This window comes from Thiohalobacter sp. COW1, assembly GCF_016629505.1.
Lineage (GTDB): Bacteria > Pseudomonadota > Gammaproteobacteria > Thiohalobacterales > Thiohalobacteraceae > Thiohalobacter > Thiohalobacter thiocyanaticus_A.
On record NZ_AP024239.1, the window covers coordinates 516,801 to 632,143 of the forward strand.

A 115,343-nucleotide genomic window follows, 5' to 3' on the forward strand; every position below is an offset into this window, starting at 1 on the left:
AAATGCGTGAACGGGTCAACGAATCCCGCGCGACCACTCCGATCAAATCCAGCGACAACGGCAACTGAGGCGCCTCTGGCTCCCCGGACGGTTGCCATCGGCCGTCTGCCCCAATAAAGTCTTGCCTGTAGCGGGCCGCAGCTGCGCTATCCGATGAATCCACGGCCCGCCACGAGGAGAATCCCATGTCCCGTATCCTGTCGGTGATTGCCCTGGTGCTCCTGATCGGGGTCGGCATCACCTTCACCGTGCTCAATCCGCAGCAGGTGACGTTGAACTATCTGCTGGGCAGCCTGCAACTGCCGCTGGCGCTGCTGGTGGTGCTGGTGCTGGCACTGGGCGCGCTGCTGGGGCTGCTGGTGGCCGGGTTCATGCTTCTGCGGCTCAAGCGTGAGAACCGTAAACTGCGCCGCGGCACCCGGCTGGCCGAGCAGGAGGTCGCCAACCTGCGATCGCTTCCCGTCAAAGACCGCCCCTGAACCATGTCGGCGCTGCTCTGGCTGCTCCTGCCCGTGGCTGCCGCCTCCGGCTGGCTTGTGGCCCTGCGCAGCGAACGCCGGCGCCAGCGCCGTCCCCCTCCGGAACTCAATGAGCACTATTTCAAAGGGCTGAACTTACTGCTCAATGAGCAGCCCGACAAGGCGATCGAGGTGTTCGTCGACATGCTGGAAGTCGACAGCGACACGGTCGAGACCCACATGGCCCTTGGCAACCTGTTCCGCCGCCGCGGCGAGGTCGACCGCGCTATCCGCATCCATCAGAATCTGATCGCCCGCCCCACGCTGGAGCGTGATCAGCGCAACACCGCACTGCTGGAGCTGAGCCGCGATTACATGCGTGCCGGCCTGTTCGATCGCGCCGAGAACCTGCTGCAGGAGTTGCTGGACACCAGCGCCCATGCCCCGGCCGCGCTGGGGCACCTGCTGGACATCTACCAGCAGGAAAAGGAATGGGACAAGGCGATCCAGGTCGCCCGCCGGCTGGAGGGGTTGAACGGGCGCCACATGCATCCGGTAGTGGCGCAGTTTCACTGCGAGCAGGCCGAGCAGGCGATGCGTCACGGCGATGCCGCCGGCGCCACGCGCCTGCTCAAGCGGGCACTCAACCACGATCCGAACTGTGTGCGTGCCAGCCTCCTGCAGGCCCGTCTGGCGCGCGAGGCAGGTGACCACCGCACCGCGGTCCAGGTGCTGAAACGCATCGAGAAACAGGACATCGATTTCCTGCCCGAGGCGCTGCCCGAACTGAAGGCGGGCTACACGGCGCTGGGCGCGCAGCCGGAGTTGATGCGCTATCTGCAGGAGATTGCCGGTCGCTACCGGGGCGTGACGCCGGCGCTGATGCTCTCGGAGTTGATCGAGGCCCGCGACGGCGCCGCTGCCGCAGTGGAATATCTGACCGCCTACCTGCGTGAGCGGCCCTCCATCCGCGGCCTGGAGCGGATGATTCATCTGGACCTGGGCAGCAGCGAGGGCAGGGCGCGCGAGGACCTGCTGCTGCTGCGTGATCTGACTGCGCGGCTGCTCGAGGACCGGCCCCGGTACCGCTGTCACAACTGCGGCTTCGAGGCCAAGGCGCTGCACTGGCAGTGCCCGAGCTGCAAGGAATGGAACCGCATCAAACCGATCTACGGCGTGGAGGGAGAATGATGACGCAGGCGCAGACCGACTCACGGGTGATCGTTGCCCTGGATTACCCGGATGCCGCCCGGGCCCGGGACTTCGTCGGCCGACTCACCCCCGGCAGCTGCCGGCTCAAGATCGGCAAGGAATTGTTCACCCGCGCCGGCCCCGCCCTGGTCGACGAACTGCAGGGCCTTGGCTTCGAGATCTTTCTGGATCTGAAATTCCACGACATCCCCAATACCGTGGCGCGCGCCTGCGAGGCGGCCGCCGACCTGGGGGTGTGGATGGTCAATGTGCACACGCTCGGCGGCAGCCGGATGATGGCCACTGCCCGCGAGGCGCTGGAGCGACGCAGCGGGCGGCGGCCGCTGCTGATCGGGGTGACCATCCTGACCAGCATGGGGGAAGGGGATCTGGCCGAGGTGGGCCTGGCCGGCAGCCCGGCGGACAATGTCGCCCGCCTGGCCGGCCTGGCCAGGGCGAATGGCCTGGACGGCGTGGTCTGTTCGCCGCAGGAGAGCCGCCAGCTGGCCGGGCAGCTGGGCAGCGACTTTATCCTGGTCACCCCCGGCGTGCGCCCGGCCGGCAGCGCGACCGATGATCAGCAGCGCATCATGACCCCGGCCGATGCCCTGGCCGCCGGCTCGCACTATCTGGTGATCGGGCGGCCCATCACCCAGGCCGAGGATCCGGTGGCGGTGCTGGAGGCCATCAATCGCGAGTTGGCGCCGTAGGTTCCGTCATTGCGAGCGCAGCGTGGCAATCTCGTAATGCAGAATTAGTCGGTTAGAGATTGCCGCGGCGCTACGCGCCTCGCAATGACGGGGTAATCAGAGTTGGATCGGTGCCCGTCACTTGACGCCACCCCCAACCCGGGCTAATCTCGAATTCCGTCCAGGATGGACGGAAAGCAACAATCAAAAACCATTACACGGAGGTAATCCCCATGTGGAAGTCCATTCCCTATCTGATCCTGTCCCTGTTCCTGTTCGGCGCCCAGCCGGTGCTGGCCGAGCCGATCGACGTCAATACCGCCAGCGCCGAGGAACTGGCCCAACTCAAGGGCGTCGGCGCCTCGAAGGCGCAGGCCATCATCGCCTACCGTGACCAGCACGGGCCCTTCGTCGCCGTGGGCGAGTTGACCCAGGTGCGCGGCCTCGGACCGAAGTTCCTGGAGCAGAACGCCGAGGCGATCACCGTCTCGCAACCCGTGGCGGACGCGGCCCGGCCCTGACGCCATAATTACCCGTCATTGCGAGGAACGAAGTGGCGTGGCAATATCCAACCGCTTGATTCTGCAGTCAGGGATTGCCACGGTTCGCTCGCAATGACGGTTTTGCCTGTGTCATGGACCTCCGGGGTTGCAGCCGCGCTTTGCCATCCCTTCCCGAGCAGCATTCTCCCGTCCCGAAAACTGTGATCTGATTCCTGCAACACCGCATCCCTCCTGCCCACCCCGGGTTACCGCACCCCCACAATCGCGTATAATCCCGCGCAAATAATTCATTTATTTGTGGGGGAGAGATGGCCGTCTATCCAGTGATCCTGACCGGCGGGGCCGGTTCCCGGCTGTGGCCGATGTCGCGGGAGTATTTTCCCAAGCCGCTCATGCCCATCGTCGGCGACGAGTCGCTGCTGCAGGCCACCGCCCGCCGGTTGCAGGGCTTCCCCGGCAGCGAGCCGCCGGTGTTCGTCTGCAACGAGGAACACCGTTTCCTGGTGGCCGAGCAGGTGCAGGCGCTGGACATCCAGCCCGCCGGCATCATCCTGGAACCGGAAGGCCGCAACACCGCTCCCGCGCTCACCGTCGCCGCCCTGTTCCTGGCGGAGAGGGACCCCGAAGCGGTGATGGTGGTGATGCCCGCCGATCATGTCATCCCCGATCTGGAGGCCTTCCGCCGTGCCCTGGCCGATGGCGTGGCCCTGGCCGAACAGGGCCATCTGGTCACCTTCGGCATCCAGCCCACCCGGCCGGAGACCGGCTACGGCTACATCCAGCGCGGCGAGACCCTCGACGGCGATGGCCGCTTCAAGGTCAAGCGCTTCGTGGAGAAGCCCGACCTAGACCAGGCCCAGGGCTATCTCGATGCCGGCGACTATTACTGGAACAGCGGCATCTTCGTGATGCAGGCCTCCAGCTGGCTGGAGGAGATCGATCATTTCGAGCCGGAGATCAAGCAGGCCTGCGAGCGTGCCATCGACAGCGGCCGCAAGGATCTGGACTTCTGCCGGGTGGGGAAGGAAGACTTCATCAACTGCCCCGAGAACTCCATCGACTATGCCGTGATGGAACGGACCGAGCGCGCCGCCGTGGTGCCGCTGGAAAGCGGCTGGTCCGATGTCGGGGCCTGGTCCGCCATCTGGGACATTGCCGAATGCGACGACTGCGGCAACGCGACCCAGGGCGACGTGCTGGCGCAGGACGTGAAGAACTCCCTGATCTGGTCCAACGACCGCTTCGTCGCCGCCATCGGGCTGGAGGATATGGTTATCGTGGACACCCCCGACGCCCTGCTGGTCGCGCCCAGGGATCGCTCCCAGGATGTCAAGCAGATCGTCGCCGAACTGAAGAAACAGGACCGCGATGAATTCCGCTTCCACAGCCGGGTGTACCGTCCCTGGGGCGACTACGAAGGTATCGACAAGGGCGAGCGCTACCAGGTCAAACGCATCGTGGTCAAGCCCGGCGCGTCTCTTTCCCTGCAGATGCACCACCACCGCGCCGAGCACTGGATCGTGGTGCGCGGCACCGCGCGTGTCACCCGCGGCGAGGAGGTGTTCATCCTCACCGAGAATCAGTCCACCTACATCCCGCTGGGTACCACCCACCGGCTGGAGAACCCCGGCACTATCCCACTGGAGATAATCGAGGTGCAGTCGGGCAGTTATCTGGGCGAGGATGACATCGTGCGGTTCGAGGATGTCTACGATCGAGTTGGACAATAGGTTGTACAGTATTTTCGATACGTGCTGAAAACAGATCAACGAGAAATATATCTACCAGAAGCAGTCGGGAAGAATACGGTAAATGGATAATGAGAAGCTAGATTCAAATATAGGCAGAAAGCCGATACCCGCTTACATTCTGCCCTATGAAGATCTGAATGACGAGGCTGGGCTGGTAGATTTATGGCAGATTTTGACAAGGCGAAAATGGCTCATTCTGGTGTCGGTTCTGCTCGTATTGGTGTTGTCCACCATCTATATGTGGAGTGCAAGAGACACATACACCGCCAGTGCTTACTTATTACCACCTTCATTCGAAAGCATCAATGAACTGCTTGTGAATTTGCCAGGCCCGGGGATGACGGGGACTGCATCAAATCAGGCATATTTCAATCCCGATGACAATCTGCTCGAGAAATATGGCGTGGAGACAATTACGCCAGGATTTGTGTTCAGAGCTTATCTCAGGAACTTTAACTCGAATAACATCAAGCAAGAATTTTCGGATACTGAACAGGTGAACTCCATCACCATCATAGATCCTCAAAATAATTTCTTGGATGCGGTGGCAAGGTTAACGAGCCAGGATCCAGTATCTGCCGCGCACGAACTGAGTCAATATATCGCTTATGTAGATAAGAGAACCGGTGAGCAGCTGACTGGAGAACTGCAATCAATAGTTGATATTGAACTGAAGAAAGCAGTACGTAATCGCGAGATTAAGCTCAATAATATAAAAGAGAATGCGCTGAGGATGATTACGGGTCAGGGAGAGGCTATATCAACACTCAATAAAACCAAAACAGAAGGAAGCAGGATATTTTATTTATGGGTGCCACCTGAAGCAGGTAAACCTTTCTTGATGGGCCTGAATGCGCCTGGTGATCTAAAAGATGCAGAGGCACTAGAATACTTAATCGAAGGCATTAAGTCGGATGATACTGTCGAGTATTATACCCCTGAGCTGGATAAGCTTGAAGAATATATTACCTATCTCGAAGGGGTTTCTTTCGATCCGGAAAAAATATCTGTAATTACTATGGATAAGCCGCCGACATCCGTAATTGAGCCCGACAGGGCGAACTGGAAGCTGGTGTTTAGTGCTTCGATTATTCTTGGGCTTATGACGGGGATTCTGATTGCGATTGTTGTCGACTTGATTGGACGAGGCAGAAGTGGTCCTGAAGTGAACAGCCGGGTCTGATGGATATAAGAGAATTTGTGTGTGGACCTTACAGGGTACGGGTCGAATCGATATAAATGGATTATATATGGTTCGATTAGCGGTTTACCGAGGACCTTACGCGAATGGATAGTATGGAAGTAATTAGAGGTATGTCGATGAAAAAGGTAATTGTATTGGGTGGGGACGGTTTTTGCGGATGGCCGACCTCATTGCATCTTTCAAAGATAGGATGGGATGTGACGATCGTAGATAACCTGTCACGCAGAAAAATAGATATTGATCTGGAATGCGAGTCGCTTACACCGGTAAGACCTATCATGGAGCGACTTTCCGCATGGGAAGCGAATGGTGGAAAGCGTATAGATTATCATAATTTCGATATAGCAAGGGATTATGACAGGTTGCTTGCATTGATTTGTGAATTAAAACCGGATGCGATTGTTCATTTTGCTGAACAGCGAGCTGCTCCATATTCAATGAAGAATTCGCGCACCAAGCGATATACCGTCGATAATAATCTTAATGCAACTCATAATGTTCTATGCGCAATCGTTGAATCGGGGGTCGATGTGCATCTTGCCCATCTCGGAACGATGGGGGTCTATGGTTATGGCACAGCCGGATTCAAGATTCCGGAAGGGTACCTGAAGGTAAAAATGTGTGGTGACCATGTTGAGCTACATGAGAACAGCAATGGAAATGTTGAGATCGAAAAAGAAATTCTCTACCCGCCTGATCCGGGTAGCATATATCACATGACAAAGACGCAGGATGCTCTGTTTTTTTATTATTACAACAAAAATAACGGGGTTCGTATCACAGATCTGCATCAAGGCGTGGTCTGGGGTACGAACACGGACGAAACGAATCTCGACGAAAAGTTGATAAACAGGTTTGATTATGACGGAGATTATGGAACCGTCCTGAATCGTTTTCTGATGCAGGCTGCCATTGGGCATCCGTTAACTGTTCATGGTGCGGGCGGGCAGACACGTGCTTTTATACATATCCGAGATACAGTCAAGTGCATCGAACTGGCATTGGAGAACGAGCCAAACCGGGGCGATCGTGTACGAATCTTCAATCAGATGACGGAAACTCATACGGTAAAAGAGTTGGCAGAGAAGGTTTCGTCCATGACCGGTACAGAAATAATGTTCATGGATAATCCCCGAAACGAGGCTGAAGAAAACGAACTGCATGTTGAGAACTCGTGCTTCTTGGATCTCGGCTTGAAACCCACCACGCTGTCAGATGGTCTTATGGAAGAAGTTATTGAAATTTCAAAGAAATACTCTTCCAGATGCGATGAGTCAAAGATTCTTGCGAAATCAAAATGGCGATAGATGATTATGCCTGTGAGGCCTGTTTTCATCGTTGGATGCTTTCGGTCAGGCACAACGCTTGTCAGATTGATATTGAATTCTCACAGCAGAATCTGCGTGTCAGATGAGGCCAGGTATCTCGCAAAACGCATACCGGCATCCAGTGTTGATTCGGGATATACGCAGTCTGAAGCCGAAAAATTGATACAGGTAATCAGGAGGACGTTGAAAAGGCAGAGATGGCAATCCGTGCCTTCGGCCATGGAGATAATGAGTCATATCCGGGCCTATCCGGTCCCATTAGCGGAAATTGCTGAAGTAGTTGCTTCCTATCCGTGGAAAAAACAGGATCTACTATACTGGGGAGATAACACACCTGTATATATAGAGCATTGGGAAACAATAGCTAGCCGATTTCCAGGGGCGAAATTTGTGAATCTCATACGAGATCCTAGGGATGTCGTCGCCTCCTCTAGAAGCATAGCCTGCGGGTTCGGGTTTTCCGTTTATAGCGCAGCATCAATATGGCGTAAGAGAGCTGAAATAGCGACTCGAATGGCTAAGACGATTGGCAATAATTTTATTTCGATCCGGTATGAAGATATCGTCAGTAATCCCAACGAAGAGGTGATCAGACTTTGCCGCTTCCTTGGTATAGAGTATGAAAATTCGATGCTGCAATACAATCAGAGTGATGAGGCGATGAATATGGCCGGTGGGCAGCCGCACCATAAAAATGTCGTTCGCCCTGTCAATACGAGTTCTATAGGCAAATACATGAATATACTGTCCGACCACGAAATTGGGATTGTTGAGCGAGTTTGCGCAACCTGGATGGAAAGGTTCGGCTATAAATGCAGTATCGTGGATGATATGAATGAAGTAAGTGCGAGCGAAAAACTGAGTGGAATAATTGAAACCTTTTTTCTCCAGATTTGCGATCGTGTTTACCAAATAACAAGATGAGTTCCCGCATTTCGATAGGCCAGCAGCTTGGGCCGTTTCTGATAGCATTGTATCCGCTGGCATTCATCCCAGGCACGGAAGCAGGGTATATGTACGGTATCATCGCTGCCAGCATAATGCTCCTCACCATGCCGTATTCCAAGGCGTGGCCACCCGGCATTGTAGCAATATCACTGGTCTATAGTTTGTTGGCTATATTCGCGCTCTTTCCTGTCTACTGGGCGTACGATAAGGAATTTACGCTGCTAACAGGCTTCTTGTCGATGATCCCCCTTGGGCTCATACTGACGATCCCGCTTTGGAACTATCGCCAGATTACTATTTTCATATCAGCATTTTATTTGGTGGGGGCGGTGACAGTACTCTGGGCCCTGGGTGATGTTCTGTCTGTTGTTCTGAGCCATGATTTCGTAAATTATCAAAAGATTCGTAGTGATGCATATTTTAGCAGGCCTACGATGTTGTCCACATTCCTGTTTATATTTGTTGTCCTCCAAGTCGGTTTCATGGCAGAAGCAAGGAAAGCTGGAATCAGCATGATTCGCTCCCCTGTGAAGAATTTCCAGTTGCCGCTACTGATACTGTCCGTCATTGCCCTGATCTCTACGCTTACAAAAAAGGATATTCTGGCCTTTGCAATTGTCTCGACAATTTACAGTATGCGCAGATTCGGGTTTGCAAAATTCATAGTTGGAGTGCTCGCCACAGTAATAGGAGGAGGACTTATTGCCTATTTCGGTAAGTTTTCACCATTAATGAAACTTTTTCGTATTCGAGAGAACATGTTCGAGACTGGGAGTCGGGGAATATTATGGCAGTCATCTCTAGAGGCGATACAGGAGTATCCACTCTTCGGGATGGGAGCAGGAGCGTGGGATTTATTCCTTCCGACCTATAATGAGGGTCTCTCGTATGGCGGACCACATAATTCACTAATACAGATCGCAGGGGAGTACGGCATCATAGCGCTTACAGTCTATATTGTTTTCCTGTTACTGCTGGGGTGGTATCTACGTTTGATGATGAAGAATCAACCGGGTCCGCTTGTGGTGGCGGCAACCATGGCATATATAGGTTTCATTGTTATTGAGCTATTCAGCAATCCTATCTTATTTGGATGGACGAATAGAACATATTGGGCTTGGATGATCATTGCGCTCGGATTCGCTGAGCATGGGCTTCGCTCTCGAATGCTACTAGTATTAAAATGAAAGCAAGCCCGAGCATAGGTTCAAATGCCGCCTGGTCGGCGCTCAATTCTGTCTCAGTATCGATCCTTCAGCTTATCCTTATTGCTGTACTTGCAAGGAATCTTGCTTATTCGGATATGGCGACCATGTTTATCGTCATTGCTGCTATCGGTGTGCTGGAAATGGCGTCGGATTTCGGCGGGCGCGTCTGGGGCGTAAGAAGGTTTTCAATAGATGGCGCATTTGGAAAACAATTTCGTATAGCGATTACATTCAAATCTTTTGCTTCCTGCCTGATCCTCGTATTAGCCATACCTGTCGGATATGTATCAGGAGAGTGGGGGGTCACTGGTATGACCGTATTGATAGCGTTGACGCAACCCAATACAGACCCGCTTATATGGGCGCTTCGCTCGATGAACAGGATGGACATAGAGGCGGCATACGTTATTGCATCGCGCGCGATCATTACCATATTCATGGTATTAGCCGCCGTATCGGGACTGCAGATCGAAATAATCCTTCTTGCATGGCTTCTAATCAATGTCTGTCGAATTATTTTTGAATCATTTCACGGAAAACTGAGAGCGACGGTTGATTCGGTCTCAGTAAAAATAGAATGGAACGAACTTTATGAACCAATAAAGGAAATCATACCCATTGGGTTCGCGTTCCTTCTTATGGCGCTGTTCTCACGTATGCCAATTTTGTCATTAGGTATAATAGGCGCTCCTGATGAAGATATAAGCTATTTTTCATCTGCGTTTAATCTTGTATCGGGCGCGATGATTGTGAGTACGTCAATTGCGATTGCGAGTTTTCCGTATTTTTCGCAGTGCATTAATAAAAACGATTGGATGGCTGTTTCAACCCAGCTAAACCGTAATCTTTTGTATATATATACTCTTGTTCTCCCTGCGTCTGTAGTGGTGATGTTGTTTGCCTCTGACATAATGCAGATGTTTTTTGGAGAGGACTACGTTGAAGGTGATGAATTTCTCCAGCTTCTTATGATTGGGCTCTTTGTCAGCTCAATCAATTTCAACCTGAAGTATCTTCTGAACGCTATTGGATTAAACTGGTGGGATACAATATCTGTCATTATTGGGCTTATATTTCTTGGGGCTATCTTCATTCTGTATCGCGCGCATGGCGCATCCATCGCGGCGCTATCATGGATTATAGGCGAATCTGTGATGTGTGCGGTTAAGCTGTCCGCGATAAGGAAGAAAAAACCTGAAATATTAATTTCGTATGTGCAGATATCGTTAGGATTCGTAATGATTATCGGAATATACCTTGGGGTTTGAAATGTCGATCGTAGGTGCAGTGTTGGTAGTTATATCGATACTCATTATCTATTATGTATACGATGGGTATGGTCGATTACTATCTGTGTTATGTCCAGCGCACAAGATTAATTCCGGAAGAAGGGGTGATGTCATTTCGTCGTTCCCTGATATAAGTGTGATACTTGCAGCTTATAACGAAGAGTTGCGTATTGCATCCAAGCTTGAGGATATATTGTCACAGGCCTATCCTGGAAATTGTGAAATAATCGTCGTCAGCGATGGATCAACAGATCACACCAATCATATTGTCCAGAGCTATTCCGATAAAGGTGTAAGACTTGTAAGAACAGAAGGCAGGGTCGGTAAAAGCTTGGCGCAAAACGAAGCTGTAAAGATTGCGAATGGTAAGATTCTGATATTGACAGATACCGCTGTAGAAATGGCGCCTCAGTGTCTGGAGCGTCTTGTGGCGCCTTTTTCATCGTCATCTGTAGGATGTACGACTGGAACGCTGCACTTCAAAACCAGCGCTGAATCCGTTGTTTCTGAAGAGCAAGGACAATACTGGAGTTATGAAACAAAGCTCAGGCGACTTGAGAGCTGCCTTGGTATCCTTGCTGTAGCTGCGGGGCCACTTATGGCTGTCAAAAGAAGTCTGTGGAAGCCACTAATGAACTGGTATGGCGATGATTGCGTTATACCTCTTGATGTTGTTCTTTCATCGCACTCAGTGATTCAGGTTGACGACGCAATAGCATGGGACGAAAGCTATCGTACAGTCAAGCATGAGTTCAAGGCAAGAATAAGGATGACCGTGCGGAACTGGCAAGGGACGCTATCCAGGTCGGAACTGCTTAACCCATTCAAGCACCCCTTGTATTCTTTTGCGCTGACTTCCCATAAATTATTAAGATGGTTATCGCCTCTATGGCTTGTATCCTTCCTGTTAGGAATCGGCTTAATGTATGCAGGAGGAATGTTCTCGAATGCGTTTGGTTATACAGTCGCCTTCATGGTCCTTGTGCTCCTAGCTCTTTCTCTGGTTTTGCTGGGTCTGGGTAAACGCCTGCCTGGTGTGTCGGTTTTAGCAAGTTTCCTGATGGTGAATGCAGCCTTCGGAATTGGCTTGGTGATGGCTCTTTATGGGAAAAGAATAGGGGCATATCAGAATAAATGAAAAGCGAAAAAACAGAGCAAGCGGATCATATTCGTAATGTATATGCTGGGCGTGATGCAAGGGGACTGAGAGACCGTTACGCCTGGTTTAACGCTGATGCGGTTGAAAGAGAATGCTCGGTTAAAGCATCTGTGGCATCAATACTCTACAAGGCATTCGGGCCAAATCTCGAAGGTTTGCGTGTCCTCGATGTGGGCTGTGGAACAGGCGCGTTCCTACGGCAACTCGCAGACTGGGGCGCATCTCCTGAAACAATGATTGGCACAGAACTCTTGCCTGACAGGATCGATACTGCAGTACGACTATCACCGTCATCGGTAACATGGCATCTCGGTAATATTAATGAATTGGATTTGGATCTGAAGTTCGATCTCGTATCGCTTTTTACTGTTTTATCGTCTGTAGTAGACGCTGATGAAAGACTGAATTTGATAGATGAAGCCTGGCAGCGAGTTGATTCATTAGGCTGGCTTCTTGTTTTCGATCTCAGGGTGAATAATCCGGCGAATCATGATGTATCTCGTGTGAAAATCACTGAATTAGAGCATGAAGTAGTCCCTACCTCAAGATATGTTAACACGCTAGTACTTGCGCCGCCGTTGGCACGGAGAGTGACGAGTCTAAGTAGGACCTTAGCCAGAATCCTTGAGGCATTGCCGTTCTTTAGAACGCACTTTATTTATATTGCACAGAAGCCATAAACAACATCTGTGCTCCGACGAAAATATGAGTGATATCGATAGTATGCATATACCGTTTGCGCTTCCATCTATTGGTGATGATGAAATATCAGCGGTCGTCGAAACGATGAAATCCGGCTGGTTAACGACTGGCGACAAGTGCTGTCGTTTTGAAGAAGCTTTTGCTAACTACGTCGGAGCAAAACATGCGTTGACTGTCAACTCTGCAACATCAGGGCTTCATCTCGCACTAGAAGCCGCTGGTGTTGGACCCGGCGACAAGGTTTTAACAAGCCCTTATACATTTACGGCCACTGCCGAAGTTATTCGATATCTGGGTGCGGATCCTGTATTTATCGATATTGACCCAGATACGATGAATATCGATGTTGAACTAATAGAAGAAGCAATCAATACGTCAGTAAACGTTAAGGCGATTATTCCTGTACATATTGCAGGTCAAGCATGCGATATGGATCCGATACTCGATATAGCAAGAAAATATGGATTGGTTGTGGTTGAAGACGCGGCTCATGCACTTCCTACAACCTATAAGGGAAGTATGGTTGGCGCAATAGGGGATATAACGGTATACAGCTTCTACGTAACTAAGACCATTACCACAGGGGAAGGTGGGATGGTGGTCACAGACAATGATGAGTATGCTGGCAGGATAAAAACAATGCGGCTTCATGGGATAAACAGAGATGTCTTTGATAGATATCGATCAACAGTCCCTGCGTGGTACTACGAGGTTGTCGCCCCGGGCTACAAATACAATATGACAGATATTTCTGCTGCTATCGGTTTAGAGCAACTAAAGAAAGCAGACTCGTTCAGAAAGAGAAGAGAACAAATCGCCTGCGCCTATACGCATGCGTTTTCTGGGCTTCCACTGAAGGTTCCGGTGATATCAAGGCCAGATGATATGCATGCATGGCATCTGTATATAATTCAACTTGATACTGAAGCAACCACTATCACTCGTGACAAGTTTATTGAACTGATGTTCGAGCAAGGTATAGGAACAAGTGTCCACTTCATTCCTCTTCACCTACATCCTTATTGGAAAGAAAGGTATGGATTTGAGACAACCTCATTTATGACTGCATTCGACGTCTATAACAAGGTGGTAAGTCTGCCAATATATCCTTCGATGTCAGATAATGACGTCGATCGGGTAATTGCTGCTGTACGATCAATACTGGGCTGATATGGGATGATTGCAAAGCGTCTGCTTGATCTGCTGGCTAGCTATCTAGGGATCATTGTCTTGCTTCCGGTTTTTATGCTCGTGGCGATATTGATCAAGTGCGATAGTGCGGGGCCTATCTTCTATAGACAAAGACGAATCGGACTGCATGGTAAGGAATTTTTCATATACAAATTCAGAACTATGGTTAATGATGCTGATAAATATGGCGCGAGTATTACGGTCGATGGTGATGCAAGAATAACCAATGTAGGGAGAGTCTTGCGCAAAACAAAGCTGGACGAGTTGCCGCAGTTACTTAATATTATTCGCGGAGATATGAGCCTTGTCGGGCCACGTCCGGAAGTACCAGAATACATTTCATTGTATCCAAAAGAATCCCGTGATCTTGTGCTTTCTGTGCGTCCGGGAATCACTGATATGGCATCTATTGCATTCTCTGACGAGAATGCATTTCTCGCCCGGTATGACAATCCGCATCAGGCATATATCGACATAGTCTTACCTAAGAAGGTCGAATACTACGAATCATATGTGCGAAATAGAACCATGCTGTTAGATTTGAAAATAGTTCTACTTACATTACTTAAGGTTGTCGGTGTCAAAGTATGAGTGTTTACTGCAGATGAGTGAATCAATATCTGACATGCTGTTGTATATTTCAAATGCATGGTGCAGAAATTCGCGCTGGTCGGAGCTATCCCTGAGATGAGCCGCAACGATATGCTTTCTTCCCATAAATCAATATGGGATACGAAACCGGAGCTCAGGCGGATCTATGAATCATATTACAGCGAGATAAACGATTCGCTTGTAGGTGGTAGTATCCTTGAACTAGGGGCAGGCTTCGGCGCATCAGTATTTCCAGAAAGATACGTCGTAAAAACCGATATTCAACGCTCGCAGTGGATCGATTTCGTCGCAGATGCTCAGGCATTACCTGTGTCTGATCAGTCTTTTGACAATATTGTCATGCTTGATGTCCTGCATCACATCGAATACCCGATGTTATTCATTAACGAAGCAGTCCGTGTCCTCAAGCCGAAAGGGAGGATCGTCATGATTGAGCCTGCGATCACGCCCTTTAGCTATTGCTTTTATAAATATTTACATCATGAGCCGGTTGATATGACCGTCGATCCCTTCCTCGTTGAACTTCCTGACGTTACAAGGTGGCCATATGACTCAAATCAAGCAATACCAACACTTATGTTTGTCAAAAACAGGTCACTATTCGAACAAATAACCCCGATTCTCAGGGTTGCAACTGTTGAATGGTTAAGTCTTATAGCCTATCCCCTATCAGGTGGGTTCAGTCGATGGTCGCTGCTTCCGAATAGGTTGACTCCGATAATTCTGAAGATGGAGCGGCCTGTATCCAGAATGATTGGGCATTTTTCAGCATTCCGAATGAAAGTTGTTATTGAGAAGCTGGCTTCGGAAGATTTTGATCCCGGAGAACTATAAATGCTTAGGACTGAATCAAAACTGTTGCTTGCACGTCAATTGCATAAGCTTGTTATGAGTGCACGTGCGCTACTAGGTTTGTCTAGAGTGGTTGAAGCTAAGAGGGGTAATATTAATTGGAGCCTTGATCTCAATGAAGGCATAGACTTTTATATTTATTTGTTAGGTCGATTTGAAAAATCTACGGCGAATGTGTATGAGTCGTTGATAAAAGAATCTGATGTTGTAATCGATGTCGGGGCAAATGTGGGTGCACATACCTTGCCATTTGCCCGGCTTGTCGGTACATCTGGGAAGGTTATTGCTGTTGAACCAACCGATTATGCATTTAATAAACTAAGACAAAATATTACAAGGAATCCCGAGCTCTCTGAACAGGTGATCGCGCTTCAAGGCTTCATTGGTTCAGCAGAAACGAACGGTATTCCTAAGACGGTTTATTCTAGCTGGCCTCTATCTCCAGTAGGTGGCAAGCATTCGAGGCATGGGGGCTGGGGGATGGCTACAGATAATGCTAGTTATATGACCATAGACGATTTATGCAGAATATTCGAATTGGATGCGTTGCATCTAATAAAAATTGATGTGGACGGATATGAGCTCGAAGTACTTTCAGGGGCTTTGAATTCAATAAGGCGGTACCGTCCATATTTAATAATTGAGATCGCCCCATATGTTCTTCATGAGCACGAGGTTTCGCCTGGTGAAATCCTTAGTCTTCTACGCGGCTTGAACTATAAAATTACGAGCGAGAAAAGCTTCAAACCGATATCTGATATTGATAACTTTATTTCGAGTATTCCTGATGGTGCTGGAGTGAATGTGGTAGGCATACCGCAATGAAGAGACGCATTCAGTTAATACTATTATCAATCTTTAAGTTAGTTAATAAAATACCTTACCAGAAAGTAACGGCCCTAAAACACCTGAATGATTATCTCTATTTTTTATATAAAGAAAAGCTTGAGGCTGGTGATATATCGAAACTGGAAAAGGAATACATTCCTAATAGCGCCATTATTGATGTTGGTGCCAATATTGGGTTTTTTACGTTATTGTTTTCTGGCTGGGCCGCTTCTTCGTCTGGAAGAGTTATTGCAATCGAGCCGGAAATGGAAAATTACCATAGGCTGTGTCGAAATATTGAGCGGGCGGACCGAGGGTGTATTGTTCATTGTATTAACGCGGCTGCATCAGACACAAATTCAGAGCATTATTTGAAAGTGAATCCAGATCACCCAGGAGATCACCAGTTGGCTGAATCCGGAATACCTGTGAATGGCTTCACGCTGGATCGGATTGCGGATAGCCACAATCTTATGGCTATCTCCCTGATTAAAGTAGATGTCCAAGGGGCGGAATTGAAAGTGATCAACGGAGCGCGAAATATAATATTGCGCGATAAGCCTGCCTTGTATCTTGAGATCTCTGACAATGATCTGCTTAGACATGGGGCATCTGAAAAAGAACTATTTTCCGTCTTGGAAGAACTTGGGTATGAGTTGAAATGGACGAATCCACCTCATGATCACAAGTCGGCATCAGCCGGCGTGGGGTATTATGATGCGTTGTTTCGTCACAGAGACAGGGGCGGTATATAGGATTGTGTGTCGCTATGCTGAAAGATGAAGAAAATCAAATTAATTCCAGCGGTAAACTGGTATCAATCTTCGGCATGGTTAAGTTTAAGCATATATTGATTCTTTATGTTTTGTTTATGCTCGCGCTCGGAGGCTGGCACTCGAAGACGAGATCATTTGACATAAACTGGGATGATTCCCTGCTATATGCCCAGTCAGCACGCGAAATCACCAGGGGGAATGGCTATACCACTAAGTTCATTCTACCGAGTCAACTTTCCAAGCGTGAAGCACAGAACTATCCATTCGAATATCCTCTGTGGACGAATAAGCCCTTATACACAATTTACCTTTCTGGGCTATTCTATTTATTCGGTGAATCGAATCTCACCGCTCTTCTGGGATCATATGCGATATTCTGTCTTACTGGGCTATCAGTTCTACTGATCGTAAATTATTCTTGGGGTATGTGGCCAGCCGTCTGGGCTGTTATTATATACTCCTTTTCGCCTTTTATGATCACTCTATCCACTAGCGGGCTCACCGATATCCTGTATACAGGAATTGTCGCATCAGGGGTTCTTGTGGTTTCGCTGTTGCCTGGAAGGCTGCAGTGGCTCACAGCAATTCTATGCGCAATGATGATACTTACAAGGCCTAATGGTATAGCGCCTGCAATTGTTTTGACGCTTTTGTCGCTATACAAAATTTACCATGATGCAAGGTTAGGCGGGAAAGCAAAGTTGGTGATCGGAATGATTATTTTCTTCTGCTTCGCGCTTGCGGTAACCGTGATCGGATGGCTTAATCACAAATTATACGGTAACCCTATGACATTCTATGATGTTCATGGGTCGTTGCTGTTTTATGACAAAACTGCTGCAGTACCGCATCCGGAGATCAACTATTCATTTACGACTTACTATTATTTGGCGCCAGAGTGGAGCCGAAATGCACCTGATATTTTCGCTGTTATACTGAGCAAGCTCAGTTCCAGTGTGACTACGCAGCTACAGATCTGGAAGGCTGAATTCCGTGCATCTCCTATTCATTCGCTTTTGTATATTGTTCCTTTGCTTTGGCTTCCTCTTATAAAGCGAGACACTGGTTACAGGAAGCTGGTTTTGCTTGTTGTGTTTCTGTTTGTGCTCCAATTCGTATTTATGTTTGCTGCCGCCCCTGGGAGACGATTCCAGGCGTGGGTGATACCATTATTTGCAGTCCTGTCCGGCTATTTCATGTACAGACTCTCTGTGTATTCGATGCTTCGTCTGCGTTCATTCAGGATAGGAATCTTTGCGTTTTCAGTGATTCTTTCCGTCAGTATCGGCGTGTTTACACATTCTGGTATCCGCCAGATTGTGCTACAAAAACCCGGCTATGCCTCAAGTATCTGGGGAAAGGCCTGGGAACATCGGGTCGTGGCGATTCATGCGCTCGCAAATTCGATCGAAGATAAACTGCCGGATAATTCAATTATCATTGCCGTTAACAGGGCGGAGCAGTGGATTGCATGGAATGCAGACAGATACGTTACCCGTATGCCATTAAGAGAAGTTGACTTGCTCGGAATAATGAAAAAGCTATATGCAGATAATTATTATATTGTCGGTCACGTTCCTGTGTGGGAGTACGAAGCTGACGCCATCACTAATCCTGTGACATGGCTCGATAATGGTGATGAATATCTGTCATTGATTGATACATACCAACCAAATGAGGACTATCATAATTTTATCTTTGAATTCAATGCAAGAAAATTCAGACGCGATAATGCAGCTGCAATCTCCATGCTTCCATGACGATCAAAGATCTGCTTTTATGAATACTTATGCATCCGAGTACTATGAATACATATACTGATGAAAGAAAGTTTGAATATAATCGTGAGCGAATGCAGCACTGGAATAATCTCCACTCACATACCAGACAGAGTCATGCGGGGCAAGACTATCGTAAGCGGCTTCTGGATATATATTCGCATAACATACAGCCAGGCAGTCGTATCCTGGAATTGGGGTGTGGGCTTGGTGATCTGCTCTCTCGCTTGCAGCCTGGCTATGGTGTTGGGGTCGACTTTTCATCTGTGGCAATTTCTATAGCTGAACAGAGATTTCAGTCGGTGAGATTTGTGTGCGAAAATGTCGCTGACCTTAATCTGAATGAGACATTCGATTATATTATTTTATCCGATCTGATTAATGACGTTTGGGATGTCAAGGATGTTTTTGATGCGGTTAACCGTCACTGCAGCGAGGACACGCGGGTAATAATCAACTTTTATAGCCATTTGTGGGAATTGCCTCTCAAACTCGCCCAATTTTCCGGGCTTGCACGGCCGACTCTTCTCCAAAACTGGCTCACCCGCCATGATGTCGAAAACCTGCTGTCTCAATCGGGGATGGAAGTTGTAAAATCCACGCAGGAGGTGATTGCTCCGATTAATGCCCCACTGATTGGGCGATTCCTCAATCGCGTGGTTGTCAAACTCTGGCCCTTTAATTACCTCGCTCTGAGCAATTTTATTGTCGCGCGACCCAAACCACAGAGCACGGATTATCATGCTTCGGTATCGATTATTGTTCCCGCACGCAATGAGCAAGGCAATATACGTGAGATAATGCGCAGAATTCCGACTATGGGGTCTCATACAGAGATAATCTTTGTGGAGGGGAATTCCACAGACTCAACATTCGATGAAATATGCAAAGTTATCCGTGATTTTCCAGACCGCGATGCTAAGGTGATTCAGCAACCGGGAGTGGGGAAGGGTGATGCGGTGCGCGCCGGGTTCTCGCTCGCTTCATGCGATATACTCATGATCCTTGATGCGGATTTGTCTGTAGCTCCAGAGGCGCTTCCAGGTTTTTATAATCTTGTCGCCTCTAAGCAATGCGAATTTGCTAATGGCGTGCGCCTGGTGTACCCGATGGACAAAGATGCAATGCGTTTCTTTAACTTGGTTGGGAACAAGTTTTTCAGTGCTGCATTTTCCTGGCTTCTCGGTCAGACTATGAAGGATACATTATGCGGAACTAAGGTTCTTTGGAAATGCGATTATAAGAAAATCGAAAGCAATCGTGACTATTTCGGGGATTTTGATCCCTTCGGAGATTTCGATCTGATCTTCGGTGCCGCATATGCAAATCTAAAGATATCTGACATTCCTGTACGGTACAGGGAGCGTACGTATGGTGATACGAATATCCGTCGCTGGAGTCATGGCATGCTTCTGCTTAGGATGATGCTTGTGGCGATTAGAAAACTCAAGTTTGTCTAGTCTTGTCGAGGCTAAGATTTATTAAACATAGTGACATAAGCTGTTCTTCGATCACTTGCGTTACTGCGTTATACACCATACTGACGACGCCAAGTGAATTATTACATTGAGAGTCCATCTTGGATGATGAGTAAATTGAATAAAAGCCGACTCCAACGCCTTCGCAATCCTGTAGTGGCTCTCGCCCATGATATGTTCATGGTTCCAGTCGCATGGTTCTTCGCGTTATGGTCGAGATTCAATTTTGAGACTGTACCATCCCATCACCTGCATACAGCCGAATTATGGTTGCCGCTGGTGATGGCGCTTCAAGTCAGCGCCTTCGCTTATTTTGGCTTGTACCGCGGGCACTGGCGCTTTGCATCCATGCCGGATCTTATGCGGATTATAAAGGCAGTCGCTGTCGGCGGCCTTGCATCCATGGCCGTGATATTCATGTTCACCCGTCTCGAAGGCATGCCACGATCATTGTTCCCACTTTATATGATCTTTCTCGTTTTTCTTCTAGGCGGCCCCCGGTTTGTGTACCGTTGGCTCAAGGACCGTAAGCTTTATCTGAGTACAGGGAAGCGTGTTCTGGTCGTAGGGGCAGGTCGCGGCGGAGAGATGCTGGTACGGGACATATTCCGTGACGCAGATCAGGGTCTTCAGCCGATAGCTTTCCTTGATGACGACCCCAGAAAGCGTGGCATTGAGATCCACGGCGTGCGTGTTGCCGGTGCCTGTAAAATGATGCCCGGGTTGGTCGATGAGTTGGACATCGATATGGTCATCATCGCCATGCCCTCGGCCAGTTCGAAGCAGATCCGCAATGTGGTGGAACTGTGCGAGGAGGCCGGAGTTGAATTCCGCATGCTGCCCAAAATGGCCGATCTGATTGCGGGTCGTGTCAGCACCGGGGCTTTGCGTGAGGTGTCCATCGAGGACCTGCTCGGACGTGATCCGGTCAAGCTCGATCTGCCCGCGATTCGGGCGGGCATGTCAGGCAAGTGCATCCTGGTGAGCGGTGGCGGGGGGTCCATTGGTTCCGAACTTTGTCGACAGGTTGCGCGTCTGGGGCCGGCGCGTCTCGTCATCGTTGATCACTCTGAGTACAACCTTTATAGAATCGATTATGAACTGACCCGTCAGTATCCTGATATCGAGATTGTCTCGATGCTTTGTGACGTGACGGATCCATCCGCAGTGGATCAGGTATTCGAACGCCACCGCCCGGCGGTTATCCTGCATGCCGCGGCCTACAAGCATGTCCCCCTGTTGGAGCCGCAGGTACGCGAAGCCGTCCACAACAACGTCATCGGTACCCGTACCGTGGCCGACGCTGCAGACCGTTTCGGCAGCGAGATCTTCGTGCTGGTCTCCACCGACAAGGCGGTCAATCCGGCCAACATCATGGGGGCGACCAAGCGTATGGCCGAGATCTACTGCCAGAATCTCAGTCAGCACTCGGCCACCCGCTACATCACGGTACGCTTCGGCAACGTGCTGGGGTCGGCCGGCAGCGTGGTGCCGCTGTTCCTGGAACAGATCCGCCAGGGCGGGCCGGTGACGGTCACCCATCCCGAGATCACCCGCTATTTCATGACCATCCCCGAGGCCAGTCAGCTGATCCTGCAGGCCGGGGTGATGGGCAAGGGGGGCGAGATCTACGTGCTGGATATGGGGCAGCCGGTCAAGATTGTCTACCTGGCCGAGCAGATGATCCGGCTCTCGGGACTGGAGCCGGGCAGCGATATCGAAATCGAATTTACCGGTCTGCGGCCGGGCGAGAAGCTGTACGAGGAGTTGTTCCACGAGAAAGAGACCCTGGTCAGCACCGAGCACAGCAAGATCCTGCTGGCCCGGTACCGCACCTGGGACTGGGAGCGGCTACAGAAGCTGCTGCACGACATCTCGGTGGCCTGCCAGCGGTATGACGAGGACAGCCTGCGTGGGGCGATGCATGAGTTCGTGCCTGAACTCAGCCCCACGCCGCCTGCTGCGCTGCCGTCCAATGTCATTCCGCTGGACTCGCACAAGGCCTGAGGTGGTGTGTGCCACTGCGTCGGGTTACGCTGCGCTAACCCGACCTACAGACTGCAGATAGTGATTACTGGATCCCCGCATTCGCGGGGATGACGGGGAATCTGTTTCGCCTTTGACAGGTGTCACATCTTCACACTTTGTTCCTGTCTGAACACTCCCGGCATGACCTGAATCCTTCGCAGCCCTGTGTTATGCTTGCAGCCGGGTTCGGGTATCTGCGATTACAGGTGTAACAATATGAAAATACAAGTAAAAAAAGCCGTATTTCCAGTGGCGGGGATGGGGACCCGCTTCCTCCCGGCCACCAAGGCCAATCCCAAGGAGATGCTGCCGGTGGTGGACAAGCCGCTGATCCAGTACGCGGCGGAGGAGGCCATCAGCGCCGGGATCGAGGAACTGGTGTTCGTGACCAGTTCCAGCAAGCGTGCCATCGAGGATCACTTCGACAAGAGCTACGAGCTGGAGTCCGAGCTGGAGAAGAAGAACAAGCACGAGCTGCTGGAGATCGTGCGCAATGTCGTGCCCAGCGGCGTGTCCTGTGTCTATGTGCGCCAGCCGGAGGCGCTGGGACTCGGGCATGCGGTGCTGTGCGCCAAGCCGGTCATCGGCAATGATCCCTTTGCGGTGATCCTGGCCGACGATCTGATCGACGGCGAGGGCGGGCGCAGTTGCATTGCCCAGATGACCGCGACCTTCGAGTACAACCGTTGCAGCATCCTCGGGGTGGAGGAAGTTCCGCCCAGCGAGACCGACAAGTACGGTGTGGTCAAGTGCGACGCCATCGCCGAGGGTCTGAGCCGGGTCAGCAATATCGTGGAAAAGCCCAGTCCCGCGGATGCTCCGTCCAATCTGGCGGTGGTGGGACGCTACATCCTCACGCCGCGGATCTTCGAACTGCTGGAGGATACCCCGCGCGGTGCCGGCGGCGAGATCCAGCTTACCGATGCCATCGCCGCGCTGCTGCAGGAGGAACAGGTGCTGGCCTATGAGTTCCAGGGCACGCGCTACGACTGCGGCAGCAAACTGGGCTATCTGAAGGCGACGGTGGAATATGCCCTCAAGCATCCTGAGCTTGCCGATGGGTTCCGGGCATACCTGGACGCGCGTTGCGGCGGTTCCCTCGGCCAACAGGAAAGTGCCTGAGTTATTGCCTTTTATACCCTCACCCCCGGCCCCTCTCCCGGGGAGGAGGGGAAGTTGCTGGTCGGTAGGATGGGTGGAGGCGTCCGTGGCGCCGCAACCCATCGCCTTGGCGGGCCAATGATGGGTTGCGCTTCGCTTCACCCATCCTACGGGAAGCCGTAAACAAAAAAGCCCGCATCGACCGATGCGGGCTTTCGCGTTTGGCTCCCCGGGACGGGCTCGAACCGCCGACCTAGTGATTAACAGTCACCCGCTCTACCGACTGAGCTACCGGGGAAGGGTCTTTCAAAGGCGCACATCTTACTGGAGCCGCCGGATTGGATCAAGAGCGTTAAAGAGCGCCACGGAATACACGGAACACACGGAAAATCCCGGGTTGAAAACCTTTTCCTGCATTGCCGGGCGCGAAGCGCCACGGCAATCAAAATTTCCGTGCTTTCCGTGTATTCCGTGGCGCTCTTGATCTTGCCTTATTCCAGAAACTGACTGATCCGCCGAATCGCCTCCTGCAGCGTCTCCAGCGAGGTGGCAAACGACAGCCGCATGTAGCCGGGCGCCCCGAAGGCCGAACCCGGCACCAGTGCCACGTTGACTTCCTCGATCAGCTTCTCGGCCAGTTCGATGTCGGTGTGCACATCGCTGCGGGCGTCGATCAGTCCCTGCATATCGGGGAAGGCGTAGAAGGTGCCGTGGCCGGGCAGGCACTGCACGCCGGGCAGGGCGTCCAGAGCGGCAACCAGGTAGTCGTGACGCTGTTTGAAAGCCTTGCGCATGGTGGTGATACAGGCCTGGTCGCCGTTGAGCGCCGCACAGGCCGCGGCCTGGGAGACCGCGGCCGGGTTGGAAGTGCTCTGGGACTGGATCTTCTTCATCGCCTGGATCAGCGGGGCCGGGCCGCCGGCATAGCCGATGCGCCAGCCGGTCATCGCGTAGGCCTTGGACACCCCGTTGAGGACGATGGTGCGCTCATACAGGTCCGGGCAGGCGTTGACGATGTTGACGAAGGGTTCGTCCGCCCAGCGGATGTGCTCGTACATGTCGTCGGTAGCGATCAGCACCTGCGGATGGCGGCGCAGCACCTCGCCCAGCGCCTCCAGTTCGGCCCGGTCGTAGGCCATGCCGGTGGGGTTGGAGGGGCTGTTGATCACCACCAGCCGGGTGCGCGGCGTGATGGCCGCCTCCAGCTGCTCGGGCAGGACCTTGAAGCCCTGCTGTATGCCGGCATCCACAATCACCGGGTTGCCGTCGGCCAGCAGCACCATGTCCGGGTAGGAGACCCAGTAGGGCGAGGGGATAATGACCTCGTCGCCGGTGTTGAGCAGGGCCTGGGCCAGGTTGAAGAAGCTCTGCTTGCCGCCGCAGGAGACCAGGATCTGGTCGGGCGCATAGTCAAGGCCGTTTTCGCGCTGGAACTTGTCGATCACTGCCTGCTTCAGTTCCGGGGTGCCGTCGACCGCGGTGTAGCGGGTCGCGCCGGCCCGGATGGCCGCAATGGCGGCTTCCTTGATGTGGTCGGGGGTGTCGAAATCCGGTTCGCCGGCACCCAGGCCGATGACGTCGCGGCCGGCCGCACGCATCTCGGCGGCGCGGGCGGTGACGGCCAGGGTGGGGGAGGGTTTGACGCGCGAGACCCGCTGGGAAAGTGTTAAAGTAGCCAAAGCCGGTTCCTGTGAGCTTGAGATTGAGTGCCAGACCGGCCTGCCATCATACTGTAATTGTGAGGGCCTGTTAACCTGACAATTGCACTGAAAAGTCCACAACATGCACGCGAAAGCCGGTATCTTCAGACCAGTTCCTGTTTGGCGGGCCGGCGGCTGGAGGTCACCGGAAGTGCGATCCAGCCGGGCCCCGTTTTCCGTCATCCCCGCCTGCGAGGGGGTGACACCAATGGATACATCAACCCATGACGCGTGAATTCGAACTTGCCAGCCACATGCAGCCGGCCGGGGACCAGCCCGCGGCCATCGAGGCGCTGGTCGAGGGCCTGGACAGCGGCCTGGCCCACCAGACCCTGCTGGGGGTGACCGGCTCGGGCAAGACCTTCACCATCGCCAACGTCGTGCAGCGCATCCAGCGGCCGACCATCGTGCTGGCCCCGAACAAGACCCTGGCGGCCCAACTCTATGGTGAGTTCCGCGAATTCTTCCCCCGCAACGCGGTGGAGTATTTCGTCTCCTACTACGACTACTACCAGCCCGAGGCCTATGTGCCGTCCTCGGACACCTTCATCGAGAAGGACGCCTCGGTCAACGAGCACATCGAGCAGATGCGCCTGTCGGCCACCAAGGCCCTGCTGGAGCGGCGCGACACCATCATCGTGGCCTCGGTCTCGTCTATCTACGGCCTGGGCGACCCGCAGTCCTACCTGAGCATGATGCTGCACCTGGTGCGGGGCGACCGCATCGACCAGCGCCAGGTCCTGCGCCGGCTGGCCGAGCTGCAGTACACCCGCAACGACGTCGAGCTGCAGCGCGGCACCTACCGCGCACGCGGCGAGGTGATCGACATCTTCCCGGCCGAGTCCGAGCGCGACGCCGTGCGCATAGAGTTGTTCGACGACGAGATCGAGAGCCTGGCCTGGTTCGACCCGCTCACCGGCGAGGTGCTCAACCGGGTGCCCCGGGTGACCATCTACCCCAAGACCCACTATGTCACCCCGCGCCAGACCATCCTGGACGCCATCGACGGCATCAAGGCGGAGCTCAGGGAGCGGCTGAAACAACTCTATGACAACAACAAGCTGGTCGAGGCCCAGCGCCTGGAGCAGCGCAGCCAGTTCGACCTGGAGATGATGGCCGAACTCGGCTACTGCAACGGCATCGAGAACTACTCGCGCTACCTCTCCGGTCGGGCGCCGGGCGAGCCGCCGCCGACCCTGTTCGACTATCTGCCGCCGGACGCCCTGCTGGTGATCGACGAGTCGCACGTGACCATTCCCCAGATCGGCGGCATGTACAAGGGCGATCGCTCGCGCAAGGAGACCCTGGTGGAATACGGTTTCCGCCTGCCGTCGGCGCTGGACAACCGGCCACTGCGCTTCGACGAGTTCGAGCGCCTGGCCCCGCAGGGCATCTTCGTCTCCGCCACCCCCGGGCCCTACGAGTCGGAGCATGCCGGCCAGGTGGTCGAGCAGGTGGTGCGCCCGACCGGGCTGGTCGATCCCGAAATCGAGATCCGCCCGGTGGCCGCCCAGGTCGACGACCTGCTGTCCGAGGCGAAATTACGGGCTGAGGCAGACGAGCGGGTGCTGGTCACCACCCTGACCAAGCGCATGGCCGAGGACCTGACCGAGTACCTGGCCGAGAACGGGGTGCGGGTGCGCTATCTGCACTCGGACATCGACACGGTGGAGCGGGTGGAGATCATCCGCGACCTGCGCCTGGGCGCCTTCGACGTGCTGGTGGGGATCAACCTGCTGCGCGAGGGCCTGGACATCCCCGAGGTGTCGCTGGTGGCGATCCTGGACGCCGACAAGGAGGGCTTCCTGCGCTCGGACCGCTCCCTGATCCAGACCATCGGCCGGGCGGCGCGCAACCTGCACGGCAAGGCCATTCTCTATGCCGACAGCATCACCGGCTCGATGGAGCGCGCCATCGGCGAGACCGAGCGCCGCCGCGCCAAGCAGGTGGCCTTCAACGAGGAGCACGGCATCACGCCCCAGTCCATCCGCAAGGCGGTGGCCGACATCATGGAAGGCGCCAGCCCCGATGCGCCGATCCCCGCCGGGCGTTTCGCCGCGGTGGCCGAAGAGCAGCTGGAATACGGCCGCATGTCACCCGAGCAGCGCCAGCGCCGGATCAAACAACTCGAACAGCAGATGCACGAGCACGCCCGCAACCTGGAGTTCGAGGAGGCCGCGCGGCTGCGCGACGAGATCGAGCACATCCGCCAGGCCGAACTGGGGGTGGGCCTGCATGATGCGGCAACGGGGTGAGGCAGGATCAAGTTCAAGAGCGCCACGGAAAACACGGAAAGCACGGAAAAATACACAAAGGATTGGGGTCAGAGCCGTAGGTCGGGTTAGCCCGAGGGCGTAACCCGACGCTCGCTGCGGGAAATGTCGGGTTACGCTGCGCTAACCCGACCTACGGAATTTCTGATTCATTCGTCATTGCGAGGCGCGTAGTAGCGTAGGATGGGTGAAGCACAGCGAAACCCATCATTGCCCGGCAGAGTGATGGATTGCGGGGCAAGCGCCTCCACCCATCCTACACGCCTACCCTCGTCATCCCGGCGCAATCCGGGATCCAGTGACCGCGGCGATATCTGGATTCCCGCCGGAGCCTGTGCCGGCGCAGGCCGGTACGGGGATGACGGAAATCAGGTGCCTACTGGACCGCAAGCCGCAGGTCGGGTAAGCCCGAAGGGCGTAACCCGACGTGCGGCTATTTTAACTTGTCCGTGCTTTCCGTGTATTCCGTGGCGCTCTTGAGTGTTTTCAGTGCTTCCCCGGTGCCAGCTTCACACCCCGCCGTTCCCAGGTGATGTAGGCCTGCAGCGCCGTCATGCGCGGGTCGTCCAGCGCCAGCGGTTCGGTCTCCAGCGGGTTCTCGATGCACCAGTTGATCATCTCCGAGAGCACCGCCACCTTGCCCAACTGCTGCTGGAACTTGGGGTAGGTCTCCGGGTGGGTGTTGGTGGCGTTGGGATGGCACTGGTCGCAGGAGACCGTATTCTTGCTCTCCAGGCCGCCGTGGAACAGCTTGCTGCCGCGGTCGACCACGGTCATGAACTGTTCCTCCCAGCTCTTGAGGTCCTCTTCGGTGAACTCGTCGGCCTGGACCGCCGGCTGCGCGAGCGTGAGCGCCCCGGCGCACAGGACTGCCTTGGTAATGCGTGTCAGCATGATTGTTCTCCCTTCGATGCTCAATAGTGTTCCTGCGGCGGGATCTGGTTGCCCTCGGCCTGATACTTCGTATCCTCCGGATGGCCCTTGTCCTCGTTGAAGGCGACGACCCGGTTGCTGTTGTCCGGCAGGGTGTAGTGCACATCGATATTGCCGCTGTCCATGTTGATGAACTGCCAGCCGGTGGCATCGCGTTCGAAGAAGGGGTCGGCCCGGTTCATCTCCACTGTCAGCTTGGGCAGATAGCTGGCTTCCTGGCTGTAGGTTGAGGGGTAGGGCCAGGGCCAGGCGGTGGCCATGACGGCGTGGAAACTGATGTTGCCGATCTGGTTGTACTGGATCTGGTGCACATGGCCGTACAGCACGGTGACCTTATTGAACGGCTTGAGCAGGGCCTGAACCTCCTCGGCATCGTCGGTCCAGAAGTTCCAGCCCTTGTAGATCTTCTGCAGCGGCGAGTGCGACAGCACCACGATGGGCGTGTCCCGGTCGACCTTCTCCAGGTCCTTGCGCAGCCATTCGCGCTGGGTCGGGCCGACCATGAAGGGCGAGCCGTTGGGGTTGTCCAGCCGCGCCATCTCCTTCATGCGGGCCATCGGGCTGTCCCAGTCCTGGTGGGTCCACTCGTCGTAGGTCACGATGCTGTTCAGCACCACGAAGTGCACGCCCTTGTGATCGAAGCTGTAATAGTCCGGCCCCAGCTGCTTGCGCCAGTAGTCGCCCAGATCCACGTAGTAGTCGTGCTCGCCCATGACATAGTGCACCTTGCCGCGCAGCGCGCCCAGGATCTCCAGGCCATGGTCGATCTCCTCGGGGATGCCGAGTTGGGCGATGTCGCCGCCGTAGATGATGAAATCCGGACGCGGCGTCATCAGGTTGCACTCGGCGATGGCGCGCTTGAGGCCCATGTCCCAGTTGCGCACGAATTCGTTGCCCTTGATATGGGTGATGTGCGAGTCGGAAATGAAGGCGAAGGTGAAGTTCTGCGGCGATTCCTTGCCGAAGGCGACTTCGACCAGGCTCAGCGGCAGACTGCCGGCGGCCAGCAGGGCGCCGCCGGTCTTGAGAAAGTCCCGTCGTTTGATGCTCATGCTGCGTTCCCTCCTTACTGTGCGTTATTGGCGGCGGACTTGGTGGCGGCGGCGACGCTGGGACTGGTCAGCGCCTTGAGGAAGGCGATCAGGTCCTCCTTCTGCTGATCGGACAGGTCGAGCGGACGGATGCCGCCGCTGAGGAAGGGCGAGACCGGATCGTCGGGATTCACCCGGCCGCCGTTGTTGTAGAACTCGACCATGTCCTCCAGGGTCTCCTGGCTGCCGTCATGCATGTAGGGCGCGGTGAGTTCGATGTTGCGCAGGGTCGGGGTCTTGAAGGCGGCCACGTCGGTCATGTCCTCGCTGACAGCGAAGCGGCCCAGTTCCGAGGCGTCCGGATCGGTCAGCACGGTCTTGTCCACGTCCGCGCCCTCGGCCTTGGCCTGGAGGAACTGCTCGGCGATCCCGGCAACCCGGCCCTGAATGTTCTTGAAGCCGACGCCGATGTTGTGGAAACGGTTGTCGGTGAACAGGGCCTGGGTCTGCTCGACCTGGTGGCAGGACACGCACCGCCCCTGGCCGACGAAGACCTGGAAGCCGCGGATCTGGGCCTCGGTCATGGCGTCTTCCTCACCGCCGAAGTACCAGCGGTCGAAGGGCGAGTTGCCGGCGATCCGGGTGCGTTCGAAGCTGGCGATGGCCTTGGCGACATGATCCATGGTGATCTCGTCCGGGCTCACCTGGAACACCTCGCGGAAGGCCTGAACGTACTGCGGGTCGTTGCGGATGGTCTTCAGGATCGGATCATGGTTTTCCAGTCCCCCCTCGACCGGATTGATGGGGGGCTGCAGGGATTGCGCCTCCAGGCTCGGCTCGCGTCCGTCCCAGAACTGGGTTTCCATATAGGCGGCGTTGATGACTGTGGGGGCGTTGCGGGTGCCCTTCAGGCCCCTGAAGCCTTCCGAGACCGGTTTGTTGTCGGTGAAGGCCTTGGACGGGTCGTGACAGGTGGCGCAACTGACCTTGCCGTCGGCGCTGAAGCGCACATCGTTGAACAGCCGGTCGCCCAGTTCGATCTTGGCCGGCGTCTGCGGATTGTCGGCCGGAATGGGCACCGGGGGCAGGCCCAGCGGCGTGTCCCCGAGCGCGGGCAGCGGACCGCACAACAGGGCCAGGCTCAGGGCGCCGACAGTGGGTAGCTTCTGAAGCATGGCGTTGTCCTCCTTGTTTATTGTTGCGACGGGTCCACAGCCGCCTCCCCCGGCGGCTGCTCAGACCAGAGCTTAGAATCGGTCTAAGTAAAGTTCATGAAATCCGGCTGCGCAAGCCCGGACCGGGTTTTTTCTCATCCCCAGGGAGATTCCCGGCGGGCGGATACGGGCAAGGTCCTTGTTCGCGGGCCATTTTGTATTGGATTTTGCCGCGGCTTCCTGTAGAGTATGCGCGCTCGACAGGCGCGTAGCTCAGTTGGTTAGAGCACCACCTTGACATGGTGGGGGTCGTTGGTTCGAGTCCAATCGCGCCTACCAAATCCTGATCGAACAGGGGACAGATGCCCGGTCTGTCCCCTTTTTATACTTTCAGCCATACCCAAATCATGTGGCCCCTCGTATCGGTCACCACTGGAGAAGCAGCATGCCCACGATCACCCTTCCCGATGGCAGTCAACGCAGCTTCGATCATCCTGTCACGGTCCGGGACGTCGCCGCCGACATCGGTTCCGGGCTGGCCAGGGCCGCCCTGGCCGGCCGGGTCGACGGTCGCATGGTCGATCTCAGTCACACTATAGACCAGGACGCCGAACTGGCCATCGTCACCAGCCGGGACGAGGACGCCCTGGAACTGCTGCGCCACGATGCCGCCCATGTCATGGCCCAGGCCGTGCAGGAGCTCTACCCCGGCACCCAGGTCACCATCGGTCCGGCCATCGAGGACGGTTTCTACTACGACTTCGCCCGCGACGAGCCCTTCACCCCCGAGGACCTCAAGCAGATCGAGACGCGGATGCAGGAGATCGTCAAGCGCGATCTGCCCATCCAGCGCGAGGTCTGGGACCGGGACGAGGCCATCCGCACCTTTGAGTCCATCGGCGAGACCTACAAGGCCGAGATCATCCGGGCCATTCCCGGGGACGAGGACATCTCGGTCTATCGCCAGGGCGACTGGTTCGATGTCTGCCGCGGTCCGCACCTGCCCAGCACCGGCAGGCTCGGTCAGGGTTTCAAGCTGATGAAACTGGCCGGCGCCTACTGGCGCGGCGACTCGGACAACGAGATGCTGCAGCGCATCTACGGCACCGCCTGGCGCGACAAGAAGGAACTCAAGGCCTATCTCAAGCGGCTGGAGGAGGCCGAGAAGCGCGACCACCGCAAACTGGGCAAGGCCATGGACCTGTTCCATACCCAGGAAGAAGCGCCGGGCATGGTGTTCTGGCACGACCGCGGCTGGCAGGTGTATCTGGGCATCCAGGACTATATCCGCGACAAGCTGCGCCGCCACGGCTACCAGGAGGTGCACACCCCCTCGGTGATCGACCGCACGCTGTGGGAGAAGTCCGGGCACTGGGAGAAGTTCCAGGACATGATGTTCACCACCCATTCGGAGCACCGCGACTACGCGGTCAAGCCGATGAACTGCCCGGCCCACATCCAGATCTACAACCACGGGCTGAAGAGCTACCGCGACCTGCCGCTGCGCCTGGCCGAGTTCGGTTCCTGTCACCGCAACGAGCCCTCCGGCACCCTGCACGGCCTGATGCGGGTGCGTGGCTTCGTCCAGGACGACGCCCACATCTTCTGCACCGAGGGGCAGATCCTGGAGGAGGTCTCGGCCTTCATCGACCTGCTGTTCGAGGTCTACCGCGACTTCGGCTTCGAGGAGGTGCTGATCAAGCTCTCCACCCGGCCCGAGCAGCGGGTCGGCGAGGACGCCCTGTGGGACAAGGCCGAACAGGCCCTGGAGGACGCGCTCAACCACAAGCACCTGGAGTGGGAACTGCAGCCGGGTGAGGGCGCCTTCTACGGTCCCAAGATCGAGTTTTCGCTCAAGGACTGCCTGGGCCGGGTCTGGCAGCTGGGCACCATCCAGCTGGATTTCTCCATGCCGGCCCGGCTGGGGGCGGCCTATATCGCCGAGGACGGCAGCAAGCAGGTCCCGGTGATGCTGCACCGGGCCATCCTGGGCTCGCTGGAGCGCTTCATCGGCATCCTGATCGAGCACTACGAGGGAAAATTCCCCACCTGGCTGGCGCCGGTGCAGGCGGTTTTGCTCAATATCACCGACCGGCAGGCGGATTTTGTCCATCGGGCAGAAGAATTCCTGCAAAATCAGGGTATCCGGGTCATTTCCGACTTGAGAAACGAGAAAATCGGCTTTAAAATCCGCGAGCACACACTGCAGCGTGTGCCCTACCTCCTGGTGGTGGGGGACCGCGAGGCAGAAACCGGTACCGTGGCTGTGCGTACCCGCGGCGGCAAGGATCTGGGCACTATGTCCCTGGAGACGTTCGCAGAACGTCTCGCCGCCGAGGTCACGAGCCACGGCCGAATTGTTATGCAAGTGGAGGACTGAGATATCGCTAAACCAAAAGAGCAGCACCGGATCAATGAGAAGATAACGGCACAGGAAGTGCGGCTGGTTGCAGAGGACGGTGAACAGATCGGCGTGGTTCCCATCGCCAGGGCGCTGGAAATGGCCGAAGAGGCCAGTCTCGATCTGGTGGAGATTTCTCCCAATGCCGAGCCGCCGGTCTGCCGTCTCATGGATTACGGCAAGTTCCGGTTCGATCAGCAGAAGAAGCAACAGTCCGCCAGGAAGAAGCAGAAGCAGGTCCAGGTCAAGGAGATCAAGTTCCGGCCTGGCACCGACATAGGGGATTATCGGGTCAAACTCCGCAACCTGATACGTTTCCTAGAGGAAGGGGACAGGGTCAAGGTGACCCTGCGCTTCCGCGGCCGTGAGATGGCGCACCAGGATCTCGGGCGCGACTTGCTGGAACGGGTCAAGACCGACCTGGAAGAGTACGGCACAGTCGAGCAGTTCCCGAAGATGGAAGGTCGCCAGATGGTCATGGTCATGTCCCCGAAAAAGTGAGCGATCGCGCGATCGCTTTTGTTCAATGTTCCAGGCGCCGATGGGCGACCTGCAAATACGGAGTGCATTCACAATGCCGAAGATGAAGTCCAACCGGGGCGCCGCGAAGCGCTTCAAGCGGACGGCCAAGGGCGGTTTCAAGCGATTCCAGTCCCATCGCCGTCATATCCTGACCAAGAAAAGCAGCAAGCGGAAGCGTCAGCTTGGCAGCCCTGCCTACATCCACGAAGCGGATGTGGCGGCAGTCAAACAGATGCTGCCCTTCAAGTGAGCGGGAGGTAATCAGCCATGGCACGAGTCAAACGTGGTGTGATCGCCCGCAAGCGTCACAACAAGATCATGAAGAAGGCCAAGGGCTACTACGGTGCCCGCCGCAAGGTCTTCCGCGTGGCCAAGCAGGCCGTCATCAAGGCCGGCCAGTACGCCTATCGCGACCGCCGTCAGCGCAAGCGCCAGTTCCGCGCCCTGTGGATCGCGCGCATCAACGCCGCCGCGCGCGAAAACGGTCTGTCCTACAGCCGGCTGATCAATGGCCTGAAGAAGGCCGAGATCGAGATCGATCGCAAGGTGCTGGCCGACATCGCCGTGCAGGACAAGGCGGCCTTCGCCAGGATCGCCGAGCAGGCCAAGGCCAACCTGGCGGCCTGAGGCCGCGAACGCTTTCACGGCGACGCGTCGCCGGACAGCGGCAAGTCAAAAAGGGAAGGCCGGTAGTGCCTTCCCTTTTTTCTTCGTGGTGATTGGATCGGACAGAAAGATCTCAACGCAGAGACGCCGAGGCGCAGAGAACGCAAAGAATAATCGGGTCAATTAATTTCCCGTCATTCCGGCGCAGGCCGGAATCCATTGACCGCAGCGGTATCTGGATCCCGGCCTGCGCCGGGATGACGGGTTCAACAATCCGATTTCTGCGCCTTTGCGCCTCTGCGTTGAGGTTTCAGGCTGAAAGAACAACACAGGAGAATCCGCCCCCGTGCAGGATGATATCGACAAGCTGACCCGACAGGCTCTGGACGCAGTCGCCGCCGCCGACAGCCTGCGCGCCCTGGATGATGTCCGCGTCCAGTACCTGGGCAAGAAGGGCCTGCTCACCGCCCAGCTCAAGCAGCTCGGGCAGCTGCCGCCGGAGGCGCGCAAGGAGGCCGGCCAGGTCATCAACCGGGCCAAGGAGACGGTGCAGCAGGCCATCGAGGCGCGCAAGGGCGATCTGCAGCAGGCCGAGCTCGACCGCCGTCTGGCCGGGGAGACTGTCGACGTCACCCTGCCGGGCCGCGGCCAGGTCGGCGGCGGCCTGCATCCGGTCACCCGCACCCTGGAGCGCATCGAGGCGCTGTTCGCGGGGCTGGGCTTCGAGGTCGCCCTCGGTCCCGAGATCGAGGACGACTATCACAACTTCGAGGCGCTCAACATCCCGGCCCACCATCCGGCGCGCGCCATGCACGACACCTTCTACTTCGAGGACGGCCGGGTGCTGCGCACCCACACCTCACCGGTGCAGATCCGGGTGATGGAGAACCGCACGCCGCCGCTGCGCGTCATCGCCCCGGGCCGGGTCTATCGCTGCGATTCGGATCTGACCCACACGCCCATGTTCCACCAGGTCGAGGGCCTGATGGTGGATACCGACGTCAGTTTCGTCGATCTCAAGGGCATACTGGACGATTTTCTCAAGCACTTCTTCGAGCGCGACCTGGGCGTGCGTTTCCGCCCGTCCTATTTCCCCTTCACCGAACCCTCGGCCGAGGTGGACATGGAATGCGTCATGTGCGACGGCCAGGGCTGCCGGGTGTGCAGCCACACCGGCTGGCTGGAGGTGTTGGGCTGCGGCATGGTGCACCCGAAGGTGTTCGAGCATGTCGGCATCGACAACGAACAGTACACCGGCTTCGCCTTCGGCATGGGCGTGGAGCGCCTGGCCATGCTGCGCTACGGGGTGAACGACCTGCGGCTGTTCTTCGAGAACGATCTGCGGTTTCTGCGGCAGTTCGGGTAATGGCCACGAAATCCACGAAACCCACGAAAATGATTAATGTATCCAGCATTAAATCTGTAGGTCGGGTTAGCGACAGCGTAACCCGACACAACGGTGGGAACCGCGTCGGGTTACGCCCTGCCGGGCTAACCCGACCTACGCAGGATTTCTCGAATCAATGATTACTTTCGTGGATTTCGTGGCCATCCAATCAATCAATTCAAACTGAACGATAAACAATGAAAGTCAGCGAGCAGTGGTTGCGTGAATGGGTGGATCCGCCGGTCGGCTCGAAAGAGTTGGCCGAGCAGTTGACCATGGCCGGGCTGGAGGTCGATTCCATCGAGCCGGCCGCCGGCGAGTTCGCCTCAGTGGTCGTCGGCGAGGTGCTCGAGGTCGCGCCGCATCCGGATGCCGACAAGCTGCGGGTGTGCCGGGTCGAGGCCGGGCAGGGCGAGGCGCTGCAGATCGTGTGCGGTGCGCCCAATGTGCATCAGGGCATGCGCGCCCCGGTGGCGCTGGTCGGCGGCAGGCTGCCCGGCGGGCTGAAGATCAAGAAGGCCAAACTGCGCGGGGTGGAGTCCTTCGGCATGTTGTGCTCGGCGCGCGAACTGGGCCTGTCCGAGGAGCATGCCGGGCTGATGGCGCTGCCTGCCGACGCTCCGCTCGGGACCGATATTCGCGACTATCTCAAGCTCGACGACCGAATCATCGAGGTCGATCTCACCCCCAACCGCGGCGACTGCCTGGGCATGGCCGGCATCGCCCGCGAGGTGGCGCTGCTCAATGACTGCGAACTGACCCCGCCTGCCATTGCGCCGATCACGGCGCAGGTCGAGGACAGCTTCCCGGTGGCAGTGGACGCACCGGCGGCCTGCCCGCGCTACCTGGGCCGGGTGATCCGCGGCATCGATCCGGCGGCGGTCACCCCCCTGTGGCTGCAGGAGCGGCTGCGCCGCGGCGGTATCCGGCCGCTGGGGCCGGTGATTGACGTCACCAACTATGTGCTGCTGGAGCTGGGGCAGCCCATGCACGGCTTCGATCTGGCGCGGCTGCAGGGCGGTATCCGGGTGCGCTTCGCCGAAGCGGGGGAGAAGCTCACCCTGCTGGACGGGCGCGAGGTGGCGCTGGCCGCCGACACCCTGGTGATCGCCGACGCCCGCCAGCCGCTGGCCCTGGCCGGCGTGATGGGCGGGGAAGGCTCCGGGGTGAGCGACAGCACCCGCGACGTGTTTCTGGAATGCGCCTTCTTCGATCCCCTGCATATTGCCGGGCGGGCGCGGGCCTACGGCCTGCAGACCGATTCTTCCTATCGTTTCGAGCGCGGTGTGGATCCCGAACTCCAACTCCGCGCCCTGGATCGGGCCACGCAGCTGCTGGTCGATATCTGCGGTGGCCGGCCCGGCCCGGTGATCGAGGTCTGCAGTGATGCTCACCTGCCGCGGAGACCGGCCATCCGGCTGCGCAGCGAGCGTATCCGGCGCCTGCTCGGGTTCGAGCTGAAGGCCGCCGAGGTGGCCGGGATTCTGGAAGGCCTGGGCTGCGCCGTGGATGCGGAGCGGGAGGACTGGTCGGTCATCCCGCCCAGCCACCGTTTCGACCTGGCCATCGAGGCCGACCTGATCGAGGAACTGGGCCGGGTTCACGGCTACAACCGGCTACCCAGCCGGGTGCCTGCCGGACGGCTGCAGATGACGCCGCAGCGCGAGGAGCAGGTGCCGCTCAACCGGCTGCGCCTGAGCCTGATCGAGCGCGGCTACCGCGAGGCCATCACCTACAGCTTTGTCGACGCTGACCTGCAGCGGCGCCTGGAGCCCGGCCGTCAGCCCATCCCCCTGGCCAATCCGATTTCGGCCGATCTGGCGGTGATGCGCAGTTCGCTCTGGCCGGGGCTGCTCGGGGCGCTGGGGCACAACCTGCGGCGCCAGCAGGAGCGGGTGCGATTATTCGAGTCAGGTCTTAACTTTATTTCAGAAGATAATGAAATAAAACAGGAATCATATATTGCAGGCGTCGCCTGTGGCCGGCCATTGCCGGAACAGTGGGGCGTGGCTGACGGGAACCTGGACTTCTTTGACGCCAAGGCCGATCTGGAGGCGCTGCTGCGTCTCGGCGGCCGCTTCGAGGCCTTCACTTTCGAGGCCGCGCAGCATCCGGCGCTGCACCCCGGCCGCTCGGCGCGTGTCCTGTGCGACGGTCGTTCGGTGGGCTGGATCGGCACCCTGCATCCACGACATGCAGAAGAACTCGAACTTCCTGCCGATACCCAGTTGTTCGAACTGGAAATTGCCCCAGTGACGACAGGCCGCAAGGCAGCCTTCGAGCCGATTTCCCGTTACCCGGCCATCCGCCGCGACCTGGCGCTGCTGGTTGACGAGGCGGTGCCGGCGGCTGCGGTGGCCGAGCGGATCCGCCTGGCGGCGGGCGAAACGCTAAAGGAATTGCGTCTGTTTGACGTTTACCAGGGCAAGGGTATAGAAACGGGTCGAAAAAGCATCGCTTTAGGCTTGATTCTACAGGATTCTTCACGCACACTAACCGATCAGGACGTGCAGGCGGTCGTGGACGAAGTGACAACGGCCCTGCAACGGGATCTCGGAGCTAGCTTGAGAGAGTAGAGCGATGGCGTTGACGAAGGCGGATCTGGCAGAACGACTTTTCGAAGAATTGGGTCTGAACAAGCGCGAGGCCAAGGAACTGGTGGAGATGTTTTTCGAGGAGGTGCGGCTCGCCCTCGAGAGCGGCCACCAGGTGAAGCTGTCCGGGTTCGGTAATTTCGACCTGCGTGACAAGAACCAGCGCCCCGGCCGCAACCCCAAGACAGGCGAGGAGATTCCCATTACCGCGCGGCGGGTGGTGACCTTCCGGCCCGGCCAGAAACTCAAGTCGAGGGTGGAGGCGTATGCTGGAAGCGAGCAATAACGACGAACTGCCCCCGATCCCCGGCAAGCGTTATTTCACCATCGGCGAGGTCAGTGACCTGTGCGGTGTGAAGCCGCACGTGCTGCGCTACTGGGAGCAGGAATTCCCCCAGCTCAAGCCGGTCAAGCGCCGCGGCAATCGGCGCTACTACCAGCGCCATGACGTGATCATGATCCGCCAGATCCGCAGCCTGTTGTATGAACAGGGCTTTACCATCGGCGGTGCACGCCAGCGGCTGTCCGGCGACGAAGCCAGGGACGATATCAACCAGAGCCAGCAGATCATCCGCCAGATGCGCATGGAACTCGAGGAACTGCTGCAGATCCTCAAGCGCTGAGGTATTACTGATTTGTAGTAGTCGCGATCTGATCTGACAGTTACCGGCTCCGAGGAAGCCGTGGCTGTCAGGTCAAGTTCAGGCGATGAACTTTTCCTTCCAGATTTGTTTGCCATCCTCCCATGTCGCCATGGGCGTGCGTCCGCAGCACATCTTGCCCTGATGGGTGCGCTCATTATTGTAGTACGCCAGCCAGGTGTCCAGATCCGCCTGTAGGGATTCCAGGTTCGTGTAGATGTGCTTGCGGAACGTGACCTGGTAGAACTCCTGGAGAATGGTCTTGTGGAAGCGCTCGCAGATCCCGTTGGTCTGCGGGGAACGGGCCCGGGTGCGGGTGTGCTCGATGTCGTTGACCGCCAGGTAGAGCTGGTAGTCATGGCGATCGGCCTTGCCGCAGTATTCCGTCCCTCGGTCGGTCAGGATGCGCAGCAGCGGCAAGCCATGCTCTTCATAGAACGGCAGCACCCGGTCGTTGAGCAGATCCGCCGAGGTGATCGGCGTCTTGGTCGTGTAGAGCTTGGCGAAGGCCACCTTGGCGTAGGTGTCGACAAAGGTCTGTTGGTAGACCCGGCCCACGCCCTTGAGCGTGCCGACGTAGAAGGTGTCCTGGGAGCCGAGGTAGCCCGGATGGGCGGTCTCGATCTCGCCGCAGGCCACGTCGTCCTCTTTCTTCTTCTCCAGGGCGGCGACCTGAGCCTCGGTCAGCACGATGCCCTCCTGCGCCACCTTGGCCTCCAACGCCTTGAGCCGGTCGCGGAAGCAGGCCAGCTCGTGGCGCAGCCACACACAGCGCACGCCGCTGGGGGAGACAAAAATCCCACGCTTTCTCAACTCGTTACTGGCACGGACCTGGCCATGGGCCGGGGCCTCCAGGGCATACTCCACCACGGCGGCCTCTGTGGCCTCGTCGGTGCGGTTCTTGATGTTGGGCTTACGGCGGGACTGGTCGAACAGGCCCTCGACCCCGCCGTCCTCGACGGCGGCCTTGTAGCGGTAGAAGGTGTCGCGGGACAGGCCCATGACCTTGCAGGCGCGGGAGACGTTGCCCAGCTCCTCGGCCAGATTCAGCAGGCCCAGCTTGTGTTTGATGATTCTCTCGTTAGTATTGAGCATGAGGGTTACCTCTTTTGGTTCCGATGGTGAGTTCGCACTTCCATCAGAACCGGTAACCCTCACTTTTTCAAGTCAGGTGTCAGATCAAGTCGAAACTACTTCAACTGATTCCCGTCATTGCGAGGCGCGTAGCGCCGCGGCAATCTCCAACTGATTGATTCTTCATTACGGGATTGCCACGCTACGCTCGCAATGACGGAAGTGTCAAAGAACGTTCCCTCCGGCGAAGGAAATCGGTATCATGTGCGGCCTGCCCGCTGGGCAGGCCGTTCTTTTACGGGGCGTAGCGCAGTCTGGTAGCGCACCGCAATGGGGTTGCGGTGGTCGGAGGTTCGAATCCTCTCGCCCCGACCAAATCAATGTATTACAGCCTTCGGCTGTCAATTATTCTATGGGGCGTTCGGATTTCCGGCCCTGCGGGCGTTCGGTCCGCTGCGTGCGTCCACTGGACGCACGGTCGTCCCTCACCCTCTCGCCCCGACCAAATCAATGTATTACAGCCTTCGGCTGTCAATTATTCTATGGGGCGTTCGGATTTCCGGCCCTGCGGGCGTTCGGTTCGCTGCGTGCGTCCACTGGACGCACGGTCGTCCCTCACCCTCTCGCCCCGACCAAATCAATGTATTACAGCCTTCGGCTGTTGATTGTTCTTATGGGGCGTTCGGATTTCCGGCCCGGCGGGCGTTCAGCCTGCTGCGTTCGTCCACCGGACGCACGGTCAGGCTTTACCCTCTCGCCCCGACCAAATCAAACTCGCGTAGGATGGGTGGAGCGCAGCGTAACCCATCGATTCGATTTTCCACCGCCAGCGATGGGTTGCGGCGCACGCGCCTTCACCCATCCTACGGTCATGACATTTTTTCTTATGTATTGCGCCTCCGCGCCTTTGCGTCCTCTGCGTTAATCCCGCCTCCCTCAACTGTCTCCCAATCAAGAATTCTGCTAACCTGCCGTTCAGTTGTGCGACGCAGGACCGTGGTACACCGGGGAGACAACAACAATGCAGGGAGCTTGCAGCCCTTTCCTCTCACGCCTTTTCCTTCCTCTGCTGGCGGCCGTGCTGAGCACCGGCTGTGCTGTAATGGCGCCGGAAGAGGAGGTCAGTGACCCGCTGGAGCCGGTCAACCGGGCCATCTACCAGTTCAACGAGCAGTTCGACCGCTACCTGCTCAAGCCGGTGGCGCAGGGTTACCAGGATTACGTTCCGGCGCCGGCGCGCAGGCGTGTCAGCAACTTCTACTCCAACCTGGGCGAACCCCTGACCGCGACCAATCAGGTCCTGCAGGGCAAGTTCGAGCAGGGGGCTGGGGATTCCACCCGCTTCATCTTCAATACGACCTTCGGCGTGCTGGGGTTGTTCGATGTCGCCACACCCATGGGGCTGCCCCGGCACGACGAGGATTTCGGCCAGACCTTTGCCAGATGGGGCTTCGGCGAGGGCTGGTACCTGGTGCTGCCCTTCCTGGGGCCGAGCACGGTGCGCGACACCGTGGGTATGGTCCCCGACGGCTATCTCAATCCGCTGTATTATGTCGAGGACGAGAACTGGAAGTACGGCCTGGTCGCCCTGCGGGTGGTGGACACCCGGGCCCGCCTGCTCGGCGCCAGTCGGGTGCGCGACACCGCGGCGCTGGATGGCTATCTGTTCACCCGCGAGGCCTACCGCCAGCACCGCTGGAACCGCATCCACGACGGCAACCCGCCGCCGCCTTCCTTCGATCTGGACTGATCTGCCCGGGCACTCCCGTAGGTCGGGTTAGTGGAGCGTAACCCGACGGCTTCCGCGGCATTTGCCGGGTTACGCCCTGCCGGGCTAACCCGACCTACAGGACTGACAACCCTGTTACGCGGTCAGGGGCGGCGGCGCTGCCCGCCGCAACCCATCGCACGGCGGAGCACCGATGGGTTGCGCTTCGCTCCACCCATCCTACGCTCGGCCATTCCGGCCTGACAGGGCGCCGGATTTCTGGGATAATGCGGGGTTTACCGCAACCACTGCAGGCCCGTGCCAACGCCGGAAACCGCCCCGATGAACAAGCATTACCACACCGACGATCTGCGCATCCGCGAGATCCGGGAAGTCAGTCCGCCCGCCCAGGTACACGAGGAATATCCGATCAGTGATAACGCCTCGGAGACGGTGTTCGCCACCCGCGAGGCGATTCATCGCATACTGCATGGCGAAGACGGCCGGCTGCTGGTCATTGTCGGCCCCTGTTCCATCCACGACCCGGCGGCGGCGATCGAATACGCCCGCCGGCTCAAGGTCATGCGTGACACCCTGTCCGACGATCTGCTGGTCGTCATGCGGGTCTATTTCGAGAAGCCGCGCACCACGGTGGGCTGGAAGGGCCTGATCAACGACCCTGACCTGGACGGCAGTTTCCAGATCAACAAGGGGCTGCGCGTGGCGCGCAAGCTGCTGTGCGATCTGAACGAGATGGGCGTGCCGGCGGCGACCGAGTTCCTCGATCTGATCAGCCCCCAGTACGTGGCCGACCTGGTCAGTTGGGGCGCGATCGGGGCACGCACCACCGAGAGCCAGGTGCACCGTGAGCTGGCCTCCGGCCTGTCCTGCCCGGTCGGATTCAAGAACGGCACCGATGGCACCTTGCGGGTGGCGGTCGACGCCATCCGCTCGGCCTCGCAGCCGCATAACTTCCTGTCCCTGACCAAGCAGGGGCACTCGGCCATCTTCTCCACCCGCGGCAACGATGACTGTCACATCATCCTGCGCGGGGGCAGGCAGCCCAACTACGACGCCGTGAGCATCGACCAGGCCAGCCAGGAGTTGGAAGCGGCCGGGCTGCCGCCGCGGCTGATGGTGGACTTCAGTCACGCCAACAGCCTGAAACAGCACAAGCGTCAGCTTATCGTGGGCGAGGACGTGGCCGGGCAGATCGCCGCCGGCGACAGCCGCATCGTCGGCATCATGGCCGAGAGCCATCTCAAGGGCGGCCGCCAGGACGTGGTGTCGGGCCGGGAACTGGTCTTCGGCCAGAGCATCACCGATGCCTGCATCGGCTGGGACGAGACCGTGGGTCTGCTCGAACAGCTGGCCGCGGCCGTGCGCCAGCGGCGCGAGAATCCCAACAGCATCGCCGCTTCCTGAGCCGGGGCGGAACAGTGAGTAGGATGGGTGAAGCGCAGCGTAACCCATCGCTGTCCACCGGGCCGGGTGATGGGTTACGGCGCTGAGCGCCTTCACCCATCCTACTCACTGCCGGAAACGGGCATATGGCCCTGACCCGGGGCGGAATTCATCAGTCAAGGAATCGAGAACCATGCTGGAAGTCAATCCGGTCATCAACCGCATCAAGGATCTGCAAGGGCGCTGCGAGTCCCTGAGGGGGTATCTTTGACTATGCCGGCAGGAAGGAGCGGCTGGAAGAGGTCGAGCGCGAACTCGAGGATCCGAATGTCTGGAACGAGCCCGAAAAGGCCCAGCAGTTGGGCCAGGAGCGCGCCAGGCTCAGCGAGGTGGTGCACACGCTGGAGGAACTCGACGGGCGGCTGACCGATGCCGCCGAGCTGGCGGAACTGGCCGCGGAGGAGGGTGACGAAGAGACTTTCCGTTCCGTGGAGGCCGATGTCGCCGAGCAGGAAAAGCAGGTCGAGGCGATGGAATTCCGCCGCATGTTCTCGGGCGAGATGGACGAGAGCAATGCCTTCGTGGATATCCAGGCCGGCTCCGGCGGCACCGAGGCCCAGGACTGGGCCGAGATGCTGCTGCGCATGTACCTGCGCTGGGCCGAGCGTCACGGCTTTGCCACCGAGATCGTCGAGGCCTCCGAGGGCGAGGTCGCCGGCATCAAGAGCGCGACCGTGAAGGTCGAGGGGGCCTATGCCTTCGGCTGGCTGCGCACCGAGACCGGCGTGCACCGGCTGGTGCGCAAGTCGCCCTATGACTCGGGCAACCGCCGACACACCTCCTTCGCCTCGGTGTTCGTCTCGCCCGAGGTGGACGAGGATTTCGAGATCGACATCAACCCGGCAGACCTGCGGGTCGACACCTACCGCGCCAGCGGTGCCGGCGGCCAGCACGTCAACCGCACCGAGTCCGCCATCCGCATCACCCACGCGCCCAGCGGTATCGTGGTGGCATGTCAGAGCGACCGCTCCCAGCACAAGAACCGCGCCTCGGCGATGAAGCAGCTCAAGGCCAAGCTGTACGAGATGGAGATGCAGAAGCGCCGTGCCGAGCAGCAGAGTGTAGAGGAGAGTAAATCCGACATCGGCTGGGGCAGCCAGATCCGCTCCTATGTGCTCGATCAGTCGCGCATCAAGGACCTGCGCACCGGCGTGGAGGTGGGCAACACCCAGGCCGTGCTGGACGGCGACCTGGACCCCTTCATCGAGGCCAGTCTGAAAAGCGGCCTCTGACAACTTACAATTTCGTAGGTCGGGTTAGCCCGTCAGGGCGTAACCCGACGGAATTCGCCGCCATGCATGTCGGGTTACGCTGCACTAACCCGACCTGCAGAACTTCCCGTCATTCCCGCGAAGGCGGGAATCCAGTGATCGCGGCGAGTTCTGGATCCCGGCCTTCGCCGGGATGACGTCCAAGGTTAAATAGCCTCTCTTTCTCAATGATGACAGAATCGACCATGACCGACGCCAACGAGACCAACGCCACCGACACCCGCGAAGAGGAACACCGCCTGATCGCCGAACGCCGGCGCAAGCTGCAGGCGCTGCGCGAACAGGGCGCGGCCTTCCCCAATGATTTCCGCCGCAATGTCGTGGCTGCCGAACTGCACGCCGAGTACGGCGACAAGGCGCCGGAGTTCTTCGACGAGAACGCCATTCGCGTCTGCGTGGCCGGACGCATGATGGCCAAGCGCGTCATGGGCAAGGCCAGCTTTGCCCAGTTGCTGGACATGTCCGGACGCATCCAGCTGTTCGTGCAGCGCGACGTCCTGCCCGAAGGCCGCTATCAGGAATTCAAGGGCTGGGATGTGGGCGACATCCTCGGTGCCGAGGGTGTCCTGTTCAAGACGAAGACCGGCGAGTTGAGTGTGAAGGTCGACAGCCTGCGGCTGCTGACCAAGTCGTTGCGCCCGTTGCCGGAGAAGTACCACGGCCTGACCGATACCGAGGCGCGTTACCGCCAGCGCTACCTGGACCTCATCATGAACGAGGTCTCGCGCGAGGTGTTCCGCAAGCGTACCCGCATCGTCCAGTACATCCGCGATTTCCTCAACGCGCGCGATTTCCTGGAGGTCGAGACGCCCATGATGCAGGCCATCCCGGGCGGGGCGGCGGCACGGCCCTTCATCACCCATCACAATGCCCTGGAGATGCAGCTGTTCCTGCGCATCGCGCCGGAGCTCTACCTCAAGCGCCTGGTGGTCGGCGGCTTCGAGAAGGTCTACGAGATCAACCGCAACTTCCGCAACGAGGGCCTGTCCACCCGGCACAATCCGGAATTCACCATGCTGGAGTTCTATCAGGCCTATGCCGACTACCACGACCTGATGGATCTGACCGAGACCCTGCTGCGCGACATGGCGCGCGACATCCACGGCAGCCAGCAGATCGACTACCAGGGCGAGAGTTATGATTTCTCCCGGCCCTTCGCGCGGATGAGCGTCAAGGAATCCATCCTGCATTTCAATCCGGATATCAGCGAGGACCGGATCAGCGAGCTGGAGGCGGCGCGCAAGGTCGCCGAGGGGCTGGGGATTCCCTTGAAGGACAGCTACGGCCTGGGCAAGGTGCAGATCGAGATCTTCGAGAAGACGGTCGAGCACCGGCTCAAGGACCCGACCTTCATCACCGCCTATCCCACCGAGGTCTCGCCGCTGGCCCGGCGCAGTGACGCCGATCCCTTCGTCACCGACCGCTTCGAATTCTTCGTCGGCGGGCGCGAGATCGCCAACGGCTTCTCCGAGCTCAACGACGCCGAGGACCAGGCCGAACGCTTCCGCCAGCAGGTGCAGGAGAAGGAGGCCGGCGACGAGGAGGCCATGCACTTCGACGCCGACTATGTCGCCGCGCTGGAGCACGGCATGCCGCCCACCGCCGGCGAGGGCATCGGCATCGATCGGCTGGTGATGCTGTTCACCGACTCGCCCTCCATCCGCGATGTGCTGCTGTTTCCGCATATGCGCAAGGCGGGGGAGTGAGGAGGAGAGCAGGATGGGTGGAGCGAAGCGCAACCCATCATGGTGCGGCCAGTCGATGGGTTACGGCGCCATGCGCCTTCACCCATCCTGCAAGCCTCCTGATGTCAGAACTTGACAGCCTTTGCCCGATCTGGCCTTATAGGTGGCAGGATGGGGTTTTTAAAGGAATAATAAATAGATAACTTTATATTCGAAACACTTTTGTTAAGTTTCGCCGCTTACAATTACAACGACAGGTTGCTTCATGGGAAACCCGACCCGGCGCCCGGATCCGGAGTTCGAGGCGCTGCGCAACAGCCTGCGACAGCGGGAATACGAACTTGAACTGCTGAAGGAAACCGCCCTGGCCGTGGGCCGTGAGCGGGATCCGGCTCTGGTGCTGCAGCTGATCGCCGACCGGGCCCGTGAGATCATCCAGGCCGAGACCGTTCTGGTCCCGGTGCTCAATGCCGAACGCACCCACTACACCTACGAGGCCGGTTCCGGCGAATATGCCCAGGAAGCCGTGGGCGAGAGCCTGCCCATCAACCAGGGCATCTGCGGCTGGGTCTGGCGCAACAAGAAGCCCTGGTGGCGCGGGGTGCTGGACGAACTCGACGAGCGCGAACGCACCCACTGGGAGGCGCGCGCGGGCACTGTCCTGATGGTGCCGCTGATCGGCAAGGGCACCTTCCTGGGCGGTCTGGCCGGCCTGCGCAAACTCGACGGCGAGGATTTCACCCGGGCCGACCTGAATCTGCTCAGCCTGTTTGCCTCTCAGGTCGTGGTGGCGCTCGAAAACGCCCTGGCCTTCGAGAAGCTGGAACATGCCCGCCAGGATGCCGAGCGCTATCAGCAGCAGCTGCAGCAACTCAACGAGGCCCTGGTCGCGGCCAACCGCGAACTGGAATACCTGTCGCTGTACGACGAACTGACCGGCCTGCCCAACCGCACCCTGTTCCGCGACCGCATCCAGCAGGGCCTGACCGTGGCCGGCGTGATCGCCCAGCCGCTGGCCATCCTGCTGCTCGACCTGGACCAGTTCAAGGAGGTCAACGACACCTTCGGCCACGAATTCGGCGACCGCCTGCTCAAGCTGGTCAGTGAGCGCTTCGGCGAGATCACCCGCTACTCCGATACGGTCGGCCGTCTGGGCGGGGATGAATTCGGTTTGCTGCTGCCCAATGCCGATGAGGCCAAGGCCGCCGAGATCGCTGGCAACCTGCTGCGTTCGCTGGACTCGAGTTTCGAACTCGACGGCCACAGCCTGTCCATGACCGCGAGCATCGGTATCGCGGTATATCCCGACCACGGCCGGGACATGACCACCCTGCTGCGTCACGCCGACATGGCCATGTACCAGGCCAAGTCCAGTAAGCAGAGCCTGGCGGTGTACGATGCCAGCGACGACAGCTACAGCCCGCAGCAGCTGATCCTGCTCGGGGATCTGCGCCGCGCGCTCAATGAACAGCAATTCCGGCTGGAGTACCAGCCCAAGCTGGATATCCGCAGCGGCCGGCTGGTCGGGGTGGAGGCCCTGGCGCGCTGGCCCCAGCCCGAACGCGGTCTGATCTCACCCACCGCCTTTGTCCACTCCCTCGAACAGTCGCGTTTGATCTCGGCCTTCAATCAATGGGCGCTGTCCACGGCGGTGGAGCAGGCCGCGCGCTGGCGCGACCAGGGTTTCGATTTCACGGTCTCGGTCAACCTGTCCGTGCACAGTCTGCTCAATCCGGCCTTTCCGGATGAACTCGAAACCCTGCTGGACAAGTGGGGGCTGGAAGGCCGGTTGATGCTGGAGATCACGGAGAATCTGTTCCTGAGCGATTACGGCCGGCTCAGCCAGACTCTGCTGCGGCTGCAGCGCCGCGGCGTGTCCTTCTCGATCGACGATTTCGGCACTGGCCATTCCTCGCTCAGCCGGCTCAAGCGCCTGCCCGTCAGCGAACTCAAGATCGATCGCTCCTTCGTCATCGAGATGGAGCACAACCCCGACGATCTGGTGATCGTGCATTCCACCATCGATCTGGCGCACAACCTGGGCCTGTCGGTGGTGGCCGAAGGCGTGGAGAACGCGCGGGTGCTGAACCGGCTCAAGGCACTGGGCTGCGACATCGCCCAGGGGTTCCATTTCGGACACGCCATGCCGCCCGACGAACTGGAGGCGAAGATCCGCCAGAGCGGCTGGCTGGAGTAGGGTGATCCCTGATTAACCTTCGCGGCATGAGCGGGTAGGATGGGTGGAGCGCAGCGCAACCCATCGTTGCACGGTGCGGCGATGGGTTACGGCGCAGCACGCCTTCACCCATCCTACAGCTATCGTTTCAGCCCGAGGCCGCCTCCGGCAGGTCGTAGGGCAGTTCGGCCGGCTCGAACAGCGGCCCGTCGGCCGCGCCCAGGTGCACCTCCCCCTGACGTATGCTCTCGATCTGCGTCACCGCCAGCGCCATGCAGCCGCCATCGGGGTGCGGATAGGCCTCGACGATGCGGCCCACGCCCTGATCGGGTCGGTCCGCAGTGAACAGTTCATTGCCGGGTTCCGGCGGCGGTTCCACGGCGATCCGACCGAGGTACATGCGGCGCTTGAGCTTGCCCAGGTACTGCATGCGCGCCACTACTTCCTGGCCCGGGTAACAGCCCTTCTTGAAGTTGACGCCGTTGACCAGTTCCATGTTTGCCATCTGCGGCACGAAGGCCTCGCTGGTTCCCGGCTGGATCATGGGCACGCCGGCCATCACCCGCAGCAGGCCCCAGGCGGGCTGGCCGACGGGGGCGCAGCGCACATTGAGCGCCTCCCACAGTTTCTGCATGCACTCGAGCGTCCCGAAGATCTCGAAGCGGGGATGCATGCCCGGCGTGCGGATCAGGGTGCAGCCGTCCCGGGTCAGGGCGTCGTCGACTGATTGCGGTACCTGGCCCAGTATGGCTTCCAGTTCGGAAGCGGCATCGGGGCCGGATACCCCCAGGTGAATGAAGTTCTCGCTGACGTCTTCCAGGGTGACATCCGCCATGAGTACGAACATGCGCAGCCGCTGCAGGAAGGTTTCGCTGAGCGCCGCGGGCAGGGCGATATAGACGCCGTCGTCGCGCGCGAACAAGCGGAAATTGGCCAGCATGCGGCCCTTGGGCGTGCAGTAGGAGGACAGCTGGCTGCGCGAGGCGCTGACATTGGTGATGTCGTTGCTGAACTGGCCCTGGAGGAAGGACTGGACGTCCCTGCCGTGGGCTGCGATGACAGCGATGTCCGACAGGTCGGCGAAGACATTGCCGGTCAGGGCCACGCTCAGTTCACGCCGGGGACTGCCGAAGCTGGTCACCACGCCGTTGTCGTCGAACTCGGCGCCGTTGGCCTCGAGAAAATTCTTCCACTGCTGTTTCATGATCGTATCCGCTCCGCGGCCTGGTGGGCAGCCTCGTTGAGTATCATTTTCGGTGCGCCGCCGTCAATCTCAGGCAGGGATTGCAGGGAAATCCGGCATGAATCCCGCAGTCTGGCGCACCGTGGCGGATTAAGGAACCTCTGGTTAATTACGTCATTGCGAGGAGCGAAGCGACGTGGCAATCTCCAACCAATTGATTCTGCAGTACGAGATTGCCACGCTTCGTTTATGCCCTCTGGGTGTTCGCAATGACGCTAACTAAGTGCCATTCTAAGTCAGAGATCCCTTAATGATACTCTTATGGCAATTTCCAGGGTGCAATGCTATAAAATCTCCAAAAAGCCGCAATCCATGCCCCACGACGCACGCCCCAGATTTCTCAACCTGCTGCTGATCCGCCAGCCCATCGGCGCGGTGACCTCCATCCTGCACCGCCTGACCGGGGTGCTGCTGTTCCTGCTGCTGCCGCTTGCGGCCTGGCTGCTGGAACTGTCACTGCGCGATCCGGCGGGTTACGCGCGCGCCGCCGGCTGGCTCGAGGGTCCGGCCGGGCAGGCGGCACTGCTGGTTCTGGCCTGGATCGTCTTTCACCATCTGTTCGCCGGTATCCGCTTCCTGTTGCTGGACCTGGACCTGGGCATGGAACGGACATCGGCCCGGCGCATGGCCTGGGTGGCGACCCTGGCCGCGCCGCTGGCCGCGCTGCTGTTCGTCGGGGGGCTGCTGTGAGCCGTCAGGCACACGGCCTGCGGGCCTGGCTGCTGCAGCGCTTCACGGCCGCCTATATCGCCCTGTATATCCTGGTGACCGGGCTCTGGTTCCTGTGGCAGCCGCTGCACAGCCACGCCCAGTGGCAGGCCTGGCTGGCCGCGCCGCTGCCCAACCTGGCCACGGCCCTGTTCATCGCCACCCTGCTGATCCATGCCTGGGTCGGGGTGCGGGATGTGATCATGGACTATGTACGCCATACCGGCGCGCGGGTGAGTCTGATGGCGCTGGTCGCGCTGGTGCTGGGCGGGACCGGGCTGTGGTCGCTGCGGGTTGTGTTTTCGGTGGTGGGACAATGAACCTTCCGGTGCGCAAATTCGATGCCCTGATCATCGGTGCCGGCGGCGGCGGTCTGCGGGCGGCGCTGCAGCTGTCCCGTGCCGAGGCCCATGTGGCGGTGGTGTCCAAGGTCTTTCCCACCCGCTCGCATACGGTGGCCGCCCAGGGCGGGGTCAATGCCGCGCTGGCCAATGTGCTGCCGGACAACTGGCACTGGCACATGTTCGATACCGTCAAGGGCAGCGACTACCTGGGCGACCAGGATGCCATCGAGTACATGTGCCGGGCCGCGCCGCGGGTGGTCTATGAACTGGACCACATGGGCGTGCCCTTCTCGCGCCTGGACAACGGCCGCATCTACCAGCGCGCCTTCGGCGGCCAGAGCCGCAACTTCGGCGGCGAGCAGGCCGCGCGCACCTGTGCCGCGGCCGACCGCACCGGCCACGCCATCCTGCATTCGCTGTATCAGCAGAACATCCGCGCCCGTACCCATTTCTTCGACGAATACTTCGCCCTCGACCTGATCCAGGATCCGGAGGAGGGCGCCGTGCTGGGCGCCGTGGCCGTGGACATCGCCACCGGCGAGCCCATCGTCATCGAGGCCAAGACCACGCTCCTGGCCACCGGCGGGGCCGGGCAGCTGTTCCGTACCAACACCAATGCCCTGATCAACACCGGCGACGGCATGGCCATGGCGCTGCGGGCCGGCATTCCGCTGCAGGACATGGAGTTCTTCCAGTTCCATCCCACCGGCATCGCCGGCAAGGGCATGCTGATTACCGAGGGCGCGCGCGGCGAGGGCGGCTACCTGCTCAACGGCGACGGCGAACGCTTCATGGAACGCTATGCACCCAGGGTGAAGGATCTGGCCAGCCGTGACGTGGTCAGCCGGGCCATCGCCACCGAGGTGCGCGAAGGCCGCGGCTGCGGCCCGGACCGGGACCATGTGCTGCTCAAGCTGGATCACCTGGGCGAGGAGGTGGTGGCCAAGCGTCTGCCCGGCATTCGCGATACGGTGAAGACCTTCCTGCACATCGACCCGGCGCACGAACCCATCCCGGTCTATCCCACCGCGCACTACACCATGGGCGGGATTCCGACCAACCGTACCGGCCAGGTGGTCGCCCCCGAACACCACGGGCCGGAGGAGCCGGTGCAGGGCCTGTACGCCGCCGGCGAATGCGCCTGCGTCTCGGTGCACGGCGCCAACCGCCTGGGCGGCAACTCGCTGCTGGACATCCTGGTGTTCGGCCGCGCCGCGGCCAACCACATCATCGAGTTCCTGGCCGAGCACCGCTACCACCGCCCGCTCAACCAGGACAGCGTGGACCGGGCGCTGGAGCGACTGGCCCGCTGGGACCGGCCGGCCGGAGGAGAGCGGGTCAGCAGCATTCGCAGCGAACTGCAGCGGACGATGGAGGATTACTGCGGTGTCTTCCGCACCGAGGAGGTGCTGCGCGAAGGGGTGGACCGGGTGCTGGCCCTGCAGGCGCGGCTGGCCGATGCCGGCATCGAGGATCACAGCAAGGTGTTCAACACCGCCCGTATCGAGGCGCTGGAACTGGAGAACCTGATGGACGTGGCGCTGGCCACCGTGTGCTCGGCGCTGGAGCGGCGCGAGAGCCGCGGCGCGCATTCGCGCATCGATTATCCCGAGCGCGACGACAACCAGTGGCTCAGGCATTCACTGTTCTACAAGCAGGAGCAGCGGGTGGACTTCAAACCGGTACGCATCAAACCGCTGAGCGTGGATACTTTCCCGCCCAAGGAGCGGGTGTATTGATGGGATACAAGACGCAGGGTACAGACGTGCACCGCGACGCGCGTCGGGTTACGCTTCGCTAACCCGACCTACACAGGCTGAAACCTCGACTCTCGGCGCTACATATGAAATTCTCGATCTACCGCTACAACCCGGACACCGACGGCAAACCCTGGATGCAGGACCTCGAACTCCCGGAGTCGGAGATCAGGCCCGGCATGATGCTGCTCGATGCCCTGCTGGCGCTGAAGGCGCAGGACGAAAGCCTCAGCTTCCGCCGCTCCTGTCAGGAGGGGGTGTGCGGCTCGGACGCCATGAACATCAACGGCCGCAACGGCCTGGCCTGCATCACGCCCCTCAAGGAACTCAGGCAGCCGGTGACCCTGCGGCCGCTGCCGGGGATGCCGGTGGTGCGCGATCTGATCGTGGATCTGGAACCCTTCTACCAGCAGTACCGCGCGGCCAGACCCTGGCTGATCAACGAGGACCCCGAGCCTGAGGTGGAACGGCTGCAGAGCCCGGCCGAGCGCGAACGCCTGGACGGCCTGTACGAATGCATCCTCTGCGCCTGCTGTTCGACCTCCTGCCCGTCCTTCTGGTGGAACCCGGACAAGTTTCTGGGGCCGGCCGCGCTGCTGCAGTCCTGGCGCTTCCTCGCCGACAGCCGCGACCAGGCCACCGACGAGCGTCTGGATGCCCTGGAAGGACCGTTCAAGCTGTTCCGCTGCCACACCATCATGAACTGCGTGGAGGCCTGTCCCAAGGGGTTGAACCCCACCCGCGCCATCGGTCACATCAAGGAACTCATGCTGAAGAGGTCGCTCTAGTTTTCATGGCCACGGAATGTAGGATGGGTGGAGCGCAGCGCAACCCATCATCGTCCTCCCGGGCGATGGGTTACGGCGCACGGCGCCTCCACCCATTCTACGCAACGGTGAAATGATGACGGCATCCGACAACCGCCGCGCCCGCCTGCTGTGGCAATGCCGGCGCGGCATGCGCGAGTTGGACCTGATGCTGCTGGCCTATGTCGATTCCCGCTACCATGAACTGGATGCGGCCGGCGTGCAGCGACTGGAACAGTTGCTGGAGTATCCGGATCAGGTGCTGCTGGAAGTGCTCATGGGCCGACAGCCGCCGGCCGACCCGGCCCTGGCCGAACTGGCGCGGGCGATCCGCGCGGCGGCCGGGAGTCATGATGGTTGAAAACCTTCAACGCAGGGGCGTTTATGCCCGATGGGTACAAAGGCGCAGAGATCGCAAAAATTGCAAATTTATCGACAAACGTTGGTAGTCCTGATCATGTTTTCCCGTCATTCCGGCCTGCGCCGGAATGACGGATAATCATTCTGATATCCACCTGCCTCAATAATCTCTGCGTCTCCGCGCCTCTGCGTTGAAGGATTTTGAATAACTCATATGCCTATCGAAATCGAACGCAAATTCCTGGTCACCTCCGACGCCTGGCGCGACGACGCCGATGCCGGCGTGCGCTACCGCCAGGGTTATCTGACCCGGGTGATCGGAGACACGGACGTCAAGGCCTCGGTGCGGGTGCGCACCGCCGGCGATCGGGCCTGGCTCAACATCAAGAGCGCCGAACTGGGGGTGTGGCGGCTGGAATACGAATACGCCATCCCGCTGGCCGAGGCGGAGGAGATGCTGGACCGGCTTTCCCTGGGCCGGCTGGTGGAGAAGACCCGCTACCATGTCCCGGTGGCCGGGCATGTGTGGGAGGTGGATGTGTTCGAGGGCGACAACGCCGGACTGGTGGTGGCCGAGATCGAACTGCAGGCCGAGGACGAGGCCTTCGCACGGCCGGACTGGGCCGGGGCCGAGGTTTCCGACGATCCGCGTTATTACAATGTCTACCTGGCGGAGCACCCCTGGCCGAGTTGGGACTGACGGGTGATGATCCGCTGGCGCCTCCTGCTGCTGCTGACAGCGGTCCTGCTGACGTCGGCCTGCCAGTCGCCTGCTGAGGACGTCATCCGGCTCGGCATTGCCGGGCGGCCCGCCAACCTGGATCCGCTGCACGCCACCGACGCGGCGTCCGCGCGCGTCAACCGGCTGCTGTACCGCGCCCTGGTCGATTTCGACGCGCAGCAGCGGCCGGTGCCGGAACTGGCGCGCTGGGAGCGCCTGACGCCGACCCGTTACCGCTTTCATCTCGATCCTGAGCGCGCCCCCTTCCATGACGGCGCGCCCCTGACCGCCGCCGACGTGGTCGCGACCTACCGGGCGGTGCTGGATCCGGCCACCGGATCACCGCACCGCGGCCTGCTCAGTCTGATCGGGCAGGTCAGCGCCGTCGACGCCGACACGGTCGAGTTTCTGCTGAATCGCGCCGACCGGCTGTTCCCCGGTTATCTGGTCATCGGCATCGTGCCGGCCCGCCTGCTGGCGCAGGGGCATGACTTTCAGCGTGCACCGATCGGCAGCGGCCCCCTGGAACTGATCGAGCGGGGCGGCGACGGCCAGCTGCGGCTGCGCCGGCGCAGTGATGGCCAGCAGCTTGCCGTCCAGCAGGTGAAGGACCCGACGGTGCGGGTGCTCAAGCTGCAGCGCGGTGAACTGGACATCATCCAGAACGATCTGCCGGCCGAACTGATCCGCTACCTGGACGGCCGCGAGGATATCCGGATCGAACGCCATCGCGGCGCAAATTTCAGTTATATCGGGTTCAATCTCGAGGATGCGCAGACCGGCGACCCGCGCCTGCGCCGGGCCGTGGCCCACGCCATCGACCGCGCCGCCATCATCGAGCATCTGCTGGCTGGTGCGGCGCGGCCGGCCGGGGCGCTGCTGCCGCCCGGGCACTGGGCCGGGCACCCGGAACTGGACGGGGTGGACTACGATCCGGATCGGGCCCGGGCCTTGCTGAGCGAACTCGGCTACGGCCCGCAGCGGCTGCTGGAGCTCAGTTACAAGACCTCGAGCGATCCGCTGCGGCTGCGCATCGCCACCGTGTTCCAGGACCAGCTGGCCCGCGTCGGCATCCGGCTCAGACTGCAGAGCTACGACTGGGGCACCTTCTACGGCGACATCAAGGCCGGGCGCTTTCAGCTCTACAGCCTGATGTGGGTGGGCATCAAGACCCCGGACATCTTCCGTCACGTGTTCCACAGCGCCTCGCTCCCGCCCGGCGGCGCCAACCGCGGCCGCTATCGGGATGCGCGGATCGATGCCTGGATCGAGGCGGCCGAGGCGGCGCAGACACAGACCGAGCAGGTCACGTATTATCGACGCATCCAGGCGCGGTTGCTGGAGACCCTGCCGTATGTCCCGCTGTGGTACGAGGATCATGTCTACGCCGCGCGGGCGGATATCCGGGGTTACCGCCTCAACCTGCACGGCAATTACGACGGGCTGCTCGAGGTGCAGCGCAGATGACACAGACGCCGCCGCGACGCTACCTGCGGGTCACGCTGGACGATCAGCGCCTGCAGCTGATCGAGCAGGGTGAGCCCCAACTGGAATATCCGGTCTCGACCGGTGCGGCCGGGCCGGGCGAGCGCGACGGCAGCGGCTGTACCCCGCGCGGCTGGCACCGCATCCGCATCCGCATCGGGGCCGGCTGCCCGCTCAATACCGTGTTCGTCGGCCGCCGGCCGACCGGCGAGATCTACAGCCCCGAACTGGCCGCCAGCGCACCGGGACGGGACTGGATCCTGACCCGCATCCTGTGGCTGACCGGCCTGGAGCCCGGCTGCAACCGCGGCGGGGCGGTCGACACCCTGCGCCGCTACATCTACATCCACGGCTGCCCGGACAGCGAGCCCATGGGGGTGCCGGCCTCGCACGGCTGCATCCGCATGCGCAATGCCGATCTGCTGGAACTGTTCGAACAGGTCGAGCGCGGGTTGCCGGTGCTGATCCGGTAGGATGGGTGGAGCGCAGCGCAACCCATCGTTGCATGATTTGGTGTGGCGGGTTACGGCGCCCGGCGTCTTCACCCATCCTACAACGCTAATCCAGTAGGATGGGTGGAGCCAAGCGCAACCCATCGTCACGAGACTGACCCGATGGGTTACGGCGCTATGCGCCTCCACCCATCCTACGCGTAGGTCGGGTTAGCCCGCGGGGCGTAACCCGACAAAATACCGCGGTTGTGTCGGGTTACGCTGCGCTGACCCGAGCTACAGGTCTGCAATGAAACCAAGCCATATCATCGTCAGGCAAGACATATGCTCGCTGAACTGACCCGTCGCCTGCTCAGCACCGCCGTCGTGGTGCTGGGCGTGGTGGTGCTGGTATTCCTGCTGATCCATCTCATCCCCGGCGACCCGGTGGACGTGATGCTGGGCGAGGCCGCCACGGCGGCTGACCGCGAGGCGCTGCGCCACCAGCTGGGACTGGACCGGCCGCTGACGGCGCAGCTGGGCGACTACCTGGGCGGGCTGGCCAGGGGGGATCTGGGTCAGTCGCTGCAGCAGCGCCGGCCGATCGTCGAACTGCTGGCCGAACGCATTCCCGCCACCCTGGAACTGGCGCTGGCCGCACTGGCCTTCACCCTGGTGCTGGCACTGCCGCTGGGGCTGCTGGCGGCGGTGCGCCGCAACAGCGGCTGGGACCGCGGCGCGATGGCCTTCTCGCTGCTGGGGGTGTCCATCCCCAACTTCTGGCTGGGGCCGCTGCTGATCCTGCTGTTCGCGGTCGGGCTGGGCTGGCTGCCGGTCAGCGGCCGCGACGCGCCCGGCGCGCTGATCCTGCCGGCGCTGACCCTGGGCCTGTCGCTGGCGGCGGTGCTGTCGCGCATGGTGCGCAGCAGCGTGCTGGAGGTGCTGGGCGAGGATTTCATCCGCAGCGCCTATGCCCGCGGTCTGTCCACGCGCCAGGTGCTGACCCGCCACGCCCTGCCCAATGCGCTGCTGCCGGTGATCACGGTGCTGGGCCTGCAGCTGGGCACCCTGCTGGCCGGCGCGGTGATCACCGAGGTGGTGTTCGGCTGGCCCGGCCTGGGCTCGCTGACCATCGAGGCCATCCAGGGCCGCGACTATCCCCTGGTGCAGGCCTGCGTCCTGCTCATCAGTTTGAGCTATGTGCTGGTCAACATGCTGACCGATCTGCTCTACGCCGGGATCGATCCGCGCATCCGGCTGGGGGCGGACTGATGATGCGCCGGCTTCCCTTGCTCATCCTGCTGCTGTGGGCGCTGGCCGCGCTGCTGGCCGGGGTGGGCGCGCTCGAGCCCGACCGCATCCGGCTGGAACTGATCCTGGCCCCGCCCTGGGAGGCCGGCGGCCTGGGCTACGACGACCTGGGCCGCCCGCTGCTGGACCGGGTGATCGCCGGTGCCCGCACCTCCTTCTGGGTGGCGCTGTGGGTGGTGAGCCTGTCGGCCGTGACCGGCACCCTGATCGGCAGCGTCAGCGGCTATCTGGGCGGCTGGACGGACCGGATGATCGTCCATGTGATCGACATCTTTCTCGCCTTCCCGGGAATCCTGCTGGCCATCGCGCTTGCCGGTATACTGGGGCCGGGGATCGGCAATGTGGTCATCGCCCTCAGCCTGGTCGGCTGGGTGGGTTTCGCCCGCCTGGCCCGGGCCCAGGTGTTGTCACTGAAGCAGCGCGAGCACGTCAGCGCAGCGATTGCCCTGGGCAGCCGCCGGCGCCGGATCATCCTGCGCCACCTGATCCCGCTGCTGAGCGCGCCCCTGATCGTGGAGGCGACCTTCGGCGTGGCCTCCATCGTGATCGCCGAGGCCGGGCTGTCGTTCCTGGGGCTGGGGGTGCAACCGCCGGCGGCCTCCTGGGGCAGCATGATCCGCGACGGCACCCGCTACCTGCTGGTCGCACCGCACATGGTGCTGGTGCCCGGCACGGCCATGCTGCTGGTAGTCCTGGCGGTGAACCTGCTGGGCGATCGGCTGCGCGATCGGATGGATGTGCGGCTGCGTTGACATAATGACCACGGACACACACGGAACTATTGCGTAGGATGGGTGAAGGCGCTAAGCGCCGTAACCCATCATGTCCTGCCGCACCGCGAGGGGTTACGCTTCGCTTCACCCATCCTACGCCCCGCTATGAACAATTAAGGAAACAACCACCATGTCACTGGGACCGGTCATGCTGGACATCGAGGGTCTGCGGCCCACCGCCGCGGAGCGCGAACTGCTGTGCCGGCCCGAGGTCGGCGGGGTGATTCTGTTCAGCCGCAACTACACTTCGCCCGACCAGCTGCAGGAACTCATCGACGAACTGCACGGTCTGCGTGACCCGCGGCTGCTCATCGCCGTGGACCAGGAAGGCGGGCGGGTGCAGCGCTTCCGCGACGGTTTCACCCGGCTGCCGCCGGTGGCTGAACTGGGCCGGGTCTATGACGAGGACCGCGCCCGTGCCCTTGCGCTGGCCGAGACCACCGGCTGGCTGATGGCCAGCGAACTGCGCGCCATGGGCGTGGACCTGAGCTTCGCGCCGGTGCTGGACATCGACCGCCGCCGCAGTTCGGTGATCGGCGACCGCGCCTTCCACCGCCGACCGGAGGCGGTGGCGGAACTGGCCCACGCCTACCAGAAGGGCATGCAGAGCGCGGGCATGGCGGCGGTGGGCAAGCACTACCCGGGCCACGGCGGGGTGGAGGCCGACTCCCATCTGGACCTGCCGGTGGACGAGCGCGAACTGGCCGATCTGGAACTGGAGGATCTGCTGCCCTTCGAGCGCTTGATTCATCAGGGCCTGGCCGGGATCATGGTCGCCCATGTGCTGTATCCCCGGATCGATGCCGACCTGGCCGGCTTCTCGGCTTTCTGGCTGCAGGATTACCTGCGCCGGCAGTTGCGCTTTCAGGGGGTGATCTTCAGCGATGATCTCGGCATGGCCGCCGCCGAGCGCGCCGGCGACATGGTGGCGCGGGCCCGCAGTGCGCTGAATGCCGGTTGCGACATGATCCTGGTCTGCAATCGCCCGCGGGAGGCGCGGGCCGTGGTCGAGGCGCTGGAGGGCTACGAGAACCCGGCCTCGCAGGCGCGGCTGATCCGGCTGCACGGCCGCCGGGCGCTGACACCGGAGGAACTGCGCCGCGAGCGGCGCTGGCGCGAGGCGGTGGCCGCAGTGCAGGGCTATGACAGCGAGCCGCTGTTGGATATGGATCTGGAATAACGTAATTAATTTCTCGTCATTGCGAGCGAAGCGTGGCAATCTCTGGCCGCACAGATCCCTTGTTCCGAGATCGCCGCAGCGCATTGCGCCACGCAATGGCGGGGTCGTCTGAAACGCCGTGAGACAACACAATCCGCATGGAAAACTTCATCGAACACATCAGGCCGCTGTATGCCTGGAGCACCGAAAATACCTGGATCTACCAGGTATTCATCATCGTCTTCGTCTCGCTGCTGCTGAGCTATATCGCCGGCAAGCTGCTCGACCGTCTGTATGCGCGGTTTCAGAAGACCCGCAACACCTGGGACGATGCGCTGGCCGAGTCGGCGCGCAAGCCGGTGCGGGTGCTGATCTGGATCATCGGCATCGCCTTCGCCGCCGAGATCATCCACGCCAAGACGGATACCCCCATCTTCACCGCCGTGGACCCGATACGCGACGTCGGCGTGATCGCGGTCATGGCCTGGTTCCTGCTGCGCCTGATCAACAACGTCCAGAAGAATGTGCTGCAGCAGCACGCGAGCGACGACAAGCCCTACGACCGCACCACCCTGGATGCCATCGGCAAGCTGCTGCGCGCCACCGTCATCATCACCGCCTTTCTGGTGGTGCTGCAGACGCTGGGGTTCAGCATCTCCGGCGTGCTGGCCTTCGGCGGTATCGGCGGCATCGCGGTGGGCTTCGCCGCCAAGGACATGCTGGCCAATTTCTTCGGTGCCATGCTGGTCTACCTGGACCGGCCCTTCAATGTCGGCGACTGGATCCGCTCGCCGGACCGCGAGATCGAGGGCGTCGTGGAGGACATCGGCTGGCGCATCACCACCATCCGCACCTTCGACAAACGGCCGCTGTACGTGCCCAATTCGGTCTTCACCAGCATCATCGTGGAGAATCCGCGGCGCATGAGCCACCGCCGCATCTACGAGACCATCGGCATCCGCTACGACGACATGGACAAGATGCATGCCATCACCGACGAGGTGCGGGAGATGCTGCAGACGCATGAAGAGATTGATGACTCCCAGACCCTGATGGTCTACTTCAACGCCTTCAATGCCTCGTCCATCGACTTCATGGTCTACACCTTCACCCATACCACGGTCTGGACCGAGTTCCACCGCATCAAACACGAGATCCTGCTGAAGATCGCCGATATCATCGCCAGCCACGGCGCCGAGATCGCCTACCCGACCCGTACCCTGCATGTGCCGGAGCGGCTGCTGCTGGGACGTGATGATGAAGGGGATGCGCCCGACGAAGATGCGGCCCCGGCCCCGGCGGGCGGTCAGTGAGCCGGCGCCGCCCGCGCATCGGCCTGGCCCTGGGCGGCGGCGCGGCGCGCGGCTGGGCGCATATCGGCGTCATCCAGTACCTGAAGGACGAAGGCATCGATGTGGATGTGATCTGCGGCACCTCCATCGGTTCCATCGTCGGCGGCGCCGAGGCCGCCGGCCAGCTCGATACCCTGCGCGAGTGGCTGGAGCAGCTGGAATGGCAGGACATCATCCGCTACCTGGACGTGACCTTCACCGGCGGCCTGCTCCAGGGCACCAAGCTGATGGACTTCTTCCGCGAGCGGTTGCAGGACGCCGAGATCGATAAACTGGATCGCCCGTTCGCGGCCGTGGCCACGGAACTGTCCAACGGCCAGGAGGTATGGCTGCAATCCGGATCGCTGATGGATGCCATGCGCGCCTCCATCGCACTGCCGGGCCTGTTCACGCCGGTGGAACGCGACGGCCGCTGGCTGGTCGACGGCGGCCTGGTCAACCCGGTGCCGGTGTCGCTGTGCCGGGCGCTGGGCGCCGAGCGCATCATCGCGGTGGATCTGAACTCCGATATCCTCGGCCGGCGTACCGGCAAGCCACCCCGCTCGCTGCCCGCCGAAGAGGACGAGTCGGCGCAGAAGGCCTGGGGCAAGATGTTACGCAAGGGCGACTGGCAGGGCATGTTCCAGACCCTGTTTCATGCGCCCATGGAGCAGTGGAAAAGCTATTTCCAGCGCGAGGCGAGTGCGCCGCCGTCGCTGGTCGACGTACTGGCACAAAGTGTTTACATTATGCAGGTGCGCATCACCCGCGCGCGCATGGCCGGGGATCCGCCTGACGTGCTGCTGACCCCGCGGCTGTCCCAGATCCGGTTGCTGGAGTTCCACCGTGCGACCGAGGCCATCGAGGAAGGCTACAAGGTCGCCAGACGGGCCGGCGACCAGATCAAGCGGCTCCTGGAATGATAAAAACCGTAGGATGGGTGAAGCGAAGCGCAACCCATCGTCGTTCGATATCCGATGGGTTGCGGCGCCCGGCGCCTCCACCCATCCTACCCGGGATACAACCCGAAGCCCCAGAATCAAAAGCTGACCAATGACCGATATCACCCCCACCGAAGCCCGCCAGGTGCTGGAACGCGCCGAATGCGTGCACAGCGCCGAGGTCGTGCAGGACAGCCTGGACAGCATGGCCACCGCCATCACCGAACGCATGCAGGATGCCAACCCCCTGGTGATCAGCGTCATGACCGGCGCCATCGTGCTGGCCGGGCAGTTGCTGCCGCGGCTGCACTTCCCCCTGCAGCTGGATTATGTCCACGCCACCCGCTACCGCGGCCGCACCAAGGGCGGGGAACTGTACTGGATCAACCGCCCCAACTTCCCGCTCAAGGGCCGCACCGTGCTGATCCTGGACGACATCCTGGACGAGGGCCTCACCCTGGAGGCGATCAAGGACTTCTGCCTGCAGGAAGGGGCCGCGACGGTCTACAGCGCGGTGCTGGTGCGCAAGCGCCATGACCGCTGCGTGGACGGGGTCGAGGCGGATTTCACCGGGCTGCAGGTCGAGGACCGCTATGTCTTCGGCTGCGGCATGGACTATCACGGTTATCACCGCAATCTGCCGGCGATCTACGCCGTGGATGAATAAGGCAACAAGGAACCTCACTTCATGGCAAAACTGGCAATCATCGGCGGCAGCGGACTGGACAAGCTCAAGAACCTGGAGATCGAGCGCCGCGAGGTACTGCAGACGCCCTACGGCGAACCGTCCGGGCCGCTCACCCACGGCCGCATCAGCGGCACCCAGGTGGTGTTCCTGCCGCGTCACGGCTCGGGCCACACCATCCCGCCGCACAAGGTCAATTACCGCGCCAACATCTGGGCGCTGCATCACATCGGCATCCAGGACATCATCGCCGTGGCCGCCGTGGGCGGCATCACCCGCGGCATGGCGCCGGCGACCCTGGCCTTCCCGGATCAGATCATCGACTACACCTGGGGCCGGGAGAACACCTTCTTCGACGACGATGACAGCGCCGTCACGCATATCGACTTCACCTATCCCTACTGCATCGAGCTGCGCCGCAAGCTGATCGAGACCACGCGCCGCGGGGGCATCACCGCCATCGAGCGCGGCACCTACGGCGCCACCCAGGGCCCGCGCCTGGAGACCGCCGCCGAGATCGACCGGCTGGAGCGCGACGGCTGCGACATGGTCGGCATGACCGGCATGCCCGAGGCCGCCCTGGCGGCGGAGAAGGGCATGTGCTATGCCTCCTGTGCCGTCGTGGCCAACTGGGCCGCCGGCCGCGGCGAGGGCGACGGCCACATCACCATGGAGGAGATCGAGGTGCATCTGAAGAACGCCATGACCAAGGTGCGCGGCCTGCTGGAGGCGGTGATTCCCGCGCTGTAGTGGATTGTCTATCATGTAGGTCGGGTTAGCGTAGCGTAACCCGACAGTCCGCGGCATGTTGGGTTACGGTGCTGCGCACCTAACCCAACCTACGTGCTGGATGCGGGAATGACGACGTCTTAAAGCATATAGGTCGGGTTAGCGCAGCGTAACCCGACATGATCGCGATATTCTGTCGGGTTACGCCCTGTCGGGCTAACCCGGCCTACGTCGACTGCAAGGAGGTTATTCATGCTCAACCCCGGCGACACCGCCCCCGACTTCAGCCTGGAGGAGACCGACGGCGAACGGATCCAGCTGTCCGGCTTCAAGGGCGAGAAGAATGTCGTGATCTACTTCTACCCCAAGGACGACACCCCCGGCTGCACCATCGAGGCGCAGGACTTCACCGCCCTGCAGGAGCAGTTCGACGCCGCCGACACGGTGGTGCTCGGCATCAGCCGCGACGACTGCGGCAGCCATGCCGCCTTCCGCGACAAGTATGGCCTGAGCGTGAAACTGCTGTCCGATCCCGATGCGAGGGTGTGCGGGCAGTACGGCGTCTGGCAGGAAAAGTCCAAGGGCGGCGAGAAGAAGATGGGCATCGTGCGCTCGACCTTCATCGTCGACCAGGCCGGCACTCTCCGCCATGCGCTCTACGGCGTCAGCGCCGAGGGCCATGCGCAGGAGGTGCTGGAGAAGGTCAAGGCACTCTAATCGCGCCCATGACCCGCGAACTCTCCGATCCCGCCAGCAAGCTGGTGGTGCGCAACGCCCGGCATGGTGACGTGCCGGCCATCGCCGAACTGTCCGAGCGCGTCTACGCCGGCACCGGCCTGCACGGCTATGCCGAGGGTGCGGTGCGCGGCCAGATCAACCATTTCCCCGAAGGCCAATTCGTCATCCTGGTCGATGACCGGGTGGTCGGCTACTGCGCTACCTTCCGGGTCAAGGAGGCGGTGGGGCTGAAACGCCATACCTGGGGCGAGATCACCGGCAACGGTCATGCCTCGCGCCACGACCCGGACGGCGACTGGCTCTACGGCATGGAGGTCTGCGTCGATCCCGACTACCGCGGTTACCGGCTCGGTCAGCGCCTGTACAACGCGCGCAAGCAGCTGTGCCAGCGGCTGGGCCTGAAGGGCATCGTCTTCGCCGGGCGGCTGCCCACCCTGGCCAAACGCCTGAAAAAATTCGGCTCGGTCGAGGCCTATGTCGAGGCGATCCGGGAGCGCCAGGCGCGCGACCCGGTGCTGTCGTTCCAGCTGCGCAACGGCTTCGAGGTCATCGACATCATTCCGGGCTATCTGACCGCCGACCACCAGTCCATGGGCTACGGCATCCACCTGCGCTGGCAGAACCCCAAGGTGGCCACCAACGAGGAGGTCAAAACCAGCAAGGACTACGGCGGCCGCCTGCCCGACAGCATCCGCGTGGGCACGGTGCAGTACATGCAGCGCCGAGTGCTGTCCTTCGACGAGTTCCTGAAGATGGTGGCCTATTTCGTCGATGTGGTGGCCGACTACTCCGGCGACTTCGTGGTCTTCCCCGAAATGTTCACCCTGCAGCTGCTGTCCATCGAGGATCAGCAGCTGTCGCCGGCCGAGTCCATCGAGGCCCTGACCAAGTACACCCCGCGCCTGATCGAGGCCCTGCGCGACATGGCGCTGCGCTACAACATCAACATCATCGGCGGCTCGCATCCCACCCGGGTCGAGTCCGGCCGGGTGGAGAACATCTCCTACGTGTTCCTGCGCGACGGCACCGTGCATGAGCAGCCCAAGATCCATCCCACCCCCAATGAGGTCTACTGGTGGAACATCGAGGGCGGCAGCACCCTGCACGCCATCGACACCGACTGCGGCCCCATCGGCGTGCTGATCTGCTACGACGCCGAGTTCCCCGAACTGGCGCGTTATCTCACTGACCAGGGCATCCGCATCCTGTTCGTGCCTTTCTGCACCGACGAGCGCCAGAGCTACCTGCGGGTGCGCTACTGCTGCCAGGCCCGCGCGGTGGAAAACCAGCTCTACGTGGTCATGTCCGGCAATGTCGGCAACCTGCCCAATGTCGCCAACATGGACATCCAGTATGCCCAGAGCTGCATCCTCACCCCCTGCGACTTCCCCTTCGCCCGCGACGGCATCGCCGCCGACACCACCCCGAATGTGGAGACCGTCGCCATCGCCGATCTGCGCCCCGAAACCCTCACCATGGCCCGCAACAACGGCACGGTGAAGAACCTGCGCGACCGCAGGCACGACCTGTACCGGTTGCAGTGGCTGGGGAAGTAGTCGAACTCAATCCTTTTATGTTCGCAATAGAGCGGGCGGGGAAAGGCGTCAGCTTCCGGCTGCAGACGTAAAAAGTTTCACGTCATTGCGAGGAGCGAAGCGACGTGGCAATCTCCCAAAGACAAAGCTGAGCGATCATCGTCAAGGATGACGATATGGAAAAGCAACCCGCTGTTTAAAGTGACGGATGAATCAGGTCTTGCAATGCGAAAAACGAATACATGATTGCAATACCTGACCCCATTTACGACATGTGTCAGCTAGACAAGCGGGTTATAAGAAGGAAATTGATCGGGGTAGATAAATGATGAGAAGAGCGCTGTTACTTGCTTCGATTTTGTTCTTTGTCTTCGCAAGCGGCTGCGTGTCCTCGGAGGAAGGATATTGGCCGAAGCAGGAGGGGCGCGTACTGGATGCCACCACCGGCAAGCCAATTGTGGATGCACTCGTTGTGGCGCGCTGGAAAGGGGTATCCGGGTACACCAATACGGTCTGCTATCACGTCGAAAGCACGATGACGGATAAACAGGGGCGTTATGAGGTTCCGGCCTGGAGAAACGATACGCGCTTTCAGAATCTACAGAAAGAGCACGTAGAGATTACGCCATTCAAGGCTGGGTATGAAGAATCGGATAGGACTTATAAAGAACATTCGTATAAGCAAGGGATTTATTATCTGATGAATTTTGAGGGAACAAAGGCAGAGCGTCTGGACTATCTGTTAAGAATTCCAGTTGCTTGTTCCAGTGCCGGTTACAGTGAAAGAAATATGTTTGATTTCTATCTTGCTAGATACAAGGAAGCAAGGAATATTGCTGTAACGGATAAAGAAAAGGAGATAGTGACGCGATTCAAAGAAAGTGCTGCCAGTTCAGCTATCTCTACCGATGACCTAAACCTATCTGCGCGAGAAGAAGAGAAGCGCATTCAAGAGTTTTTGAGAGCTAATCCATTATTAGTGGATTAAAGGGGTCGGTGACAAATGAGAATGATTGCGCTTTGTCACCGACCCCTTTAGTTCCCTTTAGTTCCAACCCCTTTAGTTCCCGCACAGCTACAACGTTATGCATAGATATAGAAGATTATGACTACAGCATTATATAAATTTCGAGAAGGGATTCCAGTGTTTGAACAGGCAATAAATCAACTCTTCGAAGCTAGGCCCTTTGTGCTTGGTGAGGCCGATCCGCCAACTAACATCGGTGTTTATGCATTATTCTATGACGGGGCTTTAAAATATATTGGGGAAGCGAAGGGACGCAAAGGCTTAAGAGATCGATTATTAAGTAAACACTTAAGCGGCGATGATAACCATACTATGCAGAGGGTGTTTATGAGTAAATACCCTGATCGTACAGATCGTAGAAATTTCATAAAGAAAAATGTTTCTGCAAAATGGCTGGTGATGGAATGCCCGGACACAGTATCTGCTGTCGAAAGATTATTAATTTGGGCTTTAAAACCTGAGTGGAATAATACGTAATAAATTAAAAGCAATGCGCTGATTCTGTTTTACAAAGGAGTATATTTTGAATTTTAAAATAAGCCGAGTTCTAGTTGCCGCGATGTTTGTTGTAGTAACAGCTTGCTCAGATGATGACAAACCTCGACAACTGTCGCCCGAAGAAATTGCTGAAAATAAGAGGCAATATGAAGCTGAATTGGAAAAAGAAAAAGCGATAAAGCAATCAATCTATGATGCCAGTGATAGCAAGCTAAAGGAAATTCTGTCTGAATGCAGAAAACTAATTAACGAATACGCTGATTCTAGAAATAAGGGCCCTTTTTCAAACCACATGATTGATATCTACAGCGCTGATATTTATCAATATCCTGCAGGAAAACATGCATTAATGACTGATGAGCAACGAATTGAAGATTTGAGAAAGTCAAAAGACTATATTTCATTCAATACTGAATATGCAATATTGTCTACGACTGATAGTTTTAGCGGGCCTCAAAAATCAGTGGACAAATATGAATGTGAAATAGGTTCAGGACCTGCAGTTACTCGTGCCAGAAGAGCGTACTAAATGTATAACAAACGGCTCAAGCACGACGCGCATACAGCGCGCGCGTCTTAGCCGAGCCGTTAGGGCGCCGACCTACCCATGGAAAGTAGACACATTCGTCAATTAGGATAGTATCGACGGAGAGGTGTCATCATGGCAAAGCGAAAAACCAAGTCATATCCAGAGTCCTTCCGCCGGGAGGCTGTCCGTCTGGCGGACCAGCCAGACCGAACAGCGGCCGATGTCGCGAGAGAGCTTGGGATTCATGTGGGCCAGATCTACAACTGGCGCACTCAGTTCAATAAGCTCTCAAAGGGGCAATTCACTGTAGCGGACGGCACGAATTATTCGCAGCAGGAGAAGGCAGAGATTCGGCGCTTGAAGAAGGAAGTTGCTGACCTTAAGGAAGAGCGGGATTTCCTAAAAAAAGCGACGGCATACTTTGCGAAAGCCGACAAGTAAAGTATGCCTTGATCGACTCGTGTCGGCATGAGTTCCGTATCACGTTGATGTGCCGTGTGCTGGGTGTGTCGAGATCCGGATTCTATGCATGGCAAAGGCGACCGATAAGCAGGCGGCAACAGCGCCGGGCCCTGATCGGTGAGGCGGTTGAAGCGGCCTATGTCCAGTATAAGCGCCGCTATGGCGCCCCGAGACTGGCCGTGGAGCTGAATGAGCAGGGCATTGGGTGCAGCCTGAACCATGTGGCTGCATTATTACAGGAGCGCGGGCTCCGAGCACGCAACGGCAAAGGCTTTCGGTACCGACCGCGCACGGAGGCCATGACCAATGTGAATGATAACCTCCTGGCGCGGGGCTTCACGGCAGAGGCACCCAACCGCAAATGGGTCTCGGATATCACCTATATCAAGGTGGGACGGATCTGGCTGTATCTGGCAGCGGTGATGGACCTGTTCTCGCGCAGGATCGTGGGCTGGGCGGTGGATGACCATATGCGCGAGAGCCTGGTCCTGGAGGCGTTACACATGGCGGTCTCCCAGCGTGATATCGCACACGGCGCCTTGATCCACTCGGACAGAGGGGTGCAGTATCGGGCCCATGAGTATCAGGAAGCCCTGAGGGGCTATGGACTGCGCTGTAGCATGAGCCGGAAGGGCAATTGCTGGGATAACGCGGTGATGGAGTCGTTCTTCAGTCGACTGAAGGTGGAACTGATCTATGCCGAGAACTACAAAACGGTCCACGAAGCCAGGTCGGGAATCTTCGAGTACATTGAGTTATTCCATAACCGGGAACGTCGTCATTCCGCGATTGGCTATATCAGTCCGCATGCCTACGAGCAGCGGTATGAACAATTAAACGTGTCCACTATTCGTGGGTAGGACCAGGCGATAATCCGTTCAGCGATTGACACAATAACGCAACATAACAAGGAGAAATGATATGAAAAACTTAATCAAGTACACATTGCTTGCGTGTGTTGTTATGTCGCCGAAAATAGTAATGGCTGAAGGATATACAAGCGCCCCAGGTCGCTATCAGCCTAAAAATAAGATAGAGGCAGAGCAAGAAAGAGCAATGGATGAATGGGTAAATGAGGAAAAAGCAAAGTTACAAGGATCTGCTGACAATGCCGCTTCACGCACTGGATATAAAGCCGCGCCGGGTCGCTATCAACCAGAAAATCGCTTAGAAGCAGAGCATGAAAGAGCAATGGATGAATGGATGAACGAGCAAAGAAACTAACTCCTCAGATAGCTTCGAAGAGTAATTCATGGCTGACCTCCGAGTTCATGCGCTGAGTGTGCCGACAGCACGACGCGGCCCTGGTCTTCTAGAGACTAGCCTGCGATTGAGTCGGGGGTCAGCCTCACCCTGCGGAAGCCATGGTGTCTAGGGTGCATCAGTGAGCGCAGACCAGTACCCCACAAAGTGTCTCGTAGAGAGGCTTTTCGATTCAGCACTGTCAATTCTAGCAATCGCATTTCTGATCACTGCCATTATCATTGGGCTTACATCAGAGATTCTGGAGCACCGACTAGTAAACGGTTTGGGGATGGGAGCATCTGCTATCGGCGCATTCCTTGAGTATCGCCAGAAGGTCCGATACGAGAGAAACCATATAGAAGAAAGTCTCTTGTCGGGCGCGTTATCTGCAAAATATCTAAATGGTGTTGCAAAGCTAAGACATAGGTTGGTTGCGGCCAATATTCTTATTGTTGTCGTAGGTATTTGGGTGTCAGGATATGGGGTGGTGTGGTATGCGCCCTAACCATTCAGCGCAGTTCGACGCGCTTGCGCACGTGGCTGGCTTCAGCCGTAAGGAAAGCTAGGTGCCGTCGGTTTTCTGTAGACTAATTTAAATGCGGAATGAGGAGACGTTTGTATGAACTTTGGAAGATATGTAGCCGGATATTTCACAGTGGTGGCGTTCGCGTTCTTGACAAACGCGAACGCGGTTGAGCTAGACAAATTGCGAGAATGTGCCGAGAGGCAAGCGCATTCTGTCGGCTACCATGTGGCCGGGGTAGATAGATACGACGGAAGCTATTTCGATGTTCGGCTAGCGCAAGGGCCCGGATCAACGGAAAGTGTTCGAGACGTCGTGGAAGCAGACGAGGCGAGGGGTGGTGGAATGTACGACAGGCTGGTCTCAATGCGTAATGCCATCAAGTCATGCTCCGGTTTTTATGGGCGTCTTGATATCTCCGACTTTGATGGCGCAGCCATCGCAAAAGACAGATAGAACATAGCGGTTCACTTCTTGACATCTCTCCTTGCTTAAGTGGTGACTTGGTCAATACAGATCCTAACTTTAATGACATAGGTAAAGTATAGATGAGCAATATAGTCATTGTTTTCGTTTTTCTTGGTATTGTCCTGTCAGGTTGCGTTGCGCATAGTCCTGAAAAGGAACTGGCTTTGCGATCAAAAGCACTAAACTACGCGGAGTGTGAAGAGGAGAAAGATTGTCGATTGAAGTGGTTACGTGCAAATGAATGGATTGATATATATAAGACTTATCCGGTCACAGTTAGAACTGAGTCTATTATACAGACTGATGGCCCCATTATAGCGTATGCGAACCCAAAGCCCTCTATTCGGATTGAAAGGCAAGAAAAACCTAGGGGGAGATTTGTATTTGTGATTGATGTCGCATGCGGGAACTCGGTAGGTTGTGTGCCAGATCAGTACAAACTCATGATTTCTTTCAATGAATATCTGAATACTGGAAGGTTGATAGACATCAGGGATGTTGAGGTTCCAAAGTGAAATTTCTTCATAAGCATCATGTGATGAGTGAATTCCGGAGACAGTATACCGATTATATATTTGGGGGCAGAGTAAAAATACGAAACTCATCCTCCGGTCATTATCAGCCAGAGAATATTACTCTGCCTCCAAATATCGTTGACGATAAATATTCGGCTGGATATCTGGGAGATTGTCACGTCGTTCGCTCCTCTCAATAACGGGGAATGAGAGACCGCTTGTGGTCGGCTGCGGACATTACTCTGTAGGGAAGGCGTCCGGAGTTTCTTCGGTTCTGGAATCTGGGGACAGTATAGCTATTTATAGCCATAGGCCATCCCTAGCGCATCATGAGAGTGATATGGATTGAGTACTGTCCCCGGAAGCAGTTTTTAGTTAGGCGTGCAATCCGGAAGGCTTCGCTGTCGGTTCGATTGGTCGTTACGCATTCACTGGAGATAGACAAAACATGGGTTTCTTTCGCAACATAAAGATTACAAATATGGCGTTTCAAGCCAGCTATAAAGGTATGAAATTGATGTCCGCCATGAGGAAGTCTGATCCAGACATGGCGCCTAGCGCAGAAGAAGCCATAGAAAGCCTGGGCGACGAGCTTGCGATACTTTCGAGGGAATATTGCACGAGCGAAAAAGAACGCGCTTGCTTGATAAAGGGTTTGGATCAAGGATTAAAAGCATATGGCCTATCACAGACGGCGACCCTAAACATCGTTGCTGCGTTGACGCCGAGAATAATGGCCGGAAAGCCAGGGTCGGCGCTATCCGATGGGATGGCGGAAATAATGGAGAGAAACGGAACCCCTGAAAACGCGCAATCTAAACTCGATGCGGCATTTAAGCAAACATCCCTGTTTATGGATGCCTCATTGATGATGATCGATAACGAAACCCTCAATCTCGAAACTCCAAAAGTAGGGGCAGCTCTCTACTTCGCGGGAGCAACGGATTTTCTTGCGCAGCATTACAAGCTAAGCGATGAGGACTATCTCAAGGTCCTGTTTGATGTGCTTAGGAAATTCGGTTTATCAGAAAAAAATGCGAGTCTATTTGTTCAACATATTCCCGAAATGTCAAATGAGCTATTCGGCAGAGAGGCAATGATTGAGGGTGGGAAGACGTTACAACGCTGGCTCTCAGGGAAGGATGATTCCGCGCCAGTTAGATTAACTGAGTTGGTAAATAGGTGGGCCGAAGAAACCATATAATGCCTAACAATCGTATATGCTTGGGTAGCAAAAAGCGTCGCCCTTCTGTCGCTCTGCTTTTTGCTGCCGGTAATGCGCGACGTTAATGTTCGCTTCTGGTGTGCGCCGTGCAAAGGCGGCGTTATCCCCGTGGGTGAAAGTCCCACCCGGCGACCGCTCCAGCCGGAAGCAACCGGAGCAATTGTGGAGGCAACGAAATGGTTGAAGCCTCCGGTGAAGCGTGCCACGACATACGGTGGCAGCGCGAGTGTGCAGGCCGTAACGTGAGTGAACGTCGAGCAAGCCTCGAAAAGGACGTTGCGCAGGCCGACCCGGCGACCATATCGGGGAAGGCTGATACGACTGGGAATATTGAGCGAAGCAGGACCCCAGTCGCTGCGCCGGGGTAGTGGCGACAGCATGTACACAAGGGAAGCGCGCGCAACACGGGAAGCCCCTTGGCGTGGTACGGGAAGACCAACCGGACGCCCGTGAGGGACAGGCCGGGCGCCTTGGGGTGGCGGAAGGGCCCGTAGTACCGAGGAAGTCGGGTAATGCCGAGGGAGGGAAGGGGCCCTGGTTCAAGACGAATGCATGACGTAGTGAGGGACGTGGAGATTGGGCAACCTATCAACTCCGGCGAGTGTTCAGAAACTACAGAGGGCATTGCATGCGAAAGCGAAGGCTGAAGTCGGCTATCGCTTCTATGCCCTGTACGACAAGGTGTTCCGCGAAGACATCCTGGCGCATGCCTATGCGCTGTGCCGCTCCAATCGGGGCGCGCCGGGGGTAGACGGTCAGGACTTCGCGGACGTCGAGGCGTACGGGGTAGAGCGGTGGCTGGCGGAACTGGCGGAAGAACTCCGGGAGGAGCGCTACCGTCCGGAGGCCATCAAACGAGTGTATATTCCGAAAGCCAACGGCAAACTCCGGCCATTGGGCATCTCGACGCTACGGGACCGGGTCTGCATGACAGCAGCGATGCTGGTGCTCGAACCGATCTTCGAAGCGGATCTTCCACCGGAGATGTACGCCTACCGCCCGAAGCGCAATGCGCAGCAGGCGGTGGTCGAGGTGCAAGAGACGATGTTCCGAGGGCATCCGGATGTGGTGGACGCCGACCTGTCGGACTACTTCGGCAGCATTCCCCATGCAGAGCTACTGCAATCGCTGGCGCGTCGTATCGTTGATCGGCGCGTCCTGCATCTGCTCAAGCAATGGCTGGAGTGTCCAGTCGAAGAGGTCGACAAGCGCGGGCAGAACCACAGAACGACGGAGGCCAAGGACACCCGGCGCGGGATTCCACAGGGCGCTCCCATCTCACCACTGCTGGCCAATCTGTATATGCGCCGGTTCGTGCTGGCCTGGAAGAGGCTCAAGCTGGATCACCGCCTCGGGAGTCGCATCGTGATTTACGCCGATGACCTCGTGATCTTGTGCCAACGCGGCAAGGCCGAGGAGGCCCTGCGGTGGATGCGCACGATCATGGAACGGCTCAAGCTCACGGTGAATGAGGAAAAGACACGAATCTGCACGGTCCCGGACGGGGTGTTTGACTTTCTGGGGTACACGTTTGGGCGGCTGTATTCACCGAGGACGGGTAAAGCCTACCTCGGGATGCGGCCCTCGAAGAAGAGCATCACGCGCATGGTCCAACGGTTACATGCAATGACGACGCTCTCTCTGGCGTGGCTCGATACCACAGAGATGGTGAAGCGGTTAAATCGTACGCTGCGGGGCTGGGCGAACTACTTCAGTGTAGGCGCGCACAGCCAGGCATATCGGGCGCTCGACAGCTACACCGCTATGCGGTTACGCCGGTGGCTGCGCAACAAGTACAGGGTCAGGCGACGCAGGGGCGGGGCCTTTCCCCCCTCGCACCTCTACGGGTACTTCGGTCTCGTGCGCCTGACCCAACTTGGGCGCGGCGAGTCGTGGGTGAAGGCATGAGGTCTTGTCCGAGAGCCGGATGCGGGAAATCTGCATGTCCGGTTCGATGAGGAGGGTGTGGAAACGGAGTGATGGTTCGGCTATTGAGGCACCGCCAGACGAAAGGGGCGGCAACAGATAGGCTGGACCTTAGGCCACCGCGTCACATCCTTACTCTACCGGCTGCGGACATTACTCTGTAGGGGAGGCGTCCGGAGCTTCTCCGGTTTTGTCTTCTGATGCTTCTGTTGCCTCAACCGGCGTGATCTGTGCGATCACGCCCAGCCGCGGATGGTCCAGGTAGTGCAGTTCGTTGCTGCGCATGCGGCGTGACTGCTGCAGGCGGATGGGTTGGTAGACGATGCCGCCGTCCTCTGCGTACGGGCTGCTTTCCGCTGACGGACCCAGGCGTTCCTGATAGACCAGGTCCGCTACCAGGTGCAGGTAGCGTGAGCGGTAGACCATGAGCGTGCCTTCCAGCAGCTGCATTTCTCCCCTGAAGGCGGCTTCTGATGCCAGGCCGGAAGGCGCTGTGACGGTGCCGGGTGCACGCAGAGGATGGCTTTCCGGATACACCGGCAGGGCGCTGCCGAGGGGGATGTTGATGCGCACGGGCAGGGCGGCATCGCGCTCCCAGCCCGGCTGGCGCCAGGCGAAGTGGAGCAGGGGACGATACTGTCTGGAACGCGCCAGGGCGCCGGTGATGGCATCGAGCCGGTAGGCCTTGCGCGGCAGCGGCTGTAGTGCCGGGGTGTGGTCGAAGTACCAGGCCGAGGCGAGGTCGGGGCCGGATTCCAGCGCCGGCCAGTATTCCTCGCCGGTGTCCGGGTCCAGGCTGGCGTAGACGATGATTTCCACGTCGTACTGGTCAGCGGCCGGCACAGCGGCGCTCATCAGCAGGGCAAGGGTGGCCAGGAACAGGCGACGCAGTAACATAAATAAGCCTCTGGTTTAATCGTCATTGCGAGGCGCGGAGCGCCGCGGCAATCCTCAACTGTTTTCAGGTGTGTTACGAGATTGCCGCGCTTCGCTCGCAATGACGGGACTATCAGGATTCAGTTGGCCTTTTTCAGGCGGCCTCGGGGCTGATCTCGTTCAGCAGCCGGGCCACGGTCTCCAGCCGGGTCTCGGCGTCCGGCATGTCCAGGGTGAAGCGCAGCTTCTCCACCCCGTCCAGACGGTAGTTCGCCGGTGCGGTCTGCACCAGCTGCACGATGCGGGCGGCATCGACCTGCGGCTGTTCGGTGAATTCGAAGCGGCCGGCGGTCTCGCCGGCGTCGATCTTGCGGATGCCCAGCGGCAGCGCCCTGAGCTTGAGCCGGGTGATGGCGAACAGGTTCTTGACCTGCGGCGGCAGCAGCCCGAAGCGGTCGATCAGCTCCACCTGCAGTTCGCGCAGTTCGTCCTCGCTACGGCAGTTGGCGATGCGCTTGTACAGGATCAGGCGGCCGTGCACGTCCGGCACATAGTCGTCCGGGATCAGGGCGGGGATGCGCAGGTCGATCTCGGCGCCATGCTCCAGCGGCCGTTCCAGCTGCGGTTCCTTGCCGGCCTTGAGGCTTGCCACGGCGCGTTCCAGCAGTTCGGTATAGAGGCTGAAGCCGATCTCCTGGATCTGGCCGCTCTGCTCGTCGCCCAGCAGTTCGCCGGCGCCGCGGATCTCCAGGTCGTGGGTGGAGAGCGAGAAGCCCGCGCCCAGTTCCTCCAGTGAGGCGATGGCCTCCAGGCGCTTGACCGCGTCGGCGGTCATGGCGCGCGCCGGCGGCGTGACCAGGTAGGCATAGGCGCGGTGGTGCGAGCGGCCGACGCGGCCGCGCAGCTGGTGCAGCTGGGCCAGGCCCAGCTTGTCGGCGCGGTTGATGATGATGGTGTTGGCGGTGGGTACGTCGATGCCGCTCTCGATGATGGTGGTGCATACCAGCAGGTTGAAGCGCCGGTGGTAGAAATCCAGCATCACCTGTTCCAGTTCGCGCTCGCGCATCTGGCCGTGGCCGATGGCGATGCCGGCCTCGGGCACCAGTTCGGCCAGTTCGCGGGCGACCTTGTCGATGGTCTCCACCTGGTTGTGCAGAAAATAGACCTGGCCGCCGCGTTTGATCTCGCGCAGGCAGGCCTCGCGAATGGTCTGGTCGTTCCATTCGCCGACGAAGGTCTTCACCGCCAGGCGTTGGGCCGGCGGGGTGGCGATGATGGACAGGTCGCGCAGTCCCGACAGGGACATGTTCAGCGTACGCGGGATCGGCGTGGCGGTCAGCGTGAGCATGTCCACCTCGGCGCGCAGGGCCTTGAGGCGTTCCTTCTGGCGCACGCCGAAGCGGTGCTCCTCGTCCACGATCACCAGCCCGAGCTGCTTGAACTTCACATTCTCCTGCAGCAGCTTGTGGGTGCCGATGACGATGTCGACCTTGCCGTCACTGAGTTGCTGCAGGATCGTCTCCTGCTGCTTGCCGGAGCGGAAGCGCGACAGGGCCTCGATGCGGATGGGCCAGTCGGCCATACGGTCGCGGAAGTTCTCGTAGTGTTGCTGCGCGAGCAGGGTGGTGGGCACCAGCAGGGCGACCTGCTGGCCGCTGGTGGCGGCGACGAAGGCGGCGCGCATGGCGACCTCGGTCTTGCCGAAGCCGACGTCGCCGCACACCACCCGGTCCATCGGCTGCGGGGCGGCCATGTCGGCCAGCACCGCTTCGATGGCCTGCTCCTGGTCCGGGGTCTCCTCGAACGGGAAGGCGGCGGCGAACTGGCGGTACTCGTCGCTGTGGATGTCGAAGCTGTGGCCCTGGCGGGCGGCACGGCGGGCATAGATGTCGAGCAGTTCGGCGGCCACGTCGCGCGCCTTCTCGGCGGCCTTGCGTTTGGCTTTGGCCCAGTGATCGGTGCCCAGCTTGTGCAGCGGCGCGGTCTCGGGCGAACTGCCGGTGTAGCGGCTGATCAGGTGCAGCGAGTTGACCGGCACATACAGCTTGTCGCCACCGGCGTACTCCAGGGTGAGGAACTCGTTCTCCAGGCCGCCGGCGGTGAGCTTCTGCAGGCCGAGATAGCGGCCCACGCCCAGCTCCTCGTGCACCACCGGCGCGCCGACGGCGAGATCGGTGAGCTCGCGGATGATGGCCTCGGGGTCGCGCGCCGGTTTGCGCCGGCTGATCTGGCTGGCGCGCCGGCCCAGCAGCTGGGTCTCGGTGAGCAGGGCCAGCGTGCCGTCCTCCAGCCGCAGGCCCTGCTCCAGCGGCGCCACGGCGATGGCCAATCGCGCGTCACTGTCCAGGAAGGCCTGCCAGCCTTCCACGGGCGTCGGGCGCAGGCCGTTGTCGCGCAGGCTGTCGAGCAGATGCTCGCGGCGGCCGGCGGACTCGGCGGTGATCAGCACCCGGCCCGGGTGCTGATCGAGGAACTGCATGAGTTGTTCGGCCGGCTGGGTCGCGCGCGGCTTGAGCGAGACATCGGGCAGGCCGCAGGTGGCGAAATTGACGATTTCCGCGGCACCTTCGTCGAAGCGCAGAATCTCCACCCGGCGGCTGGCGGCCAGGTGCCGCTCCAGTTCATCCAGTCCCAGGTAGAGTTGATCCGGCGCCAGCACCGGGCGTTCGAGGTCGTGCCGGTACTGGTCGTGCCGGGCCTCGAGTTGCTGCCAGAAGTCCTGCGCGGCGGCGTCGCAGCCGGGCAGCTGCAGGAACAGGCAGTCGGCGGGCAGGTAGTCCAGCAGGCTGGCGGTCTGCTCGAAGAACAGCGGCAGATAGTACTCGATGCCGTTGGGGCTGATGCCCTGGCTGACGTCGCGATAGACGGCGCTGCGCTGCGGATCGCCCTCGAACCGGGCCCGCCAGGCCTGGCGGAAACGGCTGACGGCATCGCTGTCGAAGGGGAACTCGCGCGCCGGCAGCAGATGGATGGCCTCGACCTTTTCGATCGAACGCTGGCTGTCCGGCTCGAAGGTGCGGATGCTCTCGACCTCGTCGTCGAACAGGTCCAGCCGGTAGGGCAGTTCGCTGCCCATGGGATAGATGTCCAGCAGCGAGCCGCGCACCGCGAACTCGCCGTGCTCCATGACCTGGGCGACACAGGTGTAGCCGGCCTGCTCGAAGCGTGCCCGCATGGCCTCCACGTCCAGCCGCTCGCCGACCTTCACCGACAGGCCGCGGCCCTGGATGTAGCTCAGCGGCGCGACCCGCTGCATCAGGGTGGAGACCGGCAGGATCAGTACGCCCTGATGGAAATCCGGCAGCCGGTACAGGGTCTCGATACGCTGGGAGATGATGTCCTGGTGCGGCGAGAAGGCGTCGTAGGGCAGGGTCTCCCAGTCGGGGAAACTGAGCCGTTCCAGGTCGCCGCCGCTGAACCAGCCGAGTTGGCCCTGCAGTTGCTCCAGCTGCGGCATGTCGGGGGTGACCAGGACCACCGGGCCGGCGTAGTCGCGCGCCGCGGCGGCCAGCGCCAGCGCCAGGCTGTCGCCGAACAGCCGGCCCCAGCGCAGGCACGCGCCAGCCTCCGGCAGGGGCGGATGACGGGGGTCGAACGGCTTGTCCGGCGCCGGGGCCGGGGCGGTGTTCCGGTTCATGCGGGGGGAATTGTCCCATAAACGCGGGCGCGGGTCATGGTTGTGAAGATCAAGATCAAGATCAAGAGCGCCACGGAATACACGGAAAGCACGGAAAAATACGAATAAAAAATTTCATAGAGGCTCCACTTGACTAATTGTCCGTCATTCCCGCGAAGGCGGGAATCCAGAAGCCATCGCGGTCAATGGATTCCCGCCTTCGCGGGAATGACGGGAAGGACAAAAATCAGAGTTTTCTTGATTCTTTAACATTTCCGTGCCTTCCGTGTATTCCGTGGCGCTCTTAAGCTGCTCCGGGCCGCCGGGCGAGGAGCACCGCCCGGCGCGGGGCGGGGTGGCCCTCAACGGTGCGGGTCGGGTCGGCCGGGTCCAGGCTCTGGGCCAGGGACTCGAAGCGCATCCAGTCGGTGCTGCGCTGTTCCTCGACAGTGGTCGGGCCCTCGTCGACGCAGCGGATGTCGCGCAGGCCGCAGCGGGCCAGCCAGCGTTCCAGTTCCGCCACCGTGGGGATGAACCACACATTGCGCATGCGCGCATAGCGCCCGTCCGGAACCAGCACCCGGCCGGCGCCGCCGGGGATGACCAGGGTCTCCAGCACCAGTTCGCCGCCGGGGCGCAGGGCCTCGCGCAGCTGGATCAGATGATCCAGCGGCGAACGGCGGTGATAGAGCACGCCCATGGAGAAGACGGTGTCGAAGGTCTCGCTGCGCTCGGGGAAGTCCTCGATGCCGAGCGGCAGCACAAAGGCCCGGCCCGTATCGTGAAACCGGCGCAGGGCCTCGAACTGCATCAGGAACAGCCGCATGGGATCGATGGCCACCACCAGCGCCGCGCCGGCGCCGGCCATGCGCAGGGCGAAGTAGCCGTTGCCGCTGCCCACGTCCAGTACCCGGCGTCCGGCCAGCGGGGCGAGATGCGGCGCGATGCGGTCCCACTTCCAGTCCGAGCGCCATTCGGTGTCGAGGTGGAGACCGAAGACGTCGAACGGACCCTTGCGCCAGGGATGGAGTTGCCGCAGGGCGGTTTCGATCCGATCCCGGGTGGCGGCGTCGATCTCGTCCGCCCCACCGATGCGGATGCAGGGGGCGTTCAGATCGACCTGCCGGGCACGGATGTCGGGCAGGGCGGCGATGGCTGCCTGCCAGGCCGGCAGGTCGCCGTGGCTGTCCGGCGCCAGGCGCGGGGCGAGTGTCTGCGGCAGCGCTTCGGCCCAGCCCGCCAGCGGGGTGTCCTGCAGGGCGGCGGTCAATTCTGCAAGATCGAGCTTGAAGGATGCTTGGTTCATCGTCACGGAAATATACGAAATGACTCTGGAAACGCTGATCAAGCCACATCCGTCATTCCGGCGCAGGCCGGAATCCATCGACCGCTGTGGTATCTGGATCCCGGCCTGCGCCGGGATGACGGATTTATTTAACGGAGATGGATCAGGTTTGGCCTGGTTCTGCTGAATTCATCGTTGGTGTGTTAATCGTCACCATTCATTCACCCGGATCCGGCCGCTGTTTGAAGGCAATCAGATTTGTAGGTCGGGTTAACGTAGCGTAACCCGACAGGAGGCAGATAGACTCAATGTGGTTTGATGTGACAGCCCACAGCGTCGGGTTACGCCCTTTGGGCTAACCCGACCTGCGAATGTCTTATGTGGCACGTCCGTGCTTTCCGTGTGTTCCGTGGCCATCGATTCATTCAGCCAGATCCGGTCGCTGCTTGAAGGCCACCAGCGAGGCGAAATTGAAGCACTGGTACCAGGGCTCGATCCAGCGAAAGCCCGCCCACTGCAGCCGCTCGCGGTGCTGTTCCAGGGTGTCCGGCACCAGCACCCGTTCCAGCGCGCTGCGCTTGCGGCTGATCTCCAGCTCCGAGTAGCCGTTGGCGCGCTTGAAGGCCAGGTGCAGGTCGGTATGGAAGGCCTGGCTGAGATCATTGGCGAAGTCGAGCTTCTCCGACACCACCAGCACCCCATTGTCGCGCAGCCCGGCGTGAATGCGCTCCAGCAGCGGCAGGCGCTCGTCCGGCGGCAGGAACTGGAGGGTGAAGTTCAGTACCACCAGCGAGGCGTTCTCGATCGCCACCTCGCGGATGTCGGCGCAGCGCACCTCCACCGGTACCGTGCCGGGATCGGCCTCGACGTGGGCGCGGCACTGCCCGGCCATGGCCTCGGCGTTGTCCACGCTGATGATGCGGCAATCGGCATGCGGAATCTGCCGGCGCAGCGCCAGGGTGGTCGCGCCCAGCGAGCAGCCGAGATCATAGATGTTGGAACCGGGGGTGGCATAGCGCTGTCCGAACAGTCCGGTCAGGCTGACGATCTCGCTGTAGCCCGGCACCGAACGGCGGATCATGTCGGGGAAGACAGCAGCGACGCGCTCATCGAAGGCGAAATCGACGATCATGGTCTGCTCGCCGGCGAACAGGCTGTCCCGCTCCTCGCTCATGCGCGGCCGGTCGAGGCGTCCGGCTGATCCGGGGCGTCGTCCTCTTCCTCGGCGGTCATCTCATCGAAGAAGGTCTGCCAGTCGTCGACATGCACATGCTCTTCACTGACGCAGTTGTGACGGATGCCGATGCCGGCCTCATGCACGGTATTCGGGTCGCCCGAGACCAGCGGGTGCCACCAGGCCAGGTCTTCGCCGTTGCGCAGCAGGCGGTAGGCGCAGGTCTCGGGCAGCCAGGTCAGTTCGTGGATGTTCTCCGGGGTGAGGGTCCAGCAGTCGGGCACCTTCTGCGAGCGCGTTGCATAGCACTGGCACAGCGAGGTCTGGTCGTCGAAGTGACGGCAGACGATGTTGGAGTAGATCAATTCGCCGGTGTCGATGTCCTCGAACTTGATCAGGCAGCACAGGCCGCAGCCGTCGCAGAGGGATTCCCATTCTGCGCGGGTCATTTCGTCGAGGGATTTGCGGTGCCAGAAGGGGGTATCGGTCATGAGCAGGAAACAGCGGCGTCGGAAGGAGGCTGGCGGGATTATACCGCGCCTGCCCCGGACAAGGCGAGGTCGGTTGCCGGCGCTGTCCCGGCGGTGAGATCTGGGCTAGGCTTGCGGTCATGACTGCAGACAGATCGGGAGGGAAGCCATGAGTGTCAATTCGATGCCCCGCCGTGCCGGCCTGCTGGCAGCGGTGCTGGGGCTGACGCTTGCCCCGGCGCAGGCCGGCTGGCAGGACATGCTCAAGGGCGTGCTGGGCGGCGGCGGACAGGAGGCGGGGACGGAAACGGCGGTGGAATCCGCCGCCGGGGCGCCGGATGCCGGGGCCATGACTCAGGCCGTGCTGGATGCGCTGCAGGTCGGGGTCCGACGGGCCGTGGACACGCTCGGCCGGCAGGGCGGTTTCCTGCAGGACCGGGCGGTGCGGATTCCGCTGCCGCAGGAACTGCAGACGGCCGAGTCGCTGCTGCGCCGGCTGGGGCAGGACCGCTACGCGGATGCCTTCATCGAGTCGATGAACCGTGCCGCCGAACAGGCCGTCCCGCAGACGACGGACATCCTGATCGACACCATCAAGGGCATGTCGGTCAGCGACGCGCGCGGTATCGTCCAGGGCGGGGACGATGCCGCCACCCGTTATTTCCAGCAGCATTCATCGGCGCAGCTGGCCGAGGTGATCCGCCCGATCGTGAGCGAGAACATGGACCGGGTCGGGGTGACCGCCCGCTACAAACAGTTCGTCTCCCGCGCCGGCTTCCTGGAATCCTTCGTGGCCGAGGACACCCTCGATCTGGATGCCTATGTCACCAACCGGACCCTGGACGGCCTGTTCCTGAAGCTGGCGGAAGAGGAGAAGCGCATCCGCGAACAGCCGGTGGCGCGGACCACGGAGATTCTCAAGGACGTGTTCGGCTATTTCGACCGGTAGGTTACTCGTGTCTGGACGGTATTAATCCGATCATTGCATAAATTCCGGTTGCCCTAACCTCTACCGTCATCCCCGCGAAGGCGGGGATCCAGATACCGCCGTGGTCACTGGATCCCGGCCTTCGCCGGGATGACGGCTCTGTTGCGGAGGATGATGGCGCCTTTGCGTTCTTGGCGTTTACAGCACCAGGCCTGAACGCTCAGGACGCCAGCTGCAGCATCAGCTCGGGGATGCTCTCGGCCGAGCCCAGGTAGGGGACGATGTGGATGTTCACGTCCGGATACTGCTGCTGCTTGCCTTCCACCTCGCCGGGGATGTCGCTGATGACATGGCGGCCGGCGGACAGGAAATAGGGCAGCACCACCACCTCGTCGGCGCCGTTCTGCACACAGCACTCGATCCCGTCCGGGATCGAGGGTTCGGCCAGTTCCAGGAAGGCGCAGTCGACCTGAGCGAAGCGCGCGCCGGCCAGCTCGCGGATGCGCGCGGTCAGTTCCCGGACTTCGTCGTTGGAGGCGGTGCGGCGGCTGCCGTGGGCCACGATCAGCAGGGCTTTCATAGGCTCGTTTTCCGATGGTTTCCTGAGTTGCAAGATACCTGAAGCCGGGACGGGAAAAAACGCTCAGTGGCTGGGGATATCCCGGACTGGAGGTAAATTTACCGTGACATTCTCTTGCTATTGCTTGTGCGTGAAAATCGTAGGTCGGGTTAGCCCGGCAGGGCGTAACCCGACGCGGCTCGCCGCAGCGTTGTCGGGTTACGCTGCCGCTAATCCGACCTGCACGTGGTATTAATCACCCCTTCTGCCACCATAGCGACAGCCCCGGGTTGTAGGTCACGATCAGCAGCCATACCAGCATGATGGCGAGAAAGGGCAGGGCGGCGCGGAACAGCAGCAGGATCGGTTTGCCGAAGCGCTGGCTGGCGATGAACAGGTTGATGCCCACCGGCGGGGTGCTGTAGCCGATCTCCAGGTTGGCCAGCATGATGATGCCCAGATGCACCGGGTGGATGCCGAACTGGGCCGCCAGCGGCAGGATCAGCGGCGTGATCACCACGATGGCCGAGAAGATATCCATCATCGCGCCCACGACCAGCAGGAACAGGTTCAGCAGCAGCAGGAACTCCAGCGGCGAATCCACATGCGTCTTCACCCAGGCCAGCAGCTGCATCGGCACCTGGGCGTCGATGAGCAGATTGGTCAGTCCCATGGCCGCGGCCAGGATGATCAGGATGCTGCCCACCAGCAGGCTGGTATCGCGCAGCAGCGGCAGCAGCTGGCGGGTGAGATTGATATTGCGGAAGATCAGGGACTCGAGCAGCAGCACATAGGCGGCGGTGCAGGCAGCGGCCTCATTGACCGTGACATAGCCGCCGAAGATGCCGACCACGATGCCCACCGGCAGCAGGATGTCCCAGACGCCGGCGCGCACCGCGCGCAGCAGTTCCGGGATGGAGAAGCCCTGGCGCGGTACGCTGCACTTGCAGCCCATGAAAATGCTGTACAGCAGCAGCATCACCAGCAGCAGGGTGCCGGGCACGATGCCGGCCAGGAAGAGTTCATCGATGTTCACGCCGGCGACGATGCCGTAGAGCAGGATGGCCAGGCTGGGCGGGAACAGCAGGCCCAGCGAGCCGGAGGAGGTCAGCAGGCCCAGGCAGAAGCGCTCGCGGTAGCCCTGGCAACTGAGCATGGGATAGAGCAGTCCGCCCAGTGCCAGGATGGTCACGCCCGAGGCGCCGGAGAAGGCGGTGAAGAAGGCACAGGCGGTGAGTGCGACCGCCGCCAGCCCGCCGGGCAGCCAGCCGAACAGGGCATTGAACAGCCGGATCAGGCGCTGCGGCGCGCCGCCGGCGGCCAGCGCCACGCCGGCGAAGGTGAACATGGGGATGGCGGTGAGGTTGGGTGAGCTGGCCAGGCGGTTCAGTTCCACGATCAGCACCACCGGATCCAGTTCCATCCGGTGGGTGGCATAGAGGCCGCCGGCCCCGAGCACCACGAACAGCGGCAGTCCCAGGGCCGCGAGCAGCACCAGTGCGGTGATCACCGCCGGTGTCACAGTCGCGGCTCCGTGCGGCGCTCGCCCAGCAGCAGGCCGAGCAGGAAATGCAGGCACAACAGGCCGAAGCCCACCGGAATGACCAGATTGAGCAGCACCTGCCAGCGCTCGTGATCGGCGGCGTACTGCCATTCGTCACGCCAGAAGCGCAGCGCGGCCTGGAACAGCAGCAGGCAGATCAGGGCACCGAGCGCCTGCAGCGGACGGAACAGGCGTGACCGCCAGGGGCTGGCCAGCCAGGCGCAGACCACGTCGATCTTGATGTGGCGGTCGCCGTCGGCGGCCAGGGCGGCGCCGAAGAAAGTGATGTAGAGGACCAGATAGCGGGTCAGGCTGTCGGCCGCCGGCAGGCCGGTGTCGAAGAGGTTGCGGGCAATGATCTGGCCCAGGGTCAGCAGGACCAGCAGCAGCAGGCTGAGCCCGGCCATGCCGGTCTCGAAGCCGACCAGCAGGCGGCGCAGCCGCTGCAGGGCTTCAGTCATGGGCGCCGTGGGCGGTTGTGGTGCCTTCGGCCGGAGTTGACCGGTACTCGGTCAGCAGTTCCCGGGTCCGCTCATACAGCGAGCGCGGGATGTAGCTGTCCTCGGTCAGTTGCGCCGCGGCCTGGTCGCGCATCTCCAGCAGGGCGTCGCGATCCAGCGATTCCGGCGGCATGACGAACTCCATCCCTTCCTCGCGCAGCACCTCCAGACTGGTGGCGTTGTCCGCGCGGGTGGCGCGGATGAGCTCGCGGCTTGCCTGCGCGCCGGTCTCGCGCAGCACCTGCTGCAACTCCGCGGGCAGTTTGTCGAAAAAGCGTTTTGCCACCACCAGGGCGCCGATGCCGTTGGCCATGGGCAGCTGGCTCATGTAGTCGAGCCGGGTGTGCCACTGCAGGGCGATGGCCGCGAGCGGCGTGCAGTAGACGGTGTCGATCAGGCCGGTGGACAGGCTGGTGTAGACATCGGTGATGGACAGCGGCACCGGGGCCAGATCGCCGGCGGCGAACATGGCCTGACCGAGCGGGTCGCCCTGCCACAGCCAGATGCGCCGCTTTTTCAGATCCTCGAAATCCTCGATGCGATGCTGGGAAAAGAAATAGACGAAGCCGACTTCCATCCAGCCCAGCAGTTCGTAGCCGTTGTCGCGAAAGCCGGTTTCGATCTCCGCCATGAGTTCGCTGCGGACGTGATCGATTTCCTCGTAGCTGTCGAACAGGAACGGGAACTCCAGCACCCGCGCCGGCGAATGGATGCTGCCGATGCCGTAGCCGGTGAAGGCGGCACCGTCGAGCTGGCGGTAGCGGATCTTGCGCAGGACGTCCGGTTCGTCGCCCTGCACGCCGCCGGGGTAGAACTTGAGTTCCAGCCGCCCCCCGCTGCGGCGTTCGACCTCCCGGCCCCAGTCCTCCAGCAGGTTCATCCAGGTCGAGCCGGGCGGGGCGAGGGTGGCGAACTTGAGAGTGTAGTCGGCGGCCTGCACGGGACCGCTGATGGTGATTGCCAGAAACAGCACAAGTGTTGCCGTCATGAACTTCATCAATACGCCGTCATCCCGGCGCAGGCCGGGATCCAGTGGGTTACCCGGCGACGGCCGGATCCGGGATCCCGGCCTGCGCCGGGATGACGGGCAGAGGGGGGCGCGAATCAGGTAAAGATAGTATGGGCGTATGCGACTCGCTGAATACATCGATAAGGCCTTTGTCGGCAGACTTCGTTTCCAGGGCATCAGAACCATTCGGCTTCACGCTCCAGCAGCCGGCGTGCGCGTTCGCGCGCGACCTGATTGACGAAGGCCAGCTGTTCAGGATCGCTTGCGGGTTCGGTGTCGAGCACATCAGTCAATCGGGCATGAAAGGCCTCGCGGTCCATGAGCTGGCGGTCGAGGAACTCGGCCTGCAGCACCTCGCCCAGCAGCATCCGGCCGCCGCTGGCGGCCCGGGCCGCGCTGAAGTGTTGCTGCGCGCGTTCGGGGTCGCCGCCCAGCATGGGCGGACGGCTGCCGTAATAGACGCCGAAGAACAGGTGCGGGCCGCCGTGGTAGTAGTCCGGATCGAGTTCCAGTGCGCGCTGCATCAGGGCCGCGGCCCGGCCCAGGCGGGCGATGCTGCGGGGATCGTCACGGTTGAGGTCGATGTGTTTGGCCCAGCAGGAGGCGGTCCAGAACAGGGCCGGAACCTGGGCGGCACCGGCCTGCTGCAGGGCCTGTTCGAGTTCGCGCAGCGGCGTGTCGAAGATGTCGGGCGTGAAGCCGGTCCGCCGCAGCGCGGAGGCACCATAATCGCGGCAACGCGCATACAGGCCGGCGGCGCGCTGCGGATCGCTCAGTTCGACGAAGGCGAAGCTGTAGCCGTAATAGCCCTCGGCGGCATACAGCTGCAGCCGGGCATTGCCGGGGTCGGCGGCGATCATGCCTTCCAGCATCTTCAGGTTGGCGGGCATGGCCGCGCGGGCCAGTTCCAGATCGGTCTCGCGGTGCATGGCGCTGATGCTCTGCTCCATCAGCCCCATCGAGGAGCGCACCACCAGCTGGTTCATGGAACAGCCGCCGAGCAGCAGCAGGGCGGACAGCAACAGATACGGTCCCCGACGACCGCTGTGAAGGCTCTTCATCTTCTCCATCCCCCGGGCCGCTGCTCAGGCGAGCAGTTTGGTCAGGATCGTTTCGTATAGTTCTGACAGGCGCTCGAGATCGTCGCAGCGCACACATTCATTTACCTTGTGGATGGTCGCATTCACCGGTCCCAGTTCCAAGACCTGGGCACCGGTCGGGGCGATGAAACGACCGTCCGAGGTGCCGCCGGCGGTGGACAGCTGCGCTTCGAAACCGCAGCGCTCGCGTACCGCCGCGCGCGCGGCCTCGACCAGTTCGCCGGCCGGGGTGAGGAAGGGGGCGCCGGAATGGGTCCAGTCCAGTTCGTATTCCAGCGCGTGGCGGTCGAGCAGTTCATGCACCCGGCGCTTGAGCCCGTCGGCGTCGGACTCGGTGGAATAACGGAAGTTGAACAACAGCATCAGTTCGCCGGGGATGACATTGTTCGCCCCGGTGCCGGCCTGGACGTTGGAGATCTGGAAGGTGGTGGGCGGAAAGTGGTCGTTGCCCGCGTCCCATTCGGTCGCGCACAGCTCGGCCAGGGCCGGGGCGGCCTGGTGGACCGGGTTGCGGGCCAGGTGCGGATAGGCGACATGGCCCTGGACGCCCTTGATGCGCAGTTCACCCGACAGCGAGCCGCGGCGGCCGTTCTTCATCACATCGCCCACCTGCTCGCTGCTGGAGGGTTCGCCCACCAGGCACCAGTCGATGCGCGTCCCCTGCGCCTGCAGCCACTCGACCACCTTGACCGTGCCGTTCACCGAGGGGCCTTCCTCGTCGCTGGTGATGAGGAAGGCGATGGAGCCGCGCGGTTCGGGATGGGTGGCGAGAAAGCGGTCCACGGCCGTGAGCATGGCGGCCAGGCTGCCCTTCATGTCGGCGGCGCCGCGGCCGTAGAGCCAGCCGTCGCGCTCCGTGGGTTCGAAGGGCGGGCTGTCCCAGGCCTCGAGCGGGCCGGTCGGCACCACGTCGGTGTGGCCGGCGAACACGAACAGCGGTCCGCTGTCACCGCGCCGCGCCCACAGGTTGCTGACCTCGCCGAAGGGCAGGGGGGTGATGTCGAAGCCGCGGGCGGTCAGGAATTCGGCCATCATGGCCTGGCAGCCGGCGTCATCGGGGGTGACCGAGTTGCGGGCGATCAGGTCGCGGGCCAGGTCCAGGGTGGTCGTGCTCATGACGCCAGCAGTTCCTGGTAGCGCTCGGGGCTGAAGCCCACCTCGATGCGGCCGTCGATCTCCAGCACCGGGCGCTTGATCAGGGTCGGGTTGTCCAGTACCAGCGCCTTCACCGCGTCCGGGCCGAGATCGGCACGCTGCGCCTCGGGCAGCTGACGCCAGCTGGTGCTGCGGCGGTTGATCAGGGCGACGGGGTCGAGTTGACGCAGCCAGTCATCGACCCGGCTCGGTTCCAGGCCGTCGGCGCGGAAGTCGTGGAAGCGGTAGTCAAGGCCCTGCTGGTCCAGGAAGCGGCGGGCCTTGCGCACCGTGTCGCAGGACGTGATTCCAAATAATGTTATTTTCATAAACCCTGGATAAGCTGATGAGAAATATGCCTATTGTCGCCTAATTCCGGTGGCGGGGAAAGTCTCGGCAGGGGGCTGGCGGCTCGGGGTGCAAATTCCCGGTAAAGGTTTCCCCTGATAAGTCGACAAATTGACGGAAGAGGGCCGGCCAGGCGCTGTCTGTCATGAAGGGTCCGGTTACGGCAGCGAAAATCGCGGCGGGGCGGTCCGGACCGATCCGCGTCAATAAGAATGGACAGGGACCAGTGTCCAGCCAGCTCACAGCTTCGGGTCCGAGATAATGCCAGATTCCACCCAGGTGCCTGAAACCCGTATCGCTGCGGATTTTTCCCAGCTCGATACCTTACTACAGGCCTCTCCCGCTGTCCTCTACAGTGGCAGTCAGAATCCCGGAACCCAGTCGCTGGAAGTGGACTGGGTGAGCAGCAACCTCTGGGCCCTGACCGGTTACCGGCCGCAGGAGGCCCGGGATCCGTCCTGGTGGAGTCAGCAGGTTCATCCCGATGACCTGGAGCGGGTGCAGGTCAGTTTCGCCCGCCTGGGCAAGCGCAGGGAAATCTACGCCGAGTACCGCTTCCGATTCCGCAACACCGGTTATCGCTGGATTCGCGATCACCGCCGGGTCTGCGACCCGGAGGTCGACGGCCGCTGCCAGGTCAAGGGGGCGTGGCTGGATGTGACCGAACGGCGCGAGATCCAGACCCGGCTGCATGAGCGCGAACAGCTGCTGCGGCGCCTGGTCGAGACCGACATGGAGGGCGTGCTGGTGGTGGACGCCGAGGGCTGCATCATCGAGATCAATCCGGCCGGGCTGGGACTGCTGAGTTGCCGGGATGCCAACGAGGTCATCGGCAACAGCCTGATGCACTATGTGGCACCGCATCATCAGAAACGCTTCGTGCTGCTGGCCCGGCGGGCCGTCAGCGGTGAACCGGTCAATTACGAATTCGACATTCACGACGCCCGCGGCGAACCGATGCGGGTGGAGACGCGCTGCTCGCCGCTGTTCGACGCCCACGGCCAGATCCGCTCGGTGCTGATCGTGGCGCGCGACAGCAGCCGCCGCTCCGATGCTGCCTACCAGGCCCAGTACCTGGCCCACTACGACATGCTCACCGGGCTGCCCAACCGGGCCCTGTTCCGCGACCGGCTGCTGCAGTCCATGGCCCAGGCGCGCCGCTCCGAGACCCTGATCGCGGTGATGTTCCTGGACATGGACAATTTCAAGGACGTCAACGATACCCTCGGCCACGCCGTGGGCGATCGTCTGCTCAGGGAGGTCTCGGCGCGCATCGTGGGCTGCACCCGCGAGACCGATACCGTGGCCCGCTTCGGCGGCGACGAGTTCGGCGTGATCCAGACCAGCATGCATTCGGTGGAGGATGCCGCCGAACTGGCCGAGCGCATCGTCGATACCGTCAGCCAGCCGATCATCATCGATAATCACGAGATCCATTCCGCCATCAGCATCGGCGTGACCCTGTATCCCTTCGACGATCACCACAATGCCGACGAACTGCTCAAGAACGCCGACCTGGCCATGTACAAGGCCAAGCGCGAAGGCCGCAACCGGTTCCAGTTCTATGTCGCCGAGCTCAATCGCATCGTCCAGCGCCGGGCGACCATCGAGCGCGACCTGCGTCTGGCGCTGCAGCGCGACGAGTTCAGTCTGCATTTCCAGCCGCAGCTGTGCATCGAAACCGGTCAGGTGATCGGGGTCGAAGCGCTGCTGCGCTGGAATCAGCGCGAACGCGGGCCCATCTCGCCGGCCGAGTTCATCCCGGTGGCCGAAAGCACCGGCCTGATCATGGACATCGGCCAGTGGGTGCTGCAAGAGGCGTGTCGCCAGGTCACCGAGTGGCAGGCGGCCGGACTGCCGCCGGTACGGGTGGCGGTGAACATCTCGCCGGTGCAGTTCCGCCACCGGCAGCTGCTGGACTCGATCATGAACGCTCTACAGTCCAGCGGCGTGGATCCGCAACTGCTGGAGATCGAGCTGACCGAGAGCCTGATCATGCGCGATGCCGACACCACCATCTCCACCCTGCGCCGGCTGCGCGAACTGGGCGTGGAGGTGTCGGTGGACGATTTCGGCACCGGCTATTCCTCGCTCAGCTATCTCACCCGCTTTCCCATCAACAAGATCAAGCTCGACCAGTCCTTCGTGCGCGACATCCACAAGCCCGACGGCGCGGCCATCGCCCGCACCGTCATCACCCTGGGCCAGACCCTGGACATGCGCGTCATGGCCGAGGGCGTGGAGACCTACGAACAGCTGGCCTTCCTGCGCGAACACGGCTGCCACGAGGCCCAGGGCTTCCTGTTCAGCCGACCCATGCCGGGCGGCGCCATCCAGCGCCTGCTCACCGATTCGCGCGAGGACCTGCGCCTGCGCATGCTCGAGCCGACGTTCTGATTCTTCCTTCCGCTGCTGTTCCATTCACCCGGGGCCTCGGGGTCTGCAGGGCGGAAACGGGCCGCAGGCCCGAATATCACTGACTTCAGCGTCATTGCGAGCGGAGCGCGGCAATCTCTTGCATCCCTCCGGGCTTCAGGATGGTTGGCACCTTCGGCACCGGGCACCGCAATGACGTGAACCTTCCGGCTGCAGTCAGCGCCCTCACCATCGGGCTCTCATTCCGGTCCCCAGTCCAGTCCCCAGTCCAGCGTCTGGCGGCTGAATACATGCCGTTGACCATATATACGGAATACCGTATATTCGGTCGCCATGCAGATCTCACCCGACAGCCTGTTCGCCGCCCTGGCCCACCCGCTGCGTCTGCGCGCCCTGTTGCTGCTGCAGCGGGAAGGCGAGTTGTGCGTGTGCGAACTGACCCATGCCCTGCACGTCTCCCAGCCCATGATCTCCCGCCACCTGGCCCAGCTGCGCCAGGCCGGTGTGGTCAGCGACCGGCGTCAGGGCCAGTGGATCTACTACCGGCTGCATGAGGCGCTGCCCGACTGGGCGGCAAAGGTCGTGGCGCAGACGGCGCTGGGCGTGGGCAATCAGTCTCCCTTCAGTGAGGATCACGCCGCGCTGGCCGCCATGCCCGATCGGCCCGGCAGTGCCTGCTGCGCCTGAATGAGTCGTTTCTGTGCGCCTCAGCGTCTTTGTACCCATAGGGCATAAACGTCCTCTGCGTTGCAGTCACGCTGCTCAGGTGATGAACCCGTAACGAGGTATACCCGCTCATGAACCTGCTCTTTCTCTGCACCGGCAATTCCTGCCGTTCCCAGATGGCCGAGGGCTGGGCCAGGCGGCTCGCCCCGGCGGGTTGGCACATCGACTCGGCCGGCATCGAGTCCCATGGCCAGAATCCGCGCGCCATCGCCGTGATGGCCGAGGCGGGCGTGGATATCTCGGACCAGGCATCCACCCGCGTGACCGACGCCATGCTGGCGGCGGCCGATCTGGTGATCACGGTGTGCGGCCATGCCGACGAGCACTGCCCGGCACTGCCGCCCGGCACCCGCCGGGAACACTGGCCGCTGCAGGACCCGGCGCAGGCCTCCGGCAGCGAGGACGAGATCCTGGCCGTGTTCCGCGCCGCGCGGGACGATATCCGTGACCGGGTGAGTGCACTGCTGCAGCGGCTGCAGCAGGAGCAGGCACAGCAGCAGCAATGACCCGCCTGTGTGAATGGCCACGGAAAACACGGAAAGCACGGAAATATACAATTCAGAACGTAGCGCGTAGGTCGGGTTAGCGCAGCGTAACCCGACGGCCCGCGGCATGTTGGGTTACGGCGCTGTGCGCCTAACCCAACCTACGTTATGCCGGACATCAGCAGTTCAGAACGCAGGTCGGATCAACGCAGCGTAACCCGATATCTTCACAGGAGCGAACATGAGTAGCCAGTGCGAGACCACCGCCAGACGCGCCGCCGGCGCCGACATGGGTTTTTTCGAACGCTACCTGACCCTGTGGGTGTTCCTGTGCATCCTGGCCGGGATCGGGCTGGGGCATTTCTTTCACGGGACCTTCCAGAACATCGGCGGCATGGAAGTCGCGCAGGTCAACCTGCCGGTGGCGGTGCTGATCTGGTTGATGGTCATCCCCATGCTGCTCAAGATCGACCTGCGTGCATTGAAGGGTGTGCGCCGGCATGCACGCGGCGTGGGTGTGACCCTGTTCGTGAACTGGGCGGTCAAACCCTTCTCCATGGCGCTGCTGGGCTGGCTGTTCATCGGCTGGCTGTTCCGGCCCTGGCTGCCGGCGGAGCAGATCGAGTCCTACATCGCTGGCCTGATCATCCTGGCCGCTGCGCCCTGCACGGCCATGGTCTTCGTCTGGAGTCACCTCACCGAGGGCGAGCCGCACTTCACCCTGACCCAGGTGGCCCTCAACGATGTCATCATGATCTTCGCCTTCGCCCCCATCGTGGGCCTGCTGCTGGGGTTGTCGGCCATCAGCGTGCCCTGGGACACCCTGGTGCTGTCGGTGCTGCTCTATATCGTCGTGCCGCTGATCCTTGCCAACCTGTGGCGGCGCTGGCTGCTCAATCACGAACACGGCTATCTGCGCCTGCAGCGGGTGCTGGAGCGGATGCATCCGGTCTCGCTGGCGGCACTGCTGGCCACGCTGGTGCTGCTGTTCGGCTTTCAGGGGGAACAGATCATCAAGCAGCCCCTGATCATCGCGCTGCTGGCCGTGCCCATCCTGATCCAGGTCTTCTTCAACTCGGGGCTGGCCTATCTGCTCAACCGGGCGGTGAAGTCCCCGCATTGCGTGGCCGGCCCCTCGGCGCTGATCGGTGCCAGCAATTTCTTTGAACTGGCCGTGGCCACCGCCATTGTGCTGTTCGGCTTCGAGTCGGGCGCGGCGCTGGCGACCGTGGTGGGCGTGCTGATCGAGGTGCCGGTGATGCTGCTGGCGGTGCGCGTGGTCAATCGCAGCCGCGACTGGTACGAGTCCCGTGCCGGCGTGCCCGCGCACGCGAGCTGCTGCCCGCCCGGTGCGGCGGACCCCGGCGGACATTGATCACCAGTGCCGGGGGCAGGCAGGGCCGGGCTGCACTGCTACACTGAACCTGGAGAGCATCAATCCAGGAGGTATGCCATGTCCGCAGCAGTAAAGATGACCGGCCGCGGCGCCGCCATTCTGTGGATGACCGCCGCCCTGTTCGCAGCCACAGTCTGGCTGCTGCCGGCCGCGCCGGTGCAGGCCATGAACGGGGAAGCGAAGGTGGTCTATCACGCCGATTATTCCGATCCGCGCCGCTTCAGTGCGATGCTGACCAGCATCAACAACATGATCACCACCTACAAGAGCGATCTGCGCGATTATGACGTGCGCATCGTCTTCGTCGCCCACGGCATCCGCTTCCTGACGGAGGACGCGCTGGCCGAGACCCCGTTCGCGGCCGACGCCGCATTGCGCGAGCGGCGCGAGAATCTGCGCGGCCGGCTGCGCAGCCTGGTCGATGTGCATGGCGTGAAGCTGGAACTGTGCGACATCACCCGCTCCGAAATCGAGTTGTCCGAAGACGAGTTGTACCAAGGGGTCGAAATGGTCCGTTCGGGCGTGGTGCGTATCGCTGAACTGCAACAGCAGGGCTTTGCCTATCTCAAAATCGAGTAAGGCGGGATTCAGGAACCCTTCCGGCTATGGAGTGTCCTTTATCCTAAGCAACCTCTGATGAATTCACTTGGTCTCGTCATTGCGAGTGCCCGTAAACAAGCGAGGCAATCTCGTGTAGCAGAATCAAGCGGTCGGAGATTATTCGCTACGCTCACCCCTTCGGGGCCGCCCTGCGGGCGTTCTGCGCTCGCAAGCTCGCTTGTGCCACGGCGCTACGCGCCTCGCAATGACGGATAAATAAGAGGTTTCCAAATCAACAGCAATCATCGAGCGGGGAACTTCATGATACGTATGCTGCTGGGTTTCGTGCTGGGCCTGATGCTGGTGCCGGTCCAGGCACAGGAGACATCGGTCGGGATCGGGCACTGGCAGGTCGAATGGCCCGACACCCGGCCGCGGGATCCTGCGCTGGCCGCCGACGGCCGGGTCTGGTTCGTTGGGCAGACCGGCGACTATGCGGCCGTGTTCGATCCGGAGACGGAAACCTTCAGGCGTTACGATCTGCCCGAGGGCGCCGGTCCGCACACCGTCTATATCACCCGTGACCAGGAGATCTGGTACGCCGGCAACCGGGATGCCCATCTGGGTCGGATCGATCCGCAGACCGGCGCCATCGAACGGATCGACATGCCCCAGGGGCAACTCAAGGATCCGCATACCCTGTACGAGGACTCCAAGGGCCGGCTCTGGTTCACCGCCCAGTGGGCCAACCAGATCGGGCGTTACGATCGTGACAGCGGCGAGATCCGGTATGTCGATGTCCCGACGCCGAAGGCACGTCCCTACGGCATCCTCATCGACGCCCAGGATACCGTCTGGGTCGCGTTGTTCGGGACGCATAAGCTGGCGCGGATCACACCCGACATGCAACTGACCGAAATCGAACTGCCGCGGTCTGAGGCCCGGCCGCGCCGTCTGGCCGTCAACGCCTGCGGCATCTGGTACGTCGATTATGCCGAGGGCTACCTGGGGCGCTACCAGCCGTTGACCGGCGGCTTCAGGGAGTGGCGCCACAGTCCGGCGGCGCAGGCCGGCCCCTATGCCATGGCCGCCGACGCGGCCGGCCGCATCTGGTTCGTCGAGACCCATCCCGATCCCAACCGCCTGGTGGGGTTCGATCCGGACAGCGAGCGTTTCTTCGGCGTCAGCCCCATCCCCGGCGGCGCCGGTGCAGTGCGCCACATGGTGTATGACCCGTCACACCACGCCCTCTGGTTCGGCACCGACACCAATCGCCTGATGCGGGCCGACCTGCCGCCGATGCAGGCGCCCGCGGTCCCGGCCCAGGCCGCCGGCTGCAACTGATGGAGGACAGGATGAATCTCATACTCACAGATCGCATGCGCTGGCTCAGAGTGCTGCTGCTGGGCTGGCTGCTGACGGCGGCCGGGTTGAGCGTTGCGGCTGATGCCGACCGGCGTCTGGAGACCGTGGCCGAGGGACTGGGCATTCCCTGGGGCATGGCGTTTCTGGATGCCGGCACCCTGCTGTTCACCGAACGCGCGGGCCGGGTCGGGCGGCTGAATCTCGCAACCGGCGCGGTCAGCTACCTGGACGGTGTACCCGGGGTGTATGCCGAAGGGCAGGGCGGCCTGCTGGACATCGCTCCGGCGCCGGATCATGCCGAGACCGGCTGGATCTATTTCACCTACGCCAAACCGGTGGACGGCCAGGGGGCGACCACCCTGGCGCGGGCGCGGCTCAGCGGCGACCGGCTGGTGGACTGGCAGGAACTCATTGTCACGCAATCCCGCAGTGATACCACGCGCCATTTCGGCAGCCGCATCGCCTTCGACGGCAGGGGACATCTGTTCTTCGGCATCGGCGACCGCGGCGTGCGCCCCAATGGCCAGGACCTGTCCACTCACGCCGGCAGCGTGCTGCGCCTGAAGCTCGATGGCAGCGTGCCGCAGGACAACCCCTTCGTCGGCCGCGAGGACGTGCTGCCCGAGATCTGGAGCTACGGCCATCGCAATCCGCAGGGCCTGGTCTACGACAGCGGGCACGACCGCCTGTGGCTGATTGAGCACGGCCCGCGCGGCGGCGACGAGATCAATCTGGTCACGCCCGGTGCCAACTATGGCTGGCCGGTGGTGTCGCACGGCCAGGAATACTGGGGGCCGGTCGATGTCGGCGAGGCGACATCGAAGCCGGGCATGACGGATCCGGTCAAGGTCTACATCCCCTCCATCGCCCCGGGCAGCCTGCTGCTGTATTCCGGCCAGGCCTTTCCCGACTGGCAGGGCGACCTGTTCTCCGGTGCCCTGAAGCTGCGCCATCTCAACCGCGTCACCCTCGATGCCGACGGCAACCCCACCGGCGAGCAGCGCCTGCTGCAGGATCTGGATGCACGCATCCGGGCCCTGGCTGAAAGTCCTGAAGGCTGGCTGTATCTGTCCACCGACAGCGGTCGGATCTACCGCCTGCGACCCTGAGCGCGAATCTTCAGAAAGGCCGCCCGCCGGCCGTTATGACTGTTGAACGGCTTCCGGCCGGGGATTCGCAGGGAGGTTGCTGTCGTGGATGGCATTGATTACACGCCGTTGTTCCGGGCGCTCAATGAGGACGATCTCAGGAAGATCGACCCCTACATCGGTACCATTGAACTGGACGCCGGTGATGTCCTGTTCGCCGAAGGCGACCAGAGCGACTTCGCCGCCTTTGTCACTGATGGACAGCTGGAAGCCGTCAAAAAGGACTTCAACAACAACGAAAAGATCGTGTCCCGTTTCAGCGCCGGTACGGCCATCGGTGAAATGGCCCTGCTCGACGGTCTGCCGCGCTCCGCCACCATCCGGGCAGAATCGGCCGCCTCCGTGACGGTGCTGGACCGCCAGGGCCTGGATGCCATCATCGCGGCCGAGCCCCATGTCGGGGTGAAGATCCTGCGCCATCTGGCCAGGACCGTCAGCTACAACCTGCGTCGCACCTCGAATCAGCTTTCCGACCTGTAACCGCCGTCCCTGCACCGGCCATCCGGCCAGTTCTGTCCATTTCTGCGAACAGCGAGTCCCCTGTCCCGGCTGCATGGAATCAGTGGGGGCGGGATGTTCAAGCCCAGCCGTGGTTGTGCCGTGTCCATGAATTGGAGTAATGGCGGCACAGTTCATGTAAGCAAATGCTGACTTGTGAATGGGGGGCCGCGTGCTATAAGTATGGGTGGATCTTCAGATGGCGGCTGTCCGCCGCAACCGATGGAAAACAATAAATATCTGAGGTTGAGCCCATGCAGACCAAGACACTGGTTCCATCCCTTCTGGCCGTGGCGCTGGCCGCCGGCTGTCAGAGCAATCCCTCCAAGGAAGACTGGGGCGCGACCCTGGGCGCGATCGGCGGCGCCGTGCTGGGCGCGGCCGTGGCCGGCGACAACAAGTGGCTGGGCGCGGCCATCGGGGGTGCGGCGGGCTATTATGCCGGCCGGGCCATCGGCCGGCACCTGGACGAACAGGACCGCAAGGCCCTGGCCGCCTCCACGGTGGAAGCCCTGGAGCAGGAAAACGCCGGCGTGGCCAGCTGGAACAGCGACCGCAGCGGTGCCTCGGCCGAGATCAAGACCGGCGAGATCAGTTACCAGAGCGAGCCGAAGCAGATCAAACGCCTGAGCACGGTTGAAGCCGTGCCCAGCATCAAGCTGGAAAACCGCCAGTATGAAACCACGTCCGCGCTGCGGGTGCGGGCCGGTCCGGGGACCCGCTACGGCATCATCACCACGCTGGATACCGGTGATGTGGTCACCTCGGCGGGACGCACCGACAACGGCTGGCTGATGCTGGCCAAGCAGGGCGTGACCATGGGCTATGTCCACGGGGACTATGTGCAGCCCTACAATCCGGTGGAGGCCGCTCAGGCCAGGGGGATCGACCTGGACAGCGAACAGGTGGAGACCCTGCCCAAGCAGGAGGGCTTCGCCGGCATCGACCTGGATGCGGTGGAGACCTCCAGCTCCACCGTCACCGCCCAGCGCGGCTGCCGCGAGGTCGAGATCAGCGTCAATACCGACCAGGGTACGGAGCAGGAAACCACCCAGGCCTGCCAGAAGCCCGACGGCGTCTGGGAACTGGGCTGAGGAGGCGGCATGAAGTATCAACGGCGGGTTCTGGCAGCCGCATTTGCCAGTTGCATGATAGCGCCGGCGCATGCCGACAAGGTGTTCGCCCACAGCAAATCGCTGGACATGTCCTTTACTGCGCTGGGCGAGCCCTGGTGCCGGGAGGACGTCCGGATGCAGGTCAGTGGCGGTGACGCCGGCAGGTTCGCGACCGAGGAATATCTGGATATTCTGCAGAAGCTGGGGCATGTGCTGGTGCGCGAGTGTGCCGAGGCGCAGACCATGAGCATCGAGGGCCGGGCCGGGGACCAGTCCGTCTGGACCGGCCGGGCCGAACGCGGCAACGGCTGGATCGCCCAGCAGATACCGGTGTCGCCGCCGGCCGCGGCGGTCCCCGGATCCGAGCCGCCCGCCAAGCCGCCCTCCGAACCGCCCGCTGCGGCGACTGCACCCACCCCCGATGCCACGGCAGCAACGCAATCCGCGCCCGCGCCTGCGCCAGCGCCCACATCCGCACCCGCACCCGCACCCGCTCCAGCACCGGCGTCCACACCCGCCGCCGCAGCTGAGGCAGTGACCGAACCGGCACCGGCCGCGCCGCCGGCGCTGGAGATCGGCGGCTGGAAGCCCGGCGGCCTGCTCCGCGTCAGCGGCGAGGCCGGTGAGGCGCGGGAGATCACGAGCCGTACCGACGGCTGCCGCATCCGCGCCTTCTTCGATCTCCAGGCCCGGTTCGGGCCGAGCTTCGAAATGACGCGGGAGTATGACTGCATCAACGGCTATGTCCACTCCAGGGTGAAGAACCGGCCGACTCAGGCCCGCTTCTACTACGAGGGGCAGAATCAGCCCTTCGCTACGCTGAACGGCTACTGGGTCGACGGCTTCAATCTCGACCGCGGCCTGCCGCGCCAGGTGGTGGCGCGCAACAGGACCACCACCACGGACCGCTGGAACCGCAGCTTCACCTCGGACAAGCTGCTGGTCTGGCTGGGGCAGGATCCGGAACTCCGGGCGCATTATTTCGCCACCTATGTGAACGGCAACAACCAGGTCTGGCGCCTGGAGAACACCCCGCTCATCGTCCTCACCGATAATGACGCGCTCAAGGCCGATCCCGCCGCCACGACACTGGCGCAGTCGATCACGGCGATATACCGGGATTTCTTCGGCTACAGCAACACCAACCAGTTCAGTCAGGTCAGCTTCGTCGTCACCGACAGCTTCTCCCTGACGCCGACCGCCGACTATCAGAAGAATCTCAACGCCCAGAATCCCGATACCGCCTTCCACAAGGCCGGCCGTGCCCTGCGCCAGCGCGGCACGCCCTGGATGGTGCAGGTCGATGCCGACTTCGCGGCCAAGCGCGCCGCCTTTGCCGAGGCCGAGCGCAGACGTGCAGAGATGGAGCGCCAGCGCCTGGCCCAGCTGCGGGCGCAGCACCAGTCCAGCCTGGACAGGCAGTATCAGGAACTGGCCAACGCCTCACCCTACGACCGGGTGCGGTTCTATGCCACGCTGCAACTGGCGAAGGAGCAGCTGGCACGGCATCGCATCGACTTCACCAGCACCCGCGCCTACCACGGCAGCGCCCTGGGCGGGGCGCTGGTACTTGCCCATCCGGCCCAGTATCTGAATCAGGTGGACGCCGGTCGGGTGCGCCTGCCCGGACCGCTGCATCTGCTGGTCGAGGCCGACGATGGCGAGATCGAGGCGCCCTATGCCATGCAGGTGAGCCACAACGCCAGCGGCGTTGAACTGGATGGCTGGATGCTGATCCGCATGGAGCCGGAATTCGGATTCGAGTTCGACGCCAAGGGCCGACCGGTATTCGAGATCGCCGTGGATCAGGCCGTGGCCTGCATGACAGACAAGTGTCTGGAGGAAATGGAGGTCGAGGACATGATGAAGGCCTGGTACGAGGACGACGACATGGAATTCAACCTGGCCGCCAATCCCTGAGGACACAGCCATGAGCGCACTCAATAACAGGAATCTGATCTATGGTGGCGCCGCCGGGCTGGCCATCGTGCTGGCCGGCGGCTATTTCTATGCCTCGGCCAAGGGGGTGGAGGCCTTCGAGGATTTCCTCTACGACAAGAACCTTACCGATGCCATCCGCTATGACGACGCCTCCTACTCACCGCTGTCAGACAGTATTGCGCTGAAAGGTGTGGATCTGAATATCGTCGTGATGGAATTCGGCGATCAGCAGCAGCGGATCACCGGCCGGCTGGACAGGGTGAAAATCGCCGGCGCCCGTGATGAAAACCGCAAGCTCATCAGCTTCAGCGGCTACGAACTCGTCACCGATCCCGACCCCACCCGGATTCAGGAGAATATGCTCTACCAGATGCTGGCCGAACCGCTCAAGCTGGCGCGCACCCTGGGTATCAAGGAGACCCGGCTCGACGGCGCAGTGGGGTATGCCTACGAGCGTGATGACGAGAAACTCACTCTGACGGTGGAACTGGATGCGGAAAATCTGGCCCGTAATGCAATCGAGCTCAGGCTGCAGCGAACCCGACCGCTGTTCGAGATCGATCCCGAAAAACAGATCCAGGCCGCCATCTTCGCGCCCCAGCAGCTGCTGGCCGAGTTCGGCCGTATCGAACTGGTCGGCGCCCGTGCCGGGCTTGAGGACTACGGTGCCTTCGAACGCATGGCACGGCTGTCCGCCCTGGGGTCATACAACTATGCCACGGCCCTGAACGAGGAAGAGGTGCCGTTCGAAGCCATGAAGGCGGGGATGCATGTCGGCGTCAATCCGCAGATGAAACAGCAGGTGACAGAGGGCGACCTGGACGAAGACAGTATCAAGGCCCTGCAGGGCTTCATCGAAAAGGGCGGCAATCTCGAGATCGAGGTCGAGACCAAACGCCCCGTGCGCCTGGCGGATCTGATCAAGAACGATAAGCTGCATCGCGACATCAGCATCGAGATCGACGACTGAGGTCCCGGTGTCCGGCATCCCGGCCGGCCCCGATCAATCCAGGTTTTCCGACTCCGGCCGCCGCGCCAGCGAGGCCAGCTTCAGGTGCAGCGCCGCCTTGGCCAGCAGGTGGGCGCTGACCGGCGCGGTGATGAACAGGAACAGGGTGATCAGGATCTCGTGGTAACTGGCGCTCTCGCCTTGGCTGAAGTAGACCGCCGAGGCGATCAGCACGCAGCCCACGCCCAGGGTGGTGGCCTTGGTCGGGCCGTGCAGGCGGCTGTAGAAATCGCGCAGCCGGGCCAGGCCCAGCGAGCCGATGAAGGTGAAGGCGCCGCCGGCGATGATCAGGAAGGCAAGCAGGTATTCCAGCATGATGTTCACTCGATGATGTCCCCGCGCAGCAGGTACTTGCACAGCGCGACCGTTCCCACGAAGCCCATCAGGGCGATCAGCAGCGCCGCCTCGAAGTAGATATTGCTGTCGATCTGGATGCCGAACAGCACCAGCAGGGCGATGGTGTTCACGTACAGGGTATCCAGGGCCAGGATGCGGTCCGGCGCGTCCGGGCCGCGCAGCAGCCGCCACAGGCTCAGCGCCACGGCCAGTCCGACCAGGCTGAAGGCGATGGTGAGCGCGGTGTCGATCATGTCTCGAAGACCTCCTTCAGCGGTGCCTCGTAGCGCGACTTGATGGTCGCCACCAGGGCCTCGGTATCGGTCGCATGCAGGGCATGCACCAGCAGCCGGTCGCGCTCGGGCGAGAGTTCGGCCGAGACCGTGCCCGGGGTGAGCGAGATGGTGTTGGCCAGCAGGCTGATGGCCAGGTCCGAACGGACATCCAGCGGCACTTCCAGGAAGGCCGGCTGCAGGCGGCGGGGACGGCTGACGATGAGCTGCGCCACGGCCAGGTTGGCGATGAGGATGTCATACAGCACCACGGCGATGAAGCGCAGCAGGGTCAGCGGCCGGCGGATGCGGGTCTGCTCCGGCCAGAAGCGCAGGGTGAAGATGGGGATGGCCCAGCCCAGCAGCAGGCCCAGCACGGCGTGCCCGGCACTGAATTCGTTCGCCAGCAGCATCCAGACCAGGGCCAGGATGGGAGTGAGCAGGGGATGCGGCAGCAGACGCTGGATCATGGCGCGACCTCCCGACCCAGTACGGCGTCGATATAGATCTGCGGGTGATGCAGCTGCTGGGCCGTGCGCAGGGTGTATTCGTGCACAGGCCCGGCCCAGAGGACCAGTCCCAGGCACAGCAGCAGCAGGGCGGCGGCAGGCGCCAGTTCCGGCAGCAGACGCTCGCCGCCCGCCGGCGGATTGACCACGCGCGCGCGGTAGAACAGCACACTGCCGCTGCGGGCCAGGGCGATGAGCGCCAGCAGGCTGGTCACCAGTACCACCGCCATTATCCAGGCCAGGTCCGGATGCGGCAGGGCCGCGCGCAGGATGAGGAACTTGGCCACAAAGCCCGACAGCGGCGGCAGGCCGGCGATCAGCACGGCGGTGATGAAGAAGAGCCCGCCCAGCAGGCGTGGATGACTCAGGGTGCCGTCCGGGGCGAAGCGGTCGGCCAGTTTGCCGCGGCGGCGGGCGATGCTGTCGGCGAGCAGGAACAGGGCGGCGGCGGCGAAGGTGGTGTGTGGCAGGTAGTAGAGACCGGCGGCCAGCCCACTGGCCGTGCCCAGGCCGGCGGCGATGAGCAGGGTGCCGACCGAGGCGATGACCAGGTAGGCGGCCTGCTGGCGCAGGCCGGTGCTGGCCACCACCCCGGCCATGCCGATGGCCAGCGTGAGCAGCGCCAGCGGCAGCAGCCAGTCGCCCAGCAGATGGGCGCTGTCACCGGCCTGCGCGCCGAAGATCAGGGTGTCCAGGCGCACGATGCTGTAGACCCCGACCTTGGTCATGACGGCGAACAGGGCCGCCACCGGCGCGCTGGTGCCGGCATAGGCGGCGGGCAGCCACAGGTACAGCGGCACCAGCGCGGCCTTCAGGGCAAACACCCCGAACAGCAGCAGCCCGGCGGCCTGCACCAGGCCCAACTCGGCGGGGCCGACCTGGGCCATGCGCCGGGCCAGATCGGCCATGTTGAGGGTGCCGAGCACGCCGTAGAGGGTGCCGACCGCGAACAGGAACAGGGTGGAGCCGGCCAGGTTGATGACCACGAAGTGCAGCCCGGCGCGGGTGCGCTCCGGTCCGCCGCCGTGCAGCAGCAGACCGTAGGAGGCCAGCAGCAGGATCTCGAAGAAGACGAACAGGTTGAACAGGTCGCCGGTGAGGAAGGCCCCGTTCAGGCCGAACAGCTGCAGCTGGAACAGCACATGGAAATGCCGGCCTTCCAGATCGGTGCCGCGGCTGGCATAGAGCAGGGCCAGCAGGCCCAGCAGGGCAGTGATCAGCAGCATGCCGGCGGCCAGCCGGTCGGCCACCAGCACGATGCCATAGGGGGCCGGCCAGTCGCCCAGGGCATAGGTGAAAATGCCGCCGTCACCGGCCTGCCCGAGCAGCAGCAGGGCCAGCCACACCTGCGCCAGCACGGCCAGCAGACTCAGCACCCGGCGCCAGCCGATGGGCAGCGGCCGCAGCAGCAGCAGCGCGATACCGGCCAGCAGCGGCAGCAGGACGGGCGCGATGACCAGATGCTGCATCATGTCGGCCGGTTCCCGTCGACCCGGTCGTCGCCCAGTTCGGCGCGGGCCTTGAGTGCGAGCATGATGACGAAGGCGGTCATGGCGAAGCTGATGACGATGGCGGTCAGTACCAGCGCCTGCGGCAGCGGGTCGGTGTAGCCGGCCGCCGCTGCGTCAATGACGGCCGGCCGGCCGATGGTCAGCCGGCCCATGGCGAACAGGAACAGGTTCACGGCATAGGACAGCAGGGTGATGCCCAGCACCACGGGGAAGCTGCGCCGGCGCAGGCTGAGATACACCCCGCAGGCGGTGAGCACACCGATGATGACGGCAACGAGGGCTTCCATCAGCGATAGTCTCCGGCGGTCGGGCGCGGCGTATGGCTGGCGCTGTGCATCAGGCCGAGGTGGATGAGGATCAGCAGGGTTGCGCCCACGACCACCATGTACACCCCGAGATCGAAGGCGATGGCCGAGGCGATCTCGAACTCCCCGACCACCGGCCAGTGTACATGGCTGTAGGCCGAGGTCAGGAAGGGATAACCGTAGACCAGGCTCACCAGGCCGGTGGCGGTGGCCACCAGCAGGCCCAGCCCGACCAGCGGGTGCATATTTGCCGGCAGCCGCGACTGGGTCCACTCCACGCCGTTGGCCAGGTACTGCATGATGATGGCCACGGCGGTGATCAGGCCGGCGATGAAGCCGCCGCCGGGCAGATTGTGTCCGCGCAGGAAGATGAAGGCCGAAACCAGCAGCGCCAGCGGCAGCAGCAGCCGCGTCAGCGAGGCCATCACCGCCGGGTGCATGTCCCAGTTCCAGGGTCGGCCGCGGCTGTCATAGGCCGGGCCGGGCAGGACCAGGTGTTCCAGCATGGCGTAGATCCCGAGCGCGGCGATGCCCAGTACCGTGATCTCGCCCAGGGTGTCGAAGCCGCGGAAATCCACCAGGATCACATTGACCACGTTGTGGCCGCCGCCGCCCGGCACGCTGTTGGCGAGAAAGTAATCCGAAATGCTCTCCAGCGGCCGGGTCAGCACCGCCCAGGCCAGCAGCCCGGTGCCGGTGCCGGCGGCCACGGCCAGCAGGCCATCACGTGCGCGCCGCGGGACGGAGGAGTCCGCCGGCGCTTCCTGCGGCAGGAAGTAAAGCGCCAGCAGCAGCAGCACGATGGTGACCACCTCCACCGACAGCTGGGTCAGCGCCAGGTCGGGGCCGGAGAACTTGATGAAGATGAGCGAGACCACCAGGCCGACCGCGCCGATCAGCACCAGTGCCACCAGACGCTGGCGGTGCAGGATCACGGTGGCCAGCGCCGCCGCGACCAGGCCGGCGGCGGCCAGCAGGCTGATGCCGTCGATCGGCAGCAGGGCGCGGCTGCCGGTCAGCGGCCCGCCGCCGCCCAGCCAGCCGGCCAGTCCCAGCAGGGCGGCGAAGGCCACGAACAGGGCGACCATGCGCGGCAGCGAGCGGCTGTCCAGGGCCCGGGTCAGCCCGGTCGCGGCGGCGAACAGGCCGGTCATCAGGGCGTCGAATACGGATTTCGCCTGGCAGTGGGGTTCGCAGCGGTCGTGCAGCCGGAACAACGGATAGCGCGTGGCATAGACCAGACCGCCGCCGACCAGCGCGACCACGCTCATCAGCAGCGCCGGACTCAGGCCGTGCCAGATGGCCAGATCGAAGTGCGGCGGCGCGGTCTGCAGCACGCCGCCGGCGGCCAGGGTGAGAATCGGCTCCACGGTCAGCCCCGGCAGGATACCCACCAGCAGGCACAGCGCGACCAGCATCTCCACCGGCACCTTCATCCAGCGCGGCGGCTCGTGCGGCATCTTCGGCAGGTCGATTGGCTCGCCGTTGAAGAAGACGTCGTGGATGAAGCGGAAGGAGTAGGCCACGGCGAACACGCCGGCCAGGGTGACCAGGGCCGGCAGCAGCCAGCCCAGCTGTAGATAGGTGCTGGCGCTGACCGCCTCGGCGAAGAACATCTCCTTGGACAGGAAGCCGTTGAGCAGCGGCACCCCGGCCATGGAGGCGGCCGCGACCATCGCCAGCAGCGCGGTGTGCGGCATGTACTTCCACAGGCCGTTGAGCCGGCGCATGTCGCGGCTGCCGGTCTCGTGGTCGATGATGCCGGCGGCCATGAACAGCGAGGCCTTGAAGATGGCGTGATTGATGATGTGGAACACGCCGGCCACCGCCGCCAGCGGGGTGCCGATGCCGAACAGCAGGGTGATCAGGCCCAGGTGGCTGATGGTGGAGTAGGCCAGCAGGCCCTTCAGATCGTGCTTGAACAGGGCGAAGACGGCGCCCACCAGCAGGGTGGCCAGGCCGGCGCCGCCGACCAGCCAGGCCCACTCCGGCGTGCCCGACAGGGCCGGGAACAGGCGCGCCAGCAGGAACACGCCGGCCTTGACCATGGTGGCCGAGTGCAGATAGGCCGAGACCGGCGTCGGCGCGGCCATGGCGTTGGGCAGCCAGAAATGAAACGGGAACTGGGCCGACTTGGTGAAGGCGCCGAGCAGCACCAGCACCAGCATCGGCACATACAGCGGATGGGCGCGGATCTCCGGGCCCGAGTCCAGGATCACCGACAACTCGTAGCTGCCCGCGATCTGGCCCAGCAGGATGAAGCCGCCCAGCATGGCCAGTCCGCCCGCGCCGGTGATGGCCAGGGCCATGCGCGCGCCCTGGCGCGCCTCCGGCCGGTCCTGCCAGTAGCTGATCAGCAGAAACGAGGTCAGGCTGGTCAGTTCCCAGAACACCAGCAGCTGGATGATGTTCTCCGACAGCACGATGCCCAGCATCGCGCCCATGAACAGCAGCAGATAGCTGAAGAAGCGCCCCATGCAGTCGCGCGGCGACAGGTAGTAGCGGGCGTAGAGGACGATCAGCAGGCCGATGCCGAGGATGAGCAGGGTGAACAGCAGGCCCAGCCCGTCGAGGCGGAAGCCGAGATCGAGCCCCGCGGTGGGAATCCAGGCCGTGCGGCTGACCAGGGTCTCGCCGGCGAACACCGCCTGCATCGGCCGCCACAGATGGCCCAGCGCGAACAGTACCGTAACCCCCGCTACCCAGGCCGCGTGCAACCGCCCGAAGCGCGAGGCCCAGCCGGCCAGGCCCGCGCCGACGAAGACGGTCAGGATGAGGGTGAAGAGGTTGTCGGCCATAAATCAGGTTCTAGGTTCTGCGTACCAGGTCCAAGGTAGGTCGGGTCAGCCGCAGCGTAACCCGACACAGGGCCGGATGGCGTCGGGTTATGCCCTTCGGGCTGACCCGACCTACGGTACTATACCTCGGCCCTGGAACCTAGCATCTGGAACCTGTATTCAGATATCCCGCAGCAGTTCGTTGAGGCCCACCTTGCCGCGGGTCTTCTCGTCGACCTTCTTCACGATGACGGCGCAGTACAGGCTGTAGCTGCCGTCCTTCGAGGGCAGGTTGCCGGATACCACCACCGAGCCGGCGGGTACCCGGCCGTAGAGGACCTCGCCGGTGTCGCGGTCGTAGATCTTGGTGCTCTGGCCGATGTAGACGCCCATCGAGATGACCGAACCTTCCTCGACGATCACGCCCTCGACGATCTCGGAGCGGGCGCCGATGAAGCAGTTGTCCTCGATGATGGTGGGGGCGGCCTGGATCGGCTCCAGCACGCCGCCGATGCCGACACCGCCGGACAGATGCACGTTCTTCCCGATCTGGGCACAGGAGCCCACGGTGGCCCAGGTGTCGACCATGGTGCCGGAGTCGACATAGGCGCCGATGTTGACGTAGGAGGGCATCAGCACCACGCCGGGGGCGATGTAGCTGCCGCGCCGGGCGGTGGCCGGCGGTACCACGCGCACGCCGTCGTCGCGGAAGGCGCGCGAGTTGTAATCGGCATATTTGGACGGCACCTTGTCGTAGTAGTTGGTGAAGCCGCCCTTGATGAAGGCGTTGTCTTCGATGCGGAAGGACAACAGCACGGCCTTCTTCAGCCAGTCATGCACCACCCAGTTGCCGTCGATCTTCTCCGCCACCCGGGCCTGGCCCGAGTCCAGCATGCCCATCGCCTCCAGCACCGCCTCCTTGACCAGGGTTTCGACATTGCGCGGGTTGATGTCGGCGCGGCGCTCGAAGGCCTCCTCGATGATGCTCTGGATTTCGCTCATGGGTCTGTGTCCTTTAGGGGTTGATGCGTTCGATGAATGACCGGATGCGGTGGGCGGCCTCGATGCAGTCCTCCAGCGGCGCGACCAGGGCCATGCGTACATGGTCGGCACCGGGGTTGCCGCTGTCGGTGTCGCGGGAAAGAAAACTGCCGGGCAGCACCGTGACCTGTTCCTCGGCGAACAGGCCGCGGGCGAAGTCGGTGTCCGCGATCGGGGTGCGCGGCCACAGGTAGAAGCCGGCCTGCGGCGGGGCGACGTCGAGTACCGGCTGCAGGATGTCGGTGACGGCCGCGAACTTCTGCCGGTACAGTTCGCGATTGTCGCGCACGTGCGCCTCGTCCTGCCAGGCCAGGCGGCTGGCGGCCTGGGTGGCCGGCGGCATGGCGCAACCGTGATAGGTGCGATAGCGGAAGAAGGCCTGCAGCACCTCGGCGTCACCGGCGACGAAGCCCGAACGCAGCCCCGGCAGGTTGGAGCGCTTGGACAGGCTGTGGAATACCACGCAGCGGCGATAGTCGGTGCGGCCCATGGCGGCGGCGGCCTGCAGCAGGCCGGGCGGTGGCGCGGCCTCGTCGGGATAGATCTCGGAATAGCACTCGTCGGCGGCGAGGATGAAGTCATGCCGGTCGGCCAGATGGATCAGCCGCTGCAGTGCGGGGATGTCCAGCACCGTGCCGGTGGGGTTGCCGGGCGAGCACAGGTACAGCAGCTGACAGTCGTCCCAGACGCTTTCCGGCACCCGGTCGAAGTCGGGCAGGTAACCCGATTCGGGGGTGGTGTTGAGCAAAACCGGCTCGGCGCCGGCCAGCAGGGCCGCGCCCTCGTAGATCTGGTAGAAGGGATTGGGCATGAGCACCCGCGGCCGGGCCGCATTGCGGTCGACCACGGCCTGGGCGAAGGCGAACAGGGCCTCGCGGGTGCCGTTGACCGGCAGCACCATGGTCTGCGGATCCAGGCTGGCGGCCGGCAGCTGAAAACGGCGGCTCAGCCAGTCGGCGACGGCACGACGCAGTTCGGGCTGGCCGCGAGTGACCGGATACTGCGACAGGCCATGCAGGTGACTGATCAGGGCCTCGGCGACAAAATGCGGGGCAGCATGCTTGGGCTCGCCGATGGACAGATCGATATGGGCCCTGTCCACCGGCGGCGAGGCGTCTGCCTTGAGCCGGGCCAGGCGTTCGAAGGGGTAGGGCTGCAGCCGTTCCAGATCCGGGTTCATGTCCTGATTGAGCCTGATACCTGACGCCGGTCGGCGTGTTATGGTGTGCCGGCCGCACGCCGGCAGCGCCCGCGCGGTTTCCGACAAAACAGCTGAACATTATACGCAATCCACCATCCTGTGACACACCGCAACTTGACTCTGCTGCCCATCCTCAGCCTGCTGCTGGCCGCCTGCATGTGGGGTACCGTCTGGTACCCCCTGCGGCTGCTGGAAGGCGGCGGCCTGCACGGCCTGTGGAGCATTCTGATCGCCTACAGCACCGCCATGCTGCTCGGACTGGTGCTGCTGTGGCGTCACGGGGGCGAACTGCGCCGCGATCCGCAGGCCCTGCTGGTGATGGCGCTGGCCAACGGCTGGTGCAATGTGGCCTTCGTACTGGCGGTGATCGAGGGCCCGGTGATGCGGGTGCTGCTGCTGTTCTATCTCTCGCCGCTGTGGTCGGTGATCCTGGCGCGGCTGATCCTGGGCGAGCGACTCAGCCGCGAGGCCAGGCTGGTGTTCGCCATGGCGCTGACCGGCGCCGTTATCATGCTCTGGAACCCGGCCCTCGGCCTGCCCTGGCCGCAGGGAACCGGCGACTGGCTGGCGGTCTCGGCCGGGTTCGGCTTTGCGCTCAGCAACGTGATGATCCGACGCATGCAGGCGCTGAGCGTCTGGAGCAAGACCGCCGTGAGCTGGGTCGGTGTGCTTGTCGTGGCACTGACCATGCTGGTCGTGGCCGGGCAGACTGAAGTGCCGACGGTGGCCGGCGGCGTCTGGCTGGGTGCGGTCGGACTGGGCATCTTCGGCATCGTGGTGATGACCCTGACCGTGCAGTACGGCGTCAGCCACCTGCCCATTCACCGCTCGGCGGTCATCCTGCTGTTCGAGCTGGTGGCCGGGGCCGTGTCCGCCTACCTGCTGGCGCACGAACTGGTCAAGCCGCAGGAATGGGTCGGCGGGGCGCTGATCGTGGCCGCGGCCTATGTCTCCGCACATGCCGCGCGGCGGCAGGGGGAGGTGGATTGAATGGAGGATTGCGGTTTTGGTAGGTCGGGTTAGCGCAGCGTAACCCGACATGGTCCGCGGGTTGTGTCGGGTTACGCCCTCCGGGCTAACCCGACCTACGAAGATCTGGAGATACCGCATGACGACAACCCGATTGCACCACGTCAGTGTCATCGTCGCCGATACGGCGCGGGCGCTGGAATTCTACCGCGACCTGCTGGGTCTGCCGGTCAACCCCGACCGGCCCGATCTGGGTTATCCGGGCGCCTGGCTGGATGTGGGCGCGGCCCAGATCCACCTGCTGGAACTGCCCAATCCCGACCCGGTCGCGGACCGGCCCGCGCATGGCGGGCGCGATCGGCATCTGGCGTTGTCGGTGGCGGACTTCGAGGGCGTGCTGGCGCGGCTGGAGGCGGCCGGCGTGGCGGTCGGTCGCAGCCGCTCGGGTCGGGCGGCGGCCTTCTGCCGCGATCCCGATGGCAACGCCGTGGAACTGATCGCTCAGCCCGGGCAGTCGTCGGGATTCGGTTCCTCGCCGTAGTCGATGGTGATTTCCTCCCGCGGCCGGATGTCGCGCAGGGCGAACAGGTCGAAACCGTCGAAGGCGGCGTTGGGTTCGGTGCTGTGGTTGAGGTAGCGGAGGAAGTTCTTGCCGTCACGGGCCCGGCGCACGCCGTTTTCATCCGTTACCCACAGCACATGCGGCCCGTTGCGGCTGGCCGCCGGTCCGATGTAGCTGCCCAGGTAGGTGTCTTCGGGAATGAAGGCCTTGGCGAACAGGCCCTTGCCATGGATGGCCGAGTCGGCGACAAAGCAGTGCCGATAAATGAACTTGTTTTTTAACTGCATGGGATTTCTGCGGTTCTCAGGGATGGCGAGCCGCGCCGGAACACGACAGGCACCGCAGGGTGCCTGTCGCCGAGGTCCGGTCGGGCGGGAGGGGGTTACATCACGCTACCGAAGGATTCGTTCTTGGCGTCGGCCGGCACCGGCAGACCGGCGATCCTGCAGGCCTGGCGCACCGGCCCCTTCGGAAACAATTCGTAGAGATGCTTCTTGCCGCCGTTGGCTGCGGTGCGGTCCTCCATGCACTCCAGCGCCTCCCGGGCGTGGAAGTGCGGATTCTTGCGATACAGTTCGCGCAGCCCGTGCAGCAGCGTCATGTGTTCGTCACTCAGGGTGATACCCTCTTCCGTCGCCAGGGTATGGGCACGGGATTCCGACCATTCCTCCAGATCCGCCATGGGGTCGCCGGGATCCGGCATCGCTGGCTTGTCCGGAGTTTCGTACAGCGGGGGCTTGGTCATGTTCGATCTCCCTTCCTTCTGATTGCGTTACCTTGAGTGTAGTGTAAATGAAAGCAGGTTCTAGGTACCAGACGCCGGGTCCTGGTCCGTTTTCTGCTCAAGCTCGTTGATGATGTGCTCACGCAGGGAGTCCAGCACCGCCTGGTCGCGGATCGGCCGGTGGTCGTGGTCAGTGATGTAGAACACGTCCTCGGCACGGGCGCCGAAGGTGGCGATGCGGGCATTGCGGATATTGACGTCGCAGTGGGTGAAGGCGCGCGCCACGGCCGACAGCAGCCCGGGACGGTCGCCGGTGATCAGTTCCATGATGGTGCGCTGGTTGGGCGCGTCCTGCTTGAACTCGATCAGGGTGCGGATATCGAAGTGACGGAACTGGCGCGGTGGCCGCCGGGTCACGCGGGTGGCCTCGCCGTGCGGCTTGCCCAGGCCCTGGATCAGGGCCTGGCGGATCTCGCGGATGCGGGCCGGATCCTCGATCGCCCGGCCGTGATCGTCCAGTACCACGTAGCTGTCCAGGGCATAGTGATCCTCGGAGGTGAGGATGCGCGCGTCCATGACATCCAGCCCCATCTGGTCGAGCATGGCGGTGATACGCTCGAACAGACCGGGGTCGGTCGGCATGTAGACGAAGATCTCGGTGCCGCCGCGTTCGGGGCTCGGGCGCAGTGCGATCAGCGGGGCGTGCGGATCGTCCCGGTCGAGGATGGCGTGGGTCTGCCAGACGATCTCGTCCGGCGAGTGGCGCAGGAAGTATTCCTCGGTGAAGTTGTCCCACAGCGGTTCGAGCTGGTCCTGGTCGAAGCCGTCCTCCAGCAGCCGGTCACGGGCGCGGTGGCGGGTGACGGCGACCAGTTCGGCCTGGTCGAGCGGGTTCTCCAGCCCCCGGCGCAGGGCCTGGCTGGTGACGTTGTAGAGTTCGCTCAGCAGTGCCGCCTTCCAGGAGTTCCACAACTCCTGGTTGGTGCCGCGGATATCGGCGACGGTCAGCAGGTAGAGATAGTTCAGACGCATACGGCTGCCCACGGCCTGGGCAAACTCGTTGATCACGGCCGGGTCGCTGATATCGCGCCGCTGCGCCGTGGTCGACATGAGCAGATGATTCTGCACCAGCCAGGCCACCAGTTCGGAGTCATAGCGGCTCAGGCCATGATGCTGGCAGAAGCGGCGCGCCTCATCGGCGCCGAGCTCGGAGTGATCGCCGCCGCGGCCCTTGGCGATGTCATGAAACAGCGCGGCCAGGATCAGCAGTTCCTGCTTGGGGATCTTCCTGATCAGTTCGCTCGCAAACGGCAGTTCCTGGGCGAATTCGGGCACGGTCAGCCGGCGGATGTTGCGCACCACGAACAGGGTGTGCTCATCCACGGTGAAGGCGTGGAACAGGTCGTACTGCATCTGGCCGACGATCCTGCCGAATACCGGCAGATAGGCCGCGAGAATGCCGTAGCGGTTCATGCGCCGCAGTTCGTGAGTCACGCCGTGCGGCTGGCGGATGATCTCCATGAACAGGGCGCGGCTGCGCAGGTCGTTGCGGAAATCCTCGTCGATCAGGTGCCGGTGGTCCCGGATCAGGCGGATGGTGGAGGCGCGCACACCCTTGAGATTGGGGTGCTGGGCCATGACCAGAAAGATCTCCAGCAGCGCGAAGGGGTAGCGCCTGAATACGTTCGGGTGGGCGACCTCGATGAAGCCCTTGCGCGACTGGAACCGCTTGTTGATGACCACCGGGTCGGCGGAATCGTCGGCATAGAGGATCTGCTCCTTGAACAGCTGCAACAGCATTTCGTTGAGCCGATTGAGCTCGAACACCGTGCGGTAGTAGTCCTTCATGAACAACTCGACCGACAGGTTGGGCGAATCCGCGGCCTGGTAGCCGAGTTGGGCGGCCAGCGTGCGCTGATGGTCGAACAGCAGCCGGTCTTCGCGCCGGCGGGTGAGGCTGTGCAGGGCGAAGCGGATGCGCCAGAGGAAGGACTGGCCCTCGACCAGGGTTTCGTATTCGTGCTCGGTAAGGAAGCCATGCTCGACCAGTCCGTGCAGGGTCAGCACGCCGTAGTGGCGCTTGGCGACCCAGCCGATCATCTGGATGTCGCGCAGTCCGCCGGGGTTTTCCTTGATGTTCGGTTCCAGGTTGTAGGCGGTGTCGTGGTACTTGTGATGGCGGACATCCTGTTCCCTGAGCTTGGCGTCGAAGAAGTCGCGGCCATTCCACATGTGCTCCGGGCCGGTGCGCTCGCGCATCTGCTCGTAGAGGGCATGGGAGCCGGTCAGGTGGCGCGCCTCCAGCAGGTTGGTGGCGATGGTGATGTCGGCGCGGCCGTGTTCCACGCACTCGGCGATGGTGCGCACGCTGTGACCGACCTCCACCCCCATGTCCCAGAGGTCGGCGAGGAATTCGCGGATGGCTTCCGCATGGCCCGGCTCGGCGCCTTCCGCCAGCAGGATGAGGAGGTCGATGTCAGAACCCGGCAGCAGTTCGGCGCGGCCGTAGCCGCCGACCGCGACGAGGGAGATGTCAGTGGCCTGCGGGTCGAAGTACAGCGCCCAGGCCCGGCGCAGCAACTGGTCGATCAGCCAGCAGCGGCCGTAGACCAGTTCCGGCGCGGGCGCGCCCGCCTCGAAGTGATGGCGCAGGGTGGCGTCCCCCTGCTTCAGCGCCTCGCGCAGTACCGCCATCGGCCGTGCGTTGCCGGCCAGCTGCGCATCCAGCGCCCCGGTGTCCAGGATGTCGGGCAGCGCCGGACGGTCGGGGAACTGGATCCGGGGTTCCGGGGTGGCAATCATGGATATTCCGGCATGGTGTCCAGCGATTCGGACGGATGCAGGGTCAGCACCTCGAAGCCGTCCCCGGTCACCAGCACGGTATGTTCCCACTGGGCCGAGAGGCTGTGGTCCTTGGTCACCACGGTCCAGTTGTCGGGCAGCATCTTGGTGTGGCGCTTGCCGGCGTTGACCATGGGTTCGATGGTGAAGATCATCCCCGGCCGCAGTTCCAGCCCGGTGCCCGGACGACCGTAATGCAGCACCTGCGGATCCTCATGGAATTCCCGCCCGATGCCGTGGCCGCAGTACTCGCGCACCACGGAGTAGTTGTTGGACTCGACGAAGGTCTGGATGGCATGGCCGATGTCGCCGAGCTGCACGCCGGGTCTGACCATCTCGATGCCGGTGCGCATGGCGTCGTAGCAGACCCGGATCAGTCGCCCGGCCTGTACGCTGGGTTCACCGACGCAGAACATGCGGCTGGTATCGCCGTGATAACCGTCCTTGATCACGGTGACGTCGATATTGAGGATGTCGCCGTTCTTGAGCTTCTTGTCCCCGGGGATGCCGTGACAGATCTGATGATTGATGGAGGTGCAGATGGACTTGGGAAAACCGCGGTAGTTCAGCGGCGCCGGCACGGCCTGCTGCTCGTTGACGATGAAATCATGGCAGATACGATCCAGCTCGCCCGTGGTTACCCCGGCCTTGACGTGGGGGCGGATCATCTGCAGTACATCCGCGGCCAGGCGGCCGGCAATGCGCATTTTTTCGATTTCCTCGAGGGACTTGATAGTAACGGCCATGTAAGATCCTGAATTTTCTGATTGCGTCGTGTCGAGCGGGTGTCGGGGAAGATTGTTGAGACAGGCAGTTTATGGTATAAAGTCGCGCTTGTTAAGCGCCGCCCCCACTGAGTGAGGGCGAATTTTTATCTCAAAAACCACACATACTCCGACACATACAGCGGGGTGCCCGGTTGACAGGGGTTGCTGTATGGGGGGTATGGAGGCCCAACCCGAGAGGATATCTCATGGCAGACGTTACCATGCGCCAGATGCTGGAAGCCGGCGTGCACTTCGGACATCAGACCCGCTTCTGGAACCCCAAAATGGCGCCGTTCATCTTCGGTGAACGCAGCAAGATCCACATCATCAACCTGGAAAAGACCCTCCCGCTGTACAACGAGGCGATGAACTACCTCGGCAGCCTTGCCGCCAAGGGCGGGAGCATCCTGTTCGTCGGCACCAAGCGCTCGGCCCGTGATGCCATCGCCGAGGAGGCGCAGCGCTGCGGCATGCCCTACGTCAGTCACCGCTGGCTCGGCGGCATGCTCACCAACTACAAGACCGTGCGCCAGTCCATCCGCCGGCTCAAGGACCTGGAGGCCATGTCCACCGACGGCACCTTCGAGCAGGTCGGCAAGAAGGAGGCGCTGATGCTGCGCCGCGAGATGGAGAAGCTCGAGCGCAGCCTGGGCGGTATCAAGAACATGAAGGGCATCCCCGATGCCATGTTCGTCATCGATGTCGGCCACGAGAAGATCGCCGTCAGCGAGGCCAGGAAACTGGGCGTGCCCGTCATCGGCGTGGTGGACACCAACAATTCCATCAACGGCATCGACTACGTGATCCCCGGCAATGACGATGCCATTCGTGCCATCCGCCTCTATGTGCAGGGTGCAGCCGATGCCGTACTGGCCGGGCGCGGCACCGCCGTGCGCATTCCCGAGGGCGAGGACGACTTCGTCGAGGTCGACGAGGCCGGCGGGGAAGGCGCCGAAGCCAAGGCCTGAGCCGAAGCGCCAAGGAACCCCTGAACAATCACCCTTTCCGTCATCCCCGCGAAAGCGGGGATCCAGGGGTTTCAGAGACATGGATGCCCGCCTGCGCGGGCATGACGAATCAACCCAAGGTTCTCGACTCAAGTCGACCATCCCGTGGATGACGATAGTTGGCACCTTTATCCAGACCCTGCCAACGACGGGGTTAAAAAGATTTCAGGAGTAGCGTCATGGCAATCTCTGCAGCACAAGTGAAAGAACT

The 115,343-nt window shown here is 61.2% G+C and carries 108 protein-coding genes, 3 tRNA genes and 1 pseudogene (2 of these 112 cut by a window edge); 81 read left to right on the forward strand and 31 right to left on the reverse strand.

What is annotated here, in order from left to right:
- The 22 genes from COW1_RS02340 to galU all read left to right on the forward strand — a co-directional run.
- Nucleotides 1–68 carry the 3' portion of an integration host factor subunit beta gene (locus COW1_RS02340; protein ID WP_255534309.1) on the forward strand. Its footprint begins 271 nt before the window's first position, so the window shows 68 of its 339 coding nt (coding positions 272–339); the start codon falls outside the window, past its left edge; the stop codon is at nt 66–68.
- A 117-nt stretch (nt 69–185) separates the two neighbouring features.
- A complete protein-coding gene (locus tag COW1_RS02345) occupies nt 186–479 on the forward strand; it encodes a lipopolysaccharide assembly protein LapA domain-containing protein (protein WP_201345310.1) in 294 nt (97 codons plus the stop codon).
- Between the two features lie 3 nt (nt 480–482).
- The gene (gene lapB / locus COW1_RS02350) at nt 483–1,649 is read left to right on the forward strand and encodes a lipopolysaccharide assembly protein LapB (RefSeq protein WP_201345311.1); all 1,167 of its coding nucleotides are present in this window, start codon (nt 483–485) and stop codon (nt 1,647–1,649) included.
- Nucleotides 1,646–2,359: an orotidine-5'-phosphate decarboxylase gene (gene pyrF / locus COW1_RS02355; protein WP_370590883.1), complete on the forward strand. Its 714-nt coding sequence runs from the start codon at nt 1,646–1,648 to the stop codon at nt 2,357–2,359. Before lapB ends, pyrF begins: the two co-directional genes overlap by 4 nt.
- Nucleotides 2,360–2,571: 212 nt before the next feature.
- Nucleotides 2,572–2,859: a helix-hairpin-helix domain-containing protein gene (locus tag COW1_RS02360; protein WP_201345312.1), complete on the forward strand. Its 288-nt coding sequence runs from the start codon at nt 2,572–2,574 to the stop codon at nt 2,857–2,859.
- A gap of 290 nt (nt 2,860–3,149) precedes the next feature.
- Entirely contained in the window at nt 3,150–4,571 is a 1,422-nt protein-coding gene (locus COW1_RS02365; RefSeq protein WP_201345313.1) for a mannose-1-phosphate guanylyltransferase/mannose-6-phosphate isomerase, read from the forward strand.
- A gap of 82 nt (nt 4,572–4,653) precedes the next feature.
- Nucleotides 4,654–5,775: a Wzz/FepE/Etk N-terminal domain-containing protein gene (locus COW1_RS02370; protein ID WP_201345314.1), complete on the forward strand. Its 1,122-nt coding sequence runs from the start codon at nt 4,654–4,656 to the stop codon at nt 5,773–5,775.
- Nucleotides 5,776–5,879: 104 nt separating this feature from the next.
- The gene (locus tag COW1_RS02375) at nt 5,880–7,103 is read left to right on the forward strand and encodes an NAD-dependent epimerase/dehydratase family protein (RefSeq protein ID WP_242466478.1); all 1,224 of its coding nucleotides are present in this window, start codon (nt 5,880–5,882) and stop codon (nt 7,101–7,103) included.
- A 6-nt stretch (nt 7,104–7,109) separates the two neighbouring features.
- The gene (locus tag COW1_RS02380) at nt 7,110–8,048 is read left to right on the forward strand and encodes a sulfotransferase (RefSeq protein WP_201345315.1); all 939 of its coding nucleotides are present in this window, start codon (nt 7,110–7,112) and stop codon (nt 8,046–8,048) included.
- Entirely contained in the window at nt 8,045–9,259 is a 1,215-nt protein-coding gene (locus COW1_RS02385) for an O-antigen ligase (RefSeq protein ID WP_201345316.1), read from the forward strand. Before COW1_RS02380 ends, COW1_RS02385 begins: the two co-directional genes overlap by 4 nt.
- Nucleotides 9,256–10,548: a lipopolysaccharide biosynthesis protein gene (locus COW1_RS02390; RefSeq protein ID WP_201345317.1), complete on the forward strand. Its 1,293-nt coding sequence runs from the start codon at nt 9,256–9,258 to the stop codon at nt 10,546–10,548. The genes COW1_RS02385 and COW1_RS02390 overlap by 4 nt, the downstream gene beginning before the upstream one ends.
- 157 nt (nt 10,549–10,705) lie before the next feature.
- Nucleotides 10,706–11,707: a glycosyltransferase gene (locus tag COW1_RS02395; protein ID WP_201345318.1), complete on the forward strand. Its 1,002-nt coding sequence runs from the start codon at nt 10,706–10,708 to the stop codon at nt 11,705–11,707.
- Entirely contained in the window at nt 11,704–12,408 is a 705-nt protein-coding gene (locus tag COW1_RS02400; protein WP_201345319.1) for a bifunctional 2-polyprenyl-6-hydroxyphenol methylase/3-demethylubiquinol 3-O-methyltransferase UbiG, read from the forward strand. The genes COW1_RS02395 and COW1_RS02400 overlap by 4 nt, the downstream gene beginning before the upstream one ends.
- A gap of 25 nt (nt 12,409–12,433) precedes the next feature.
- Nucleotides 12,434–13,600: a DegT/DnrJ/EryC1/StrS aminotransferase family protein gene (locus tag COW1_RS02405; RefSeq protein ID WP_201345320.1), complete on the forward strand. Its 1,167-nt coding sequence runs from the start codon at nt 12,434–12,436 to the stop codon at nt 13,598–13,600.
- Between the two features lie 6 nt (nt 13,601–13,606).
- Nucleotides 13,607–14,212 (forward strand): sugar transferase, encoded by a 606-nt coding sequence (locus tag COW1_RS02410; protein WP_242466479.1) that lies wholly within the window; start codon nt 13,607–13,609, stop codon nt 14,210–14,212.
- 57 nt (nt 14,213–14,269) lie between these two features.
- Nucleotides 14,270–15,067, forward strand: coding sequence for a class I SAM-dependent methyltransferase (locus COW1_RS02415; protein WP_201345321.1), 798 nt, complete (start codon nt 14,270–14,272; stop codon nt 15,065–15,067).
- Nucleotides 15,068–15,910 (forward strand): FkbM family methyltransferase, encoded by an 843-nt coding sequence (locus tag COW1_RS02420; RefSeq protein WP_201345322.1) that lies wholly within the window; start codon nt 15,068–15,070, stop codon nt 15,908–15,910.
- The gene (locus tag COW1_RS02425) at nt 15,907–16,668 is read left to right on the forward strand and encodes an FkbM family methyltransferase (protein WP_201345323.1); all 762 of its coding nucleotides are present in this window, start codon (nt 15,907–15,909) and stop codon (nt 16,666–16,668) included. Before COW1_RS02420 ends, COW1_RS02425 begins: the two co-directional genes overlap by 4 nt.
- 14 nt (nt 16,669–16,682) lie before the next feature.
- Nucleotides 16,683–18,449, forward strand: a complete 1,767-nt coding sequence (locus tag COW1_RS02430; RefSeq protein WP_201345324.1) for a glycosyltransferase family 39 protein — start codon at nt 16,683–16,685, stop codon at nt 18,447–18,449.
- 44 nt (nt 18,450–18,493) lie between these two features.
- Nucleotides 18,494–19,927: a glycosyltransferase gene (locus COW1_RS02435; protein ID WP_201345325.1), complete on the forward strand. Its 1,434-nt coding sequence runs from the start codon at nt 18,494–18,496 to the stop codon at nt 19,925–19,927.
- Nucleotides 19,928–20,227: 300 nt separating this feature from the next.
- Nucleotides 20,228–21,952, forward strand: a complete 1,725-nt coding sequence (locus COW1_RS02440; protein WP_255534310.1) for a nucleoside-diphosphate sugar epimerase/dehydratase — start codon at nt 20,228–20,230, stop codon at nt 21,950–21,952.
- Nucleotides 21,953–22,189: 237 nt separating this feature from the next.
- Nucleotides 22,190–23,095 (forward strand): UTP--glucose-1-phosphate uridylyltransferase GalU, encoded by a 906-nt coding sequence (gene galU / locus COW1_RS02445; RefSeq protein ID WP_096366618.1) that lies wholly within the window; start codon nt 22,190–22,192, stop codon nt 23,093–23,095.
- A gap of 201 nt (nt 23,096–23,296) precedes the next feature.
- Here galU and COW1_RS02450 read toward each other — a convergent pair.
- Nucleotides 23,297–23,372, reverse strand: a tRNA-Asn gene (locus COW1_RS02450).
- Nucleotides 23,373–23,565: 193 nt separating this feature from the next.
- A complete protein-coding gene (locus COW1_RS02455) occupies nt 23,566–24,753 on the reverse strand; it encodes a pyridoxal phosphate-dependent aminotransferase (RefSeq protein ID WP_242466480.1) in 1,188 nt (395 codons plus the stop codon).
- 245 nt (nt 24,754–24,998) lie between these two features.
- Here COW1_RS02455 and uvrB point away from each other — a divergent pair, with 245 nt between their 5' ends.
- Complete coding sequence (gene uvrB, locus COW1_RS02460; RefSeq protein ID WP_201345327.1) at nt 24,999–27,029, forward strand: excinuclease ABC subunit UvrB; 2,031 nt, start codon at nt 24,999–25,001, stop codon at nt 27,027–27,029.
- Nucleotides 27,030–27,533: 504 nt separating this feature from the next.
- Here uvrB and COW1_RS02465 read toward each other — a convergent pair.
- The 3 genes from COW1_RS02465 to COW1_RS02475 are packed head-to-tail and all read right to left on the reverse strand — an operon-like array spanning nt 27,534 to nt 30,186.
- Nucleotides 27,534–27,941, reverse strand: a complete 408-nt coding sequence (locus COW1_RS02465) for a cytochrome C (protein WP_096366615.1) — start codon at nt 27,939–27,941, stop codon at nt 27,534–27,536.
- A gap of 20 nt (nt 27,942–27,961) precedes the next feature.
- Nucleotides 27,962–29,032, reverse strand: coding sequence for a metallophosphoesterase (locus COW1_RS02470; protein WP_201346023.1), 1,071 nt, complete (start codon nt 29,030–29,032; stop codon nt 27,962–27,964).
- Nucleotides 29,033–29,046: 14 nt separating this feature from the next.
- On the reverse strand, nt 29,047–30,186 hold the full coding sequence (locus tag COW1_RS02475; protein WP_201345328.1) for a cytochrome-c peroxidase: 1,140 nt from the start codon (nt 30,184–30,186) through the stop codon (nt 29,047–29,049).
- A gap of 241 nt (nt 30,187–30,427) precedes the next feature.
- Between COW1_RS02475 and COW1_RS02480 the strand changes: the two genes are divergently transcribed.
- The 9 genes from COW1_RS02480 to COW1_RS02520 all read left to right on the forward strand — a co-directional run bounded on the left by COW1_RS02480 (nt 30,428) and on the right by COW1_RS02520 (nt 38,298).
- A tRNA-Val gene (locus tag COW1_RS02480) sits at nt 30,428–30,504 on the forward strand.
- Between the two features lie 106 nt (nt 30,505–30,610).
- Nucleotides 30,611–32,545: a threonine--tRNA ligase gene (gene thrS, locus COW1_RS02485; protein ID WP_201345329.1), complete on the forward strand. Its 1,935-nt coding sequence runs from the start codon at nt 30,611–30,613 to the stop codon at nt 32,543–32,545.
- A 3-nt stretch (nt 32,546–32,548) separates the two neighbouring features.
- Nucleotides 32,549–33,067: a translation initiation factor IF-3 gene (gene infC, locus COW1_RS02490; protein ID WP_201346024.1), complete on the forward strand. Its 519-nt coding sequence runs from the start codon at nt 32,549–32,551 to the stop codon at nt 33,065–33,067.
- Nucleotides 33,068–33,140: 73 nt separating this feature from the next.
- The gene (gene rpmI / locus COW1_RS02495; protein WP_096366610.1) at nt 33,141–33,338 is read left to right on the forward strand and encodes a 50S ribosomal protein L35; all 198 of its coding nucleotides are present in this window, start codon (nt 33,141–33,143) and stop codon (nt 33,336–33,338) included.
- Nucleotides 33,339–33,355: 17 nt separating this feature from the next.
- Nucleotides 33,356–33,715 (forward strand): 50S ribosomal protein L20, encoded by a 360-nt coding sequence (rplT, locus tag COW1_RS02500; RefSeq protein WP_096366609.1) that lies wholly within the window; start codon nt 33,356–33,358, stop codon nt 33,713–33,715.
- A gap of 337 nt (nt 33,716–34,052) precedes the next feature.
- Nucleotides 34,053–35,060, forward strand: coding sequence for a phenylalanine--tRNA ligase subunit alpha (gene pheS, locus COW1_RS02505; RefSeq protein ID WP_242466532.1), 1,008 nt, complete (start codon nt 34,053–34,055; stop codon nt 35,058–35,060).
- 218 nt (nt 35,061–35,278) lie between these two features.
- Nucleotides 35,279–37,657 (forward strand): phenylalanine--tRNA ligase subunit beta, encoded by a 2,379-nt coding sequence (pheT, locus tag COW1_RS02510; protein WP_201345331.1) that lies wholly within the window; start codon nt 35,279–35,281, stop codon nt 37,655–37,657.
- Nucleotides 37,658–37,661: 4 nt separating this feature from the next.
- Nucleotides 37,662–37,961: an integration host factor subunit alpha gene (gene ihfA / locus COW1_RS02515; RefSeq protein WP_096366606.1), complete on the forward strand. Its 300-nt coding sequence runs from the start codon at nt 37,662–37,664 to the stop codon at nt 37,959–37,961.
- Nucleotides 37,942–38,298 carry a MerR family transcriptional regulator gene (locus COW1_RS02520; protein ID WP_096366605.1) on the forward strand — a complete coding sequence of 119 codons (357 nt, stop codon included), beginning with the start codon at nt 37,942–37,944 and terminating at the stop codon, nt 38,296–38,298. Before ihfA ends, COW1_RS02520 begins: the two co-directional genes overlap by 20 nt.
- 78 nt (nt 38,299–38,376) lie before the next feature.
- Here the strand turns inward: COW1_RS02520 and COW1_RS02525 are convergent, their stop codons facing one another.
- The gene (locus tag COW1_RS02525; protein WP_201344243.1) at nt 38,377–39,411 is read right to left on the reverse strand and encodes an IS481 family transposase; all 1,035 of its coding nucleotides are present in this window, start codon (nt 39,409–39,411) and stop codon (nt 38,377–38,379) included.
- Between the two features lie 277 nt (nt 39,412–39,688).
- Between COW1_RS02525 and COW1_RS02530 the strand changes: the two genes are divergently transcribed.
- The 6 genes from COW1_RS02530 to COW1_RS02555 all read left to right on the forward strand — a co-directional run bounded on the left by COW1_RS02530 (nt 39,689) and on the right by COW1_RS02555 (nt 47,715).
- Nucleotides 39,689–39,765 (forward strand) — tRNA-Pro (locus COW1_RS02530).
- 727 nt (nt 39,766–40,492) lie between these two features.
- A complete protein-coding gene (locus tag COW1_RS02535) occupies nt 40,493–41,140 on the forward strand; it encodes a VacJ family lipoprotein (protein WP_197702945.1) in 648 nt (215 codons plus the stop codon).
- 300 nt (nt 41,141–41,440) lie between these two features.
- Nucleotides 41,441–42,523, forward strand: coding sequence for a 3-deoxy-7-phosphoheptulonate synthase AroG (aroG, locus tag COW1_RS02540; protein WP_096366603.1), 1,083 nt, complete (start codon nt 41,441–41,443; stop codon nt 42,521–42,523).
- 172 nt (nt 42,524–42,695) lie between these two features.
- A protein-coding gene (gene prfB, locus COW1_RS02545; RefSeq protein ID WP_201345332.1) for a peptide chain release factor 2 occupies nt 42,696–43,794 on the forward strand; the annotation gives its coding sequence in 2 pieces (ribosomal slippage) (nt 42,696–42,770 and nt 42,772–43,794; 1,098 coding nt in all).
- A 224-nt stretch (nt 43,795–44,018) separates the two neighbouring features.
- Nucleotides 44,019–45,539 carry a lysine--tRNA ligase gene (lysS, locus tag COW1_RS02550; protein WP_201345333.1) on the forward strand — a complete coding sequence of 507 codons (1,521 nt, stop codon included), beginning with the start codon at nt 44,019–44,021 and terminating at the stop codon, nt 45,537–45,539.
- A gap of 244 nt (nt 45,540–45,783) precedes the next feature.
- Entirely contained in the window at nt 45,784–47,715 is a 1,932-nt protein-coding gene (locus tag COW1_RS02555) for a bifunctional diguanylate cyclase/phosphodiesterase (RefSeq protein ID WP_096366600.1), read from the forward strand.
- Nucleotides 47,716–47,842: 127 nt separating this feature from the next.
- Here COW1_RS02555 and COW1_RS02560 read toward each other — a convergent pair whose 3' ends face one another.
- Nucleotides 47,843–48,898 (reverse strand): folate-binding protein YgfZ, encoded by a 1,056-nt coding sequence (locus tag COW1_RS02560; RefSeq protein WP_096366599.1) that lies wholly within the window; start codon nt 48,896–48,898, stop codon nt 47,843–47,845.
- Between the two features lie 351 nt (nt 48,899–49,249).
- Here COW1_RS02560 and sdhC point away from each other — a divergent pair, with 351 nt between their 5' ends.
- The 26 genes from sdhC (at nt 49,250) to ltrA (ending at nt 73,151) form a co-directional block, all read left to right on the forward strand.
- Complete coding sequence (gene sdhC / locus COW1_RS02565; protein WP_096366598.1) at nt 49,250–49,627, forward strand: succinate dehydrogenase, cytochrome b556 subunit; 378 nt, start codon at nt 49,250–49,252, stop codon at nt 49,625–49,627.
- Nucleotides 49,624–49,965, forward strand: coding sequence for a succinate dehydrogenase, hydrophobic membrane anchor protein (gene sdhD, locus COW1_RS02570; protein WP_201345334.1), 342 nt, complete (start codon nt 49,624–49,626; stop codon nt 49,963–49,965). The genes sdhC and sdhD overlap by 4 nt, the downstream gene beginning before the upstream one ends.
- Nucleotides 49,962–51,728, forward strand: coding sequence for a succinate dehydrogenase flavoprotein subunit (sdhA, locus tag COW1_RS02575; RefSeq protein WP_096366596.1), 1,767 nt, complete (start codon nt 49,962–49,964; stop codon nt 51,726–51,728). Before sdhD ends, sdhA begins: the two co-directional genes overlap by 4 nt.
- 104 nt (nt 51,729–51,832) lie before the next feature.
- Nucleotides 51,833–52,534: a succinate dehydrogenase iron-sulfur subunit gene (locus tag COW1_RS02580; protein WP_096366595.1), complete on the forward strand. Its 702-nt coding sequence runs from the start codon at nt 51,833–51,835 to the stop codon at nt 52,532–52,534.
- 112 nt (nt 52,535–52,646) lie between these two features.
- Entirely contained in the window at nt 52,647–52,913 is a 267-nt protein-coding gene (locus COW1_RS02585; RefSeq protein ID WP_369801201.1) for a succinate dehydrogenase assembly factor 2, read from the forward strand.
- A gap of 213 nt (nt 52,914–53,126) precedes the next feature.
- On the forward strand, nt 53,127–53,612 hold the full coding sequence (locus COW1_RS02590; protein ID WP_096366594.1) for a CYTH domain-containing protein: 486 nt from the start codon (nt 53,127–53,129) through the stop codon (nt 53,610–53,612).
- A gap of 6 nt (nt 53,613–53,618) precedes the next feature.
- Nucleotides 53,619–55,100 (forward strand): ABC transporter substrate-binding protein, encoded by a 1,482-nt coding sequence (locus COW1_RS02595; protein WP_201345335.1) that lies wholly within the window; start codon nt 53,619–53,621, stop codon nt 55,098–55,100.
- Nucleotides 55,097–55,591, forward strand: a complete 495-nt coding sequence (locus tag COW1_RS02600; RefSeq protein WP_201345336.1) for a L,D-transpeptidase — start codon at nt 55,097–55,099, stop codon at nt 55,589–55,591. Before COW1_RS02595 ends, COW1_RS02600 begins: the two co-directional genes overlap by 4 nt.
- Before the next feature lie 303 nt (nt 55,592–55,894).
- Complete coding sequence (gene nikB / locus COW1_RS02605; protein WP_201345337.1) at nt 55,895–56,821, forward strand: nickel ABC transporter permease; 927 nt, start codon at nt 55,895–55,897, stop codon at nt 56,819–56,821.
- 2 nt (nt 56,822–56,823) lie between these two features.
- Nucleotides 56,824–57,612, forward strand: coding sequence for an ABC transporter permease (locus COW1_RS02610; protein WP_096367585.1), 789 nt, complete (start codon nt 56,824–56,826; stop codon nt 57,610–57,612).
- 151 nt (nt 57,613–57,763) lie between these two features.
- The gene (gene nagZ / locus COW1_RS02615; RefSeq protein ID WP_096366591.1) at nt 57,764–58,813 is read left to right on the forward strand and encodes a beta-N-acetylhexosaminidase; all 1,050 of its coding nucleotides are present in this window, start codon (nt 57,764–57,766) and stop codon (nt 58,811–58,813) included.
- Between the two features lie 137 nt (nt 58,814–58,950).
- Complete coding sequence (locus COW1_RS02620; RefSeq protein WP_201345338.1) at nt 58,951–60,105, forward strand: mechanosensitive ion channel family protein; 1,155 nt, start codon at nt 58,951–58,953, stop codon at nt 60,103–60,105.
- The gene (rssA, locus tag COW1_RS02625) at nt 60,102–61,046 is read left to right on the forward strand and encodes a patatin-like phospholipase RssA (RefSeq protein WP_096366590.1); all 945 of its coding nucleotides are present in this window, start codon (nt 60,102–60,104) and stop codon (nt 61,044–61,046) included. The genes COW1_RS02620 and rssA overlap by 4 nt, the downstream gene beginning before the upstream one ends.
- Nucleotides 61,047–61,176: 130 nt before the next feature.
- Entirely contained in the window at nt 61,177–61,731 is a 555-nt protein-coding gene (locus COW1_RS02630; RefSeq protein WP_096366589.1) for a hypoxanthine-guanine phosphoribosyltransferase, read from the forward strand.
- 21 nt (nt 61,732–61,752) lie between these two features.
- Nucleotides 61,753–62,499 (forward strand): S-methyl-5'-thioinosine phosphorylase, encoded by a 747-nt coding sequence (locus COW1_RS02635; RefSeq protein ID WP_201345339.1) that lies wholly within the window; start codon nt 61,753–61,755, stop codon nt 62,497–62,499.
- Nucleotides 62,500–62,730: 231 nt separating this feature from the next.
- Nucleotides 62,731–63,195: a peroxiredoxin gene (locus COW1_RS02640; protein WP_201345340.1), complete on the forward strand. Its 465-nt coding sequence runs from the start codon at nt 62,731–62,733 to the stop codon at nt 63,193–63,195.
- A gap of 8 nt (nt 63,196–63,203) precedes the next feature.
- The gene (locus tag COW1_RS02645; protein WP_201345341.1) at nt 63,204–64,772 is read left to right on the forward strand and encodes a bifunctional GNAT family N-acetyltransferase/carbon-nitrogen hydrolase family protein; all 1,569 of its coding nucleotides are present in this window, start codon (nt 63,204–63,206) and stop codon (nt 64,770–64,772) included.
- Between the two features lie 304 nt (nt 64,773–65,076).
- Nucleotides 65,077–65,739 (forward strand): carboxypeptidase-like regulatory domain-containing protein, encoded by a 663-nt coding sequence (locus tag COW1_RS02650; protein WP_201345342.1) that lies wholly within the window; start codon nt 65,077–65,079, stop codon nt 65,737–65,739.
- A gap of 117 nt (nt 65,740–65,856) precedes the next feature.
- Nucleotides 65,857–66,255, forward strand: a complete 399-nt coding sequence (locus COW1_RS02655) for a hypothetical protein (protein WP_201345343.1) — start codon at nt 65,857–65,859, stop codon at nt 66,253–66,255.
- 46 nt (nt 66,256–66,301) lie between these two features.
- Nucleotides 66,302–66,805 (forward strand): hypothetical protein, encoded by a 504-nt coding sequence (locus COW1_RS02660; RefSeq protein ID WP_201345344.1) that lies wholly within the window; start codon nt 66,302–66,304, stop codon nt 66,803–66,805.
- A gap of 132 nt (nt 66,806–66,937) precedes the next feature.
- Entirely contained in the window at nt 66,938–67,246 is a 309-nt protein-coding gene (locus COW1_RS02665; protein ID WP_201344503.1) for a transposase, read from the forward strand.
- 8 nt (nt 67,247–67,254) lie between these two features.
- Nucleotides 67,255–68,127, forward strand: a complete 873-nt coding sequence (locus COW1_RS02670; RefSeq protein WP_242466441.1) for an IS3 family transposase — start codon at nt 67,255–67,257, stop codon at nt 68,125–68,127.
- Nucleotides 68,128–68,188: 61 nt separating this feature from the next.
- Nucleotides 68,189–68,491: a hypothetical protein gene (locus tag COW1_RS02675; protein WP_201345345.1), complete on the forward strand. Its 303-nt coding sequence runs from the start codon at nt 68,189–68,191 to the stop codon at nt 68,489–68,491.
- Nucleotides 68,492–69,583: 1,092 nt separating this feature from the next.
- Entirely contained in the window at nt 69,584–70,018 is a 435-nt protein-coding gene (locus tag COW1_RS02680; protein WP_201345346.1) for a hypothetical protein, read from the forward strand.
- Between the two features lie 448 nt (nt 70,019–70,466).
- Nucleotides 70,467–71,222: a hypothetical protein gene (locus COW1_RS02685; protein ID WP_201345347.1), complete on the forward strand. Its 756-nt coding sequence runs from the start codon at nt 70,467–70,469 to the stop codon at nt 71,220–71,222.
- 645 nt (nt 71,223–71,867) lie between these two features.
- Nucleotides 71,868–73,151, forward strand: a complete 1,284-nt coding sequence (gene ltrA, locus COW1_RS02690; protein ID WP_201345348.1) for a group II intron reverse transcriptase/maturase — start codon at nt 71,868–71,870, stop codon at nt 73,149–73,151.
- Between the two features lie 171 nt (nt 73,152–73,322).
- Here ltrA and COW1_RS02695 read toward each other — a convergent pair whose 3' ends face one another.
- The 3 genes from COW1_RS02695 to cmoB all read right to left on the reverse strand — a co-directional run bounded on the left by COW1_RS02695 (nt 73,323) and on the right by cmoB (nt 78,967).
- On the reverse strand, nt 73,323–74,066 hold the full coding sequence (locus tag COW1_RS02695) for a CsiV family protein (RefSeq protein WP_201345349.1): 744 nt from the start codon (nt 74,064–74,066) through the stop codon (nt 73,323–73,325).
- Nucleotides 74,067–74,199: 133 nt separating this feature from the next.
- Nucleotides 74,200–77,682, reverse strand: a complete 3,483-nt coding sequence (mfd, locus tag COW1_RS02700) for a transcription-repair coupling factor (RefSeq protein WP_201345350.1) — start codon at nt 77,680–77,682, stop codon at nt 74,200–74,202.
- A 283-nt stretch (nt 77,683–77,965) separates the two neighbouring features.
- The gene (gene cmoB / locus COW1_RS02705) at nt 77,966–78,967 is read right to left on the reverse strand and encodes a tRNA 5-methoxyuridine(34)/uridine 5-oxyacetic acid(34) synthase CmoB (protein WP_201345351.1); all 1,002 of its coding nucleotides are present in this window, start codon (nt 78,965–78,967) and stop codon (nt 77,966–77,968) included.
- 19 nt (nt 78,968–78,986) lie between these two features.
- Between cmoB and COW1_RS02710 the strand changes: the two genes are divergently transcribed.
- The gene (locus COW1_RS02710) at nt 78,987–79,133 is read left to right on the forward strand and encodes a hypothetical protein (protein WP_201345352.1); all 147 of its coding nucleotides are present in this window, start codon (nt 78,987–78,989) and stop codon (nt 79,131–79,133) included.
- Between the two features lie 234 nt (nt 79,134–79,367).
- Here the strand turns inward: COW1_RS02710 and cmoA are convergent, their stop codons facing one another.
- Together cmoA and COW1_RS02720 are read right to left on the reverse strand one after the other, a co-directional pair.
- Nucleotides 79,368–80,120 carry a carboxy-S-adenosyl-L-methionine synthase CmoA gene (cmoA, locus tag COW1_RS02715; RefSeq protein WP_201345353.1) on the reverse strand — a complete coding sequence of 251 codons (753 nt, stop codon included), beginning with the start codon at nt 80,118–80,120 and terminating at the stop codon, nt 79,368–79,370.
- A complete protein-coding gene (locus COW1_RS02720) occupies nt 80,117–80,611 on the reverse strand; it encodes a YcgN family cysteine cluster protein (protein ID WP_201345354.1) in 495 nt (164 codons plus the stop codon). The genes cmoA and COW1_RS02720 overlap by 4 nt, the downstream gene beginning before the upstream one ends.
- Nucleotides 80,612–80,759: 148 nt before the next feature.
- Between COW1_RS02720 and COW1_RS02725 the strand changes: the two genes are divergently transcribed.
- On the forward strand, nt 80,760–81,539 hold the full coding sequence (locus tag COW1_RS02725) for a DUF4197 domain-containing protein (protein WP_201345355.1): 780 nt from the start codon (nt 80,760–80,762) through the stop codon (nt 81,537–81,539).
- Between the two features lie 199 nt (nt 81,540–81,738).
- Here COW1_RS02725 and COW1_RS02730 read toward each other — a convergent pair whose 3' ends face one another.
- From COW1_RS02730 to COW1_RS02760, 7 genes are all read right to left on the reverse strand, one after another.
- Nucleotides 81,739–82,098, reverse strand: coding sequence for a sirohydrochlorin chelatase (locus tag COW1_RS02730; protein ID WP_096366575.1), 360 nt, complete (start codon nt 82,096–82,098; stop codon nt 81,739–81,741).
- Between the two features lie 235 nt (nt 82,099–82,333).
- Nucleotides 82,334–83,599: a TRAP transporter large permease gene (locus COW1_RS02735; protein WP_096366574.1), complete on the reverse strand. Its 1,266-nt coding sequence runs from the start codon at nt 83,597–83,599 to the stop codon at nt 82,334–82,336.
- A complete protein-coding gene (locus tag COW1_RS02740; protein WP_096366573.1) occupies nt 83,596–84,081 on the reverse strand; it encodes a TRAP transporter small permease in 486 nt (161 codons plus the stop codon). Before COW1_RS02740 ends, COW1_RS02735 begins: the two co-directional genes overlap by 4 nt.
- Complete coding sequence (gene dctP, locus COW1_RS02745; protein ID WP_201345356.1) at nt 84,074–85,108, reverse strand: TRAP transporter substrate-binding protein DctP; 1,035 nt, start codon at nt 85,106–85,108, stop codon at nt 84,074–84,076. Before dctP ends, COW1_RS02740 begins: the two co-directional genes overlap by 8 nt.
- A 197-nt stretch (nt 85,109–85,305) precedes the next feature.
- Nucleotides 85,306–86,190, reverse strand: coding sequence for a TRAP transporter TatT component family protein (locus COW1_RS02750; protein WP_157745603.1), 885 nt, complete (start codon nt 86,188–86,190; stop codon nt 85,306–85,308).
- Between the two features lie 24 nt (nt 86,191–86,214).
- Entirely contained in the window at nt 86,215–87,345 is a 1,131-nt protein-coding gene (gene dapE / locus COW1_RS02755; RefSeq protein WP_201345357.1) for a succinyl-diaminopimelate desuccinylase, read from the reverse strand.
- Nucleotides 87,342–87,692: an arsenate reductase gene (locus COW1_RS02760; protein WP_096366569.1), complete on the reverse strand. Its 351-nt coding sequence runs from the start codon at nt 87,690–87,692 to the stop codon at nt 87,342–87,344. The genes dapE and COW1_RS02760 overlap by 4 nt, the downstream gene beginning before the upstream one ends.
- A gap of 280 nt (nt 87,693–87,972) precedes the next feature.
- Here COW1_RS02760 and COW1_RS02765 point away from each other — a divergent pair, with 280 nt between their 5' ends.
- From COW1_RS02765 to COW1_RS02815, 11 genes are all read left to right on the forward strand, one after another.
- Nucleotides 87,973–90,108 (forward strand): bifunctional diguanylate cyclase/phosphodiesterase, encoded by a 2,136-nt coding sequence (locus tag COW1_RS02765; RefSeq protein ID WP_201345358.1) that lies wholly within the window; start codon nt 87,973–87,975, stop codon nt 90,106–90,108.
- A gap of 312 nt (nt 90,109–90,420) precedes the next feature.
- Nucleotides 90,421–90,774 (forward strand): metalloregulator ArsR/SmtB family transcription factor, encoded by a 354-nt coding sequence (locus COW1_RS02770; protein WP_172844290.1) that lies wholly within the window; start codon nt 90,421–90,423, stop codon nt 90,772–90,774.
- Nucleotides 90,775–90,884: 110 nt separating this feature from the next.
- A complete protein-coding gene (arsC, locus tag COW1_RS02775) occupies nt 90,885–91,319 on the forward strand; it encodes an arsenate reductase (thioredoxin) (protein WP_201345359.1) in 435 nt (144 codons plus the stop codon).
- Between the two features lie 268 nt (nt 91,320–91,587).
- Nucleotides 91,588–92,673 (forward strand): ACR3 family arsenite efflux transporter, encoded by a 1,086-nt coding sequence (gene arsB, locus COW1_RS02780; RefSeq protein ID WP_370590896.1) that lies wholly within the window; start codon nt 91,588–91,590, stop codon nt 92,671–92,673.
- 78 nt (nt 92,674–92,751) lie between these two features.
- The gene (locus tag COW1_RS02785; RefSeq protein WP_201345361.1) at nt 92,752–93,273 is read left to right on the forward strand and encodes a DsrE family protein; all 522 of its coding nucleotides are present in this window, start codon (nt 92,752–92,754) and stop codon (nt 93,271–93,273) included.
- A 282-nt stretch (nt 93,274–93,555) separates the two neighbouring features.
- Nucleotides 93,556–94,578 (forward strand): lyase, encoded by a 1,023-nt coding sequence (locus tag COW1_RS02790; protein WP_201345362.1) that lies wholly within the window; start codon nt 93,556–93,558, stop codon nt 94,576–94,578.
- An 11-nt stretch (nt 94,579–94,589) separates the two neighbouring features.
- Nucleotides 94,590–95,708 carry a PQQ-dependent sugar dehydrogenase gene (locus COW1_RS02795; RefSeq protein ID WP_201345363.1) on the forward strand — a complete coding sequence of 373 codons (1,119 nt, stop codon included), beginning with the start codon at nt 94,590–94,592 and terminating at the stop codon, nt 95,706–95,708.
- Between the two features lie 84 nt (nt 95,709–95,792).
- Entirely contained in the window at nt 95,793–96,227 is a 435-nt protein-coding gene (locus COW1_RS02800) for a Crp/Fnr family transcriptional regulator (protein ID WP_201345364.1), read from the forward strand.
- 272 nt (nt 96,228–96,499) lie between these two features.
- Nucleotides 96,500–97,339, forward strand: coding sequence for an SH3 domain-containing protein (locus COW1_RS02805; RefSeq protein ID WP_201345365.1), 840 nt, complete (start codon nt 96,500–96,502; stop codon nt 97,337–97,339).
- Between the two features lie 54 nt (nt 97,340–97,393).
- Nucleotides 97,394–99,280, forward strand: a complete 1,887-nt coding sequence (locus tag COW1_RS02810; RefSeq protein ID WP_201345366.1) for a hypothetical protein — start codon at nt 97,394–97,396, stop codon at nt 99,278–99,280.
- Between the two features lie 10 nt (nt 99,281–99,290).
- Nucleotides 99,291–100,271: a hypothetical protein gene (locus COW1_RS02815; RefSeq protein ID WP_201345367.1), complete on the forward strand. Its 981-nt coding sequence runs from the start codon at nt 99,291–99,293 to the stop codon at nt 100,269–100,271.
- 33 nt (nt 100,272–100,304) lie between these two features.
- On the opposite strand, the gene COW1_RS02820 is transcribed toward COW1_RS02815, so the two are convergent.
- The 8 genes from COW1_RS02820 to dapC form a co-directional block, all read right to left on the reverse strand.
- Entirely contained in the window at nt 100,305–100,625 is a 321-nt protein-coding gene (locus COW1_RS02820) for a Na+/H+ antiporter subunit G (protein WP_096367579.1), read from the reverse strand.
- Between the two features lie 5 nt (nt 100,626–100,630).
- Complete coding sequence (locus tag COW1_RS02825) at nt 100,631–100,900, reverse strand: K+/H+ antiporter subunit F (protein WP_201345368.1); 270 nt, start codon at nt 100,898–100,900, stop codon at nt 100,631–100,633.
- Nucleotides 100,897–101,388, reverse strand: coding sequence for a Na+/H+ antiporter subunit E (locus COW1_RS02830; protein ID WP_201345369.1), 492 nt, complete (start codon nt 101,386–101,388; stop codon nt 100,897–100,899). The genes COW1_RS02825 and COW1_RS02830 overlap by 4 nt, the downstream gene beginning before the upstream one ends.
- A complete protein-coding gene (locus COW1_RS02835) occupies nt 101,385–102,896 on the reverse strand; it encodes a monovalent cation/H+ antiporter subunit D (protein WP_201346026.1) in 1,512 nt (503 codons plus the stop codon). The genes COW1_RS02830 and COW1_RS02835 overlap by 4 nt, the downstream gene beginning before the upstream one ends.
- Nucleotides 102,896–103,225, reverse strand: a complete 330-nt coding sequence (locus COW1_RS02840) for a Na+/H+ antiporter subunit C (protein ID WP_096366558.1) — start codon at nt 103,223–103,225, stop codon at nt 102,896–102,898. The genes COW1_RS02835 and COW1_RS02840 overlap by 1 nt, the downstream gene beginning before the upstream one ends.
- Entirely contained in the window at nt 103,225–106,041 is a 2,817-nt protein-coding gene (locus COW1_RS02845; protein WP_201345370.1) for a monovalent cation/H+ antiporter subunit A, read from the reverse strand. Before COW1_RS02845 ends, COW1_RS02840 begins: the two co-directional genes overlap by 1 nt.
- A gap of 159 nt (nt 106,042–106,200) precedes the next feature.
- Nucleotides 106,201–107,022 (reverse strand): 2,3,4,5-tetrahydropyridine-2,6-dicarboxylate N-succinyltransferase, encoded by an 822-nt coding sequence (gene dapD / locus COW1_RS02850; protein ID WP_201345371.1) that lies wholly within the window; start codon nt 107,020–107,022, stop codon nt 106,201–106,203.
- A 13-nt stretch (nt 107,023–107,035) separates the two neighbouring features.
- Nucleotides 107,036–108,241 (reverse strand): succinyldiaminopimelate transaminase, encoded by a 1,206-nt coding sequence (gene dapC / locus COW1_RS02855; RefSeq protein WP_201345372.1) that lies wholly within the window; start codon nt 108,239–108,241, stop codon nt 107,036–107,038.
- Nucleotides 108,242–108,361: 120 nt separating this feature from the next.
- Between dapC and COW1_RS02860 the strand changes: the two genes are divergently transcribed.
- Both COW1_RS02860 and COW1_RS02865 read left to right on the forward strand, forming a co-directional pair.
- Nucleotides 108,362–109,252 (forward strand): DMT family transporter, encoded by an 891-nt coding sequence (locus tag COW1_RS02860; RefSeq protein WP_201345373.1) that lies wholly within the window; start codon nt 108,362–108,364, stop codon nt 109,250–109,252.
- A 118-nt stretch (nt 109,253–109,370) separates the two neighbouring features.
- Nucleotides 109,371–109,772 (forward strand): VOC family protein, encoded by a 402-nt coding sequence (locus COW1_RS02865; protein ID WP_096366554.1) that lies wholly within the window; start codon nt 109,371–109,373, stop codon nt 109,770–109,772.
- Here the strand turns inward: COW1_RS02865 and COW1_RS02870 are convergent.
- From COW1_RS02870 to map, 4 genes and pseudogenes are all read right to left on the reverse strand, one after another.
- Complete coding sequence (locus COW1_RS02870) at nt 109,733–110,080, reverse strand: SET domain-containing protein (protein WP_096366553.1); 348 nt, start codon at nt 110,078–110,080, stop codon at nt 109,733–109,735. The two genes, COW1_RS02865 and COW1_RS02870, sit on opposite strands and share 40 nt — an antisense overlap.
- A gap of 95 nt (nt 110,081–110,175) precedes the next feature.
- A complete protein-coding gene (locus COW1_RS02875) occupies nt 110,176–110,538 on the reverse strand; it encodes a TusE/DsrC/DsvC family sulfur relay protein (protein WP_096366552.1) in 363 nt (120 codons plus the stop codon).
- 60 nt (nt 110,539–110,598) lie between these two features.
- A complete protein-coding gene (gene glnD / locus COW1_RS02880) occupies nt 110,599–113,319 on the reverse strand; it encodes a [protein-PII] uridylyltransferase (protein ID WP_201345374.1) in 2,721 nt (906 codons plus the stop codon).
- A pseudogene (gene map / locus COW1_RS02885) lies at nt 113,316–114,137 on the reverse strand (type I methionyl aminopeptidase); the annotation flags it as partial. The gene glnD and the pseudogene map, both read right to left, overlap by 4 nt.
- 194 nt (nt 114,138–114,331) lie before the next feature.
- Between map and rpsB the strand changes: the two are divergent.
- Nucleotides 114,332–115,093 (forward strand): 30S ribosomal protein S2, encoded by a 762-nt coding sequence (gene rpsB, locus COW1_RS02890; RefSeq protein WP_096366549.1) that lies wholly within the window; start codon nt 114,332–114,334, stop codon nt 115,091–115,093.
- A gap of 218 nt (nt 115,094–115,311) precedes the next feature.
- Nucleotides 115,312–115,343 carry the start of a translation elongation factor Ts gene (tsf, locus tag COW1_RS02895; protein ID WP_096366548.1) on the forward strand. 853 nt of this gene lie beyond the right edge of the window, so only the first 32 of its 885 coding nucleotides appear in the window; its start codon is at nt 115,312–115,314; its stop codon lies beyond the right edge, outside the window.

Coding starts and splice junctions, on each gene's coding strand:
- COW1_RS02465 (WP_096366615.1), bottom strand. CDS start 27,941: ATGCTGACACGCATTACCAAGGCAGTCCTGTGCGCCGGGGCGCTCACG.
- COW1_RS02765 (WP_201345358.1), top strand. CDS start 87,973: ATGCCAGATTCCACCCAGGTGCCTGAAACCCGTATCGCTGCGGATTTT.
- cmoA (WP_201345353.1), bottom strand. CDS start 80,120: ATGAGCGAGGAGCGGGACAGCCTGTTCGCCGGCGAGCAGACCATGATC.
- sdhA (WP_096366596.1), top strand. CDS start 49,962: ATGAACCTTCCGGTGCGCAAATTCGATGCCCTGATCATCGGTGCCGGC.
- dapD (WP_201345371.1), bottom strand. CDS start 107,022: ATGAGCGAAATCCAGAGCATCATCGAGGAGGCCTTCGAGCGCCGCGCC.
- COW1_RS02630 (WP_096366589.1), top strand. CDS start 61,177: ATGACCGATATCACCCCCACCGAAGCCCGCCAGGTGCTGGAACGCGCC.
- COW1_RS02440 (WP_255534310.1), top strand. CDS start 20,228: ATGGCGCTTCAAGTCAGCGCCTTCGCTTATTTTGGCTTGTACCGCGGG.
- arsB (WP_370590896.1), top strand. CDS start 91,588: ATGGGTTTTTTCGAACGCTACCTGACCCTGTGGGTGTTCCTGTGCATC.
- rpmI (WP_096366610.1), top strand. CDS start 33,141: ATGCCGAAGATGAAGTCCAACCGGGGCGCCGCGAAGCGCTTCAAGCGG.
- COW1_RS02810 (WP_201345366.1), top strand. CDS start 97,394: ATGATAGCGCCGGCGCATGCCGACAAGGTGTTCGCCCACAGCAAATCG.
- COW1_RS02845 (WP_201345370.1), bottom strand. CDS start 106,041: ATGGCCGACAACCTCTTCACCCTCATCCTGACCGTCTTCGTCGGCGCG.
- COW1_RS02600 (WP_201345336.1), top strand. CDS start 55,097: ATGACACAGACGCCGCCGCGACGCTACCTGCGGGTCACGCTGGACGAT.
- dapC (WP_201345372.1), bottom strand. CDS start 108,241: ATGAACCCGGATCTGGAACGGCTGCAGCCCTACCCCTTCGAACGCCTG.
- COW1_RS02725 (WP_201345355.1), top strand. CDS start 80,760: ATGAGTGTCAATTCGATGCCCCGCCGTGCCGGCCTGCTGGCAGCGGTG.
- COW1_RS02610 (WP_096367585.1), top strand. CDS start 56,824: ATGCGCCGGCTTCCCTTGCTCATCCTGCTGCTGTGGGCGCTGGCCGCG.
- COW1_RS02645 (WP_201345341.1), top strand. CDS start 63,204: ATGACCCGCGAACTCTCCGATCCCGCCAGCAAGCTGGTGGTGCGCAAC.
- COW1_RS02685 (WP_201345347.1), top strand. CDS start 70,467: ATGGGTTTCTTTCGCAACATAAAGATTACAAATATGGCGTTTCAAGCC.
- COW1_RS02740 (WP_096366573.1), bottom strand. CDS start 84,081: ATGACTGAAGCCCTGCAGCGGCTGCGCCGCCTGCTGGTCGGCTTCGAG.
- uvrB (WP_201345327.1), top strand. CDS start 24,999: ATGACGCGTGAATTCGAACTTGCCAGCCACATGCAGCCGGCCGGGGAC.
- COW1_RS02420 (WP_201345322.1), top strand. CDS start 15,068: ATGCTTAGGACTGAATCAAAACTGTTGCTTGCACGTCAATTGCATAAG.
- COW1_RS02405 (WP_201345320.1), top strand. CDS start 12,434: ATGAGTGATATCGATAGTATGCATATACCGTTTGCGCTTCCATCTATT.
- COW1_RS02760 (WP_096366569.1), bottom strand. CDS start 87,692: ATGAAAATAACATTATTTGGAATCACGTCCTGCGACACGGTGCGCAAG.
- COW1_RS02435 (WP_201345325.1), top strand. CDS start 18,494: ATGAATACATATACTGATGAAAGAAAGTTTGAATATAATCGTGAGCGA.
- COW1_RS02635 (WP_201345339.1), top strand. CDS start 61,753: ATGGCAAAACTGGCAATCATCGGCGGCAGCGGACTGGACAAGCTCAAG.
- COW1_RS02770 (WP_172844290.1), top strand. CDS start 90,421: ATGCAGATCTCACCCGACAGCCTGTTCGCCGCCCTGGCCCACCCGCTG.
- COW1_RS02400 (WP_201345319.1), top strand. CDS start 11,704: ATGAAAAGCGAAAAAACAGAGCAAGCGGATCATATTCGTAATGTATAT.
- COW1_RS02730 (WP_096366575.1), bottom strand. CDS start 82,098: ATGAAAGCCCTGCTGATCGTGGCCCACGGCAGCCGCCGCACCGCCTCC.
- COW1_RS02525 (WP_201344243.1), bottom strand. CDS start 39,411: ATGCTCAATACTAACGAGAGAATCATCAAACACAAGCTGGGCCTGCTG.
- glnD (WP_201345374.1), bottom strand. CDS start 113,319: ATGATTGCCACCCCGGAACCCCGGATCCAGTTCCCCGACCGTCCGGCG.
- COW1_RS02680 (WP_201345346.1), top strand. CDS start 69,584: ATGAGCAATATAGTCATTGTTTTCGTTTTTCTTGGTATTGTCCTGTCA.
- dapE (WP_201345357.1), bottom strand. CDS start 87,345: ATGAGCACGACCACCCTGGACCTGGCCCGCGACCTGATCGCCCGCAAC.
- COW1_RS02585 (WP_369801201.1), top strand. CDS start 52,647: ATGATGACGGCATCCGACAACCGCCGCGCCCGCCTGCTGTGGCAATGC.
- COW1_RS02345 (WP_201345310.1), top strand. CDS start 186: ATGTCCCGTATCCTGTCGGTGATTGCCCTGGTGCTCCTGATCGGGGTC.
- COW1_RS02840 (WP_096366558.1), bottom strand. CDS start 103,225: ATGGAAGCCCTCGTTGCCGTCATCATCGGTGTGCTCACCGCCTGCGGG.
- aroG (WP_096366603.1), top strand. CDS start 41,441: ATGAACAAGCATTACCACACCGACGATCTGCGCATCCGCGAGATCCGG.
- pheT (WP_201345331.1), top strand. CDS start 35,279: ATGAAAGTCAGCGAGCAGTGGTTGCGTGAATGGGTGGATCCGCCGGTC.
- COW1_RS02720 (WP_201345354.1), bottom strand. CDS start 80,611: ATGACCGATACCCCCTTCTGGCACCGCAAATCCCTCGACGAAATGACC.
- COW1_RS02640 (WP_201345340.1), top strand. CDS start 62,731: ATGCTCAACCCCGGCGACACCGCCCCCGACTTCAGCCTGGAGGAGACC.
- COW1_RS02410 (WP_242466479.1), top strand. CDS start 13,607: ATGATTGCAAAGCGTCTGCTTGATCTGCTGGCTAGCTATCTAGGGATC.
- COW1_RS02620 (WP_201345338.1), top strand. CDS start 58,951: ATGGAAAACTTCATCGAACACATCAGGCCGCTGTATGCCTGGAGCACC.
- COW1_RS02580 (WP_096366595.1), top strand. CDS start 51,833: ATGAAATTCTCGATCTACCGCTACAACCCGGACACCGACGGCAAACCC.
- COW1_RS02835 (WP_201346026.1), bottom strand. CDS start 102,896: ATGCAGCATCTGGTCATCGCGCCCGTCCTGCTGCCGCTGCTGGCCGGT.
- COW1_RS02805 (WP_201345365.1), top strand. CDS start 96,500: ATGCAGACCAAGACACTGGTTCCATCCCTTCTGGCCGTGGCGCTGGCC.
- COW1_RS02650 (WP_201345342.1), top strand. CDS start 65,077: ATGATGAGAAGAGCGCTGTTACTTGCTTCGATTTTGTTCTTTGTCTTC.
- COW1_RS02790 (WP_201345362.1), top strand. CDS start 93,556: ATGATACGTATGCTGCTGGGTTTCGTGCTGGGCCTGATGCTGGTGCCG.
- COW1_RS02795 (WP_201345363.1), top strand. CDS start 94,590: ATGAATCTCATACTCACAGATCGCATGCGCTGGCTCAGAGTGCTGCTG.
- COW1_RS02695 (WP_201345349.1), bottom strand. CDS start 74,066: ATGTTACTGCGTCGCCTGTTCCTGGCCACCCTTGCCCTGCTGATGAGC.
- COW1_RS02830 (WP_201345369.1), bottom strand. CDS start 101,388: ATGATCCAGCGTCTGCTGCCGCATCCCCTGCTCACTCCCATCCTGGCC.
- galU (WP_096366618.1), top strand. CDS start 22,190: ATGAAAATACAAGTAAAAAAAGCCGTATTTCCAGTGGCGGGGATGGGG.
- rplT (WP_096366609.1), top strand. CDS start 33,356: ATGGCACGAGTCAAACGTGGTGTGATCGCCCGCAAGCGTCACAACAAG.
- COW1_RS02385 (WP_201345316.1), top strand. CDS start 8,045: ATGAGTTCCCGCATTTCGATAGGCCAGCAGCTTGGGCCGTTTCTGATA.
- lysS (WP_201345333.1), top strand. CDS start 44,019: ATGACCGACGCCAACGAGACCAACGCCACCGACACCCGCGAAGAGGAA.
- COW1_RS02675 (WP_201345345.1), top strand. CDS start 68,189: ATGAAAAACTTAATCAAGTACACATTGCTTGCGTGTGTTGTTATGTCG.
- COW1_RS02425 (WP_201345323.1), top strand. CDS start 15,907: ATGAAGAGACGCATTCAGTTAATACTATTATCAATCTTTAAGTTAGTT.
- COW1_RS02825 (WP_201345368.1), bottom strand. CDS start 100,900: ATGATCGACACCGCGCTCACCATCGCCTTCAGCCTGGTCGGACTGGCC.
- COW1_RS02475 (WP_201345328.1), bottom strand. CDS start 30,186: ATGCTTCAGAAGCTACCCACTGTCGGCGCCCTGAGCCTGGCCCTGTTG.
- COW1_RS02710 (WP_201345352.1), top strand. CDS start 78,987: ATGACTCTGGAAACGCTGATCAAGCCACATCCGTCATTCCGGCGCAGG.
- COW1_RS02430 (WP_201345324.1), top strand. CDS start 16,683: ATGCTGAAAGATGAAGAAAATCAAATTAATTCCAGCGGTAAACTGGTA.
- nikB (WP_201345337.1), top strand. CDS start 55,895: ATGCTCGCTGAACTGACCCGTCGCCTGCTCAGCACCGCCGTCGTGGTG.
- ihfA (WP_096366606.1), top strand. CDS start 37,662: ATGGCGTTGACGAAGGCGGATCTGGCAGAACGACTTTTCGAAGAATTG.
- COW1_RS02370 (WP_201345314.1), top strand. CDS start 4,654: ATGGATAATGAGAAGCTAGATTCAAATATAGGCAGAAAGCCGATACCC.
- arsC (WP_201345359.1), top strand. CDS start 90,885: ATGAACCTGCTCTTTCTCTGCACCGGCAATTCCTGCCGTTCCCAGATG.
- COW1_RS02655 (WP_201345343.1), top strand. CDS start 65,857: ATGACTACAGCATTATATAAATTTCGAGAAGGGATTCCAGTGTTTGAA.
- COW1_RS02750 (WP_157745603.1), bottom strand. CDS start 86,190: ATGAAGAGCCTTCACAGCGGTCGTCGGGGACCGTATCTGTTGCTGTCC.
- COW1_RS02865 (WP_096366554.1), top strand. CDS start 109,371: ATGACGACAACCCGATTGCACCACGTCAGTGTCATCGTCGCCGATACG.
- COW1_RS02375 (WP_242466478.1), top strand. CDS start 5,880: ATGGATAGTATGGAAGTAATTAGAGGTATGTCGATGAAAAAGGTAATT.
- COW1_RS02870 (WP_096366553.1), bottom strand. CDS start 110,080: ATGCAGTTAAAAAACAAGTTCATTTATCGGCACTGCTTTGTCGCCGAC.
- thrS (WP_201345329.1), top strand. CDS start 30,611: ATGCCCACGATCACCCTTCCCGATGGCAGTCAACGCAGCTTCGATCAT.
- COW1_RS02595 (WP_201345335.1), top strand. CDS start 53,619: ATGATCCGCTGGCGCCTCCTGCTGCTGCTGACAGCGGTCCTGCTGACG.
- COW1_RS02390 (WP_201345317.1), top strand. CDS start 9,256: ATGAAAGCAAGCCCGAGCATAGGTTCAAATGCCGCCTGGTCGGCGCTC.
- COW1_RS02560 (WP_096366599.1), bottom strand. CDS start 48,898: ATGAAACAGCAGTGGAAGAATTTTCTCGAGGCCAACGGCGCCGAGTTC.
- COW1_RS02360 (WP_201345312.1), top strand. CDS start 2,572: ATGTGGAAGTCCATTCCCTATCTGATCCTGTCCCTGTTCCTGTTCGGC.
- COW1_RS02785 (WP_201345361.1), top strand. CDS start 92,752: ATGTCCGCAGCAGTAAAGATGACCGGCCGCGGCGCCGCCATTCTGTGG.
- COW1_RS02590 (WP_096366594.1), top strand. CDS start 53,127: ATGCCTATCGAAATCGAACGCAAATTCCTGGTCACCTCCGACGCCTGG.
- COW1_RS02815 (WP_201345367.1), top strand. CDS start 99,291: ATGAGCGCACTCAATAACAGGAATCTGATCTATGGTGGCGCCGCCGGG.
- COW1_RS02875 (WP_096366552.1), bottom strand. CDS start 110,538: ATGACCAAGCCCCCGCTGTACGAAACTCCGGACAAGCCAGCGATGCCG.
- COW1_RS02820 (WP_096367579.1), bottom strand. CDS start 100,625: ATGCTGGAATACCTGCTTGCCTTCCTGATCATCGCCGGCGGCGCCTTC.
- COW1_RS02555 (WP_096366600.1), top strand. CDS start 45,784: ATGGGAAACCCGACCCGGCGCCCGGATCCGGAGTTCGAGGCGCTGCGC.
- rpsB (WP_096366549.1), top strand. CDS start 114,332: ATGGCAGACGTTACCATGCGCCAGATGCTGGAAGCCGGCGTGCACTTC.
- COW1_RS02520 (WP_096366605.1), top strand. CDS start 37,942: ATGCTGGAAGCGAGCAATAACGACGAACTGCCCCCGATCCCCGGCAAG.
- cmoB (WP_201345351.1), bottom strand. CDS start 78,967: ATGAACCAAGCATCCTTCAAGCTCGATCTTGCAGAATTGACCGCCGCC.
- COW1_RS02415 (WP_201345321.1), top strand. CDS start 14,270: ATGGTGCAGAAATTCGCGCTGGTCGGAGCTATCCCTGAGATGAGCCGC.
- pyrF (WP_370590883.1), top strand. CDS start 1,646: ATGATGACGCAGGCGCAGACCGACTCACGGGTGATCGTTGCCCTGGAT.
- mfd (WP_201345350.1), bottom strand. CDS start 77,682: ATGAACCGGAACACCGCCCCGGCCCCGGCGCCGGACAAGCCGTTCGAC.
- COW1_RS02665 (WP_201344503.1), top strand. CDS start 66,938: ATGGCAAAGCGAAAAACCAAGTCATATCCAGAGTCCTTCCGCCGGGAG.
- COW1_RS02535 (WP_197702945.1), top strand. CDS start 40,493: ATGGCGCCGGAAGAGGAGGTCAGTGACCCGCTGGAGCCGGTCAACCGG.
- sdhC (WP_096366598.1), top strand. CDS start 49,250: ATGCCCCACGACGCACGCCCCAGATTTCTCAACCTGCTGCTGATCCGC.
- dctP (WP_201345356.1), bottom strand. CDS start 85,108: ATGACGGCAACACTTGTGCTGTTTCTGGCAATCACCATCAGCGGTCCC.
- COW1_RS02365 (WP_201345313.1), top strand. CDS start 3,150: ATGGCCGTCTATCCAGTGATCCTGACCGGCGGGGCCGGTTCCCGGCTG.
- COW1_RS02380 (WP_201345315.1), top strand. CDS start 7,110: ATGCCTGTGAGGCCTGTTTTCATCGTTGGATGCTTTCGGTCAGGCACA.
- lapB (WP_201345311.1), top strand. CDS start 483: ATGTCGGCGCTGCTCTGGCTGCTCCTGCCCGTGGCTGCCGCCTCCGGC.
- COW1_RS02470 (WP_201346023.1), bottom strand. CDS start 29,032: ATGAGCATCAAACGACGGGACTTTCTCAAGACCGGCGGCGCCCTGCTG.
- nagZ (WP_096366591.1), top strand. CDS start 57,764: ATGTCACTGGGACCGGTCATGCTGGACATCGAGGGTCTGCGGCCCACC.